Origin of the sequence: Lysinibacillus sp. A4, assembly GCF_024919535.1 — a bacterium.
Classification (GTDB): domain Bacteria; phylum Bacillota; class Bacilli; order Bacillales_A; family Planococcaceae; genus Lysinibacillus; species Lysinibacillus capsici.
Window position 1 is genome coordinate 1 of the sequence record NZ_JANWTB010000001.1, and the last position, 113,700, is coordinate 113,700.

The following is a 113,700-nucleotide window of genomic DNA, read 5'->3' on the forward strand; positions in this document are numbered from 1 at the left end:
ACTCGAGTGGATGTTTGCTTCGCCCCATAAAAAATACTCCCCTTAGATAAACAGATTTTATTTTTTAATCTGTCTACCTAATAGGGAGCATATCACTTATAGGAATCTGGTCTCCCTATTATTTTAAAAGTGCGTATATATAAGTATCATGGGACACATTATGTTGATGTATATATTTTTTTAATAAGCCTTCTTGTTCGAAGCCTATTTTTTGCAATAGTAGATTGGAAGCTTCATTTTCTTTAAATACAATGGCTCCAATACGTACTAAATCCATTTCTTCAAAACCATAGGAAATAGCTCGTTTTACAGCTTCCTGAGCATAGCCTTTTCCCCAATTTTCAGGAAAAAGGGCGTAGCTGATTTCCGCTCTTCGATGCTCTATTGACCACTCTTGAAAGCCAATTGTACCAATAATTCCTTCTTGATCCTTTAATGCAATGCCCCATTTAATGCCACGTTTTTCGGCAAAATTGTTGGCGAAATTTTGAATGATTTGCTGCACTTGAACTAAGCTCGTTAAAGGTTGTTGACCATAATGGCGCAAAACTTCAGGATTCGAAAAGCACGCAAGAAGAGCTTGTCCATCAGAACTCGTCAATTCCCTTAACACTAATCGTTCAGTATGTAAAATTGGAAACATCATATACCTCTTTTATTGTAGATTTATTAATCAAATTTTACATTTGTCAACTAGCTATTGCAATCTCTATTTCCATTTGATGCCACTTTGTTAAAAGGACAAGGCTAGTTGCCCTGCCCTTTTTGTGCGTGTTAGTTTGCTTGTGCATCCCGACAGTGTAAGTCTACCAGAGCTATCTATACACTCTCTCTACAAATCCCCAATGTTGCACACTACACTACTGTATAAAATTTCCCTATATGTCCACAATAAGTTCAAAATAGTCAATGAGAGGTGAACAGAATGGAACACTTTCCACTCATACATACAAATTTTGGGGATGCCGTCGTTGCAGTCCCTGTAGTTATGATGATTACCCAACTCATTAAGAAAATGTGTCATATAAAGCCTTTTTGGGTTCCAACCATTGCACTAGTTGTCGGCTTATTCATTTCTATTTTCATCAGCCACCGACATAATCTTCTTGCAGGATTATTCATGGGCTGGTTTTATGGCTATGCAGCAATTGGAAGTTATGCCTCCTTAAAAACTTCTTATCTTACCTATAAGCAAAAGAAGAGAAGAAAACAGAAGTATACTGCTCCTTAATGGTAACTATTGCACCTACATGCACAAAAGTTTATACTAAATTTTAACAAAAATACTTTATAAATTTCATACTTGTTACATTACCTTTTGACAAACAATGAATTGGAGAGGAGGAAAAAATATTTCTGAACGAGATCTTACACCTAAAGAAAACAATGCTATTTGAGCTAGACAGAAAAAATTCAAGCGCCCTGCAAGCCAAGATATACTAAATATGACGGCAGCATTTTCTATTCTTTTTACCCAAAGATAAATAATTTATTTACAAATATCAACGACATTCAATTTCTAATAATTGGCTCATAAATGTACACGCTAGAAAACGGAGGAAAATCAACGTGTCTAAACTCATTACGTTTACCTTTAATACGAAATATACCGATCAAATTCAGGAAACATTTTCGTTTGAACAATTAGGGATTAATGAGCAATTACCTAGCGATGAAATAAAAAAACAAATTGATCATCTATTTAAAAATTGGGTATGTGATCGTCTCAACCTATCCTATAGCATCGTTGTAGAAGAGAATGAATGACCGTTGTATCACCTTTTACTTTTGAATTTCTTTACTTGTTCTCGCAAAGTGGTAATGAAGACTCGGATTTGTTCCATCGTCACAATAATACATAATGCAGGCCCACATTCTCTTGCACCATGATGATTCTTCTCATAAGCATCTAGTACAAACACTAATTTATAACGTTGCTCTGCTTCCTCCCTCTCCTCTTCAGGAATTTGAAAGATACCGTATCCAGGAAAAAAATATTCACCATAATGAGGGATATGATAGATGCATAGGCCAGGATCATGCGGCTCCAGCATACTTAAATAAGCAGGCTCCAATTGTGTTATGTCTTCTAATAATTGAAGGAAATCTCTTTTTAAACAATAAATCTCAGTATTTATCGCTGGGAAAGCTGGCCCAAAGCGAAATTCAATACGAAACTTTACACTTTCCTCGTTCACCATTAAAATATCTAGCTCTACCTCACAACTCGGATGACTCGAATCATCTTTTAAAATTGCCACTATACCGCCCCTTACACTTGCTTAATCGTTGTTCTCTCTACAATATACTAGGAAATTATCATTTTACCAAAAAAAAACAAAATTATACATATTTATGTATGGTATAATAGATTTTATTCATTTTTGGGAGGTGAAGGTGTTGAAAAGATATTTGGTGACAAGCATTGTAGTAGGAGCCATCTTCCTAACAGGCTGTGAAAAGGATGACAAAGCAGCCTCACCACTATCTACATCAGTAGATAAACAAATAATAGCAATGGAATCTGTCATGGCACCTGTTCCATTAGTTTTAACGCTACCACAGAAAGAATACTACTATAAAGAATATTCGGCTATTGTCAATAAACTAAATGAAGAATATGGTACAGGCTTTAAGCTAGATCCCATTACAACATTTTCAGCAAATTATTGGCTTGAATTAAAAGATTTTGAAGACATGTTAAAAGGCAGAATAGACACTTCTTATGTCGTGGCCGATAATAAGGAAGTTTTTTCTCCAGTTAAAGTACCAAAATTCGTTGAATTACATATGGGGGCACATCGAACAATCATTCGTGTTGATGGTTCATTTGACACCCAACTAAGCATGGACATTCCTGGTGGAAGACAGTTATTTTCGGTTATGCATTCCTTGTCTTCTAAAATTGAACAGGGTAAAGGCTACTGGACGCAAACGGGGTATGACCCTTCCATTAAAGATCATGGCAGTGCTTACAATATTGCAATCGGTGGTTACTATTCATATAATGGTGTATCCTCACCTCATATTATTGAGATAGAGTATTATTGTAATATACATGGTGGTATTACTTAATAACTAGCAATAGGCTTGCCTGTAATCTTTTTCACAGACAAGCCTTATTCTTTTATAGGATAGCCTCTATTCCTTTCATCATATCAAGAGCGCCCTTAGATTTATTGGAACATACGACAACTTTGATGGAAGAAGCAGGATAATAGGCTGAATGGAAGCACACGCCAGGATCATACCCCATCACATGGTATTTCAGTATTGCTTGTTCACTATTCTTCTTAATCCATACACCATAGCCATAACAATCATTTTCATTCAGTTCGACATGAGGCATTAACAGTTGATTCGTTAACTCTTCATTTAAAAGTTCGAAATTCATAAGTGCACTCCAGAACTTTGCCATATCCTTCCCTGTTACGAATGCTCCCCCATCAGAACCCCCTTTTACAGGTAAAGAATAGATATTTGTTTTCCAAGTTCCATCTGGGTTATCTATGTACCCTAATGCTGTATTAGCTGGCAAAGAATCTAACGAAAAATAGCCTGATTCCTTCATATTCACCCGATCGAAAAGATGTTGTTGAATGTAAGCGGAAAAATCCATACCAGTTGCATGCTCTACAATTAACCCTAATACAATATATCCTGCATTATTATAGTGAAATCGCTCACCAACTTTATACTTCATTGGACGATTCTGAAATAATGGTAAGAAATCTCGCAATGTTCGAAGCTGGTACATCGGATTTTCAACCCATAACGCTTCAAAATTCTCCATTTCTTCCTCATCAAAATAATCGGGTATTCCTGACGTATGTGTTAGCAGATGAGCGATGGTTACTTGCTCATCGAAGTGCTTAAATAGTTGAGGCAGACAATCGCATAATTTCGTATCAAATGCTAGCTTCCCTTTTTCAATAAGCTGACAAATAGCGACTGCAGTAAAAATTTTACAGCCAGAGGCAATGCCAAAACGAGTTTTTGCATGATTGTCGATTTGTTCTGAGCGATTCGCATAGCCAAAACTTTGGCTGAATAAGGCAACCTTCTCCTGATTTTCCACTAGCACCGTTCCTGAAAAATTAACCTTCTCTTGTATGTCGATAAGAATATTTTGTAATTTTGTTTGCATAGATATTCTCCTGATTTTCTTAAAATTACTAAATAATAGCTTTTTTATTTTAACAATATCGTTTTGAACATATTTTTACAAGTCTATTTAGTTTCAATCCTGAGGATTCGCATAATCATGTAACGGAAGGAAACAATAAGAAAAAAGAGGATGTGTCGCTGTGGAATTTTTTCATAGTCAAGAATCACTTACTGCTATTCAATGGATTCTCCGAGCCATTGTCGCTTTTTTCTTCCTACTTTTCGCAACAAAAATTATGGGACAGCGCTCTATTTCTCAGTTAAGAATGCTGGATTTTGCAATGGCTATCACACTTGGGAATATTATCGCACATCCCTTATCTGATGAAGGTTTAGGAATGAAGGGTTCCATGATTACCATGGCCGTTTTAGTTGCGCTCTACCTCATCGGTGTTTTTTTGAGCCTAAAATGGGTTGCCTTTCGTCATTTGATAGACTCCCCGCCGATTCCCCTGATTAAAAATGGGCAAATTATTAGCGCCAACTTACAAAAGGCTAGAATATCTGTTGATTTACTTTTATCAGAGTTAAGAAAAGAAAAAATTGAAGAAGTTCAAAATGTAGCACTCGCTTTATGGGAACCAGACGGATCGATCTCTAGTTTTTTGCATACACCCTACCAAACACCAACACGAGCAGATATAAGTGTACAGTCTCATCCTTTTTTTCTTCCCACGGTTCTTATTAAAGAGGGAAAAATTGATTACCATGAGTTGAATAAAACAACGCTAACCGAGAGTTGGTTAAAAGACCAACTATCAACTTATAACATTGATGTAAAGGATGTCCTATTAGCAACAATCAACCAGAATAATAAATTGCATATTTTTCCTTATTAACTTCCCCTCCAAAACTCAAAAGTTAAAACGCGTATTTAAACTGTATTAAAAAGTATCGTTGCTGAAACACCGTTTGAAAATGCTCCTCCCGTTGTACTTACTTGTACAGAAAGAAGTGTACAACTATTAACTGGGTAATTTGCAATCACTTTTGCACAACAATTGGGTGTTGTAGATGAATTTGGACCTGATACGCTCGCAATGATACCTGTAGCAACGCTAGTAAATCCGCAATTTGTGCTGATAAATATTTGTGCTGAAGCGGTTTGACCTGCGATGAGAGCATGGTCGCGAATATTCAATGTTAAGCTTCTAATTGTAGCATTTTCAGGAATAACAATTGAACTTCTCACGAATGAAGCTGACGAATTACCAGTACCCAGAAAATCATTATTACCAACTGATTGATCTGTAGAGAGGAAAACTTCCATCAAACCTGAACCACTTGGACCTGTTGTTCCAGTAACACCTGTAGTCCCTCTTGCGCCAGTCGCTCCTGTGCTTCCTGTTACGCCTTGGACTCCTGTCGCCCCTGTTATTCCCTGTGAACCTGTTGCTCCTGTACTTCCTGTTACGCCTTGGGCTCCTGTTGCCCCTGTTATCCCCTGTGAACCTGTTGCTCCTGTACTTCCTGTTACGCCTTGGACTCCTGTCGCCCCTGTTATTCCCTGTGAACCTGTTGCTCCTGTACTTCCTGTTACGCCTTGGGCTCCTGTTGCCCCTGTTATTCCCTGTGAACCTGTTGCTCCTGTGCTTCCTGTTACGCCTTGGACTCCTGTTGCCCCTGTTATTCCCTGTGAACCAGTTGCTCCTGTGCTCCCTGTTACGCCTTGGACTCCTGTCGCCCCTGTTATTCCCTGTGAACCAGTTGCTCCTGTACTTCCTGTTACGCCTTGGGCTCCTGTTGCCCCTGTCATTCCTGCTAGTCCCCGTTCTCCTGTTGCTCCTGTTATTCCCGCAAGTCCTCGAAGTCCAGTGGCCCCTATTATTCCCTGTGAACCAGTTGCTCCCGTTACTCCTGCTACTCCTTGGAGACCCATTTCTCCCTGTGGACCTGTTGCCCCCGTCACTCCTGCTACTCCTTGGAGACCCATTTCTCCCTGTGGACCCGTTGCTCCAGTTACTCCTGCTACTCCTTGGGGACCCATTTCTCCCTGCGGACCGGTTGCCCCCGTTACTCCTGCTACTCCCTGAGGTCCTATTTCTCCCTGCGAACCTGGTGCTCCCGTTATTCCTGTTACTCCTTTGGGACCCATTTCTCCCTGTGGACCTGTTGCCCCCGTCACTCCTGCTACTCCTTGAGGGCCTATTTCTCCCTGCGGACCCGTTGCCCCCGGTACTCCTGCTACTCCTTGAGGTCCTATTTCTCCCTGTGGACCTGGTGCTCCCGTTACTCCTGCTACTCCTTGAGGGCCTATTTCTCCCTGCGGACCTGGTGCTCCCGTTATTCCTGTTACTCCTAGGGGACCCATTTCTCCCTGTGGACCCGTTACTCCTGCTACTCCTTGAGGTCCTGGTGCTCCTGGGGGACCTTGTGCTCCTGTAGCACCAGTAGCTCCTGTTGCTCCTGTTACACCGATTGGATCCTCAATACCATAAACATATGGGTAGCCATTACACCCAAATTCATTACATTTATATTTCATTGGATAATTACATTTTGCATCACATTTAAAATTATCAAAATTACGATTGTAACTAAACCTCAATGCGACTTCACCTCCTGTCCCTTTTTATCATATTCAAAAGTCTACTTATTGAGATAATTAATGTACCTAGAATATTAGAATGAATTAACTATGTATCTTAAAATTAAAAGAACATTAGGCCATGTAGAACCCAATGCTCAATAATATGTTTCAACATTATCCATTTGTCTTTGCCATTTCTCAGTAAGCTGCAAATTTAGGGAGTTTCTGCTGGATATACCATTCCATCACGATTAAATTTGGCACCCAACATAGCCAAGCGATAGAGGCATAACTATACTCAAAATTATCAAAGCCAAATACTACCGTAAACAAAGGGAGCCAAATTCGCAATGTGACAGCTGCGAAGGTTAAAGCATAATTTCTTAGCATCCATTTCTGATGGCCTTGGATATTTCTTTTTTTAATATGGACCAGCGCTTGAAACATGGTGAAAAGCCACCCTATGGCTAATAAAGCAAAGCCTAGCTGTGCTACCCATCCCCCTGTTGCGTTCAGCGCTAAATAAAGTCCTGCCAAGCCACCAAACAAAATACTAACCATATAGATATTGCCTAGTAGTCTATGGCGTTTCACATTTTTCTCTCGTAACTTTGATGACAACGTAAAAGGACCTATGACTAGGGCTAATATACCGAATACAATATGTATATAGAGCATGATATACCAAAATGAATGCAATGTTGCACTAAGCATAAGCTTTAATTGAACAAATCCCGCCTGCCGTGCATCGAATAGTAAATATTGAACAACCGAATAGCCTGCTATGAACAATGCCAAGCCACATACAATCCACCACAATTTTTGTTTCATTTTTATAGCTCCTTTCTATGTTAGCGTACCATTCAAATCTCCGATCTTTTAACACAGACAAATAACAGGGCGTAAAAAGCATATAAGTGGACGTTTATCGACAGTACAACGAATTGACCATTAGATAGTGCAGGTTAATAGACAGCCAAAACGCTCCACTCCAGGGTATTTTTCTCCTAAACTTGTAATATGAAAGCCAATATTTTTATAAAACAGTACGGCTTCTTGATCAGTTTCTGCATAAATGGAAGAAAAAGCATGATGTTCTTCTACATACCGAATCATCTCACGTCCAATGCCTTTTCCACGATAAGCAGGCGATACGGCTATATGTTTAATTTCACATTGATTTGCCTCTCTTTTAACAATCCCAATACAACCGATAGTGTCTTGTGCAAAGGTATAGCCATACAATACTCTTTCTGGACATGCAATGTACAATGAGTATTCCTTCTCCACTTTCTTTTCGGATGTGGCATAGGATAATAATGTTTTCACTTCGGGATGTATCTTGCTTGAATGGATCATTTTCATGGACTTCTACCTTTCTGGACATCGTCTCAACTTACTAATAATACCTTTAAATTACTATAATTGTAAATAACGTATTCGAATTATCATTTAATACTTCCATAATATACTAAAATATTTTCTTTTATGTTATGATGGCTAAAAAAATGGGGAGGGAGTACCTTGCTGGCTAAAGGCTATAAATTTAGTTTACCTCGCTTTTATTGGTTACTTTTCATCCCTATCTTTGTGGGGACGAGTTACAAAGCATTGTTTTTTGATTGGCACATACAAACTTATACTTTTCATGAGTTAGAAGATTTCGGTCGTTATGTAATAATACTAGCAACAAGCTTTATTGAGGCCTTTTTCTATCTACTTATATTTCGATTGATTGTCTATTTGCTTCAACTCGTTTTTCAAAAGTTTACTAGGAACAATAGCTAATGAGCTGGAGACAGAAGGCGTGTTTGCGCCATTGAAAGAATCCTTTTATGATTAATTATGAAGGTTTAATAAGTTTTCCAGAAGAGGGGTGTATCGTTTTTCCACCGCTATTCAATTTGCGACAAAAAAGGGTAGCCTGCTATTCGGCAAACCCTATTTTTTTCCCACTTCAATTAGTATTGATACTAGGATTATGTTAATTCCATGAAATAATTTTCGCCTCGTCTACGTTGACATTGCCTAAGCTCAAGAGATGGGGAATATACGCAAAAAGCCCAAAGTTCTTCCCTTTTTCTTTCTCCGTTTGGAAATAGTCTACTGTTGCTGATGGTAGCTGTTCTAGTTCTCTATAATCAGGTAACGACAGTAGTTTTATATCCTCTGCAGCAATTGCCCCTGCTGGCCCTTTATAGTGTTCCTTGGAATACAGGTACATCGCATTACGATTTGCCGCTAGTTTTTGGATTGGAATTTGATAAAACATTAGGCTTTCTCTCGTTGCAATACCAAGCTCTGTTAAAGCCTTATATAGATGACTAGGATGGATTGGTAGGAAATGAACAACATCATTCCACAAGCAATTTAAGTGAGGAATTTCTTTCATGAATAATTTCGGCCTCTCTGGATGATCAAAATATTTTTTCGAATATCGTTCATATAAATGTGGATACATTGCCCCTAACCTATTTAAAGGCATGAGCTCAAGACCCACCATTTCCCTTGGAACCATATGATAAACATATCTCTGCATGACAAGCACCTCCACCTAACTAATTCTTCGAACATTTAGAAATTCCTGTTACAATCATTGTATAAATAGAAAGTAGGTGCAAGATGGAATTATTAGTTATCATTCTTATTTTTGCGGGGATTTTTGCTATATATGATTCGATTAGACGAGTTAACAATACTATTTTGGAGCAAACGGAGGAACTAAAGAAATTACGAGAAGAGCTGAAAGGTAAGAATAAAAATTAGAGGGGCTAATACTTTTGCTTTGGATAATCAATTGAATTAGCAATATCAATCAAGACTTCAGCCGTTACTTGATCTGCCACATCTCGATCAATACTAAAGACATATTGCCAATTGTCTCTTTCAAATACAAGTAAATGAAAACCAATTCGTGGATTTTCAATATAGGCTGCCTCACTGCCATTTTTCAACTTAAATACATCTGTTTTATATTTTTCAAATGACATTTTATGCTGAACTGGTCGAACCTTGATTTTGAAATGATTTTGTGGCAATTGATCACTGATCATTACCACCTCCAGCTGATCATTCATTTCTCCGTCTAAATCACTAAACCTTCCAAAGTGATGCGTAAAGCTGATTGGCGGTACTCGTAGGGGTAGCTTCAGCTCTTTATTATAGTGGTATTCGAACTCTTTTACGGCTATTTCAACTGTTTTATAGCCGATTTCAGGAAGAAATTCTTCAAGAGGTTGTGGCGCATCACTGTCCTTTGCAGAAACCAAATTAAAAGGGGAAACATACGTAAATAAAGCTAGTCCAATAAGAATACGCTTGTTCATTTTACCGCTCCTCTAACCTATTTAGGTATAGGTTAACCTACAGAATCAGAATTATGCTGACACATAACACTAACATGGCGTAGTCTTATCGTTAAAAATGGACGTAAAGTAGCGAAGTGTCGGTACTACGTTATTGGCGTGAAGCATCTTTTCAAGCTCTAGCTTTGTGACCCATTGAACTACTGTCACTTCCTTCTCCTGAAGTTTGGTGTCACTAATTTCAAAGCTTTGCTCAAATAACCAAACGTCATAAAAATCATTGAAACAATCACGTCGTTCACTCTTTACTAATTGTCCATTGGTCCTCAATAATGATATCCCTATTTCCTCTTCCACCTCACGAATAGCCCCGTCCAAACTGCTTTCACCCGTTACTATAGAGCCTCCTGGACATTCCCATAAATGAGGATAATGTTTATTGGGATGTCTTTTTATTAAAAGGAATTCTCCCCTGTTATTGTGAATCCATACGTGCACAACGATATGGTAATCTTCAGCTGCTAATGCTGTCCCACGTACATGACGCTTATTTGTTTTTTGGCGATTTTTATCATAGAGATCCCAGACTTCCATAGAGCACTTCATTTCTGAATTTGAACAAGCACATACTGCTTCGTCCACATTTCCGTTGTCACAATAGAACGTTCCCCATTTTTTTCGAAAAATAATCCACTCCCCTCTTTTTCAAGAAATGCCCATCCTTCATTAGCCATCATTTGCTGAATGTCCTCGTCCACCTTCTGTATGCCCCTAGCAGAAATGGCTGCGAGGTACCAAGTTGCCTTCTTATCATTGGAGAGCGCCACTAAATCAAAGGGGGATGCATTTAATTTTTGTATGGCTTCCTTTGGTGTAAGGGAATCGATTGGCAAAGGAGGGTATAATAATTTATTGCTATCAATAAAGACCCCACTTACTACGAAAAGAGCTGCTATGAGTATACCTATTTTTTTCAAAGCTCACCATCCTCCTTGTCTGGTTAAGAATCGGCTGCTGCAATTTATCTGTAAAAGAGAGCTTCTATTTTGAAGCGGTCATACGTTTATTTTTTTCATTGCTATTCAAGCTTTTAATAATGAAGAAAAGTTATAGAAAGCATTTAAAACATCTTCTCCTAAAGGATCAGCAAATACATGATTTTCCAATGGGAAGATGCCTTCATTCTCTAACTGCTCCAAATATTTCTTGAAGCCTTGATCTATAGCCTCCATATACCCCTTAAGAGAAAATTGATAATTAAATATTCTTTCGATAGGATAATGACTTTTATGTTCAATTAATATGTATTCACCATCGCTGGAAAAAATATAGTAATCATAGTTTCCGTGACAATCTATTTTTACCTCATTTGTATTACCTAGATAAAAACTGGTGAGCGTGGAGAAAAATTGCGGGATGGCTATAAAGGCTATACCAGATCTTAAACTAAAAAGTTGTTCTTCATTTGACACATCAAATTGAATATCTCCACCCTCTAAATTAATTTTAATCGTACACATATACTTACTTTCCAAAAATATACCCCCTCTGTAAACCTATATATTTCATATTTTACCTTATTAAGTAAATAAACTGTAGAAGATGTTATCATTCTGTTTATAAAGATTTAATAGGAGGTGATAAATTTGATCATTAGAAAGGCAACTATAAAGATGCGAAAGGTATTAGAAAAGTACCTGTTGATAATTGGTGAACAAGCTATAAGCATATTGTGCCAGCAAAATATTAAAATAAATTATCCTACGAACAATGGACACAACAAATTGCCGACAAAAATGAAGTATGTACTAGTAGCTGAAAATGAATTAGGCGACATTATTGGCTTCACATCTGCAAGTAAAAGAGACTCAAACCCTTCCCCATTCCAATTATGTAGAAACGCTCTATCTTTTAGAAAACTATCACAAAAAGGGATAGGAAAACAATTGCTGAAGGAAATCCAAAAGAACTACCAAACTAAATTTGTCGAAGTCTTAGCTATAGAATAAAACACGTTATTTTTATGAACATTATGGGGCGAAGCTTAGAAATTACAATTGGTGGGAAAGTGTTGAAAGAGTTAGTGTACGAATGAAAAGATAACGAAGAAGCTATTGAAAAGCTAATGTAATAAAATTGATTTTTATCGTCAAATCAGGAAAATGTTTTCGAAGATCCCTTATAACGAAGATCATATTCAATTTCAATGAATCCTATATCATTTTTAATCAAGCTAAACATCTTCATGTCTCCTATGCTTTTTAGTTTCATCATACTGCATTTTTTAGAAGAACCGTACTCAGAAGTTTAGAACTATTCCAATAACAAGTAGAGATGGTAAAAGAGAATGGCTAGGTAAACGTACAACAAGCCTAGCTCTTTACGCATAAAGTAGCCATATATGACTGAAAGGATGTCCTGTGTGGGGAAAGAACATAAATATTTTCAAAAATTCAAGTTTACGTCAAATCCAAATTGTCATTGTCGCTGTTGTTGTCCTTGTTGTCGTTGTAAATGTAAGCCGCCATTTTTACCCATACCACCAAGTTGTCATTATCTCGTCTATGTGACAGATGCTGGGCAGCTCGCAACACCTGATAATAGAGTTTCTGTGATCGATACCGCAACAAACACAATCGTCACTACCATTCCAGTAGGATCTGCTCCGCTAGAAGTAGCGATTACACCTAATGGCGCTTTCGGCTATGTTCCAGCGCTCTTCTCGGATAATGTAACGGTTTTTAGTACTGCCACAAACTTGCCAATCGCTACCATTCCTGTAGGCATTGACCCCCTTGGTGTCGCCATTTCACCAAATGGAGCACTTGCTTATGTATCCAATCACGGATCGAACACTATATCGGTCATTAATACAGCCACCAATACCGTAACAGCCACTATTCCAGTAGGGCTACAACCTCAAGGTATTGCCTTTACGCCAAACAGTGCGTTTGCTTATGTTGCCAACGAGAATTCCAATTCAGTATCTGTTATCAATACTGCAACCAATACGGTGATTGCTACAATCCCTGTGGGAATTCGTCCTAGATCCATTGTTTTGACTCCAAGCGGGCAATTTGCTTATGTGACAAATGAAAATAGCAATTCGGTATCGGTTATTAATACCACTACCAATACAGTAGTGGCTACCATTCCTGTTGGTACAGGACCTGTAGGAACAGCGATTACCCCTGATGGAACGCTTGTTTACATTGTGAATAAAGGCAATAATACCGTATCTGTCATCAATACAGCCACCAATACGGTGATTGCAACTATTCCTGTAGGTGCATCTCCAGACCAAGTAACCATCTTGCCAGATGGTACTTTTGCCTATGTAACAAATCAAGTAGACAATACGGTGTCTGTCATCGACATAGCAACAAACATGGTAATTGCCACAATCCCAGGATTTAACGGGCCTACTGGTATCAAAACTGGAACAATCTGTCTATAATTACCCCTAAAAAAAGCAACCGACTACTTCCACCCCATCTTAGAAAATGGGCTGTTTTTTGTCGGTTGCCTGCATTCTTTATAAAGTTAATTATGGCTACAGTTAGCTTAGTCTTGAATCGCTGCGTCTAAAGCGACCACGATCATGTCATTGAATGTTGTTTGACGTTCTTCAGCTGTCGTTACTTCACCAGTGATGATATGGTCACTTACTGTTAGAACAGCAAGTGCTTTACGGCCGAATTTTGCCGCTAATGTGTAAAGAGCTGCTGATTCCATTTCTACCGCTAGTACGCCGTATTGAGCTAATTTTTCGTTTTGGTGCTCATCTGAGTAGAATAAATCTGCTGTGAAGATATTCCCTACTTGTAAGTTAAGACCTGCATCTTTACCTGCATTGTATGCTTTTAATAAAAGATCAAAGTCAGCGATTGGTGCGAAATCGATAGCACCGCCCCAGATGATTTGGTTCATACGTGTATCAGATGTTGCTCCTTGTGCTAAAATCACGTCACGTACTTTTACATCTTTTTGAATTGCACCACAAGTACCTACACGGATTAATTTTTGAACATCATATTCTTGCATTAATTCTGTTGCGTAGATTGAAATAGATGGCACGCCCATACCAGTTCCTTGTACAGAAATACGTTTCCCTTTATACGTACCAGTGTATCCGAACATATTACGTACTTCGTTGTAGCAAATTACATCTTCTAAAAATGTTTCCGCAATGTATTTTGCACGTAATGGATCTCCTGGAAGTAAAATTGTGTCAGCGATTTCACCTTTTTTTGCATTAATATGAATACTCATACTGCAATCCCTCTTTTCTGTCAGTTATCACTATAAATAATACTGTGTTTCTGTCATTTACGCAATGCTAGACGTCTAGCAACTACAAAATTATTTATAGTTTTCGTACAATTATGCTTGTTCCTCATAAAGTGTCCACAAAGTATCAAAGGTCTGGATTGTTAGGTTTTCCGTTGCATAGGTTTCTATATAGTCGGACAACTCATTAAAGTCTGTGCTCTGCTTTGGAAAATTATGCTCATGAAACACTTCCTCTGCAAAGCGTACTTTAGGGTCAGACCAATCGCCACCTCGATAGGTTAGGACATATAAATAAAAACTTTTCTTCATCGAACAAATTCCCCTTTTTATGCATTGGCTTTTCGCTAGTGTATCAAAAAAAATAGCATTCGTCATAAATTCCACTACTACTATATTTTACCCACTTATGATTTTAGAACTATTTTCGTGGTCGATCCTGACTTTTGTCATAGTTATTTTATCTGAAAAATTTTAATTTTTAGAAATAAAGATAGAAAAATCTAGCAAAATAAGATAAAATTGAAATCGATTATTTAAAAAATAGGAAGGTGATGGCGATGAAAAAGACTAAAAAAACCCATGGTACAGCGAAAAAACGCCCGTCTCTCTTTACTTTTAGCTTTTTTAAGAAGAGGAAAGCTTCTACACAAGGGGAAACTGGGAAAAATCCCCCTCCTATTAAAGAAAAACGACAACGTTTTTACCATTTAATTCGGGGTAAAGTGCTTATTATGTTTGCACTTCTTATTGTAATTAACGGTATTATGGGTATATTGTCCTATGTCAATATACAAAACTTGCAGCACCAAATGGAAGATTTCACAAAGAAAAATGTGCAGGAGCAACTAACGGTGAATCAACTTGCCTATGAAATTGCTAGACTGACCAATTTAGAGCAATCGTATTTAATTACGGGTAACGGCATTTATTCTACTTCTTATCATTTAAAAATAGATACCATTAATAAAAAGCTAGCCGCTTTGAAAGATCAATTTCAAGATCGCCAAGTGGAACTCGGTCATATGCAGGCAATCGAGCAATATTATAAAAATTACCTTGATTATTCAGATAAAGTCATGACAATGCGTGATGAGCTCGGTCTTGAGCAGGCTCGTAAACTGATGATGGGTGCTACTGGGGAAACAATGAAAACACATATCGATCAAAACATTGAGACCATTAATACTGTCATGGACGATTCCAATAAAACAAAATTAGACAAGCTTAACCAGCAGGTAAATATTTCTATCACTACATTCTTTCTCGTTTCAATCGTTGGCTTTTTAGCGATTGTAATTTTTGGCTTTATGCTATTTAAATCATTAAAACGTAATACACAAGCGATTAATGACTCTATCCTTGATATTGCACAAGCAGGAGGCGATTTGACAAGACGTGTAAATGTGCGTAATCGTGATGAATTTTCGATTATTGCAGCCTCGACAAATACGTTAATTGAGTCGATTTCTAACTTAATTCGACGCGTAAGTGAGTTGGCGGATCATGTATCAAGCAGCAGTCAGGAGCTAATGTCCTTAGCAGATGAAAATGCGCGTACAATTCAGGATATTGCTGATGCGACAGCAGATATTGCGAGTGATAGTGACAATACGATTTCCAGTATGAATAGTGCGCAGCAAAAAATGAGCGACTTAGAGCATTCAATGCATCAATTAAATGAGCAAGCGAGTGCTGTCCATCGTGCCTCTATCGCCATGCAGCAAGCAGCCGATGAAGGTAGCCGCTCTGTGGAGCAATCATCACTCGTCATGCAATCCATTGAAGAAACAATGGCTTCTACAACATCTACTGTGGAGGCGTTAGGTCGTAAATCTGCGGATATTACCTCTATTATTGGTACGATCACGGCCATTTCTGAGCAAACGAATCTCCTCGCTTTAAATGCGGCGATTGAAGCGGCAAGGGCTGGTGAGCATGGACGAGGCTTTGCTGTCGTAGCCGATGAGGTTCGCAAACTGGCAGAGCAATCCCAAAGTGCAGCGAAAGAGGTGACATCGATTGTCACATCTATCCAAGATGAGGTCACATCCATCATTGCTCAAAATCACGAGGGTGTGACAACGGTCATCCGAGGCGTTGAAGTAACAAACGAAACAAATCAATCCTTAGCCAACATTTTATCGCATACCGAAGAAACAACGTCAATCATCGCGGCCATGGTAGATAAAATTGCAACAACGCTTGAAAATAGCAATGCGGTGGCAAGTGACTTCATTCATGTCAATGCCTACGCAGAACAATCCGCGGCCAATACCGTGACATCTGCGGCAGCAGCCACACAAGGCTCCGCCTCCATGCAGGAAATCAACGCCGCAGCCACTGAGCTTGCCCAACAAGCAGATAGCCTACGTAACCTCGTAAGCGAGTTTAAAGTTTAAGCGAACTGAAAGAGAGAGGGGGAACCAATTTTTTATTGGTTCTCCCTTGACTTTGCGGGGCTATCTACTAATTTGGGGCTATCCTTCACTTTGAGCATGCTATCCGCTACTTTTTAAGTTTTATCCTCCACTTTTAGATTTCTATCCAATTATTTGAGGGCTATCCCCCTAATTTGCTGGGCTATCCCTCACTTTCAGCAATCTATCCGCTACTTTTTCAGGCTTATCCGCCACTTTTTCTGTTCTATCCTCCACTTTCAGATTTCTATCCTTCTAATCTGCTGTTTCTCATGACCATAAAAAAACCTAGCAAGGAGCTACCTTGCTAGGTTTTTACTATATTAAATAGTGCTCGGTATTCGCCATAGCCTTCTTTTTCTAAATCTTCTTTTGCGATAAATCGAAGCGCTGCTGAGTTTATGCAGTAGCGTAAGCCACCTTGCTCACTTGGGCCGTCTGGGAAGACATGTCCTAGATGCGAATCCGCTTCTTTGCTGCGTACCTCCACACGACGCATACCGTGAGATGTATCGAAATGCTCGGTTACCTGTTCTTTTTCAATCGGCTTTGTGAAGGCTGGCCAGCCACAGCCTGAGTTGTATTTATCGAGTGAGCTGAATAAAGGCTTGCCAGACACAATGTCTACGTAGATGCCTTCTGCAAAATGGTCATCAAACTCATTACGGAATGGTGGCTCTGTGCCATTTTCCTGTGTGACATAGTATTGCATCTCTGTTAGTTCTTTTAAACGTTGTTCCTTATTCATGTTTGTTCCCCCAGTGTTGCTCCTGAAACGCTCGACGACCTGATCCAATCGAATAGCGCTCATAGTGCATTGGATTTTTCTTATAATACTGTTGATGATAATCCTCAGCCGGATAAAACGTAGTGACTGGTAAAATTTTTACCATAATTGGTTTATCAAACTTACCAGACGCTTGTAAATCCGACTTTGAACGTTCAGCTAGCTCACGCTGTTCTTCGTTATGATAAAAAATGGCCGTTGTGTAGGATTCTCCACGGTCGTAAAATTGACCACCTGCATCTGTTGGGTCAATTAAAGTCCAATAAATCGCAAGTAGCTGCTCGTAGCTATATAACTCATCATCAAATGTGATTTGTACAGCTTCCACATGCCCTGTTGTTTCCGAGCAAACCTGTTCATAGGTAGGATTTACAACATGTCCACCTGTATAGCCTGAGATTACGGAATCAATCCCAGGTGTTTCGTCAAAGGGCTTGACCATACACCAAAAACAGCCTCCCGCAAATGTTGCATATTGCTTTGCCATTCACTTCACTCCTTATTCACCAGGAACAATAATTTCCAATAAGATTTTATCCTTTGGTAAGTCCAACTCTTTAGCACGTACACGTGAACCAGAGGCAATGTTAATGCGCGATAAATCAATATATATTTCTGCTTTATTCGGATTCACGGTAATCCATGAGGGAAATTCCACCGAATCGCGCATGATTTTCATTGTCGTTTCTGGTGGAATGTTTAATAACCCTACATTCATGCCTGTCTGTTTTAAAATAATATTCCCCTTGTCATCCACAATAGGATCAAAATTCATGGAAATGGGGATTTCCGTATAGAATACTGTCAGTGTGCTACGTAGTTGAATATCATCCCCAATTGTGAAATCAAGTGGTAAAGGTGAGCCTTTCGCTGCATCCTTTAGGTATTTTTTTGAGATCGATTCTAATTCCTTTGTTGTGGTTTGCACCACGAGTACATTTCCTTTGCTTTCACTTTCACCTGCTGAACTCTTCGCAACATGGACGCCATCCACTGGTCTAGTTGCTAAAAAAACGACGAGGAGGATTGCAAAAAGCACTGTGCCCGCTAAGGCGAAAAACGCGACTTTCCATTTATTCATTTTGTCACTCCTCGAAGCCTATTGCCTTGTTAATCTTTTTTTCCATACCACACTGCTCCATTGCTGCTAGTATACGCTCTGTCATTTTTTCATACCCCTTTGCATTCGGGTGGAAAAAGTCTGTATGATAGACGAGCTCTTCATTTGAATCAAACAAATCTTCTACTGATACGTAACAAGCATTGGAATCCTTGCTGGCTACTTCCTCTATCACATTATTCCATTCTGTGATAATCGTATCAAATTCATTCGCCTCATTGGTTACAATCGAAAATGGATTGTAAAAACCAATGAGTAATAAGGACACTGTCGGATTTTTAGCACGAATGCCTTCTACGATTTTGCTGTAACGTTCCTTGTATGCCAGTAATTCCTTATCAAAAGCATCACGTTTCAGGTTAAATAAATCCTGCCTGACGACCTTCATGACATCATTGCCACCCATTGTTAAGGAAATTAGCTGTGCTTCTTGCAGCTCCTCATCATAATGCCCTTTTTTCACTAATTTTAGTAGCTGATCGCTGCGTCTGCCACGTTTGCCCCGATTATCAACCTCTACATCCGAAATCGAAGGCCATGCGAGCAATGAATCTGCTAATCTTCCAACATAACCGTCTTGACTATACTCATCACCGACACCATCTGTCAACGAATCTCCCAGTGCCAAGTAATGTAGTTGCTTTGCTTGTTCTTCATCAATTTGCGATAAATCCTCTGCTGATGGCTCAAAAAAATGTTCAAAAATTTGCGTCAACATATTCTTAGATGTTTTTTCCTCATCTTCTGTTTGTTGCTCATCCTGCGGTATATCTTGCTCCGTTCCTGCTTGCTCACCTTCAGGTTCTGCTTGCGGATTCGGTTCATCGATTGATATTGCACAACCACTTAGTACAAAGACGGTCAAACATGACAACATAAATCGCCAAATGTCCATTTGACCACCTTCCATCCCTTTCTATTACTTCTATTATAGAATAGTTCATGCCGCCATGAAAAGTGACTTCCCCTTAGTTCTCCATAATTTTGTGTGCTTGCCAAATTTCCTCAGGTGTATGTATGGAAAAATGTGTGTTTATACAGTGTGCCTTTATGCAGAAGGGATGATAATTAGTAGGATGTCTGATTTATTTTTGGTGGCAACGTGATCACTGTTTGATTGAAGCTACTGTTCAACACGATTACTATTTAATTGAAGCCGCTCACGCTCATAGTTAGTGGAAAACTGATCACAGCTAAACAAAAGCTGCTCATCTTTGAATAATCCGCTCATCCTGCTAGGAGTTCCACGCATAATAAAAAAGCCACTACATTTACTTATGTAGTAGCTCCTTCCTGTTATTCTGCAAAATAAATAAAACCAATTGCTCCTGGACCTGTATGTGTCGAGATGATTGGAGATGTAAAGGCAATTTCAACATCGTTAAAGCCAGTTTCTTCGATCAGCGCTTTTAATGGGTTGCCCATCGTTACTAGGCCATCTGCATGGGAAATGCCGACTGCCTTAACTGTTTTTCCAGCTGTATCTGCTTGGAATTGTTTAAATAAAAAATTGACTACTTGTTTATGACTACGTACCTTTGACACAGGATTGTATACGCCACCTTCAAGGTTGGCAATGACTTTGATGTTTAGGAGGGAACCGATAAAGCCTGTGCCTTTACCAATTCGACCGCCTTTGATTAAGTTTTCGAGCGTGTCTACAATAACGTATAAATGTGTATTGTCTCGTACCTTTTCTAAACGTGTCACGATGTCCTCCACAGTGGCGCCTTCATCTCGCATGCGGATGGCCTCTCGTAGTTGGATAGCTAAACCAATCGCGATAAAGCGTGAGTCAATGACTGTCACATCGGCATCTGTCATTTGAGCTGCTTGACGAGCTGATTCTACTGTGCCACTCATACCACCAGTCATATGGATGGAGATAATTTGATCGCCATCTTTACCGAGCTCATCATATAATTCCTTAAATTTACCTGGTGCTGGTTGTGAACTTTTCGGTAAATTTTTTGCATTTTTCATTAAGCCTAAAAAAGATGGTGGCTCTAAGTCCACTCCATCTGTATATGTTTGACCATCAATTTGAATCGTTAAAGGCACGATATGTATGCCATGTTGTGCTACTTCTTCTTTTGTTAAATCACAAGTTGAGTCCGTTACTATATGAATTCGTCTCACTTCGACACATCCTTTTACTTCATTAAAATTTATTATATAGACTAATGAATCATTATGTAAACATGACATTTGTCATTAGGCAAAGCTCTGTCCTAGCTAGCATGTAAACGCTACCTTGGATACTATAGCGTTTTCACCTACCTCTTGTCTATCAATGCCCCTCAAAGAATATGACAGGCTTATGACATTTTTGATATGAACTATATGACAAATGTAAATGTTCATCTATAAATTATTGGGGTATAGTAAATGTACGAACGAAAGGAGTGTTTCAAATGGTTGATTCATTTGACTATAAATCATGGAGGGAAGAGCTGTGGAATGCCATAACACACGGTATTGGTTTCATTGCTAGTATTCCAGCACTGGTTGTTCTACTGTTAGCAGCCGTACAAACAGGAAATGCCCTACATATTACAACCTTCAGCATTTTCGGTGCGTCTGTCATCATTCTGTTTTTAATGTCTACATTACTACACAGTATGCCAGAAAAATATAAACACTTTTTCGCTATTTTGGACCATTCGTCCATTTATATTTTAATTGCCGGCACCTATACGCCGTTTTTATTAATTGCCGTTGGTGGTGCCCTTGGATTGACGCTACTATGTATTATTTGGTCATTGGCTGTGCTTGGTGTATTGTTTAAATGTTTCTTTATTAATCGCTTTGAAGTACTTTCATTAATTTTTTATATTGGCATGGGCTGGTTAATTATATTTGCCATTAAGCCCGTTTATCTGTATTTAGGTTTACATGGCTTTGCTTTACTGCTAGCAGGTGGGCTATTCTATACGATTGGAGCCATCTTTTATGCATGGCGCTCTCTGCCCTTTAACCATGCAATCTGGCATCTCTTTGTGCTAGCTGGCTGTGCCTCCATGTATGCGTGTGTTTATTTTTATCTATAATAAAAGCAATCGCTCATTGTGAAGGGAGCGATTGCTTTTTCGTTTATTTACGTTCAAAAATTTGATATTGGAATGTATAACCTTCTGGTGCTGTTTCAGGCTCCTCTGAAGAGACTTGAACAAAATCTTGCTCATAGCTCGGGAAATAGGTGTCTCCCTGAAAGGCATGATTAATTTTTGTGATATACAAGCGATCAGCCATCTCCATCACTAAACGGAAAATTTGCTCGCCGCCAATAATCATCACCTCAGGTACATCTCCAGCTAGCGCTAAAGCACCTTCCAAGCTAGTCACAATTTCAATGCCTTCTGCCTGATAGTTTTCGTCACGTGTAATAACGATGTTGCGTCGCCCTGGAAGTGGTCGACCGATGGATTCAAATGTTTTACGTCCCATAATCATAGGCTTGCCCATTGTTTTTTGTTTAAAATACTGCAGATCCCCAGGTAAATGCCAAGGCATCCCATTGTTATATCCGATGACGTGATTGTCATCATGTGCCACAATTAAAGAAATCATACTGTCCCTCCAAATACTTTCGTCCCTTTTATTATAAACATAATGCGCTTATTTCACCTATTTTTAAATAAATAAACATTTGTTACACCTAAATCCTAGTAAAATTATATGAATAGTTTATAATAGGAATAACAAACCTCTCAATAAAGGAATGATGAAGATGATAACTTTAAGAAAAGAAGCTGTTCAATATCTAGAAGCTCAGCGTACTGGTACACCTTATTACAAAGTTTCACCTCAGGAAGCGAGAGCCATGCGGACGGTTACACAATGGCAATCTGCACACAAACCGAAGCTAGCATCCATTGAGGATCACAAAATTACAGTGCGAGATGGCGAACAAATTACAGTTCGGCTTTATACGCCCGTTCTCGGTAAAACATTACCTGTTATTGTTTATTATCATGGTGGAGGCTGGGTCTATGGCAATCTAGAATCTGTCGATGCAGGCTGCCAGTTATTAGCAGACCAGGCACAGGCGATTGTGGTATCAGTGGATTACCGCTTAGCACCTGAATATCCTTTCCCAACACCCTTACATGATGCCTATGATAGCTTAGTATGGGTGCACGATCATATGGAATCCTTAGGTGGCGATGCAAGTCGATTATCAGTTGCTGGGGACAGTGCTGGCGGAAATTTGGCTACTGTAGTTGCATACTTAGCTACTGCACTCGAGGGACCATCGTTACACGCTCAAACACTCATCTATCCTGTCACAAATGTCGATTTTTCAACAGTATCTTATCTGGCATATGGTGAAGATTACGGCTTAGATACACAAGCCATGCAGTGGTTCTCTCATCACTATACAGAGGAAGCAAACTTCACAAATCCACTTGTGTCCCCACTTCAGCTAGAGGAAGTCCGTAACATGCCGAAAACATTCATTATAGCTGCAGAGGCAGATGTTCTCTTTGATGAGGGTCTAAGCTATGCACAAAAGTTAAAGGCTGCTGGTGTGGTAGTGGAACATATTACAATGCCAGGTTTAATCCATAGTTATTTCAGTAAAATGAATTATTTTGAAGAAGCAACGATTGCAACCGTGACAAAAATTGCGCAATTCCTGAAATAAGTTTGGCTATCCCGCGCAAACAGTGCGATAATAGAGCAAAACGTTTTTTAAAGGATGACACTATGACACAAACAATAGCTCTACAAGTACAACAGCCCTTTTCTGATCAATTAAAAAAAGGCTTCCCACTTATTTCAAAAGATGCGGTTGATGCACGACGTTTACCTGCTGAGCAAGGAACACTCCTCAGACTCATGGATCATCATAACCGTTTTATTGGAACAGGTTACTACGGCATCCAAAACAAAGGGATTGGCTGGGTGCTAACGACCGATGCGAATGAAACAATTGATAAAGCTTTTTTTATAAAAAAATTCAAAAAAGCCATCGACAATCGTGCTGCATTTTTTAGCAATGAAAACACAACAGCCTTTCGTGTGTTTAATGGTGAAGGAGATGGCATCGGCGGTCTTACGATTGATTTTTTTAACAGCTACTACATGGTAAGCTGGTATAGTGAGGGCATTTACTCATTTAAAGAAGTGGTGTATGAGGCGCTTGCTGAGACAGTAGACTACCAAGCGATTTATGAGAAAAAACGCTTTGATAGTAAAGGACAATATATCGAGCAAGATGATTTTGTAATGGGCACGCCAGGAGAATTTCCTATCATGGTGAAGGAAAATGGTATGACCTATGCGGTGCATTTAAACGATGGCGCCATGACAGGGATTTTCCTCGATCAACGTGAGGTACGATTGGCTATTCGAGAGCGTTATGCCAACAACACAGACATGCTGAATACATTTTCCTATACAGGAGCATTTTCTGTGGCAGCCGCTCTAGGAGGAGCCATCAAGACAACGAGTGTAGATGTGGCAAAGCGTAGTCTAGCCAAAACGATTGAGCAATTTAGTGTCAATCATATTGATTATGAGGCACAGGATATAAAAGTCATGGATGTCTTCCATTATTTTAAATATGCACAACGCCATGCTTTACAGTTTGACCTTGTCGTATTAGACCCACCTAGCTTTGCACGTACGAAGCAAATGACCTTTTCAACGGCAAAGGACTACCCTAAATTACTAAAGGACACGATTGCCATTACCGCTAAAAACGGCATCATTGTGGCTTCCACAAATAATGCCAGCTTTGGCATGAAAAAGTTCAAAGGCTTTATTGACCAAGCCTTTAAAGAGACTCGTACACGCTATAAAATTGTCGAGGAATACGGTTTACCGAAGGATTTCCGTGTACCACGTGAATACCCTGAATTTAATTATCTGAAGGTCGTGTTCATCCAGAAAATCGACTAACCAATCGAGAATCACACCAAGGTGTGATTCTTTTTATGTAAGGAAAAGTTGATTCTACCTAAGGAGGTTCGGTACCTCTACAATAAAGGTTCCAAAAGATTGAAACGTTATAAACAATCAAACAGAGCCCTTCTATTAAAAGTAGCCTAAGAAGATGTTCTCTTCTTAGGCCACCCGATTATAGATATTTCACAAACCAATCACGGATATATTCAAGTCGATTAATTCGTAATGTAGGCTTTCCACTTCTTGAAAGTTCATGATTCGCCTCAGGAAAACGCACGAATTTTGTTTGTTTTTTACGATATTTTAAGGCGATAAACAATTGCTCTGCCTGCTCAATTGGACAACGATAGTCTTTTTCACCATGTAAAATCAATAATGGTGTCTCCACTTTGTCTACATACTTCAGTGGCGAATGATGCCATAGCTTCTCTATATCATCGAGTCCTGCTTGAATTTGCCAGTCTGTAAAATAATAGCCGATATCACTGACACCAGCAAAGCTAATCCAGTTCGAAATGGAGCGCTGCGTCACAGCTGCTTTAAAGCGATTTGTATGGCCCACAATCCAGTTGGTCATAAAACCACCGTAGCTTCCACCAGTTACACCTAGACGATCTTGATCAATAAAATCATAGTGCTCCAGAGCGTAGTCTACCGCTGCCATTAAGTCCGCATAATCATTCCCACCATAATCGCCACGTACTGCATCCACAAATTTTTGGCCATAGCCATGACTACCACGCGGATTCGTATAAAGCACTGCAAAGCCTTGTGCAGCAAGGATTTGGAATTCATTAAAGTAGGTATTGCCATACATTGCATGCGGACCACCATGGATTTCAAGAATGAGAGGATACTTCTTCCCTGCTTCATAGCCAACTGGCTTCATAATCCAGCCGTTGACCTTCCAGCCTTCAGCACCTTCAAATTCGATACTCTCTGGAACAGCTAATGTTTTGGTTTTTAAAAAATCTTCATTAATGGACGTCAACTGTTCTTTGTCACCCGTTTTTAGGTTCACATAAAACAGATCGCCTGGATTGGTCGTTGTGCTAATAGCCGCAATAGCCTGATCGTTTTGCGCATCAAGTGAGAAGCCATAGACATATTGATCATCATGGATAGCTGGGTAAATTTCGCCATCTACATTTCCGTAATAAATCGCCGCATTGCCGTGATCTGTGACTTGGAAGTAGAAGCTATGATTATCATTCATCCATTGCACTCGTGGTGACGCTACACCTTGCAGGAAATCACCGATGACATAATCACCAACAGGCGCATCAAATTCACTTGTTACACAGTTTAGTAGTTTTTGCTCCATGTCATACATCCAAAGCTTTGCTTGTGTGGCATTTTCAAATTCACGTTCTCCACCTACAAAAGAAAGATAGCGACTATTCGGAGACCAAGCCGTTTGGTAATAAGCACCCGAACCTTCTGTTAGCTTGTGACTCTGTTTCGTTTCTAACTCCAATAAATAGATATCCACATTAAATGAGAAATCTAAATCCTCCGCTTTATTTGCTAAGTACGTAAGGTATTTGCCATCTGGCGACCAAGTACCTAGATGGCAGTACTCTTTGCCTTCTGTCACTTGTTCTAGCTCTCCTGATGCCACATTGACAATGGCAATATGGGTAAACTGCTCCATATCAATAAATCCACCAGCATCCGATTTGTGTTTCATTTTCTCGATTTCTAGTGGCTTTAGTTCTTTATCCTTTTTCTTCTCATCCTCCGCTTTATCTAGGATGGTTTCATCTTTCCCTAGCACGACTGAAAAAGCAATTTTCTTGCCACATGGTGACCAGACAGGGGAGGTCGCTCCATTTTTACAATGTGTCACCTGTTTTGCCTCTCCACCTGCTTTCGAAAGAACATAAATTTGCGACTTACCTGTTCTCGTTGACAAAAATGCAATTTGACTGCCATCTGGTGACCAAACAGGGGAACTCGTTCTATCTTCACCAAATGTCCATTGCTGTGGTGTTTTGTCCTTCAAGTTTATGTAAAACAAATTCGATATATAGTCATTTTTCTTCTCGTCCATACGAGTCTCTACATAAACTACCTCTGTCCCATCTGGTGAAAGCTGTGGATCTGCTACTGATTTTAAGTGATAAAGATCTTCTGGTTGGATCCCTTGTTTCGATGTCATGTTCTTGCTCCTTTGTATTGTAATTTTCTGTGCCTTACTACAATACTTCGACACCCTAAGTAATATCCCTCTATTTAATTGAATTTTTTACTAGTTCCCAATATTCTGCTGACTTTGTTCTGCGATAAAATTTATAAAAGGGCTCATTTGGGCGAGCATGCTCCTTATAAAGGTTTATCAGGTGCAGTAAAAAATCTTCAATTTGTGTGACGTCTACCCTCTTAGCGAATAACGTGCCAGCCTGTGCCTTTGCTCCCATCGGTACTGCCCCTAAATAGACATCAAAGCTTTCTTGTTGGTAAACGAGTCCAATATCATCATAGACTGCATTGTAGCAAGCTGATGCACATCCATTAATATTGACACGCACTCTTGCAGGTACCTTCATCCCCTCTATGGCATGATAGAGCTGTTCGGTTATCGGAGCAGCCTCCATTTTCTCCCCATCACAAAAATCACAGGCCTTCATGGCTATGATTGAACCAGAGGGAGCAACATAAAGACCTGCTTCCTGTAAGGCTTGTACCGCTTCCGTGGCATCGCACGTTGGTATGGATACGAGTATACTATAGGAAGCAGAATATTTTATCGCCCCCTTTTCGCCAGCAATTTCGGCTATTTTTTGGAATTGTGCAGGAGTATAATGCTTATTAATAATGCCAGGGCTAACGGCTAGACGGGTAAACTCACCATGACGGTTCAGTGTTTCAAATGTTAGATCTGGTACATTTTTTTGAAATGCGTTCATTTTTATCGCTCCTTATAAAAAAGGAGCTAGCAAAACGCTAGCTCGAATGGATTAAAAGTTTTCAGGATAGAAGCCCTTTGCTAAAATTTCAATGGCCTCTGCCGCACGAACCCCTTCAGACGCTGCTGAAAGTGGCAGGATGACAAAGCGCTCATTTTTGACCGCTTCCATCTCCTTTAAGGCTGGATCATTTTTTAAGAATTGGATCTTTTGGTCTGCCGTTGTTTCACCGTAATCAATCACGACAACTACCTCTGGGTTGCGGTCTACTGCATCTTCCTTCGACACAGTTGTCCAGCCTGATTCCACATCACCAAAGATATTTTGTCCACCCGCGATTGTCACAAGCTCATTCATAAAGTTTTGACCAGCTGTAAATACATCCTTTTCACCGCTATCAAACACAAGAACACGTAATTTTTCGCTATCTTTTGGTAATTTAGCTTGTACTGCCTCTACATCTTTCGTCATTTGCTCAATTAAAGCTTCGCCACGATCCTCAATACGGAAAATCTTCGCGATATTGCGAATATCAGTGAAAATATCCTCTATTGTTGGCTTTGTCATGTTGGAAGCCGTATGTAAATACGTATGGATGCCTAATTCTTCAAGCTCTTCTGGTGTGCCTACACCCTTTTCGCCAAAGCCACTTTTCCAGCCTGCATATAGGAAATCTGCCTCGGCATCAATGACTTGCTCCTTCGTTGGGTATTGATCGGAAAGAACAGGGACTTTATCGTATGCCTCTTGCAGTGGTTCATAGATTTTATCATCTAAGTAAGCTGTCCCTACCATAGAATCCTCTAAACCAAGTGCTAGCATGATTTCTGTCACATGCTGATTTAAGCTAATCGCTTTTGTTGGTGCTTCCGTATATGTTTGCGTTGTGTCATTATTTTCAATGGTTACTTCTGCTGCCGCCTCAGATGGCTCAACCTTTTCACCTTGTGCAGCTGATTCCGTTTTGTCCTTTGCGTTACAAGCCCCTAAAACAGCGACCAAGGCAATGATCATCATCAGCCATATACTTTTCCATTTCTTCATGTCCTTTTCTCCTTTGCTGTTAAAATATAGAAAGAAATCAGAGACTTCTTTACTACTAAGGTAGTTGGAAGGGCATAAAAAAACCCTCTTGTCGCCAAGAGAGTAGCATAGTGAAATAACGGTATCATTACCTTCATCACTATCCCCATCCTCGTGGTTCTTAGTCAAAAAATACATACTGGCAGGTATCCTGGCTTAGGTTCATCATCTATACGCCTTCCCATAGTTTCACTACAGTGGCATGCTGTATAGACTCCCCATTTACAGTTGCGGGACAGCATCGGAATTGCACCGATTTCCCTTTTAAGCAAATGACAAATGCCATTTGCACCAATACGTTCTATAATGGTCAATACTATTGATAGACTAGCAGAAGAAAATTTATCGCGCAATCAGTAGTATGACACTAAAAGTATAATCATCATTATATTAGCACTATTTTGACATAAAGACGAACTATTTTACAAGAAATATAGAAGCTAGTATTCTGTTACAATAAAAAGATAGCATTCTATAGAAACGAGGATTTCTTATGTACAAAACGATCGGTGTACTTGCGCACGTGGATGCAGGAAAAACGACCTTCTCTGAGCAAGTACTTTTTCATACAAATAGTATTCAAGCACGGGGGCGTGTTGATCATCAGGATACCTTTCTTGATCATCATGAGCTAGAGCGCAGACGAGGCATTACGATATTTGCCGAGCAAGGGCGCATGAATATTGGCGATGATACATACACATTGATTGATACGCCAGGGCATGTCGATTTCTCCCCTGAGATGGAGCGTGCCATTCGTGTGATGGATTATGCCATTATTATCATTAGCGCTGTCGAAGGGATACAGGGCCATACAGAAACAGTGTGGCAACTTTTACGTCAATACCATGTCCCTACCTTCTTCTTTATCAACAAAATGGATCGTGAGGGTGCCAATATGAAGGCTGTCATCAGACAGCTTCGCAAAGATTGCTCTCAGCATGTATTGTTCATCGATGAGCCACTGCGAGCAGACTATGTATCAAATAATATTATGGAATGGCTGGCGGAGCGCGACGAAAAATTGCTTGATGCCTTTCTAAATGAGTCATTGGAGCATGAACAGTGTCTTGCTCAATTAAAGGAAATGATTAAAAATGAAGGTGCCTTCCCTTGCTTTGCTGGCTCGGCCTTAAAGGATGAGGGCATTCAGGAATTTCTTGACCAGCTCCCGCTGTTAACGGCTTCCCATTTTGACAAGGATGCCCCGTTTGAGGGTGAGGTTTTTAAGATTCGTCATGATGGGCACCAGCGTTTAACCTTTATGAAGGCAACCAAGGGCTCGTTGCATGTACGAGATGAATTTTCATTTGACGAAGTAACAGAAAAAGTGACCGAAATTCGCCTTTATAACGGCAGTCGCTTTGAGACCGTTCAACAGGTAGAGGCAGGAGAAATTTTCGCTGTCAAAGGACTGAGCCAGGCAAACATTGGGGATCGAATCGGTACAACGATGCTATCACAGCCCTATGAGCTTGTCCCAACCTTACAGGCAAAGGTTCAATATGAGGGTGATCAGCATATCAAGGAAGTGCTACAGATTTTCCGTTTACTCGAAGCAGAAGAACCGTCCTTGCGTGTGGTCTGGCAGGAAAAATTTCAGGAAATCCATGTGCATATTATGGGTGCCATTCAATTGGAGGTCCTGACTGAGGTATTAATGACGCGTTTTTCATTAGCTGTCTCCTTTGGTGAACCGCAAATTTTATACATGGAAACCATTGCGACGACCGTAACGGGCTATGGTCATTTCGAGCCCCTCAAGCATTATGCAGAAGTTCATTTATTAATGGAGCCAAATCCACGTGGAACAGGTAATACCTTCACCAATGCCTGTCATGCCGATCATTTATCTGTAGGCAATCAGCGCCTTGTTGAAAAGCATCTGTTTGAGCGTGACCATCATGGGCTACTGACAGGCTTCCCTGTAACAGATATTCATTTTACACTTCTAACAGGTCGCGGGCACAATGAACATACATCGGGGGGAGATTTCCGTGAAGCCAGTTTCCGTGCCCTGCGTCAGGGGCTGGAGCAGGCACAAAATGTCCTACTTGAACCCTATTATCGCTTTAAAATGAAAGCTTCAAATGACTTTATCGGTCGTATGATGACTGATATTCAGCAAGCAGCAGGCACGTTCGATGACCCGATTTTATCCGAAACGGATGTTATCCTAACAGGTCGTGCACCTGTTGCCACTTTAATGAGCTACAGTACAACCTTTGCCGCCTATACAAATGGGAAAGGTGCACTCACACTCCAATTTGATGGCTATGATGTGTGCCATAATACAGAGGATGTGATTGCACAGATTGGCTATGATAAAAATGCCGATCTTGAGTATAGTTCCTCTAGTATCTTTTGTGCAAAGGGCAAAGGATATTCGGTTCCATGGCAAGAAGCACAGGCAGCCATGCATTGCCTGTAGGATGGGATGAGCCTGCTCGCTTCGGGTATTTCCGCGGGTATTTCTTTCTTGGGCATAAATATATCTCTACCCTGCCATAAGATATTACAAGCCCTCCAAAAAATGGAGGGCTTGTTTTTATAGTGCACTGACAGCTTTCTTTGTTGGATTGTCCAACAAATATGCGGGTTCAACTATTACATAGTCATGCTTGTTCGTAAAATCAATTAGTACCTTACCAGGTTGACTTTTTAATAGTTGTAGATGATCAATTAATTGCAGTAAAAGCTCGTGACCGTTGCCACGTGGATGCCAGTTGAAATGATAATCATTTAACGCTTGCACCGCTTCAATAAATTGGGCATATTCCTGCTGCACAAATGCAATGAGTTTGTCATGATGAGATGCTAAATCATATAAATATGTTTCGTAAAAGCGCATGACAATCGAGCATAATAAGTCATTGACACGAGCGGCACTTAAAACAGGCTTTGGCTCCAATGATAGACGGTCGAGGTTGGGCTTTGCGCGTGTAGAATCAATGCGCGTAATTAAGTGATACGCTTCTCCGTTGACCTCATAGACAATCGGATTGGTCGGCATGTACATCATAAAACTATTCGTCTTTGTTTTTAGTTCATCTGCTATGGCTGCTTTCGCTAAAAGATGACCGTCCACATCCCCATTTTGTATCCAAATAATTTCTTTATTATATAAGATTTGCTCAAAGAAGCGATCATTACGAATCAGCTTCGTTGCTAATAATTGATCGATCAGAGACTCGACCACCATTCTTGTTTTCGCTTTCTTGGCAACTTCTGTGCGTGGTTGCTTACAAATGTTCAGATCTTCATAAGGCGTTTCCAACGTTGTCGTTACATGAATATTTGTCATACGTGCATCCCCTTTGCGTACATATTTTCAAAACAAAAAGGACTCCCTACTTTTGAGGAAATCCTTCATTTTATCTTCTTTCATCATACAATGCCAAACAAACCCTAAGTATGTGTGAACGAGTTCGATTGTGAACCCTTTCATTTACTATGGGCGTTTGACGTACTGTGACGAACAGAGCATTCTGTTTTGTCAACATGCCACCTCCTATTCCTCGTAGGTTTATGGTGTGTACTCGTAACAGGCAGGTATCCTGACTCATGATCATCGCTTCTTTTCTCCTTCCCGTCCAAAGACAGTGGATACTGAAAAGTCGCTCACATTTACAGTTGCGGGACAGTGTCGGATTCGCACCGACTTCCCTTTTAAGCAAATTGCACGCAATTTACACCTATTACTACACGCTATTCAGTTGTCATAGGAATGAGTATATGCACATTCCTATTAGATTACTAAAATCAATTGTAAAGTAGTGTTTTTCTAAAGTCAAATATCACAATATTTTCCAAACTACTAATCATCCTTGCTTTTCGTGCCTGATTGTTTTCTGAAAATTATGGGAGGATATAAAAACGGTGAACTCAGTATTTTTAATCTTTCAATGACTCTATAATAAAAGATAGTGCGCACTACTAATAGTGAAAGGATGAAAGATATGAAAGCAAGTCAACAATTAGTGACGAGTAATTTAGAGGAAAAAATGAAACTATTTACTCAAGCTGTTTCTGGACAAATTATAGAGGAAGCTCATTTTGTCATAGCCAATACAAATATTCCAACTGATACATTTAATTTGCTAGTAGTGAAATCGCCTATGATTCATAAGGAAAATCATCTTAAACAAAGGATTAATCATTTCATTGTTAATAAACTTCCTTTCAACACGTGGGTGGATGCCAACTATCTAAGCGATGATTGGCTACAGCTGATAAAAGACTGCAATTTACAGGAAGCTGAACGAAATATGATGATGAAGCTTGACCATACACTTCACACAGGTCCACGAATTTCCAATCATCTTACCATCACAGAAGTAAGCAACAAGGAAGAGCTTCTACAATATAAGGAAGTTTTTCTAAGTTTATTTGGAGAAACAGCAGAAAGAGAAGCATTAGAAACTTATTTTCATAAATTCTCACAGGAAAAGTTAGCATCAAATGCTCGAATGTTTATTGGCTGTTTAAAGGAAATACCTATCGCTACGGGATTATTAATAGACAGTAAACATAGCTATGGGATTTATGATATGATGACAAAAGATGCGTATAGGGGCAAGGGGTATGGCAGTGAGATGTTTCAATTCCTACTCAGTCAAACAATTGATAAGCGAAAGCCCGTAGTCTTACAGGCATCAGAGGATGGAAAGAATATATACAAACGCTTCGGGTTTAAAGAAGTTGGAGAAATGATTGTCTTTGAATAAGACTTCGGCAAGGCGTTCTTATTTACGCTTATCAGTATTTTCGAGCCTACCGTAATCATGAAGCCGACTTAAAATCCCTTACGCCGTCCTCTTCTGGCACGACAAAAAAGCCTCGCATATTTGCGGGCTTTTGGTTGTGCACATGTACTATTAGCACCTTCATTACGTCCCCAACACATACTGTGCTAAGACGCTTTGCACCTTATAAATATTTGTCGCCTTATTGAAGTTTTTTTGAATCGGTAATGAACTGCCAGACACCCATATTTTGAGCTCTGCATCTAAATCAAATGTTCCAGCTGTTTCTACTGAAAAATGCACGATATTTTTATAGGGAATAGAATGATACTCCGTTTTCTTGCCAGTCACTCCTTGCTTATCGATGAGGATCAATCGTTTATTGGTAAAAATAAACGTGTCTCTAATAATTCTATAGGCGTTCTTGACTGTCTCATTTGGAATTAATAAATCATGGACCTCCTCCTGTAGTTTTTCTAAATTCACCTCACTTGCATTGCCGATCAATCCATCAAATAAGCCCACTATCTGTCCCCTTTCGCTCTCGTTTATTTAATGTATTACAAAGAAGTGAGGGCTACGACAGGAAATGGTGGTATTATTTTGCCTATTGAGGGGGTGAGTGGTTGCGAATAATGATAGTTGCTTTAGTGTCTCTACTAGCCGTTGTTTTACTAGGATGTAATGAAAAACCAGATGATGATTTAGCTAAGGTCAGCATTTCTAATCGTGCTGAATTTGGCAAGATAAACCGTGATTTTAGTAAAAAATATCAGGATGAAGAATTACTTACACTATTCCAACAAGCCATTGCAACAGCTGTCAAAAACGAGGGTACCGTCAATATGGCTTCACCAGAACATAATGTACAAATAGTGGACAAGGCAGGAAACAAATATGGCTAGCATCTTTGGTTAGGTGATAAAGGTCAAAACAGTAGTTTGATGCATGTCTAGGATACGCATACGATCTACACACTATCTGAGGAGTTCACTGGGAAACTAATTGCGCTGGTTCGACCATAAAAACACTTTCCATGTATTCTAGGAAAGTGTTTTTATGGTCAATTAGTGCCATTGTGCGGCTTTTCGTAGTATTGATGAAAAGGCTTATTTAGGGCTTAAAAACCTAGCAACATACCTTTTCATTGCCTAAACCTGAAACTGGTTAGTTAACTTTTGTAAGTTATCCGCTTGGACACTTAAATCCTGTGTGACATGATTAACTGCTTGCATTGAGGCTGTTTGCTCATCCATTGAATGTAAAACAGCTTCTGTATAATTCGATAGCTTGCCCATGCCAGCTGCGATGGTTGTCACAGTGGATGCCACTTCATTGGCGCTACTTGAAAGCTGCTCAGCTGTCGTCGAAATATCCTCCAGCTGACTTGTCATCTGACTAACATGCTGTGAAATTGTGCCAAATGATTTTGTCGCTTCGTCAATGACAAACACTCCTTGTTGAACATTTTTCAAATCATCTTCTACTGATGAGGCTACTTGTTTTGTATCACTTTCTATTCCTACAACTAAATCCACAATTTGCGTAGCAGAGTGCTTTGATTGTTCTGCTAATTGACGCACTTCTTCAGCTACAACGGCGAAGCCTTTACCATGCTCCCCAGCGCGTGCTGCTTCTATGGCCGCATTTAATGCTAGTAGATTTGTTTGATCTGTAATGGTAGTAATCATATCTGTCATTGATTTAATATCTGACATTTTAAGGGATAATTGCTGCATCAATCCACTTGTTTTTTCTGTTGAAGAGGAAATAAATTGCATTTGCTCTTTTGCCACATGTAAAATATTTGCACCATTTCCTGCTATCTCGCTAGCATCTTTCGCATGCACAAACACATCTTGTGTGGCTACTGTAATTCGCTCAATGCCATCAACGGTTTCTTGCATAGATTTAGCACTATCATTAGCCGATTGTGCTGCTTGCTTCAAGCCCTCTGACGTCTTCTCCATTTGTTGATCTACTTCTTCCACAGCAAGTGTAATTTCATTCGTACTCGCAGATAATTCTTCGATGCTTGCTGATAAATCTGTAGAGCTGTGCGCAATTTTTTGTGTCATTGTTCGTAATTGTTCCTGCATCTCTAAAAAGGATTGTGCTAGTTGAGAAATTTCACCATTATCACGAACCTCAATGACAACGGTATCTAATTGACCTGCCGTAATTCCTTGTGCAGCCTCTGTGATTTGTTTGATAGGCTGTATCACTTTGTAATGGACATACACTGTGTAAGATAGTGTAATAGCAATTCCTACAATCGTTAACACGGTAGAAAACCAATCTAATGTCGTTACATTGGCTAAATCGATAAATAAAATAACGATCATTAAAACATTTAAAACGGAAAAGCCAAGTAAACTCTTTTTTCGTAAACTCATTACAAATTCCCCCAACTAAAATATGTCTTCCATACCATTATTATAGTTGAATAATCCTAAAATACATAAGGATACGCTCTATTTTATATGAGAAAAGGTCTACAAAAAAAGACTATAGACAGCCTTTTAGGGCATGTCTACAGTCCATAATTGCTCGTTTTATTTTAATTTCATGATACTAGAACCCGCAATACCTGGGTGTGTCATTTCATATGGATCTAAAATCAAGTCTAATTGTTCTTTTGTTAGGACGCCTTCTTCAATGCAAAGCTCACGAATTGAACGACCTGTTAAAATAGCTTCACGTGCTAGACGAGCAGCTACTTCATAACCGATGTGAGGGTTAACTGCTGTTAGCACGCCTACACTTTTTTCTACATATTCTTTCATGCGCTCTTCATTTGCTTCAATATCTTTTAAGCAGTTTTCTGTAAACGCACGGAATACATTATTCATAATGCTAATCGATTGGATTAGGTTGAACACTAATACAGGCTCCATTACGTTTAATTCTAATTGACCAGCTTCCGATGCTAGAGAAATTGTATGGTCATTCCCAATTACTTGGAAGGCTACTTGATTCAGCACCTCAGGCATAACTGGGTTAACTTTACCTGGCATAATTGAAGAACCTGGTTGACGAGCTGGTAACAGGATTTCTCCTAAGCCTGCGCGAGGACCAGAAGCCATTAAACGCAAGTCATTAGCAATTTTAGACATATTAATCATACAGATTTTTAAAGCGCCTGATACTTCTGTGTAGGCATCTGTATTTTGTGTTGCATCCACTAAATGCGTTGCACCTTTTAATGGTAAACCAGAAATTTCAGCAAGATGCTCATCAACAGATTTAATGTAGTCTGGGAAGGCATTTAAGCCTGTTCCGACAGCCGTTGCACCCATGTTCACATCATATAAATTCGGGCGAGTTTGACGAATGCGTACGATGTCACGATTGATCACGCGGCAATAAGCTTCAAACTCTTGTCCTAAGCGGATTGGCACGGCATCCTGTAAATGCGTACGTCCCATTTTAATGACATGAGCAAATTGCTCTGCTTTTTGATGGAAAACGGATTGCATATAATCCATCGTTACTAATAATTCATCTATTAAATTTAACACAGCGATATGAATAGCTGTTGGGAAAGCATCATTTGTTGATTGTGACATATTGACATGACTGTTTGGGCTTACTGTGTGATAGTCACCTTTTTCTTTCCCTAAAATTTCTAGGGCACGGTTAGCGATGACTTCATTGGCATTCATATTGATGGATGTACCTGCTCCACCTTGAATTGGGTCTACGATAAATTCAGCATCCCATTTGCCATCAATCACTTCTTGTGCTGCTTCGACAATTGCCTCACCAATTTCTTTTGATAATAGGTGTACTTCCATATTACTTAATGCAGCTGCCTTCTTCACAATCCCCATTGCTTTAATAAGTGAAGAGTGAATTGTGTAGCCTGTAATTGGGAAGTTTTCCGTAGCACGTAGTGTTTGAATTCCGTAATACGCCTCTGCTGGTAATACGCGCTCACCTAAAAAATCTTTTTCTATTCGTTGTGTTGACATTATTGTCGTCTCCTTTTATGTAATACTCACACTTGATAGTAGCTAATAAAAGTCGTATTGTAAACAGTCATTTTTCTGTAAACGAAAAAAATCCTTCAGAAAAGCAAAAAAATCACAAAAAACCGAGCGCATTTCCTACGCTCGGTTGCATTTTATTATTTATTTGACGTTACTGTGAAACGGCTATTAACGTGCTGTGGGTTTTCTAATTCATCGACGACAGCCACTGCGTAATCGGCATAGCTGACATAGCTTTCCCCCGCATCATTTACTAATAAGTGGTCGACGCCTGCTGTATAGTGACCTGTACGTGGTCCTTCTGGATCGAAAAATGCAGATGGACTAATAAATGTCCAAGTAATGGATGATTGTTGTAAATCCTGTAGGTTTTGTCCTTGATTTTGCGCTGTTGCTAAATACATGGCTGGGAAATCTGGTGTATCCATCACACGCACTTTTTTCTCTGGGTCCACAAATAGACTGCCCGCTCCCCCTACAACCACTAATTTTGTAGGAATACCTTGGAAAATTGAGATCAAATGACGACCAGTTTTGACATGTAAATCTTCTTGTCCAGCTGGAGCACCGAATGCATTGACAACGACATCGAAGCCTTTTACATCATCTTGCGTTACATCAAACACATCTTTTTCAATTACTGGAATAGCAGCTGTCACTTTTGCTGCGGAACGAACGATGGCTGTGACCTCATGACCACGTTGTACCGCTTCCTCTACTATTTTTTGTCCAGCTTTTCCTGTTGCACCAATTACGGCAATTTTCATGATTTATTCCTCCTAAGGTTTAGTTGTAACCATTTTAGTTACAGGTTAGATACAAGAAGACCATCTCCGTCTAAGTACGAAGCTGATCTAGCACATCCTGTAGCGTCTGTGCTTGTAATTGCTCTTCCATTGCCAGCCACACAGATGTATAGACACCCTCCAATGTATGCTTGATTTTTTGACCTACTGCACACGCTGGATTTGGCTCATCATGAATGGCAAATAGCTGCTCTGGCCCATCAATTGCCTGATAAATCGCTAGCAGTGTTAAATCCTTTGGCGCTACTAATAGCTCATAGCCAGCCATGCCAGAATGAGAAGAAAGTAAGCCTGCTTTTTTTAGCACACCAATCATTCTTCTTACGACTACTGGATTGGTATTCACACTTCCAGCTATAAAATCGGACGTAAGGAGACTTTTATCAGAGGTTGTAGCAATGAGCGAAAGAATATGGATCGCCACCGAAAATCGACTGTTCACCATATGTATCACCACCTGTTGTAACTATTATAGTTACAGGTGCAGAAAAAAGTCAAGCACTGTCACCTGTATATATTGTTCCCGGTTAAGCTGTTGCTAATGTATCGCTTATATTTTTTTTACGTAAATGACTAATTCCTGTCGTATTTGACCGTTGTCCTCATAAAAATCTAAATTATGAAATTCATATTTAAAGTGACCTACAGGAAATGTCACACTTTCTCCTTGCGCTGCTGCCAAAATGCCTGCTACATCTTGTGACACCATATGTAGCAGCTCTTCCCCAGAATAAGAATCGATAAAAATAACGTTCATAAAAAAAACACCTCCATAGCCATTATAGCTTAGGAGGCGCTTACATTTATAGTGTATCTTTATAACCTTTCAAACGAATCTCTTCGATGATTTGCATCATTTCTTGAATTTGTTGCTGCGACAATTCGATCTTGTTACAAGAATATGCATGTTGAACAGAACCCATGCTTTGTTCTGGCTCGCTTTGCTGTCGATCATATTCATCTACTAGAAGTACCATTGTATTTTTCACAACTATCACCCCTACAATATAATGGACTATTGCCATTATACCAAATAATGCTAATTACACCATAATAACTATAATCAATTTCTTTTCATCCAGTCATCCAACTACTTACCTATTTCGTAAAACAAATAGTTAGACCTAGCTATTCGTTTGAAAAAACAGCAACCAAAAAGGCTGCTGTTGGCATTATACGGCAATCGGTGCTTTTATCGCAGGATGTGGATCATATCCTTCAATCGATAAATCCTCAAGCTCTATATCAAAGATGGATGCTTTATTTGGATTGATGTGCAATGTTGGTAGGTTTCTTGGCTCACGTGATAGCTGTTCTTTCACTTGCTCCACATGGTTAGCATAAATATGGGCATCCCCAATGCTATGAATAAATTCGCCAACCTCTAAGCCACACTCATGTGCGATCAAATGTGTTAATAAGGCGTAAGACGCAATATTGAATGGACAGCCTAATAATGTATCAAGGCTTCTTTGCATTAACTGGCAGCTTAATTGACCATTTGCTACATAAAATTGGAACATCACATGGCACGGTGGTAATGCAGCTTTACTGCCCTTTGCGCCCGCATTAATGACATCCTCAGGATTCCATGCATTGACAATGATACGGCGTGAATCAGGTTGGTGCTTAATCTGATGAATGACATCCTGTAGCTGATCAAGGCTCTCGCCATCAGAGGTTGTCCAATGGCGCCATTGTTTGCCATAGACATTTCCGAGATCTCCATATTGCTGTGCAAAGTCATCATCTGTTAAGACACGTTCACAAAATGAAGCAAGCTCTTTCTGATACAATGCGTTAAATGACTCGTCTACTAAACAGCGTCGACCAAAATCTGTCATATCTGGGCCTGTATACTCATCAGATTCCACCCATTTCTTAAATGCCCATTCATCCCAGATGTGGTTATTATGCTGCAACAGGTAACGAATATTGGTATCCCCTTTAATGAACCATAATAATTCACTTGCTACAAGCTTAAAGGGCACACGCTTTGTCGTTAGAAGAGGAAACCCTTTGCTTAAATCAAAACGCATTTGATACCCAAAGACGCTGTATGTACCTGTCCCAGTACGATCCTCTTTCTTTGTGCCATTTTCTAATATATGTTGTAGTAAATTTAAGTACGCTAATTCTGGATGCGTCATTTTTCTTCAACAGCTCCTTCAAGTTTGCTGTTGACCATTATACCATTTCACAACGAATTATTGTTGAGCTCCCTCGAAATTTCACTCTCCGTTGTGACGAAAAAAGTGGGCAGCAAGATGATATTTAATAAAACAGGTCCAACGATTACTAATAAATCAATCCCAGGACTAAAATATAATCCAAATGCTGTAATCAGACCTGATAATACAAGAAACACGATTTGTGCGACAATGATTAAGATCGGCACCAATTGATACAGGTAATTGAGTTTACGGAACTGATGCATATTGTCTGGGTTTTTAATGATTTTTCTTTTTAACCGTCTGGATAAAATAAGACAAGCAAGCAGTTGGATAGCCATAAAGCAAAAATAAATGACACTGTATACAAGCAACTGACTTTTTTGAATGGTGCCATCAAAATGGCCCACTCTTTGGTTTAATAACTCTTGGACTGCTCCCTCATAGACATATTCACGTTCACTTAAAAAAGTAAAGGGCTCCATAAAGCCAAGCGCTGTCCAATCCTTTGTATTGACAGTCCACTTGGATAATTTACTTGCTAAAATACGCAATTGAATAGGATCTTGCTCGCCAAACATCCCTACTAGATGACGATAGGGAATGGCTACTTTTAGCTGACCATCCTGCTTTTCTTGAAATAAATCCTGAATATAAAAGGTATAGGCAACATCGGATTTATTGGCCTCATAACGCGTCTCACCAATTTTCCAATGATTAGCTAAGGAAGCTTGAATGCCATTTTTCATTTCTGTATAGGGCATATCCTTATGTAAATGCTTCGGAATCTTATAGACAAAATGATGATCACTACCTATGAGACCAATTTCTACCTCGACTTTATCCTGATTCACCGTTTTGGCCTTCGTGGTCAATGGAATGGTGATCATAGCGATGAGAAAAAAAAGTAAAAGTGTTAAAATGCCTTTTTTCACGCAGAAGTCCCCCTATTCGTCACTAATGATTAAATTTACCCTATCATAGCCATGTCCGAAAACACTATTTCGTTATTCCGAAAAAACAATAGTGGTTTTCCGAAACTCGTTATTTCGGTATTCCAAATTTATCAATAATTAGCGATAATATATAGGAGATTATGATCATAAGCAAATAAGAGGTTTTACAATGAAAAAATGTACTTATTGTATTTTTCTTACATACTTAATACTCGGTATTTATGTGTTAGGTATTACCATCAAAACACCCTTTGTGAGTCTCACTCTCGATACGACAAACGGTCAGCCTGTTTTTGTGGATAGCTATTACCCTCTATGGGCAGAGCAAAAAAATATTGAAAAAGGGGATATTATTGTGGCTATCGATGGGCAGCCAGCCATGAAGAATCGCTACGTTCAACAGCAAATGATCATTAGAAGCGCCAATGCATTAACGATCCAAAAGGCTGATAAGAGTATTCAAACCATTGCTGTCAAACATCGAGACATGCCAGAAGAATTATATTTGCAAATTTTGTTCCCTATCTTTTATTTTTTCCTAGCTTTTGGTGTCGCACTTTATGTTTGGCGACGCAATCAAAATAATCTTTCAACGTTTTTATTGATCCTATTTTTATTAACTTGTTCGACCGCCTATATCAGTACTGGCGCATCAGCTAGAGGAAATATGATTGGGATGTTTGTCATTAGTAGCTGTATTATTTTATGCATGGTTCTCTTTATTCACTTTTTACAACACTTTTTCAAATACCTACAAATTAAGTGGACCTACCCTCACAGCAAATGGCTGTACTTATTAATACTGTTCATCCCTGGCTTTTATCTAATGGAGGAAATTGAGCCATCATTACGTGAGTTCACACCTATATTGAACCTAAGTTTATTTGCTGTCCTGGTAGTCTATGCAATTTTTATTTTAGTAACGAGTTATTTACGTACTAAATTGGCCAAAATTCGTTTAATTGCGCTTGCCTTTATCGTGCCGTTTTTACCCTTTTTATTATTCTTCGTTACACCTGAAATATTAGGACATAAGCCGATATTACACGCTGAAATCGCTGCATTGTTTTTATTATTTATTCCGTTCTCTTTTCTGTTCATTCAGGTGAACGAACGATTATTCGATATTGAATACCAATTATCACGATTACGCTATTATTCAACGCTAGCCTTTTTCAGTGCGCTTCTGTTGACAGCAGGGATTGCCCTGTTATTCATGGGGGAGCTATCCATCGTCCATGTCACAAGTATTTTTTTACTTGTCTTTATGGTGATCATTGCAAGCTTTTATATAAAAGAACGCATTGATTTTAAGTATCGAAAAATTATCTTCTCTTCTACTGGAAATTATGTACATAATTTATATGCAGCCGTTCAGCGTATGGGCAAAGCAAAAAACCAACAAGAATTATTGGATCGTTTTAAATATGAAATCACCGAGAAGCTTGGAACCACAGCGTTTCATATCCGGACAATAACAGACGATTCTCCACAGCATGTAAGCTACTATCCGCAATTACTGTTACATGATGCTGGTGAGGAAAAGATTATGTTAGAAATACGCCATGCTCTGCAAAAGGAAGAGCTGCTTTGGTTAGAATTGCTTGCACTGTATGTGTCCATGTTTATCAATAACTTACAGCAAATTGAGGATTTAGTGCGTGAAATTCAGCATATAAAAAATACCAGCGATACACCGCTTCCTTGGCTCGATAAATTGCTATGGAATATTATTGAGAAGGAAAAGAGTATTTTAGCACAGGAATTACATGATACCATTTTGCAGGAGCAGCTTCATTTAGCCAGAGAGCTTGATGTCCTAGCTGGCTCCCCTACTATTCAGAAGGAGACCGTGCTAGCTATACGCGAGCAGCTATTGAATGCAACGAAGGACTTACGAGAATATTGCGAGAACTTAAGTCCCCCACTATTGGATACCTTTGGTTTACAAATGGCATTAAAAAAACTCATTCAAAAGGTAAAAATAAGGGCTGATTTTTTATTAAGCGCCCAAATTGATCGTGTAGAATTTCAGGATGTCACCCTGCATCTCGTAGTCTATCGTCTTGTTCAGGAGCTGTTAAATAATGCAATCAAGCATGCTGAAGCAACAGAGGTTTCGCTTCAATTACAAGCAATCCCTCAAGGCTTTATCCTTCGATACGATGATAATGGTATAGGCTGCGACATTGACGATTTAATACAGTCCTCTGCATCAATGGGCATTAATGGCATTCGCGAACGTGTCCGTGCTTTTAATGGTGACATTACCATTCAATCGAGCCTTAACGAGGGCATGCATATTTATATACAAATACAAGAGGACGGGGATTCATATGATGAACATACTTATTATAGATGACCATCCTGTCGTTTTAGATGGTACGAAAACATTGTTGCAGGATTTAGCCAATGTTCAAATCGAAACAGAACAGGATTGCGCAGCCGTTTTATCAAGAATGGATACAGCTACCTTTCAGTTGTTTCTCATTGATATTAATATGAAGCCAATCAACGGCATTCAACTATCAGAGATGATTAAGAAAAAACAAGCAGATGCATTGATTATTCTTTACACAGGCTACGAACTTTCCGATTATTATGAGCTATTGATTGAGAAAAAAATTGACGGTCTATTATCAAAGCTAGCGACAAAGGAGCAAGTGATCCAAACCATTCAAGCAGCCATAAGAGGTGAGATTTTACTGGCAGCCGATTTCTTAGACTTTGTTCAGCAACGCACCAACCTGCCGAATGTGCAGCAGGAGGTTCTACTGAGCGATAAGGAACAGGAAATACTACAGCTCGTTGCCCAAGGCTGTACAAATAAAGCCATCGCCTCTGCAATTGGTGTCACCCAGCGCACGGTGGAGAACTATTTATCGAAGCTATTCGTCAAGCTGAATGTAGAATCGCGGGCAGAGGCTGTCATTGTTGCGAAGGAAAAAGCATGGATTAAATAATGAGGAAATAGTGTTTCTTTACTATTAGATTACAAATGTAAATTTTTCCTTACTAAAAACGGAATTTACTGGATATACAAACAATTCTGTACTATAATAAGGGTAATAATTACATTACTTCATTGCTATGATTAAAAACACGTATTCAAAAGTAATACGAGCTTTTGAATACGTTTTTTATATGTGATAGAAGCAATTGATTGTTGAATTTTTTTGGGAGGGTGTTTACATGACACAAGGTACAGTAAAATGGTTTAACGCAGAAAAAGGTTTTGGCTTCATCGCAGTTGAAGGTGGCAATGATGTATTCGTACATTTCTCAGCTATCCAATCTGATGGCTTCAAAACTTTAGAAGAGGGCCAAAAAGTTGAATTCGGCGTAGAAGAAGGCAGCCGTGGACCTCAAGCAACGAATGTAGTGAAACTATAATCTTCACTTAACATAGACGTGCATATAAAAAGAGACATTCGTAAATGGATGTCTCTTTTTCCTGTGTCAGGATTTATTCATCCTATCAACTTGCACAGGTAGCCCCACCGTATGAACCACTCCATCCTGACTAATATAAATGAATTTGATAATACTTTTTTGGGCGTCCACGCGTGGTGGACGTGTTGCTTGGTAATTCGTGTGCTAAATTTTTCTCATGGAGCTGCTTTAAAATGCGGTTTGCAGAGCGTACCGTAATGCCAAGATGTGTACTGAGCAGTTCTCCACTGACGATCGTAGTCGTTAGTTTTTCCAGCATCGCTTCTATTTTTTGTAATTGTAATAAGGGAATATCATATGTCGTACTTAAATTTTTTAGATGCTGTTGTTTTTCATCGTCAAACTGTAGCATCGTTCCATATAGTAAAGGCCCGATTTCTCTTGAATTTTCAATAATGTATCCCTGTGTTTCCTTTGAAGAGCAGAGGGTTGCGGCTTTTTTAGCAAACTCCTGACTTTCAATTAGAGAGTCACCAATTCCCCACCCTATTCTGACAGGAAACAATAGCTTCTCATTTAAAAAATCAACTAAATGACAATGTGAATAACGATTCGTTGTACTTAAAAATTGCTTATACGTCGTGATAATTGCAATAAACGATGCCTCACGATGTACGATAAATGAGCTAGCATACAGTTGTTTGAAATCTAATATAGTTTTATATAAGGCAATTTGCCGATATTCTAGGTCTTCTATATTCGATTTATCTATCGGAATTAAAATATGCACTACCACTACTTTATTTTGGTTAAGCTGTCGAATTCGCAGTTGATTGAGAAAATGATCTAATGTTAATTGCATGGCATATTGAGACGGGTAAAAAGCGATAAATGGTATATTTTGATCAGCTAAGCGCTCACGTATTTCTGCAATGCGGGTAAAGCTCAAATCAACCTTGTTTTCCTTATGCAATTGTAGATGCCATTCAGCAGCTTTATCGACAATATCGCTACTTGCGTACTCGCTCATCGTTTGGCTAAAAAGATAAGGTTTTTTTCCTATCGACCATTCATGAATGCCCAAATAGCCGTTTTCCTCATAGCAAAAGTCGATCGCAATGCGATTCATAGCAATCTTTTTCTCATAAAAAAGCTCCGTAACGGTACGGTAAAAATCACGCTCTGAAATATCAAAATAATGCATAGGTACCGTTGCTTCTTGAAAATGCGTTTGAGCATAAAAATATGGAATTTGTCCGCTAAAAAGCGCTCCATCTCCCCCTTCCAAATAATTTTCTAAAAGCTCATTCAAATGTTCAAAATCAGTATAAGCATAGTAATGAAATTCACAAAAAGAGGGTTTAATTTTTTCAAGCTGTTGAACCCATGAAAGTGAGCGTTTTGCGGTAAAAACATTAATTTTATACATACATATAGCTCCTTAATAAAAAATAAATATTGAAAATAGTCAGAAAATATGGTTTCTTTGTATAAAGGACATAGATTTTCAATGTCTTAAAATAGAGACATTGGATTCTTAAAGGTTAAGTCTAATAAAGTATAAAAGGAGATGAAATTTATGCAAGGGAATTCACAAACAATTAAGAAAAAATCTTGGATTGACAATATGTTAGATAAAATCGAGCGTGCAGGTAATAAGCTACCGGACCCTATCACGTTATTTATTATTCTAGCAGGTGTAGTACTAGTTTTATCATGGGTTTTATCCATGCTCGGTATTTCAGCAGTTCAACCTGGGACCGAAGATGTCATTCAAGTAAAAAATCTGCTAAGTCAAGAAGGACTTATCTTAATTTTAACGCAGATGGTTTCAACATTTACAGGCTTCGCTCCATTAGGGCTAGTAATCGTGACAATGATTGGTATTGGTTTAGCTGAGCAAACAGGCTTAATTTCAGCTGTCATGAAGAAAATTGTGATGTCAGCACCTACAAAATTAATTGTACCTTTTATCATTTTTACAGGTTTAGTTGGTAACTTAGCGGCTGACGCGGCATTTATCATTTTACCACCAATTGCAGCCATGATTTTTATGAGTATTGGTCGAAATCCATTAGCAGGCTTAATTATTACATATGCAGCTGTAGCTGGGGGCTTCAGTGCGAACATATTAATTAGCTCTCTAGATGTATTATTATTAGGGATTACAGAATCAGCAGCACAAATAGCAGACCCCGCGTACACTGGTCGTGCAACGATGAACTACTATTTCTTAATTGCTTCGACGTTTTTATTAGTCATTATTGGTACATGGGTTGCAAAGAAGTTTACAGAGCCTCGCTTTGGTTCGTTTCATGGTGAAATTGAAAAGCTAGAGCCATTGACAGCTTTAGAAAAGAGAGGATTAAAGTGGGCTGGAATCGTAACGCTAGTTTATATTTTAGTCATTGCTTTTACAGTCATACCTTCGAACGGTCTTTTACGAGATCCTGCCACAGGTGGCTTTTTAAACTCACCTTTCATGGCAGGCATTGTACCTATCATGTTATTCTTCTTCCTATTACCTGGGCTTGCCTATGGGATAGCAGCGAAGGAGGTTAAAAACGATAAGGAAGTTGCAGAGAAAATTTTTAAATCCATTGCAGATATGGCGCCATTTATTGTATTAGCATTTGCCGCTTCACAAATGATTGCCTTTTTCAACTGGAGCAATATTGGTTCTATTTTAGCCATTAAAGGTGCAGAGCTTTTACAAGCATTGAATTTTACAGGTTTACCAATGATGATAGGATTTGTTTTAATTTGTGCCTTTGTCAACCTATTAATCGCCAGTGCTTCTGCAAAATGGGCTTTACTTGCACCAATTTTCGTACCAATGTTCTTATACTTAGGCTATTCCCCAGCGGTTACGCAGATGGCCTATCGTGTAGGGGATTCGATTACAAATCCAATTACCCCTATGTTACCGTATTTCGCGATTTTACTATCATTTGCAAAGCGCTATGATAAAAATATCGGTATAGGCACGCTTATATCTTCTTTATTGCCGTTCTCGGTGTTTTTCGCAATCGGTTGGATTATCCTCTTCGCCATTTGGTTCCTACTAGGTTTACCGCTTGGCCCTGGAGATTATATTTACTTAAAATAAGGAGTGTTAGAGAATGACAACATTACAACAACAGTTAGCAGATTTATTAAAACATTATGAAGAAGAGACAATACAGCTTCGTCGTCATTTCCATGAAAATCCTGAGCTTTCCTTTGAGGAAGTTGAAACGCCAAAAACCATTGCTGCCTTTCATCGTGCATTAGGTCATGAGGTTCGTGAAGGTGTAGGTGGCAATGGAGTTGTGGCAAAGCTAGTTGGTGGAAAACCAGGGAAAACAGTAGCGTTACGAGCAGACTTTGATGCTTTAGCCATTACGGAAGAAACCGGCTTACCTTTCCAATCGAAAATTAAAGGGCGTATGCATGCTTGTGGCCATGATGGACACACAGCTTCCCTCTTAATCTTAGCGAAGGCGTTTAATCAAATGAAGGATGATTTAGAAGGAACAATCGTCTTTATTCATCAACATGCTGAGGAACTTGCGCCAGGTGGAGCTATTTCGATGATTAGAGATGGCTGCTTAGAAGGTGTAGATGTTATTTTTGGGACACATTTATGGGCACCCACTGATCTTGGCAAAGTGCAAACAGCTAAAGGACCATTAATGGCTGCAGCAGATGGTATTTATATAACGATAAAAGGCAAGGGCGGCCATGGTTCAAACCCAAGTGACACCAAGGACTCCATTGTCCTTGCAGCTCAGTTTATTACAAATTTACAGCAGCTTGTGGCACGTCGCATCAACCCATTACGTCCAGCAGTAGTATCAATTGGCCATATTGAGGCATTAAATCCATTCAACGTCATTGCTGATCAAGTGTACATGAAGGGTACGGTGCGCACTTTCCACGAGGAGGAGCGTAGTTTGTTAGAGCATGAAATCGAAGAGCTTTTAAAGGCAACTTGTTATTTAACAAAAGCTGATTACGAGTATGAGTATGTGCGAGGCTATCCGCCTGTTGTGAACCATGATGCAGAGACTGAGCATATAATGGCGTCCGCAGAGAAAATTGCAGATGTTGAGACTGTTGAAATAGTTGATCCCAATATGGGCGGTGAGGACTTTGCCTATTTCTTAGAGGAAATCCCCGGTGCGTTTTTCTTCACAGGGGCGAAAAACCCTGATTGGGAGGAAGTCTATCCACACCATCATCCGAAATTCGATATCGACGAGCGCTCATTACGAATTGCCGCCAACGTTTTAGGTCAAGCAACGCTAGACTATTTCGCAAAAAATAATTAATAAAAAGCATTACGAAGTGCTACATGCATTTCGTAATGCTTTTTTCGGTTGAATATTTTAATAAGAAGAAAAGGATGGTCAAAGCTAAGAGGTTCTCTCACTAGTTGGAGCAGTTACCTAACTAGTTTGAGCGCTTTCTTTTCACTTTGGAGCGATTACCTGACTAGCTTGGGCGCTCTCTCCTCACTTTAGAGCGGGCTCCTCCTCACTCAGTCAGGATCACTTAGGAGTCAAGACCCCCTACCTCTAACTAGGCATAGGAATGTAAGCCGGCAATGACTAGATTGACAAATACTTGGTTGAACACAATAATGCCGAAGCCGATGATGGCCAACCAGGCTGTTTTTTCTCCTTCCCAGCCTTTGGATAAGCGGAAATGGAGGAAGGCTGCGTAGAATAAAAAGGTAATTAATGCCCACACCTCTTTCGGGTCCCAGCCCCAATAGCGACTCCAGGCAATTTGCGCCCAAATCATGGCGAATAGCAGGCCACCTAATGCAAATAATGGGAAGCCGATAACAACTGCGCGATAGGAAATCTCATCCATTAATTGTGGCTGTACGCGGCTTGTCCATGGCTTTAATAAGGCACTCACTGATTTTCTTGTGATGAATCGAATGACACCATATAAAATAGTACCCACAATAAATGCCCAAACAATCGAGTTTAATTTCTTGGCATCTATTTTATTTGTGATTTCGACAACACCGATTGCTTCACCCTTCTCGGTGACGGCTCCTTTACTGACAATCAGGGGCATCATGGAGTAAGTGGCTTTTTCTTGCTGTCCCTGTGCATTATCGAATTGTACCTGCACCTCTTCTGTGGCAAGGCTGAAAAACGTCGATACGCCAATAAAGCCAATGACAACCACCAAACAATACAACACAAACTCAAGCCCGTATGTACTGATAGATTTTTTGGAAACATCCAGCGTTCTTAATAAGTAAATTAAACCTGTAGCAAAGGATACAGATAAAATGGCACTAGAAAAGGCCACAGTCATGACATGAATCGTTAACCAGTGACTTTGTAATGATGGAACAAGCGGCGATACTTCCTTCGCGAAAACGCTTCCATAACCAAGGATGATTAAGGATACAGGAATCGTGAATAACCCAACCACGATTTGCTTATATAAGAAATGGATAATTAAGTAACTTCCTGTAAGCATGATGCCAAAGAACGTCATAAATTCATACATATTACTGACAGGTGCATGGTCAACCGCCACCCATCTGACAACAAAGTACACGAGCTGTAGGGCAAAGGCTATATAAGTGAGCAATAGTCCTAGCTTACCGAATGTTTTTCTCTTTGATTTGACTGCTAGCCCTAATGGCACAATAGCAATGAGTAGTAGAATAAAGGCAATAAATAAGGCATTGCTACTAATGGATAATAAACTTTCTTGATTCAATAGAATCCCTCCAACGTCTCTTTTTCGGAATATGCTTCCAAATAGTAAGAACGTTATAGCGTGTAAGAAGTGCCATGTTTTCCCTTTAAATATTTTTATTTTTTCAAATTGTTACATTTTTATGACATGGAAATGGGGATGTGCTTGGTAGGATCCATCATTATGTAGAGGGAACGAGAAAATATCCCATTAAATGGAAGGCAACTGTATCAAAAAATGGTATGCCTTATCTACATCTTACAAAAAATTGTAATAAAAGTCTATTTCTTTTTCTATCTACATGGGACAATAATGATGCGCACAAATAACATAACGTTATGTTTCATAAACTGGAGGCTTTTAATGAAACAAAATATTTATGATAATCCGATATTTTTTCATCACTACAAGACATTGAGACAAAAAGCATCTAATTATAACCGTCTTTTGGAGCAGCCCACGATGAAGGCTTTACTTCCACCGTTGACAAATTTACAGGTACTCGATATTGGCTGTGGTATGGGGGATTTCGCCAAGTATTGTATCGACCATCAAGCCAAGCACGTAACCGCATTAGATGTTTCGAGCAATATGCTGTCCGTCGCTAAACAGGAGCATGCCCACCCACAAATTGACTATCAGCTACAGGCAATAGAGGATTATGAAGCTCCTTCGGCTAGCTTTGATTGTATAACCAGCTCCCTATCTCTTCATTATGTCAAAAATTTCGATGCGGTCATTGCTCAAATTGCTCACATGCTACGTCCTAACGGTGTATTTATTTTCTCTGTGGAGCATCCTATTGCTACAGCTCGTCATACAACAGATGATAATTGGGTATATGATGACAATCATCAACGTCTGCACTATGCGGTGGATCATTACCAGGAAGAAGGCTTGCGTGAGCAAACATGGTTGGTGGATGGTGTTGTCAAATATCATCGCACTATAGCGACACTGGTCAATACATTGATTACCCATGGGTTAACCATTGATAAAATCGTAGAACCAATTCCAAGCACAGCAGCCATTCAACAGCTTCCTTCTATTGAAAAGGAACTACGCAGGCCATCCTTTTTATTCATCAAAGCAAAAAAATAAACGAAAGCCTCACCCTAGGTTTGTGGTGAGGCTTGTTTCATATAAATAATTTCTGGGTCTCCCTCATCCAAGTTGTCGATAAAACCGCTTTTGATAAAGCCTAGGTTATGAAAAAGCTGGTGCATACGCCTATTGGATTGATTTGTAGAGGAGAAAACCTTTGCTGTTTTAGCCATTTGGATATAAGCGGTCATTAAGGCAGATGCGATCCCCTTTCTGCGCTCGGACGGCTTGACAATGACTAAGGAAATAAAGCTATAGCCAAAAAAGTCATTGCTAAATAGCAAAAACCCCCCAATGGTATCGGCGGATTGGTATAGCAAACAGCGTTTCTCTTTGATAGCTTGCTGAATTTCTTCCGCTCTGGATGAATCTCCAATTACTTCTTGATCGATTGTACAAAGCGCTTGTAAATGCTCCATTCTTGCTTCAATTATATGGTGGCTCAATTTTCAACCTCCTTCATATAATAGCTCATTACCTTTAGCTCATCTCGAAGTCCCATTGCCTGTCTGCCTTCATCGACAAAGCCACATCGCTTATAAAGTTCTTGAGCAGCTCTATTTGGCACATTGACCCCAAGCACCAGCTCATTGATGAGTGGGAAATGCTTGCGAACAAAGTCAGGCAATAATTGAAGTGCTGTCTTGGCATAGCCTTTGCCCTGCTCATAAAAATCAGTGGAAAAGGAACGGATTAATAGCGCATGTTCATTGGAGGAGTAAGGCGTCACCCCCTCTTTTTCATGTAAGACAAAGAACGTGACTAGCTTGTTACCGTCCATTGCTAAAATGGCATGTCGACTATGATCCTGCTTAGCAAGTGCAATGCTTTCTTTTGGAGACTTTGTATAGCGTAGCTGCTCTTCTGTTAGGGTATATTGTTCTACTAAATTTTGTGCTTTGTCCTCATAGAACTTGAGCTGCATAGTCACTCGAATTCCTCCTCGTAAATAGCAGTGAATTCATAGTCTCCCTCTATAAGTTGCTGTAAATAATCCTCAAACGAAGCTGCAATCACCTCAAAGCTATCAGGATCATGGACATAACGAACCACCTGGCCAACTTGTCCCGCTTCATTTGGCGTAAAATCAATATAGAGGCTCGATGTGCCCCCATTATTCATACAATCAGCAAAGCAGAGCCGTTCATTTAACGGGACATGCATATTAATCTTTTCATCTACTTCCACATACGCTAAAAATTCCTGATAGCGCTCATAAATTGTTTCACGCTTGTCATGATAATCTTTCACGATTTGCTCCACCGATTTTAAATAATACGGATAATCCCCTAAATCAGAGCCTAGCACTAAAACACAGATCGTTTCTTGCCCATGCTGACAATAATATGTACCATTGACATCCTGTAATAGCTCCACCAAAGCTTGTGGGCAGTTCGGAAATACTTCTAACAAGGCCCGAATTTGTGTCTCTGAAGCACCAAAAGCCTGTTGTAATTGTTGCTGCTCTTCTTGTGGTAAGTATTGTAATAAATTCGCAAAATATGTTGTGCGCATCTTAATCCCTCGCTCTCTTTAACTATGACATATTTTAACATAATTTCTTCCATTTTTTTAGTCTCTCATGCTACTATGGAAGTATGCACAAAAAAGGGGTGGGTTTATGAGTGTGAAAGATGCAGTAGACGTGAAAATATTACCAACAATCGTAGGGTTGTAACGCTACTTGCAGCCCTTATATAAGGGAGAATACAATAATGGAACATTATTTGAAAACATTTTTAACAGGGCAATCGATCACTTTACAACAAATGACTACTGCTGACCTAGAGGCTTTTATAGCAATCGAAAGCGAAATCACCTCTTTGCTACTTGCTAATGATGAGATTCCCTTTCCACAAACTGTAGAGGATCACACCGCTTTCTTTAACAGTATCAGCGGAAAGAAGGAGGAATACTTTTTCGGTATCTATGAAAAAGCGTCACAACAGTTAATAGGCTCCTGTGGCGTTTATGCAGTGAATTGGCAAAATAGCACTTGCTCTGTCGGCATTTCAATTGGGAAAGAGTGGCACGGCAAGGGCTATGGCACGGATGCAATGAAAACGCTCATTGATTTTATCTTCCAATATATAGCTGTTCAGAAAATCAAGCTTCAGGTTTTTAGCTTTAACCCAGCAGCTATTCGCTCCTATGAGAAATGTGGCTTCACAAAAGAAGGCATTTTACGCCAAGAAATTTTCCGCTTTGGTACATTCCATGACGTAGTTTTATTTGGCCTCTTACGCTCCGAATGGGAGAGGAATTAACAGAATAGCACAAAAGAGATACTATGATTGCTGTAGTATCTCTTTTCTTTTGTTCAGTCCGCTTGCCACACACGTGTTACTTCCTGTAAGGATAGCCCTTGAAAGGATAATCGATAGATATCTGGCATACTTAGCGTTTGCCAAAATGCATAATCGTACTGGGCATCAAAATATTGCATCATCAATGCCATGATATTGCCATGTGTACCGATAACGACAGACTCCTCTGGATGAGTAAGAAGGATGCGCCGCAAACTTGGAATAGCACGAGCCATCGCCTGTTGATTGGACTCTCCACCTGCCCATGCAAAGCTTGGCTCATGCCACACCCGTTGAACTGCTGCATGAAAATCCTCCAGCTTCCCATTAGCAAGCTGCCGTTCTTTTAAAGCATCTATCGTTTGGACGGGTAAATGACGCGCCTGTGCAATCCCCTCCACTGTTTGAATAGCTCTACGATAGGGACTAGCATAAACTGCGTCAATTCGCTGATGCTTCAAAAGATTTGTGACACGCTCTGCATCCCTTTGTCCCTGAGCAGATAGTGAACGATGATATTCATCCTCTGAATAATGGGCATGTGCATGTCTAACAAAATAAATCTCAGTCATCTGTTTCTCCTCTTTAATCTTAATGAACATTTCAAATTGCAGGGTATATGTTTTGATGTAGCACTGACTCCCAACGGAAGTTTCCAGTTAAACGAACTGTGAATGAGGAGTATTCGATTCATGAATAGCTATTCGATCATAAAATCTATAATGAAATACGTAAGTGAAACCGTACTGCTCAAACAATTCTTTTATGGGGAATGCAACATAGCTGTCAGTAATTGCATTTAATGCATCCATACGAAGTTCTTCCACTAAATCCAACATAATGAGCAGCATTTCCTCTGTTTGAAAAGGTTTGTAAAAGACGAATCTCTCCATCGTTTAAAAATGCTTGATAGGCCTCTCTATTTTCCAAAGATAAATCCGCTACATAGCTAAATTCAGTGGATGTCGATGTCGTATCCATGTCATACACAATGGTCGGTTCCTGTAAGGGCTCCTCCCTTTCACATGGCATTAGTAAACTTAAAAAAGCAATGATTGAAACCAGTTTTTTCATCATGCGCTTCATCACCTCATCTATCATCCATTATTCCATTAATTTCAAAAATTCTCAACATTTCACCATAGACAATGAAATGTCCCCATTTCTAAACAACAAAAAAGGGAATTTGCTAAAATGTGACAAGATATGAATTCCACGCTTAATTATCGGAAAATTCAATCTCTAATCACAACTTTTTTCTTAGTATAAAAGACTTAAGACTTCTCCATTTTCCCCTTAATATTTTCTAAAACAAAGAACGTGAATAACCCTATCCAACACATGAATAGGGTTTTAAGTCATATATTAAATTCTATAAAAGGGTAAATTCACAGTACTATTTATCTATAATACATAAAAATTTTCAATCGAGCTAAATAGGATGAAGTACCTTATCTATGACTAAATTACGAATTTAAGAAACGATACACAATGTGACATTTTTTTTAATATAAGTGATATACAATGAAAAAGTTGAATCGAGGTCATAAAATTTATTTCAAGAATATGGATAAAAAATTAGGAGGAAAATATCTTGGTTAACTTATTACTTAAACAATTCTTGAAGGCGGAAATTGAGATCAAACGAAGAATTATGTATAAAAAAGCAAAGGATCTTGGTTTCACCCACCCTATTGTAGTAGATTACAGTCAAGAATTGGATGTCTTACTTAATAGATATTTAAAACAAGCACAAGCTTCCTAATCATAACGAGGCATATAATAGAAGAAAGAATAGATATGATAAAGCCAAGCCATGTTTTATTGGCTGGTTTTATCAGGAATGATACATGCATTCACCTAGCCATTTCTCATAATGTATAGAGAATGAAAAAGTAGGCGATGTTTTTGATAAGAAAACATTTGGAGGTTGAATGATGCACGTATTCATCTTAACTTTTATGGTTGTTTCCAAAATATTAATGCCACCTCAACATTCAGTAGACCATACAACACCCACACTTTGCACACCAACTGAAATAAATACACTATATCAATACCCAAACAACCAATTTCAATCGTTTCGTGATGAGGACACATTTTATCAGCAGCTTAATCGTGCGATTTATGAGGAATATACCAATGCTTCATTGAATATTCGTCAAAAGATGGCTTTTAAAGATGTAGCAAATGCGACAAAACGTTTTTATTTACAAACAGATGGTAAACAGGAAACAATAGACCTCTCTCAACATACTTTTATTCATCCCAATCGACAAGTTTATTTTTTAGCATCCTTTCAGCACAATACCGATGAATCCTATCGCAAATTTCTTGTCATCGACGCTGAAACACAAGAAGTAATACTGGGACATTCGCATTTTCAAGAAAGTTCCAAGCACCTTTAATTCATTGTATGCACACCATGTAGATTCTAGTAGTCATTTCAAAAAAATAGAAGTAAAAATTTCTTAACAATTAAAAAGCTTGCGATGAATGACGAACATTCATCGCAAGCTTTCTTTACTTAAATTAAGCTAAACTTTTTTGTTGAATGGCTGTTGTGACTTCTTCTATTAATTGCTGTAGTGACTTATCAGTGGAATTTTGCTGACCATGTCTGCGAACAGCTACAGTTTGGTTGGCAACCTCACGATCACCAATAACCACAATATATGGTATTTTTTGCAATTGGGCTTCTCGTATCTTTTTGCCGAGCTTTTCTTGACGGTCATCTAATTGCACACGGATGTCTGCCTGTTGTAAAGCTTCAACAACTTGCTTGGCATAGCCTTGATGTGCCTCAGCTACTCCAATCACTTGGACTTGCTGTGGTGCCAGCCAAGTTGGGAATGCTCCGCCAAAATGCTCGATTAAAATACCTAAGAAGCGATCAATTGAGCCAAACACTGCACGATGGATGACAACAGGTCTCACCCTTTCATTGTGCTCATTAATATACGTTAAATCAAATTTCTCTGGTAGCTGGAAATCAAGCTGAACCGTTGCGCATTGATGACTGCGCTGAATCGCATCTTTAATATGGATGTCAATTTTCGGTCCATAAAAAGCCCCGTCCCCTGCATTAATTGTATAGGCAATACCTAAATTGTTTAGGACATTTTCAAGTGCTGCTTCTGCTTGATCCCACAGTGCCAAATCACCCATATAATCATCTGGTCGTGTCGATAATTCAATCGTATACGCAAATCCAAAGACGTTGTACACTTCATCTATAATCTTTAAGGCCAGTGCAATTTCATCCTCAATTTGCTGTGGTGTTGCAAAAATATGGGCATCATCCTGACAAAAAGTTCGTACACGTAACAGACCATTCAAAGCGCCACTAAATTCATGTCGGTGCACTTGCCCAAATTCTGCCATACGTATAGGTAAATCCCGATAGGAATGTAAGGCATTTTTGAAGATCAGCATATGCCCAGGACAGTTCATCGGCTTTAAGGCAAAGCTTTGGTCATCCACCTGTGTGAAATACATATTGTCCTTATAATGATCCCAGTGACCTGACTGCTCCCATAAGCGTTGGTTCATCATCAGCGGTGTTCGTACTTCCCTATAGTCATATTTTGCTTGTAAATGTCGCAAATACGATTCCAGTTCATTGCGTAAAATTTGACCATTGGCTAAATAGAAGGGCATGCCAGGTGCTTCCTCTGAAAACATAAATAACGATAGCTCTTTACCTAGCTTGCGATGATTTCGCTTTTCTGCTTCCTCCAAGAAGATAAAATGATCGCACAGTTCCTCTTTTGTAGCAAAGGCAACGCCATAAATACGCTGAAGCATTTGATTCTTGCTATCGCCTCGCCAATAAGCGCCTGACACATGCATTAATTTAAAATGCTGTAATTTGCCTGTAGACGGGACATGTGGACCACGACATAAATCATAAAAATCTCCCTGCTCATAAATCGTAACTAGCTCATCTACAGGAATTGCCTCCAACAGCTCTAGCTTTAACGCATCATGGGCGAATAATTGCTTTGCTTCTTCACGTGAAACCTCGCGTCTATGAATCGGGATATTTTCCTGTACAATTTGTTTCATTTTCTTTTCAATTTGCTGTAAATCACTCGGTGTCAGTGTATCAGCAATATCTATATCATAATAAAAGCCATTTTCAATGACTGGTCCTACTCCAAATTGTGCATGTGGATAAAGTCGTTTAATTGCCTGAGCTAATAAATGGGCCGTAGAATGGCGAATGACCTCGATCCCTTCCTTTGAGCTTGCATCGTACAATGTAATTTGTGCATCTTCCATAATCGGGCGCGTCAAATCAATGATGGTTCCGTTAACACTCCCTGCGACTGCCTTTTTACGAAGCTCTGGACGAATCGCTTGTGCAATATCGGTTAGTGTCACACCTTTAGTAAATGCTTGTTGTTGACCATCTGGAAATTGAATGTGAATACGTTGATTTGACATGTTTCTCTACTCCTTTTAGTAATAAAATCAATTACACCTTGGCATAATTGTGTAGATAAAAAAACACATATCCGCCCCTAAGAAGGGACGAGTATGTGTTGATTACCCGTGGTTCCACCCAAATTCCCACTAGTTTATAAGCTAGTGGCTCATTGATTTTGCTGTAACGCCGCAAAAAAACGGTGCAAGTTTCCAAGCACGGCTCCAAGGTAGTAAGATGGGAGTACGACATTAGGAAGCTTGCAGCCAAGGCCTCCCTCTCTATAAATGGTTAATCGCATCTCTTGTCCTTATCATTGCCCATTTCATTTTGTATGAAATTGTTAATTACTATAACGAATAGTGAATTCTTTGTCAAACACTAAAAAAGAAAAAAATTTAGCGATGGACTTGCAATGGGCGTTCTGGACGTTGAACACAATAGTGACAATGCGGGTCATCACATGCCTCCTCTTGCCACTCATTACACATCGCACAAAAATAACTATCAAACGTGTCATCATAGATGATGGAATTTTGACAACTCGGGCATTGTTGATTTTTTTGAATCGTACCGCTGATTTCTAGCCCATCAATAATCACTATATCTTCGCGCTGTTCAATTCGCATTTTATTATTATCTCCTAATGATTTTTCACTTCTAAGGTCTCATCTTCAGATTGCCATTCTACATGGATCATTGGCTTTGTTTCTCGTTTAAAGATTTTCTCACTTTCTTTTTTTGTGAAGGAATAATAGCCATCTTTATTTAACTGAACATCACTTAAATTTTGGGATTCTTTTGTCCCCTCAATTGTAATTTCTAAAGGCCCCAAATCATCATCATCTCCCAGATAAAATAAGCGTAAGCCCACCTCACCATTACTATGATAGATGGCTTTCCAATGCTCACTTTTGGCGATATAATGTATCTCCTGCTTGGGACTTTGACAAGCTGTCAATAGGATGATGAGGGCAAGTGGAAACATCCATTTTTTCATTAAATATCCCCCTAACCTTGTATGGTGATAGCCCACCCTGTCGGCTTTTCTTCAAAGGCATCCTCGTATTCTGTAAAAACAAAATGAAGTCCACTTAAATCATCTGGCAAGGGTGGTGTCACCACATACGTACTGCTTTCATGTCCATTTGAGCCACCTGTACCTTTACTTCGGCATTCATAGGACGCATCAATGTATAGACCAAAATGTTTTCGTTCTAATTTTTGCTGAATCGTTAGCTGAGGTTCTTGCTGCTCATCCCAATCGATTAATAATTGCACTACACTTGCATTGTCATATTGACGAACATAAGAAACCGTATACAAACACTCTCCCTTTGCTACTGTTTTCAATACAGGGATATAGTGACGGAAGCCTGAAGGTTCTACCTTTGAAGTATAGTATTTTTCTGATTTAATCAACTGGAAGAACAACGCTAAAAAAGTATCATCGAAACCATATTGCTGTGCCCATTTCGAAATGGTATCATCCGAAGGCAAGCCTGGAGTAAGAGCAGCTTGCTCTTTTCGTTGCTGCAAAAGTGCACATATTTGCTCATCTATTGTGACAAGCCTTGAATCATTGTATTTGCTATGTTGTTCGGACATCTATATCCTCCTTCCTCCTGCAAGTCCTTCTTCTTTCTATACGTTATTTTCCGCAATTGGTTCCATAAACAGCCTATTTTTACTTGTAAATACCAAAAAAGCTATCCAATACATTGGATAGCTAGTTCGCTAGCATATCATTGTGCCAGCTAGTCGAGTCTGATAATTGATATGTAACCATATTGGCTGTCACAGCGAGAATAACACCCGCTCGGGACATATGAGAGGTATTTGGCTTTTCTAATACAAGGACCACGTAGCCCTCTCCACGTCCTTGCTCATCAAGCGCATTCGTCGCATTGATTTCAAAGGTGGAATACGTTTGCTCATTCGTTGCATACAGAAGTCGTTCTTCATCATACACGCCATGTTCTTTTAAATTATAGCTGACAGGCATCCACCCTTCAGACCATTCAATACTGCCTATCATTTCTCGTTTCCTTCTGGCAAGACGTCCAATGGAATACCTAAAATATATCTTCATAATCGCTTGATTGTCTTCATTTTTTCCTTCACAAGTGGCTGTCACTTCAAGCATAATATCATTTTTAAAAAGCTTTTTCATAAACACTAATGCCACAGTGATAACACAGATAAATAGTACTATACCCAAGATGATAAATGCCATTAGGTCCCTCCTAGTATCACAATTGCTGTTAATACAATATTACCATGTTCTAGGAGAGATAGGAGCTTTTCACCAAACAATCTTAGAAATTGACACAGGCATAAAGGATAAGACAAAAAGTGATTATTTGTTGGCTTGAAGCTCAACTGTAAGCGTAAAAGGTATTTTTAAGTATTCATAGTGTATCGTTACTTTCTGGTTGTTAGATGCTAGAACTTGTACTGCATAATGCTGTGGCTGCTCGCCAATAGCTTGTTGATTTATGTATCTTTGAGGTACGATCGTTCGCTGTGCTAATTTATGAAAAGATAGTTGATCATTTCCCTCTAGCTTTGTTTCCGCCTCAAAAGGTTCTGACTTACTTATTATAAGCTTCGCGTTATCAGGACGCTGATCATTCACCAGTATTTGCTTTAACTTAATTTCACGCAGCCCTGTATTTTCAAGTGCGATGATTTTGATTGCTTCATTGCCTTGTTTGCTGCTATAGCTTTGAATAACAAGTGGTGGATTGCTCTTGAGATAAATCATAAAGATTGCCCCGACCACTAGCACACTCAGTACTAAAATAAATAGTATTTTTTTCATACTTTCCCTCTCTTTCCTCCCAACTAGTATAACAAAAACAACCTGACTTATTGACAGTCAAGTTGTTTTTGTAAACGCATTTCATCTCGTATTGGAATACCATCATTACCAATGAGTGGGATAGAAGGCTTATAGGCTCTTGCTTTTTCCACTGCATTACGCAGTATTTCTATTAAACAATAGCCTCGTTTTTGATAGAATTTCAATGCATGCAAATTATCGTTTGTTGTAATAAGTGATATGCTTGTACAGCCCTGCTCCATTGCTGCTTGTTCTACCGCTTTCACAAGAGCAGAACCAATACCTTTCCCCTCAACCGTACTATCTAACGAAATGATTTCACAGTCCTCTTCCCGCATGATATAGGTGATTAAACCGATCATCATTTGTTGCTCATTCATAAAAGCAAAGCCTGCTAATTCACTACAATCATAAATGCCACTGGAAATGACCATCTCTGTCGTACCCCAATGTTCCTGAAAAAATTCGCTTACAGTTTGTTTTGGTAGTTGATGTATGGCAATAATCGTCATTTTATAAACTCCTTCTTAAATGGAAATATGAAAAACCCCTGCAATCGCTTTTTGTATGCCTAAAAATACAGCCCAGGATAGCACACCAAGTCCCATAGCTAGTACAATATGTACGGAGGATTTCATCGCCATGTAAATCACAAATAGCATGCACATCGTTGCAGGCAAGCCAACGATAACGCCTACCGTAAAGCGTTGAATATGCTCACTCGACTCACTTTGCACTGTCAGCCAAATAATGCTTAAAATACTCACCAAGGGCAACGCAGCAATAATTCCTCCATAGGTAGGAAATCGTCGTGCAACCTCCGTCACAACGCCAATGATGGCTGCTGAACTCAAAATTTTAAAGAATGTATACATTATTTTGCCACCTCACTTAGACGTCGAAACGCCTGTAGAATGGCTTGCTGTTCCTGCTCAGTTAGCTGATTAAGTGCATGCTGTAGCTTATCATCATCTAGCTCCGAGTTTTTCTTCAACACTTGTAGCCCTTCTGCTGTCAAATGTAGCATGACCTTACGCTGGTCGTCACTTGCACGCTCCTTCATCACCCAGCCATGACGCTCTAGCTTTTTCACATGCTCTGATGCCGTATTAGGAGAAATATTTAGTAACCCTGCTATATCACGCACCGTCACTTCCTCTTCCTTTTGTATCATTTGCAAAATACGCACACTCTGATGGGAAATAACATCTTCATGGGTTGTATGTAGATGATAGAATATCGTTGTAAAATAATCATTTATATCTTTAATCATTGTTATAACTCCTTTAATATATCGTTTAAAACGATTATATCGTATACAACGATATATTAAAAGTGACCTCGTTAAAGTTTTTATTTTCTGATATTTTTCTTCAGTAAGCTTAGCATCTGATAGCCATCTGAGGGTAAAACTGTGTTGCAAGAAATTGAAAAGTATTCAAATAAAAAAGGCTATTGAAAAAATAGTGTATCCCTGCATAAGCAGCAAATAACGGGCAAGATAGCTGGCAAAAGGTAATACTGCTAAAGTCATGATAGGACCACCCGCTATAAATCCGAGCGACTGCTTGCGCGTTAAGCTACTCCCGTTTTGCGGCGTACAGAAGCCAAAAAATCCCCATCGAATATGGAAATGTATACGACCTATACGCAAGTTTTCAGGAAGATTTTTTGCACCTAAATAAACATGGGCTCGTTCCTTTGAACATACTATAACACCCAATGCATGCCCAATTTCATGCAGCAGCGTAGAGATTGGTATGCCTACTACATATAAAAGCATAAAGGATAGAATGGACATTACTACTCACCCCCTCCCAAAAATTCTATCTATTTTTCATAAACATCTATCTTTCTGCGCTTCTTGCTAAATAGTATCAATGGGTACTTGTGAACACTTACGTTCTACAGTATTATTACTCTATTCTGAATTTAATTGAGGGCATCCCATGTTATACTTTCTCTATTTTTTAGTAGGTGGCACAATCATGGTGCTAGCGCTACTACTTAGCCAATCTAAGTATTTATTTTTATCAGGTATTATTACGGCCTTACCGATATTGACGCTCATTAATATGGGCATGCAAATGAAAAATATGAAAGAAGATACCTTTCATACTGTTCTTCAAAACACGGTATTTGGAGCGGTTGGCATGCTATTATTTACTGTGCTCACGTTTCTCCTAACAAGCTGGTTTAAACCAGGCATCTCTGTTATGAGCGCGCTCGCTGTCTATGCCGTATTTATGCTTTCTGGCAAATATATTTTATCCATGTTTGCCTAAAGAAAAGGAGCTGCCCTATGACAGCTCCTCATTGATTATTTTCACATAAACACCCTGCTCAAACCTTTCCAAAGCAGAGATATTCATTGCTTTGACATAGTTAGATACCTCGCTCGCCTTCCATAGTCGCTGTTGATGATAGATAGCTGGATCGATGAGTCGCACTTTATTGCGAAAATGAATGTCATAATTCTCTTGTTCTTCTCTTACCTCTACATTTTCATGTAATTGTTGTACAAGAGCTTGAACGTCTCGATCATGTGAAGCCTTCATCTGCTGCAATACCTCATGATCAGTCTTTAGGAAATCTTCAAGCGTTAGAATTTGTTTTGCTAGTGACAGCTTTAATACATTCGCTAACGAACTTGTCGCATAGATATTTAAAGGGTGCAAGAAAAAATCTAACACTTCCTGATAATAAATTTTTACAAACCATTCTGCACGCTCAATCGTTTTAACACACAGTTTCCCCTGAAAAACGAATAAGTCCTGTAAAAATTTTTGGATATCTTCCAGGGCTAAATTTCCATAAAAATACATATCCCTTAATGTATAATCGATACGATCCGCACACAATGCTGGAGCAGGTTGTTCAAGTAACGACCATCTGGATGTATCAAGTATGTTCTCTACTTCGTAGCCATATTTTTCAAGAATTGCAGGTATCGAAGACTGTTTGATAACATCCATGAATATCGCTTCATGGTAATCTTCCGCCTCATTTTCAAGGACAACATCCACCACATGGGAAAAAGCGGTATGGGACACATCATGTAATAAGCCTGCCACCTGCTCCTGCAATGAACCGCCAAGCTGTCTAGTAAGCAGCATGACACCTACAGAATGCTCAAATCTTGAAATAGTCCACTTGCTATTTACTAGAAAGCCTGCCCCAGCCTGATGAATTTCCTTTAAGCGTTGAACTGGCTTACTTACAATCAATTCCTCTAACAAACCATCTATCTCGAACTCCCCATATAAGGGGTCACTAATCAGCATTTATATTCTTCCGACTAATCACAAAGACTCCACCACAATGCGATAGTGGGTAAAATGTTAACTCACAAATTTCCTGTAAGGCAACCTTTAGCTCCTCATGGACAAAGTAAAATTCATCCTCGTCCCAGTATCCCTTGCTATCTTGACGACATTGCTCCAGCTGCTCTCTTGTCTGGAAAGCTACATCGCCAATTAAAATTTTCCCTGTTGGTGATAGGTGCTGTAATAATTGTGTGATATACAAAGACTTTTGCTCATCTGTAAAATGATGGAGCGCATACGTACTAATAATCGCATCATAGGGCTGCTGTAATAGCTCCTGTGGCAAGCCATTCATTAAATCCCACTCCATTAAGTGAGCCTCTGGCATTTTTTCCTTGGCAATGGCAATCATGTTCGCAGAAAAATCAAAGCCATAAATCGAATGCCCCTGTTCATAAAGCTTCGCCGTTAATACCCCTGTTCCAAAGCCAATATCTAAAACTGTGGAAGCGGGAACAGCCATCACTTCATTGAAAATTTTATTTAAAATCGCTTTATAGCCTGCAAATGGGTATTGATACTTTTCCTCACTGTGTTGTACCGTTTGGTCGTATCCATCGGCCCATAAATCAAAACCTTGTTTATTTAATAGCATAGTGCCTCCTACAATGTATAAATTCTCCAAGCATTCATTAATTTACGTTCAGTCATCTGTTTCATCATAAATCCCCCTTCATTAACCAATTCAGTCCATTATACCAATTTATTACCTTTCCAACAATTCAGAAAATAAACAGTGCTTTATCAATTTTCAAATTTTCATAAGCTGTTATAATCAATATGTATAAAAATTACAATAAACATTCTGGATAATATTTTATTATAAATTCCCAAAATATTACCATATTCAACTTTTTACGATATAATAATAATATTGGGTAGTTAAAATATAAAAGGAGATGACTTAATGCAAGGTACAAACAAAAAGGCGTTGTTATGGGTTAGCATTATAATGAGCTTAATGTCCATTTTCTTTGCAACTTTTGGTTCTAACAAATTTGGAGCCCCATTCCCCTTTATAAGTTACATCGGTGAGAATGAGTTATCATCCGCAATTGCTCTATTTACTAAAAATGGCATTACTCAAATTAACTTTAATATACTTTATTTCTTTATAAATGTTACACTAATTTACTTTATTCTTTTTTATGGTAGAAATATAATTAGTTCATTAAAATTAATTAAACAATCCTAATTTCAAAACAATTCAAGAGCAATTAGGGCAATCACATGTTACTATATCTATAGACACTTATAATTTTTAACAAATTAATGTAAATTGGTCGCCTGTTTAGTTCAACCTATTATAAAACCTCATGTAAAACCCATATAAATCAACGTTTTCTTTAAAGGAGGGATCTAAATGATCGCATTCACTTGTAATGCATGCTCTAGAACGACTTCTTTAGGTCAAAGAGGTCAAGATTAAGTTATAAACTAACAGAAATTGAATGATCTCTTTAGGCCAAAAAGTAATCAAATAGCCTAATAAACAGGAGAGATTTCAAATGGAACAACAAACAATTCAGCCGTTTTTAACGGTTGCCAACTATCATTTACTAGAACAGCAATTAAATAAAATTTTACATGCATTGACAACAACAAAGGATAAAAACGTTATCCTAGCGGTACGTGGCCTTGTTGATACGGAGGTAACGACAAAATTAGCATTATCAGCAGCAGAAACAATGCTGATTGACCAGCTTTTTGCTGTCACAGATCGTGCACAAGGTGATGCATTTTTAGAGCAATTAAAACCATATGTCATCCCGTTCAAGCCGGTGACCGCTAGTACGCTTAAAGCCTTATTTAAAAAAGAAAAGAAGCTCAAGCTACCAAATCTAGAAGCACTCGATTTTCAGCAAATTTGTTATCTTGCTTGGGATGATGCTGGCACACATCGAAAGTATGTTGTCCTTGAGCAAAATGGGCAGCTAAAAGGGATCAAAGGGATATTTGCCAATAACACCGTTCGCGGCATTTGCGCTATTTGTAATCGCCATTCAGATGTAGGCCTATTTACTACGTCCATTAAAGGACAGGTGGTAGGCACGTTTACCAACCACAGTAATTACATTTGTGCAGATAGTCAAACATGCAATGAACATGTTACGGATATGAACAGAACACTGGAGTTTTTCGAGCGTATTACACAAAAATAAATGAACGAAGGCAGAAATGTTGTGCAAACAACATTTCTGCCTTTTAACTTTAAAAGATTAACTTTTCGGGTTTAGAAAAAGTTATCGGTTGGGATTACGATCAATAAATTCCTCTATTTCATCGGCTAATCCGTACACAAGATAGAAATAGTGTTTCTCTGTCATGGCACCCTTTTTTCGCCATTTTTGCATTTCTTCATAATGAAATTGATAAAAATAGCCTTCTACATCTCTTCTAGCAATTCCTTTTTTCTCCGCCATCTCTGCAATCGAAAGACCTTTCCTCCACTCTTGGTCGTATTCCTGCACTGTCATGCCCAAAAATTTACTTATAGCTTCATAATCATATTTCACATGGTATACAAGAATACCTTCCTTATTTTCTTCTGCATATACGGTTGAAGAAAATGAGAAAACTACGATAAATAAAAGCACATACACTTTATTGGCACTTTTCATTTTGGAACCCCCATACTTTTTGAGGTTAATGTGTGTGGTTCTCATCATTACTATGTATGAAGGAAATCGTGGAAGTGATGAAGAATGTCAGCGAAGAAGAGAAGATTTTTTATTTATCCTTCGTGAATGATTTAGTCCAAAATACCAGGGCTTGTCATTAGTCATGTAATACAAAATGAAGCATGATACTATTCACGCAAATTTTCAATTCTACGTTCTTATCGATCGATATCTCTTGTCTAAAATCGATTAAGTCCTTTTCCTCTACATGAATCATTTTCGCGACACTAGCCGTTGAAAACATGTATTCCTTAATGAGGTCATTCAAAAGCAATGCGGCTCTTTCCCTTGCATCAAAGCCTTCAAAGCCAACACATAACATAACTATTTTTCGTTCAATCTTATCTAGCTGCTCCGTCGTGATGCTGCCCTTGTTATTCAATAAACTATCCAGCTCATTCATTGGTAAATCAAATATTTTCGCAAGTTGCTGATGATTGAAACTGAATTTTTCAGCCACTTCTTGAATTTGCTGTCTCAGGTAATCGAATCGGGAAATATCCGTGACAAAAGATACTTCTGCCCTATCCTTCCATTCTTTCACAGTAGTAACCCTCTTTTCATTCTTTTTTATGTATCAAATGAAACTATATTAAAAATGAGGACGCCAAAAAAGTGGCAGTATTAATAAAAAAACGGAAATCGTAATAAAAATGGTAGTGGTTGTAGGGGATAATTTTTGGCGATATGGACCATTATAAAATCCCGAAAACTGCAGTTTATTACGATAGAGGACAAACAATAAACTATATATAGCGATTCCCCCCAGCCACCCAGCGTAAGAACCATCAACATTTATATCAAAAGAGGTATAAATAAGCCTGGCGCCTCCCCACATCACGCATCCAATAATGGAAAAAAGGATAATAATTCTTATTAATTCTAAAAATATTTTAAATGTAATCATCCATAGTTCTCTTATTTCCTTCACCAGCTCTCTCCACCTCCACAATCTGTAAAATTATTATAACACTTCCTGAATTAGTAATTCACTTAAACCGAGAATGTATTGTCGTCTATGGTGAGCTTACTTGTTGTGTCTTAATACGGTTTCAACATGAATTGGGTAGGAATTATAGAACAAAGTATAATTGGTGGGAAATGTATACTTTTATTATTTCCGCTTTATGAAAAATGACACGATTCCACCAAGTATCGAATATTCACTGACAAAAGAGTGAAAAAACTTAATGCCCTCACTAGTATTAATAGCCAGCGAATACAAAAGAAAAAACCAACTTTATGCTAAAAAGCTGGTCTAGTTATTCAATCATTCATTTATGACTTGCTGTTTTTCATCTTCATAAAGAGCCAGAAAAGGTTGGCTATTTCTTCAGCTTCATATTTATAAATCGTTTCAGCAAAAGAAGCACGAAATGGCTGTAGCATGATCTCTAAAACACTCATGCGGGGTGTTTCTCTCTTCATTTCATCCAAAAGTAAGCTAGAGAGTTCGAGTGATTTTTGTGGAAGTTCGATTGTCGAGATTTTTTTACAAAATTTCTCTAATTTCTCTTGTATTTCTTTACTAGTAATGGACTTATAGGCTAGATCCTTTTCTAATAAAAACATTTCCTGTGGCTCTAATAGAATTTCTCCACTCTTAATCATTTCTGGCAGAAAACTTTCTACATATTTCAATGACCGAGTAACCACTTTTTTTAGATCTATCGTCATATTAGTAGCCAAATTCCAATAAAAAGATAAATATTGGAAAGTGCCAAAAAAGACGACCGCACACTCATAATAATAGTGCTTTCCTTCTTCTCCATAAATATCATAGAATCTGTTTTTTAACCAGGTGATTTCATGAAAGCGATGTTCCGCAAGAATTTCTTGCAGCTCTTCATCATGCAAAAAGGAGATTTCTCGAAATAAAGGCATTAAATTATATTTTTCTTTAATTTTTAATGTGGCGATTAATTGTTCAATTAAAACGTCTACATCATCTTTTTTCTTACCAACTAAAATTTCCTCTTTTAAAACATTTCGCTCTTGACGATTTTGCTCTAATACGGCTTTCAGGCATTCGTTTTTAGATGAAAAATAATTATAAAATGTACCTTTCGAAATATTTGCCTTATCTAAAATATCCTGAACCGATGTATGCTGATACCCTTTTTCAGTAAATAATTGTAATGTTGATTCGATAACGATTTGTTTACGATCTTTCATACATTTCTCCAATCTCTAAACACAATAACGAACTTACTACAATTATACTAGGAAAACTAGATTTCTTAAACTATGCAAATTTGATACTAGAGGTCCTCACTCTGTAGTGCCAGTCCAAATCGGTTAGGTTTTTCTAAAATGTATGGATAGTAAAAAACCTTCTGCACACACTACTTTTCAGGAGGTGATATTTAATGGCGAATAATAACAACAACCAAAATTTCAACTCAAAAATTCCTAATGCAGCTCCAAACGCAATGAATTCAATGAATGTTGAATTCGGGAACGAGACTGATGTTAATCAAATCAGACAACAAATTCAACAAGCTGAAGCTAAAAAGCAACAGGCTTCTGGTTCTATGAACGCAATGAAGTCAACGAACGTTGAATTTGGGAATGAAACTGATGTTAACCAAATCAGACAACAAATTCAACAAGCTGAAGCAAACAAAAAATTTGCTTCAGGTAAATTTGCTAACGAAAATAATTCAAAATAGCTTTCATTCAACATCCGCAGCCGGCATCCTTGCCGGTTTTTTGTTTCTCCCAATTTTGGTTAATTCCTTCAGCATAAAATTCTCGCTTTAGATTTTCATTCAGGTAAACCGAATTTACATACATCCAAAATGATTCGATTCAAGTTATCAATTTGTTTTTTTAAAAAAATTTTTTGCTTCTTCTATTTGCTCCTTTGGTAGAGTCCGCAGTAATTCTTCTTCTAACCACGCTATCGTTTTGCTTCTTAAATAATTTCGCATTTGTTCTTCCGCTTCCAGCATGACACTATTGATCGTACAGTTCGATTGACTTGAACAAGACTCACACTTTTGTTTTTTATTTTGATAAGCAAAATTTGCTTTAATATTCTTACACTGAAATATCGGATCTTCACCTTCAACAGCTCGTACAACATCCCAAAATGTAATATCTTCAGGTTTTCTATTGAGTCGATAACCCCCTTTTACACCAGATACCGAGCTAACAATGCCTTCCTTGGACAATTTCCCTAAAACTTTTGAAAGATAGGTCTCCGATAATCCTTGAAATTCTGATAAATCCTTTATTCCTATACTTTCATTTTTTGGTACATCAATTAAATAAACAAGACTGTGTAGGGCATATTCAACCATCACACTATATTTCATTATTCCACCCTCTTAAAACATTTTGCTTACCATGATAGTAACACATTTTAGCTATACATAAATGAATCAGTTTGACAAACGAAAATGAAAAGCGTATATTGTAGACAAAGTTAATCAACGATTAAATAAATCGACGATTAGTAACAACTTTATTTAACTGGAGGATTTTTATGCGTAAACTACTTGTGATAAATGCACACCCTGAAGTGGAGTCAAAGACATCTTTGAGCCTTCAAGTATTAGATCATTTTCTAGGGACATACAAAGAAAATAAACAGGATGATGAAGTAATTGAGCAAATTAATCTATATGAAGACGTTGTTCCGATGATAGATAAAATTGTTTTAAGTGGCTGGGAACATTCACGAAATGGAGATCCTTTAACACACGAAGAAAATGAAGTTTTGGAACGCATGAATGAAATTTTAGTTCAATTTAAAAGTGCTAATAAATATTTAATTGTAATGCCTTTGCATAATTTTAATATTCCTTCAAAGCTAAAGGATTATATGGATAACATTCTAATTGCGCGAGAAACATTCAAATATACGGAAAATGGTTCCGTGGGCTTATTAAATGATGGAAGGAGCATGATCATCATACAGGCAAGTGGTTCAATTTATACAAATGGCGATTGGTATACCGAAGTGGAGTATTCTTACAAATACCTTAAATCAATGTTTGCCTTTCTTGGAATAGAAGATTTTAATATTCTTCGTGTCCAAGGAACAGCCTTATTGAATACAGAAGATGTCTTGCAAAACGCACTTGATCAAGCGGATCAATTATCCGTTGAATTAGCTAATAAATAATGGAGGGATTCACAATGACACAACGTATGAATTATTATGAAATTGCACCAGATGCTATGAAGATAATGATGGAAATGGAAAAATACACGAAGAAAAGTGCTATTGAGAGAAAGCTTCGTGAGCTCATTAAAATTAGAGCTTCTCAAATTAATGGCTGTGCCTATTGCATCAACATGCACACTGCTGATGCGAAGAAAATGGGAGAGACTGAACAGCGCTTATACTGCATTAGCGCTTGGAGAGAATGTACTTTTTATTCAGATGCTGAAAAAGTAGCATTAGAATTAACGGAACATATTACGCTTATTCCAGAAAAACGCGTTCCTGATGAATTATATGAACGTGTTCGCAAGTATTTTGATGAAAAGGCTTATGTCGATTTGGTTATCTTGATTAATCAAATTAACAGTTGGAATCGAATTTCTATTGCTATGGGCAATGTTGCGGAATCATAAATGGCTGCCTTAACAGGTAGCTATTTTTCTTATAGTAGTTTGATATCAATTGGAGTCGTATTTTCATTTGTCAGTCCCCCCTATCTCCCTTTAACAAAATGTTCAAATGTTTGTTTAGGAATAAAAAAATTTCCCGGGTAAGCGCAAGAATAGACAAATTCAATCCCACATTCCTCCATCAAGCGACTGATTTCTTCCTTTTCCTTGCCTTTTGAAATACTGGCAGAAGGCAGGGGCTATAATTATTTCCTCTTAAATGTCTTCTATGACCATGCAATCTTAGAAAATTATTAGAGTATATACTTTCACTTACCTCTCTCAGTATTGTGTTTAGCAAAAAAAACACTCGTCAGATAAACGAGTGTTTTGTAATTATTATGACAACTACTTAGATGGTGTGTAGGTTTTTTAAATTCTTGCAAGTTTATTAGGATTGGGGTTGAGTGGTCTTTCACTTGTTTCTGACATACACGTATGCGATCGTGTTTATTTTGTAATGGAAATTTGTTTAGCGTATTTCCGTACGCTTTTGATAAAACTTGATAATATCAATTTACACTTTTTTTGCGTAATTCACTATACCGCACAATTACAATATATATATTTGACCTATGCAACTTTTGTTACTACCAATGCAGCATTATCATAAGTAATGACTCCAGTTGAACTTACTATGGCAACTCGTATAACATCACCTTGGTTTAACGCAATTTGGTCTGTTCTTGATACTACATCTACTTCATTCATAGCACCAGCTACAAAGGTTTGATATTCAATCTGTTTTGTTACAAGAGGAGTCCCATTTATAGAGAGACGAAAAATAATATTACTAGATGTTCCTGCTGAACTTGCTCTTAGTTCAATTGTAAACGTAACAGTATATACCCCTTGGCTATTAACAGTAATAGAATCATCAACTGTACTTGGTGTTGTTCCACTGAAAGGTCCGACTGTGTCGAAATCAACATTTGAATCAGTTGTAGGATCTCCTCCAGCTACATTATAAATTGAACCATAAGCTGGGGTAAATTGTACTGGTTCTTCTTGAGTTGGCACATTGGGACAACTAGAAACCCTATACTTGGAGAAACTTTTACAGTCTTCACACCTCTCGCAATCATTGCAAATCTTATTGAATCCATGATTATTAGACAAATGTATCCTCCCCTCTATTATTACGATTAGAATATTTTATGTTTTTTAGGTCATATTCGTTTGTACAAAAGAGATGAGTTTGCCCATTACATTTTTCCTTTTAATAAAAACTATGTCCATCCCAGTCATTTAGCTGTTTCATCAATCAGCATATTTCGCTTAACCAATACCCTTTGTACTGAAACTCAGACAAAAATGGTTTGAGTTTTTTTGTGTATGTCAATCCTTTAATTTATCAAAATATTATAGGTGTGTAACTTTTTCTCCAAGTCTCATATTTCGTTAGAAATTCAAATGGCATAAGCTAAATACTATTATTTTATGTCAACAATTATTCTCGCTACTCTATATTCACCTTCTATCTCTATCGCCATATTGCTATCAATATCATTCGTAATTTCCACAGCCCTTATTTTATATATATTCGTTCCGGTATTCAGCCTGTAACCCTCTTCGTGTTTTGAAGGTAAATCTGTTGTTTGTTCTTTTATTTCTCCGACTTTTTCTTCTAATTTATCATTTGGGATCGGTTCATTAGTAACAATATAATTATGACCATTCCAATTAAATACAGGGAAAGAAATATTGTCTTGATTTCGTTCATTGCACCCAGTTAACAGAAGGAAAGTAACTAAAAATAACAAAATTGATCTTTTTATCATATTTGTTCCTCCACCAACGAAGATGAGGGTATTAACCAAATCTTCTTTTGCATCTTTTTATTTTTTAGTATTCATATAATATTTTTTCATAAGTTCTATCAGCCTATGGATAGTTTTTATAAGTTGTTGAAAAAATTTTCCAGCAACGTTGTATTTTACTTCTTTATAATTTGTCACCATATATACGACTCCACCTACTATAATCTGCATGAATATAAAAACCCGAAGAAGCAGAATGTGCTGCACTTACTGATACAAAGCCATTTGATACACTTACTCCAAATGAAACAGAATTTTATCACTAAAATAGTATCACTATTTACAACCCTTTCACCGAAACAATATATGTTAGGCTTTTATCACTCTACCCTGTTAAATGAAAGAAACATTGAATATTACCCCTATCCCAAATATTGGGTTTATGATAACATATATCTGAATCTTTTAACTTTGGAAAATATGAAAGGAAGTGTAATAACCAGATATGAAAAAGATATTGAAACCATTGATTAGTGGTATTGTCATTGGTGCCCTCTCTCTAACTATAAATATAGATAAAAATGTATTAGCTAATGATATTGCAAATACATGTAAGTATGATTCGGCATCGAAGGTCAACCCTGATTATTCCACAATGAACTGTTTGTTAACCGAAACAGCACTGAGTTATAATGTTCCTCCTGAAATTGTGAAGGCAATAGCGGAAGGTGAAAGTGGAAATTGGCGTCATTTCGATATGAATGGTAAAGCGATTGTGACAGCTGATAATGGAATTGGCATTATGCAAATTACCAATCAAGCTGACTACAATCAAGATAGACTAAAAAGCGATATTGTCTATAATATTCGAGCTGGTGTGGAGACTCTAGATGATATGTTTAAGCGGAAGGATTTGCCTAGCATCAACGGTGGGAAAAGAGATATATTGGAACATTGGTACTTCGCTATCATGGCTTATAACGGTACTAAGCCGGTAAATAGTCCATTTGTCCAAGCAACTGGGGAAAGAAATGCAAATGCCTATCAAGAAAAAATTCTCCAAATTATTGAGAGATTAGAATTAATAGACTTAACAGAGCTGCCTTTTACACGCGAACATTTTCAATATGACTCTAACAGCAGGGAAAATATTAAATTTTCAGCGATGAACTATGATTTTGATTTACCTTTAACAAAATCAAAGTACTTTTTTAAAGCAAATCAAAAAGTTAGTGCAACAACTAATGTAACAGTTAGGACAAGACCTACTACGGATAGTCCTTCTATGGGTACTTTACGTACAGGCGAAATTGTTACCATTACGGGTCCTTTTGAATATGAAGCCGTATCAACGAAGAAAAACCATTTTGTTTGGTATCCTGTGAAAAGAAATGACGGGACAGAGGGGTATGTAGCATCAAGTTATTTAAACTACTCAGCATCAACACCTACAACTCCTACAACTCCAGTAGGTAGTATAGATGTATCAAAGTTCGCTGATTACAAGGCAGACCAGTACTGGGCAGAGGATTTTCAATGGGCAGTAAACAAAGGACTTATCAGCGGTTATCCAAACGTATACAACCCTGCAACAAAGAAATACGAAAACTTACTGAAACCAAACACGAATTTAACAGAAAATCAGATGTTATCTGTACTTTTCCGTTACTTTAAGTCTGATGAATTAGCTTCAACAAAACCTAGTTCTTCATGGAGTGCAGATGTAAACTATCAACTAGCAAGTAAGTACGCTCTACCAACGCTTGGTGGTATATCAGCGTCTAAACAGGTATATGCAGTCAAAGACATCACACGTGGTAATTTTGCTCGTATCCTAGCATCTATGCATTATGGAAAAACAGTATCTCAGCCAGAAGCCATCCAGTTTCTACGTGACTTCGACTTAACAACTACTAAAACGGATGCAGAGTTTAAACCAAATGATTCTCTAACAAGAGCGCACGCTGTGGCATTCTTCCACCGTTATGAGCAAATATTCAATAAATAAATTGCTATCTATAAGTGAAAAGGTGACTATAAAAGTCACCTTTCTTTTATATGGTTCTCTAAATGGTGCTATAAAGCCCTAAGTGGAGTTACGGGAGAGGCTGTGAAAGCATAACAAAGGGACTTGCATATCGGGTAATCAATCATAAACACAAGTCCTATTCATATTGTTGGAAAGCACCTTCAATCGAGAGTGCTCAATGTAGCTATTGATATCAGCTATCGCTACAATTCAATTGATAAATCTAAGAAAATCAAAAACTTGAGAATTTGGGGTACTTTTTAGGGTACATGCTTTCCCCTACCTCCCCCACTCTGAAAAATTAAAAGTTATAACTCAATGACTTTTTACAAACGCTGAGATATTCACAAAAAAACACTCGTCATGTAAACGAGTGTTTCGTACTTATTATGACAACCACTTAGGTGGTGTGTTTTTTTCCCAATAGATATCGCCCAGGTTGTTATGTGCCATGAAGTTGTCCTCGACACTGTGGTAATGGAAGTTGTAGTAGTAGCCTTCCTGCGGTCTTTTTTCTGTGCGCACATGGAAACGAATTAAATCTGTGCCTGTTTCATTGTTGATGACATTGAAAATTTTCTCACCGTAATTACCACTTGGCCTTTCAGAGATGGTTAAAGATGCAGCAGTTTGATCATCAAGATTAGCCACTGTCATTGCCATGGCTTCCTCCATTTTAGGGAAGATGATGCTGTCGAATTCATTGCTAATTTTTGGACCAATTTTTGTGCCAAATTTTATGTACGATTGTTCTCTAGCTGCATCCACCAGTAAGGCATTATAATCAATCGCTTCCTCTTGTATCTGTAGCTGCTCTTCACTGCTGTCATCATGCTCAGCCGCTAAAGCAGTGCTTGTCCCTGATGAAGGGCCGATAGATGCACGGTTCGAGGGATTTTGATCAAATGCTTCCCAAATCTCATGTGTAGGCGTTATTAAACCAAATGTTAAAAACGCAACCATGATGACTATACTTTTCTTAACCCACGTTTTCATTTATTGTCACCTACTCTTTATGTACAAATTGGTAATTCTCCTATTATTATATACGTTCTCGCCATTAAAAGGTTTCATATTTCTATAATTCATTGTACAATATTTATGAATAATGTGTCGTTTTTTTAAAGGAGGTACAAAGCATGAGCATCGCAATGGGTATTGGTCTTTTATTAATGTTAGGTTACTTATCATCTTTATGTTTCACGGACTAATTTTTATATTTTGTAATATGTACCCTACAAAGCCCTAAAAGCCTGTTATATGCAGCTTTTGGGGTTTTTTATTTTTCTTTACATTACAATGTATAGTAATGCATGCACACAGTTGGCTTGTTGGGAATAATATAATGTTAATAATTCTTGGCGGCGTGTTAAGCAAATTTATGGTTGCATTCAAAAGATGATGAACCATTGAAGCTCAAAGCGTTATATCCAGAGTTATTGGGCTTGTTTGTTGTCTTGAAGTTTACCAAAGTAGAAGATATTAAAAAACAAATGAAATAGTATAAAAAATAAGGACCTGACAGCTATAGAGACTGAAGGTCCTTTTTTATATCCAATTTTATATAAATTTATCTAAAAAAAGCGTTGCTCCCTTCTTCCATTAAATGACCCATTTATGAAAAAAAGAAGCTTCCCTTATTTCAGAAAAGCGCCCTTTAGGATACATCCCGCATTTTCTTTAGACAAAGAGAAAAACGCCTAAAACCAATTTTCATAAGGTTTCAAGCACATAGGTAATGTAAAAAATGGGTTGAGTGAAAAGAATGGAGGAAATTCAACTTTAAATCAGATTCTAGCTATCAATATAGTCTTAGATTTAATCCAATTCGAATTTGCATAAATAGACTTGCTACAGGGAAGACTTTTTAAAGAAAATTATGGAGGTGCGAATTACGTGTTTGAGAAAAAATTAGCACTTCATGAAACCATGGAATTTCATGAAGTCATTAACTTTATGACAACTAGTTTACTTAAATCGAAGCTGAGTCAAGGTGTGGTCTTTGATGATGATTTAAGAGCGTTATTGGACAAAAATGTAAAATTATCTACCCCGGCACTCACTGCTATGGTTAAGCTCTACTCAAAATCGGAATTGGAATATTAGGAGGACAATTGTATGCAAGACTATTTAGATCCTATAAATTCAGTTGGAATGCCTGAACTAACTGATTCGGGGATTGCTCTTGAGTTTTTACTTACAACCAAAACGGGTATTCGTAATCTTTCAATTGCCTTAACAGAAACAGCTTCTCCTGCTCTTCAGAAAATCTTGAGAACTCAGCTGGATGTGATGGTCGATTTATATTTCGAAATTTCTGAACTGATGGTAAAAAAAGAATGGCTGAAACCTTATGATCTTGCAGGTCAAAAGGAACTGGATATTAAATCAGCAGAAAATGCGATTAGTATTGCCCAGTTGGATTTATTCCCTAAAGATATGAATCGAAAAGGAATGTTCCCTACCCCACCGAAAAAATAAACGAAAATGAGGGATTTTTTTAATGAAAGCTGTCACTTTTCAAGGTGTAAAAAATGTTGAGGTTAAAGAAGTACAAGACCCTAAAATAAAAAAAGCCGATGATATTATTGTTCGTTTAACCACTACTGCCATTTGCGGGTCAGACTTGCATTTGATTCATGGTATGATTCCGAATCTTGGACAAGATTATGTCATTGGTCATGAACCAATGGGTATTGTAGAAGAAGTTGGAAAAGATGTGACGAAGGTTAAAAAGGGTGACCGGATTGTCATTCCTTTTAATATTGCATGCGGGGAATGCTGGTACTGCAATCATGATCTGGAAAGTCAATGTGATAATGCAAACGATAATGGCGAAATGGGTGCCTACTTTGGTTATTCAGACACAACAGGCGGTTTTCCAGGAGGACAGGCAGAGTTTATGCGAGTGCCCTATGGTAATTTTATCCCTTTCAAAATTCCAGAGAAATCAGAAGTTCCTGATGAAAGTCTTGTTCTCCTTGCTGATGCCGCATCTACTGCTTTTTGGAGTGTAGATAATGCTGGTGTAAAGAAAGGAGATACTGTTATTATTCTTGGCTGCGGACCTGTTGGACTGCTAGCACAAAAATTTGCTTGGCTGAAAGGAGCAGAAAGAGTAATCGCAGTTGACTACATCGGGTATCGTCTTAAACATGCAAAGAAGACAAATAACGTGGAAATCGTTAATTTTGAAGACCATGAAAATTGTGGTGAATACTTGAAAGAGATTACCAAGGGCGGTGCAGACGTTGTCATTGATTGCGTAGGGATGAGCGGAAAAATGACACCTCTAGAATTTCTTGCAAGTGGGGTAAAACTTCAAGGTGGTGCTATGGGAGCCCTTGTCACAGCCAGTCAAGCGGTACGTAAAGGAGGAACAATCCAAATTACCGGTGTATACGGCGGTCGATACAACGCCTTCCCACTTGGAGATATATTCCAACGCAATGTAGCGATTCGTACTGGACAGGCTCCAGTTGTTCATATCATGCCCCATGTCTATAACTTAATGGCTGAAGGAAAAGTGAATGTCGGTGATATCATTACACATGTACTCCCCCTTGAAAAAGCAAAACATGCTTATGAAATATTCGATACAAAGCAAGAAGGTTGCATTAAAGTGGTTTTAAAACCCTAATATAGAAGTTTTCAGGTACTTTTGTCTCTGCATTGCAAAAGTACCTTTTTCATTGACCTAGGGGTACATATTTATATGTATTACATCTGAAAGTGATTCTTCAAAATGGCATTAATATTTGAGCACCAAGCCTCTTAGACTGGCGAACTACATTTTGATCAACAGAACTAACCCCTCCCTAACCAAAAATCATTATGTAACGATTCCTTTCATTGAACAACTTCTAATGAACAACTCAACATCCCATTTGTTTTATTTCCATGAGGAAAGACGCTTTCCTTATTTGAGAAAAGCAAAAATTTCTGAGTAAATAATTAGTTTGGCAAAACAGTTGAATAAGTTTTTGAACTACCTTAGATATCCACCATTATTAATATCAAATGTCGCACCTGTGTAATGCTTTGATCTATCTGACAAGAGGAAAATAACAGTATCAGCAACATCTTCAGGCATTACAGGTGTATCGATAAGCTGATGATTTAAATATTCCTCTTTTCTCCAAATAGGTATTGCATCCATCATAGGAGTGTTTACCATTGTAGGGGCAATGGCATTAACTCTGATGTATGGTGAGAAATTCACTGCACAGCTTTTAGTTAATCCCAATATAGCAGCTTTTGAGAGTCCATATATTGCATCTGAACTGCCTTCCATACCTGATACAGAAGACATATTCACGATGACTCCTGTACGTTCGCTCTGAAGTAGATATTTCCCGAACATTTGAGAAAAATAAATACATCCCTTTAAGTTTATATCTATTACTTTATCAATTTCCTCGGTTTGATAATCCAGTATATTCTTACCCAAATAAATCCCTGCATTATTAACTAAACTATCTACATCACAATGTTCTCTTTCCAAATTTCCAAAAAAATTGACTACTTCTTCATAAATACTTACATCTAATTGATATGTATACAAATCTGAGGGGACATTCATTGATTGTTTTAATTCCCTTAAGGCGTCTTCATTAATATCACAAGCAAGTACTGAAGCACCTTCATCTAAACATTGTTTAACAATTTCTTTTCCTATACCAGAAGCTGCACCTGTTACTATTACTTTTCTATTTTTAAGCATCATCTATTTTACCCCTTTATTAAAAAGTTAGGATGTTATGAAAAACTCTACCTAAATTCTATCTTTGGCGCAAGAAGAACATTGTTTAACCTCTCTTTATAAAAGACCTGTTTTTTTAACTTATTACAAATTTGATTGATTTGTTGTCTTGGTTTAATATCCAATTTTTCAGAGAGACAATCATCACAATATATATCTTTTTGACTGTTAATAAAGTTTTGGGCAATCTGGATATTAGACGTAAGCTAATTATCTCCTTAAAAAGAAATCTTTGCTCACAACTATATAAGCCTTCCACTATACTTCCATTAGAACAGAGATAATGTATAATGTCTGTTGTTGAGTTTACATTAACTTCAATCTTTTTATTATTGTAGAGATTCCTTTAGAAAAATAAACTAATAAGTGCTAAAATAGCAGGTCCACCTTGTTTTAATAGAATCGATTTAGAGCTTGTTAAGCTACCATACAAAGCGACAATGAATACAAAGATTAAAAAAATGGCAACAATTTCAGTTTGCTGATGTGACAAAAATAATCCATACAATAAGGCGATCGCAATCAGACCATTATAAACGCCTTGATTTTTGAAAAGAACTTGAACATTTGCATTTTCTAACGCTTCTTCAGAAAGACTAAATGTTTTTGCTGTTCTTTTAGAAGTAGTTGCAAACGTTTCTAAATACATAATATACAAATGCTCTGCTGCTACGACTAAGCTTAAAATAAAAGTTAATGAAGACATCCTATTCCCTCCTAAAAAATCTTTAAAAAAGCAATGTCCTCAAGTGTATCAAGGACATTGCTTGAAACTATTTATTAAAACGAACAATGCGGTCGATTGGTAGGCGTGAAGAACCATATGCTGGGGCTGCCGCTTCACCAATGGCTAATAATAAAATAGGAATTTCATTTGCTGGTAATTCCATGTATTCAGCGAATTTTGCTTTATCAAATCCACCCATCGGAACGGTATCATAGCCCATTTCCTTCGCTAATAGCATGATTTGCATCGATACTAAGCCAGCATCAAAGTGTACGATATTTTCTAATGTTTTTGTTGGTGCTGAACCATACATTGTCAGCGCATCTTGTGCAAGCTTATTAGCAATTGGTTCTGGCATATAGCCCAGCTCCACGTTTTTTGCATAGATTTCCTCAGCATTTACATACATCTCTATATCACCAATGACAGCAATAATGGCAGAGGCTGTTTCGATTTGCTCTTGATTAAATGAAAAGAAGTTGATATTCTTCTGAATTTCCTTATCATCAATGACAAGAAAGCGCCATGGCTGCATATTACTTGAAGAAGGTGCTGAAGTAGCATCCTGCAACAGCTGCATGATGGTTTCACGCGGAATTTTAGTCTCTGCATTGTATTTACGAACAGATTTACGCATTTGCATAATTTGTTTTAATGGTGTAGTTGATAACATGTAGTTTCCCTCTTTTCACAATTTAAACTGCTTTTATTGTTACATTAATATTGCCCATTGTTGCTTTTGAATATGGGCATACCGTATGTGTGACCTCTAATAATTCCTGTGCTTCCTCCACTGCTAGTCCTTCAATATGCCCTTCGATTTCCACTGCAAGCACATAGTCAAAAGAAGCTTGCTCCATTAATTTCACTGTTACTTTAATGGTTGATGCATTTTTTAGTTTCTTTTGGCGTTTGATTAAATCTAATGCACTATTAAAGCAAGCACTATAGCCAGCCGCAAATAATTGTTCTGGGTTTGTAACATCCGCTAATTTGGAGCCTGGTGGTGCAATTTTTAACGATAAAGATTGATCTTCTGCATAGGATGTGCCACTACGGCCACCTTCATTAATCATTGTAGTTGCGTATAATTCTTTCATAACTGAAAACCCCTTATCTTTTGTTATTAATTAAATTGTGTACAATCTAATTTTTACAAATTGAATTGTACACAATTTAATTGCGTTTGACAAGTAGGAACTTTATTTTTAATATAAATGGTAGTAGAAGAACTTTAAGAGGGGATTTTTATGCCTAATCATTTAGATAACCAGCTGTGCTTTCTTTTGTATGCAACATCAAAGGAAATCACTCGGCAATATACATTATTATTGAAGCCTTACGATCTTACTTATACAGGCTATATCACTTTATTAGCTTTAGAGGAAAACGAACAGATAACGGTGAAAGAATTGGGCCAACGTTTATTTTTAGATTCAGGAACATTAACACCGTTGTTAAAAAAATTAGAGGCAAAGAATTACATTTGTCGTGAACGTTCTAAGGAAGACGAACGATTAATGAAAATATATTTAACCAAGGAAGGCGTAGATGTAAGAAGGAAACTACCTGAAGTGTCCCGCCAAGTGATGAAGCAATCGAATATCTCAGAGCAGCAATTTGTACAACTGAAAAATGTACTTCAAGATATCGTTTATAACGATTGGAAAATAAAAGATGAAAACTAACGCATAGCTCTTCCATTAATAGGATGAATATGTAAATAAGAAGGATTGGAGCTACATTGGCTTCAATCTTTTTTGTTTTTCTCTCCCTTATCTCCTCAAATGTTAATAATCATGTGGCTACCGTTAAAATTTAGTATACTTACATTTATTAATTAGTTTAATTTACAGCATAGATAAGTAATTTTGAAAGTAGAGGTGTTTGGATGAAAACATGGACAAAGACTATAAACATAAATGCCCCCATCGAAAACGTTTGGAAATTACTTGATGGCTCTTTAGCTGACATGCAGAAGATTATGCCACAGGTAATTGAAAACAAGCCTGTAAAAGTAACAGAAGAAGGGGTTGGCAGTATTTATCGCCAAAAATATAAAGAAGGAAAACGTATCGAAACGTATGATGTAGAAACATTGGAATATTCGAATACACCTGATAAAAAAATATTGAAAGTAGGCTTTGTACTCGCTAATTTGTTTGAAATTACGGCTTACTATGAATTAAATAAAATAAATGAAACAGAGACTTCCTTTACTTATTCCGTAACAAATAATGCGTTAAAATGGTTCGTCAAATTATTTTTATTGTTTGCATCGGACAAAGTAGTCGTACAATTTTTAGAACGGGTCAAAACAGTTGCTGAAGCACAAGACTAGCACCTAAAAAATAAACCGTAGAACTCCCCTTGAGGTGAGCTTCTACGGTTTATTTTTTACTAAAAGTCTGAACCTGTAATTTCTTTTAACTTACCGTTTTCTTTAATCTTTTTAAGGCCTTCATTTAACTTATCTAAAAGCTCTTTGTTCCCCTTTTGAACCATGAAACCATAGTATTCTTTTTCGAAGGAATCATCTTTAATTACTTTGATTTTGTCATTTGGATGTGCCTTGATATATTCATAAACAACTGAATTATCTCCAATCGCCGCTTCTACGTTGCCATTCAGCATCTCTTGAATAGCAATTGGTTGATTTTCGAAAGCAAAAATGTTGGGACTAGATTCACCCTGTAGCTTTTTGGCAGCCATATGACCAGTTGCATTAATTTGTACAGAAATCTTTTTATCTTTTAATTCATCCAATGATTGGATCTTTGAATCTTCCTTCACCACGATTAATAATTGAGATTCGTAGTACGGCTCAGTAAAATCAAATGTTTCCTTACGCTCGTCCGTAATTGTAATCCCTGCACCACCAATATCTGTTTCACCATTTTTAATTGTTTGGAATACAGGCTCCCAACCAATACTTTCCCACTTCACTTCAAAATCCATTTCATCCGCGATTGCTTGAAGTACATCCACATCAATCCCTACAATATTCCCTTTATCATCAAGAGATACGATAGGTGCAAATGTAGCCTCAGTACCTACCTTATAAACTTTTTTACTATCTCCATCACCTGATGATGTATTGTCTTTCGAGCCGCAACCCGCTAAAACTAGCGTGAAAGCTGCCATAATTGTAAGCAACACCATTAAATTTCTTTTCATAGCCCATCCCCCTAGTATGATATTTTTTCCATAATGCGTATTATTTTTCGCAATTCGGAAATGTGAGACTATTACGTAAATTATAGTGACAATATTCTCTTTAGACAATACTTTTTTGTATAAAAATAATCATTTCTTTATAAATAGTATTATTCAATCTCGTTTTTAGGATAAAAAGGAATAAATAGTTAACCAGAAGCTATAAAAAAAGAATTTCCCCTCGGAAATTCTTTTTTGCGCATCTAAATCTTTATCGTATTGGATGTTCAAAATTCCAATTTGTATAAATGGCAGCAGCCTGAACTGGGTTTGAGGAGGTATCTTCTGTATAGCCACCAATTAAATTACCTACTCTAAAAGTAGGCTCAAATAGCTGTTCCTCCTTAGGTGGTGCTGTCGGTCCATCTATTCCTATTTTGGTTTTATCTGTCACGACTACTTCCATACCGTTATCCAATGTAAAGCTCAGCCCATCTTCTCCAACTTCCGTAATGGTCCCTTCGATATTTACTAGCGCACTTGCTGCAGGAGCTGAATGGTCCGCAACAATTCTCTCCGTCAAATCAATTGGTGTATCATGATTGATATTTACCATAGCAAGGACAGCAATCACTGCACAGGCTACTAAGCTTCCAACACTAATTCTTACTTTTTTCATAAAGGACCTCTTTTCATATTTCATCATCTCTTCCTGCATCTTACGCTTAAATTCCTCAGAAGCATGAATCTGCTTCATCACATTCTTATAAGCATTCATCATACTTTGCTCCCCTCTTCTAGAATCGTTTTCAGCTTCATTCGTGCCCTTCTGAGCTTTGAGCCTACTGTATTTACGTTGATCTCTAATAACTCAGCCATTTCTGCAGTTGTATAGCCCTCGTAATAATGTAAATAAACAATGACTCTCTCTTCTGAAGGAAGCTCAAAAATTTCAGTAAGAACCATCTGCTCCTCTTTTGCAATAAAGGCCATTTCGTCTGTAATGGGTACCGTCTTCTTCACACGTGAGGACTTAAAATAATCCTTGCACTTATTAAATGTCACCTTTATAAGCCAAGCCTTTAAATGTGCTTCATGAGCGAAGGGCTTGTTCTGCCTCATCAGTGTCATATAAACCTCCTGCACAATGTCCTCCGCCTCAGCCATATTATTGGTCTGTTGCACAGCAATTCGTATGAGGGTGTCACTATATGTTTGAACAATTTCTTGCACACTTAAGCCAGCAAACTTTATCATATTTTTCACCTAACCTCCTTCATGACATAATACGATTCAACTTTATCTATTCGTGCAACAGATACACTTTAGCTACATTTTAATAAAAAGAAGAAACCATTCATGAGACATACAAATGTATCCCCCTAATAAATTACTGAATAATAGCCATGCAAAAACCCGCAAACCGTAGATGATTTGCGGGTCCCTCTCTTCATTGCCAAGCTCGATTGTTCCATTGCTTGAAAAATTCGTCCTCAGCCAAAATAGCTTCATAAATAGGGATAAAGAATTGTTTCAGAATCCCTGTCATCTCGAGTGTAGAAGTTAGCTCGATTGTAAAATGATGACGATCAAATAAGTCCACAATATACGTCTGCAATCTTCGTCCTTCAATAGTTTGCGTTTGTAGCAATTGTTGTACTTCATTTATTGTTTTTTCAGTCTTTTCTAATGCTGGGTACTGGTAAATTTTAATAAATTTTTGTGCCAGTACGAATTCTGTTGGATATGTATAAACTACCGCAGCCTTATTGTCTAGCAAGCTCGGAAAATTAATGGCCTTTGGTGTTATTCGCATGTTTTCTTTAAAGGTAATCCAAACTTCTATGTATACAGTCATTTTGCCCAATGTAGCTGGTATGCTTAATTGAATATTGTCACTCGATACAGACGATTCGATCCGCTGTGCATCCCATTCAATGCCATCCGCTGGTATTGCTAGTGAGCAAATTTCTTTAAAGGCCTGTTTCACTATATCGTGTTGATGAACGCTTGCTTGAGCTGTCAGCGTGACTTCATTGGAAGGCTTCACCAATCCATTTGTTAAAGCAAATAATAGTAGATCCCCATCTAGATAAAATTGATCTTCATAGGAGGATACGGATAGGCGATAAAGCAGTCTTTCTTGGCAATAGCGTGATACTAGCTGATCCATATTGTCTTGCCGTGTAGCCATTTCTTCTAATTGTGTCACGACATTCGTCGATAGTGTGTCGATATTTCCCATTGACATCCCTCACCTTTTTGATTTTTCTGATTTCTTTAGGCAGAATTTAGATTTTTACTAAAATTCATGCTTTTATTATCACTTATTTATGGAAGAGAGTAAACGGTAATGTATACCAAAAAGGCCTGTCATGGTTGGACATGACTGGCCTTAAAATTAGACAAGGGGCAGCCTCGCTGTTGCGAAACTACCCCTTTAGTATTATAGGTAACATTCTCGTAAATTGTAAAAGTCTCAACCCAATCGTCTGGGGAATATTATCTTGAAACCAAATCGTTTCATCACCGCGGTAAAATTCCACTGTGTGCCTTCTAACTTAAGCAACGCAAACCCTACCATCTTTTGCGTCCTTGCAGCCCCAAAGCATGCGCCAGTGTGAATAAGTATCTACAAAAACAAAAAGCAGAATGCCAGATTACGGAAATATGCTACCTAAAATAGCACGTGTTCTATTATAGCACCTTATACTATAAAAGTAAAGGTCTATAAAAATTTACCAAGGAATCTCCTTAGAGCATTTAATCTGATAACCCTTTTCAGCTGTCCATTGGAGAAGTGTTTGCCAAAAGTTTTCACAGGCAGCTATGATTTGCTGAGGATTCGTTAGATTGCCTGTCATGACCATTTCAGCTAATGCTTTTAACCCGTGTGGCTGATCATCCATCGCTAAAACCTCAGGTAATACTTGTGCAGATGTTGTATAGCACTGCTTATGGTGTAATCCTACTATCATGGCACCTGTCACCGCTATTTTCATCGCCAGTATCGGCAAAAATGTGGTGGGACCCTGAACAGCTATGTTCCTTAATTTCCCCATGTATTCATACATTTCTTCTACAATGGTTTTGCAAATTGCTTCCTTAAATCGGGCATTCTCCACAGTGGCCGCTTTGTCTTTGAGTTCTAGAAAAAAGCCAGAAGGATCGTAAAGTGGCTGTAAATCGACAAACTTCCCATTTGTTAATGGCCAATCTTCCTCAACCGTTATTGCTTCTTCGATAATCACTTCTGCCTGATCGAAATTAACCTCTGCCTTCCAATCTCCTGCTGTCCATTCATAGCTATAGCTGTGCTCTAATTCATGACAGATACACTTAAGCTCAATGTCAGAAAACGGACCATCCGTTTTTCTAGCCAACGAGCCATAAATACCAATTGCTCGAACATTTCCTCCATATTTTGCGAGAACTTGTTGCGCAATCGAATGGGCAATCTGCCTGCGTTCATCACTTGTCTTTTTTCTTGGTCCAATCATTTACATCGCTCCTTTTATAAGTAAGATCGTTGTTATTGAACCAAGGTGGACCACGGGCTTAACGAGGAATTTTTGCTGGTAACATCATCAAAACCTCCTTTCATCACATTTCCTGTAATTTAATAGAGCATACAAAATCGATATGAAACGCTTCATGGCTTACAGATTGAATGTGACCCTCATATTTCATGTCATATAGTAAAATTATTGCATTATAAGCTTTCTGTAGTTCATTGCCCATTTTGGCTAGCACTTGATGTTTAAATTGCTGCGAATAGGAAAATTCATCACAAAGTAGTTGCTTAAGTTGATTTGAAGCTGCTTCGTAAAATAGTGCTTCACAAAAATCCTCGTCGAAGGTTAAGCCGAAATCGTATTCAAATTGATTGTAGAATTCATCATAAAGTGCTTTAAACTCTTCCTCACAAGTACGGTGCTGATTTTCTGGTAAAAAAAGCTTTGCTAATTTTTGTGAAAAGGCTTCGTCCGTTTCATCTTCTCCCTGATAGACAGTGGCAAGATATGTATGTAACTGTTCTTCGCTTGTAAAATGACCAGCCCATATGGAAACATAGCCATTTTGTTCATCATCCATGACCTCATCCCTTTCTCGAATAAATCAATGCACCGCCTGAGCCCATTATTATTAAATGCTTGCCAGATGGCGAAAATCCACATTTAATCATGCCATCCAATCGCTGTAAATCAATAGCTGTCGCATTTTTTAAATAAGTATAATTAGTTGTATAAAGATAATCGAGTACCACTGTTGCACGTGGCCACCAAGGATAAATAACTTCAACCTGCCAGCCATCTGCTGTCACATGAATCCCATCCCCAGCTTCAAAGCCGAAAATAGATATTGTCCCCTGAGGCAATTGAAACGTTAAACGGTCATCACTCATTCTGTCGTAGGTTTCATCCACGTCTCGTTCTCGATGAAGACGACGACCTGTTATAGGCTCAGTGACACTATAGCCAGAGCCACTAATTAGCACGATGTTTTCCTCATGATCCCAACCGCAAGCCAAAACACCATTGGCAGCAATACTCGTTTCATAGGCCCATGGAATAGGCGGTTTTGTGCAGATCAACGATTGTGCATTCGCCAGCAACTCTAGCTCAAAGGGAGTTCGTCTATCATTGTTCACCATATTATTCCACCCTCCTCTTTTATTACCATATACTAAAAAAAGGCTTGTCTCAAGAACAAGCCTCTATACCTCTAACACACCATAATGAAATTTTGCAGTTATCCGTTCATGCTGCTGAAAATCATAGGTCGCAAACCACTCTGAGCGAAAATGTGCCTTTAACACCACACGCTTTTTCGCTACACGCTTGGCTTCATAAACCCATTCATCGGTTAATGTGACATGCTCCCCTGCTAGCCGTAATGCCTGAAAATTATTGGCCTCTTCTATAACCTTCTCAAACATTGGGTCCATATAAACCACATCAAATGCGTTGTCTGGTAGGGTTTTTAAATAGCGAACAGCCTCAGACTGTATTACCTCGATGTGTCGCATACAGGCAGTTAACGGTAGCTCTGATGTATCATAGGCTTGCATCCCCTGTCTAACAATAAACGCTACATTTGGATTTGCTTCCAGTCCCACAACACGACCTGCTTCACCCACTGTATAAGCTGCTAACATGGCATCTGCCGCTAAACCTAACGTACAATCCAACACCGAATCCCCCAGTTGAAGCTGTGCCGCTTCCAAAAAAGGCTCTGCCTCACCACGGGCCACACGCTTTAATCGAAACGCCGCAGAATTGGGGTGAAAGAAAAACGGCTCCTGCGCCCCATAGACATAATACTCGAAGCGATTCTTCCCAGCGACCATCACATGTGCCTGCAACTCCTGCGAAATTTTGCGAACAGAGCGCTTGTTTCGTGGCTCAAACGCAGCACCTAATTCTTGACACGCAAAAGCAGCGAGCGCCATCGATACATCGTCTGGTCTGCCCGCTGTCGTCACAATCGTTTTTAGTTCTCGCATGTTTGCTCTAACACGCCAGTTAAATGAGAGACAATCTGCTCCACAGGGAATCCCTCAATTTGTTCACGTGGGATAAAGTAAGCCAACTCCCCATCCTTTAAAATCGCCATAGATGGTGAGCTAGGTGGCACATCCTCAAAATAACCACGCATCGCCGCAGTCGCCTCTGGATCCTGCCCCGCAAACACCGTCACTAGATGATCTGGCTTCACCGCTGCAATTGCCTCACGCGCCGCTGGACGAGCAAGCCCTGCCGCACAACCACAAACCGAGTTAATCACCACTAACGAAGTTCCCTTCGTCTCCGCCATAAATTCATTCACCGCATCCGCAGTCGTTAGCTCCGTAAATCCAGCCTCCACAAGCTCCTCACGCATCGGCTTTACAACCTGCTTCATATATTCATCATAAGCGTTCATGCTTTTACCCTCTTTCCTATGTATTCGCAAAGCTTATTATAGCAAGGTTTTGTGTGAATGTACAAAGACATGCTTTTTGCCTGATTTCGTGGGTTTTCGGGGGGAATGTGATTTTTTTGTGTAACGGATAGTGGTTTTATTTGGGGTCGTTACACACCTAAAAAATGGAACTAAATTGAATGTAACTGGATCATAGAGGAAAAATGACCAAGCTTAATAATAATTATATACCTGGTCGCTTCTATTTAATATTGATTTAAAGCACATTCAATTTCAGCTATCCAAGTTTTTCCGCAATAAATTATCCTCCTATTGATAAATTTTTCATTATTATACTGTCATTTATGAGGAGTCTGTTTTTAAATTAATTAAAAAAGCCCATTACCAAGAACATAACAGGATCATATTCTGCCAACGCAATGCTAATAAAATGCTTGTGCTTTTATACGATAAAACGTTCGCTTACTAAATATGAAGCTTTTTTGAAATTTAATAATTATACAATTAGGTTTCCTTTAAATAAGCCATAATAATAATCTGTCGCTCTTTTTGCGTAAGCTTATAAAATGCACGATTAAATCTTTCAAAGAATTGCTTTCGCTTGCTTATAATGCTCTACATTTCGTATTGCAGCGTTTTCAACTTTTGAATGGAACCCTCCACTGTATGATGACATGTTTAAAGTATAATTCGCTGTAATCGTCGGCAACAAATCCTCAAGGGACAATAACATTGTTGTCCTCCAGGGTGCTGGCAGAACTTTTATTCGCAAATAATATTTATTTATTATTAATCTTTTTTTCCATATGATTTATAAGTGATTTACTAAATTGTTTTTCTGCTGTAGCATAATATATCTTAGATAAACTTGAATATAAATACGGTGGTAAAATTCCTATTAAAGATACTAGATAAAGATTACTAATTTCACTTAATAATGTTTCATTATCCTTGGTAGTTAAAAAACCTACAATTATCGGTAGAAAACCAAATAGAAAAATTAACATCGTTAACAAATCATAAATTTGTTCTCTTAGATATTCATAATTATTGCGTAAATATTCGATTTTCTTTAAGAATATCAAAATGACTGCATAAAAAAAAGCTGAAAATATTGATAAGGTTGAAAAAAGTATTATACTATAACCAGCAAAAATTTCTTCAATACTACTTTTTCCAAAATTAATTAATTGAAATAATTGATTATATACTTCCCAAAACGATAATTTCTCAGAAAAAGATATAAATATTGATAAGGATAATAAATAACAAATTATCCCTAATGCAATCATTACACTTACAAAACCTGCCAAAATACTGAGTTTATTATAAGTTTCTTTCTTAATAAATTTCTTATTTTCTTCAAAATCAAATGACTTCAAATTTCCTCACCTTTATCCTTTTTATCAGCATTTTCTCTACCTTGTGACACTACTGGAAATATACTTAATCGATTATTCCCACCAAGAGAACCATGACTCAAGTCTCAGTTAATTCTATTATAGCAAGATATGATACCCAATAAAACCATTTATTAACTATTTAGTTCTGAATAATTCTTCTTTCAAGATTATGTGGATTTTTGTTTTCATAAAAAAAATAACGGATAGTAGCATAACGCTACTATCCGTTATTTTTTTCAAGACAGAATTTGTAGAAAACCATATAAAAAATTATCTTTAATATCATTTACAAATAATAATTATTATTTGTAAATTTATTTTTTTAATATTTAATTACTAAATATACCAATAATACAAAAGGAAAAAGCCCAGGCTCAAAATTATTGAATACCTGGGTTTATCGCAAAATTATTTACTTTTGGACTTACTTATATTTCTTACATAATCCATTATGAGAAATACAACCATAGTAATAATACCGTACATTATCGTCTCTTTACTATCAAAATAGTAGTCCTCTTTATTATAAATAAACTTAGAAATGTTTATAATTATCGCACCGACTATAAAATAAATTAGAAAGTTCCTGATTAATTTCATATTTTATTTTTCCTTATTCACAATTAGAACTTCCTGGGAATAGTTTGTTCATTTTAGTAGAACAGCTTACTGAGATAACACTAAGATTTATTACTAAACCTGGAAGTGTTGCACCTGCAACTTTTTTAGGAAACTCTTTTAAAATTAATTTTGCAGCTTGTTTGAAATTAGATGCTCTAATTGCATCAACAATAATCGTTAATGATGTAGCAATACCAAAATAACTCGATAAACCTTCTTTAATACATTCATTTTCTGCTGCTCTAAATTCCATTGTTTCTCTTTTACCATGCCATTCACAAGCTACTGCAAATAGTGTAATTTGTGGTTCAGAAATTATATTAACGTCTTCAGAAGAAATTAGTAGGTTTTCTACTTCTAATCCCTCAATGATCGCCTCTTTCATAGAATTACCTTTTAATTCTGTCTCTATTATTTCTCTATCATAACCTACAATAACTTCTTTATTATTTTTTAAAACTGCTTTGTCAAAAATCAATTCAAGTGCTTCTGCTAAATCATTTTCTAATTTTCGTTCTTGATTCATACTTTCAACAGTACTAATTGCATACGAACTAGAGACCCCTGAAAAAAGTAACGTCATTGTGATCATTAAAATAGTTATTAATTTATATTTTCTCATGAAATAAACTCCTATTGTAATCTATTTAGTAATAGTTGTTGAATTACTATAGTAAATATCCCTCGAGGTAATTTTATCCTAACATTCTTAACTTTTCTAAATCAATACTCAATCAACGCCATTTTTTTGGCGTTTATTATGTATATTTTGGCGTAATTTATAAATAAAAAACAAATCACGCCAAATCACGTCACTTATCCTTCCTTATTATTGGCGTACAAGGCATTACTTGTACATCTAAAGTAATATTTACTGTGAATTTTCTTCAAAAACCCTTGAAAACAATTTAATGTTAGTTAGGTGAAACCATTCACATAATTGTCAAAATGAACAACTGTAAGTAGAAAGGACTCAAGCCGTTCAAACGTTTCTGCTAACGGTATGCTTATAATATTTACATAAGCCATGCTTTTGCACCAAAATGCTTCAATCGGTCCGTATCAATACATTGACCAACACGCGACATGCTTTGTATCAAACTGGCTTTGTTTTCGCTTCGCTTAATTTACTTGGAGGTTCACTATATATGAATGCCTGCTCGACAAGCTGTGATGATTTTATTGCCGACTTTATGCTGAAAAAAGAGGGAATGATTAGTCAATGCCTCTTTTGAACGACACTATAAAAGGACACGTCCATAGACGCATCCTTTAGCTTGTAAAATTTGTTCTATTGGAAATTAAAAATCCATGTCATCGACCCAGTATTATTGTTAATATCTGTGTAATCAAATGTTATCTGTGCTTCTCCTGAACCAATCTTCTGCACAATTAAAGAAACATGTCCAGAAGGATTTTGACCCGTAATCGTTGCAGTGGCAATATTGTCATCGTTGCTTCTCGGATTGCTGAAAATGACAGTTGAATTGTTTTCCCCTGTTATGGCAACCGTCAAATTCACATTAGTTGACATGGAATAAGGCCCACCAATTGTCCCCCCATCAACATATGGTGGTGAAATATTAACTCTTGGTGTATCTGGAATTGCCACCGTTACGAGTGCTGACTTGTAAGCTACTACTCTAGTGTTATTATCCACTATTTTATAGTTTACCGTTACATCACTAGCTGTAACACCTCTTATAGCCCCTGTACTTTGCTGAATTGTTGCAGCTCCTGTACCATTTGTTACAGTCCAGATGATGGATTGTCCGACTCCTGGAGGCGTAAAATTAGTTGCTGCTGAGCCCCAGCCAATAACTGAATAAGGTGCTGGCACCATGGGTATTGCTGTTACTGCTGCTTGTGGATGAACTGTCACAGTTGTCGTACCTTTTTCAATTACTACGCCATTAGCATCCATTCCTACATACGTAATAACTGAGCTACCTGCACTTATAGCTGTTACTTGGCCAGTTGTAGTTTTCACTGTCGCTACACTTGTTGGTTCAGCTACAAAACTTTTGTTTGTTGCTGTTGCAGATAAACCTGCTCCTACTGAAGCTGTTATTACTTCATCCATTTGCAGTACTTGCGAATATGTTGGGCTTTTTGCTGTTGCCTCATCATATACAGTGAGACTCACAGAATTCATTTTACCATTACTACTTGTATACGAAATGGTTGTGTTGCCTGGTGTGTGAGCAGTAATTTCACCTGTACTAGAATGAACTGTTGCAACACCTGTATTGCTTGATGACCACGTTATTGTGCCTGATTCGGTTGCTTCTGCTGTTCTACTAGTATAGAAAGAATTGTAGAAAACATATGGGTCAATACTCATTAAAGCATTGATGTCTTACCTTCTTCAACTTTATTCGAAAAGGTGTGAGCAAAGCAGAGGATCTAACCATAGTATACTGTCTATATTAAAGAAAGATATATTCTTCAAAATAAAAAAGTCACCCATTCATTTAGGTTTTCAAATGGGTGACTTGCTTAAATATATTTTAATAATTCCGCAGTGCAATGTATTCTCTAGAAGAATCTAGTGTTTAATTTACTTCTTGTAATAATGAACCATCTGGCCCCATACGGTAATAATTCCACTCTTGATCTTCAAAATAAATCCAGTCATTAATTATATTTATATTATGAGATGGCATACTATTTAATTGTTGAATATTTGATCCATCCATATTCATTCGATAGATATAATTATCAGAATTGGTGAAATAAATATAATCTCTATTTATATTAAAAATTCCTACATTATCTATTACTTCAGATTTATCAGAACCATCCAATTTCATTTTGTAAATTTTATTTATTCCGTTCTGATAATAAATCCAATCATCAACTAATATATAATTAAAAATTGTATGAATATCAGTAGTGATTATCGAATTACTATTATTAATTAGATTATATAAAACAAGTTGGGTTGAATCACCAAACGTATAGAGTATATAGTCATTTTCAATAATCGGAGTATGATAATAATATTCATCACTCATTATTATTTGACGATGTGTACCATCGTGTTTTATTTTAAAATAGCCATTGCCATTATTAGCTGGCATCATATCTTTAAAATAAATCCAGCCATTATTACTAACTCTGAAAATGTCATTGCTAGTAGTTATCTTTTGCAGGTCCGTACCGTCAGTTCTGATTCTATGTATATATCCCATACTGTCTTCATTTTGAGCACTAAAGAAGTATATCCACCCTTCAAGAACATTGATATGTGATACCCACTCTAAGTCACTTAATTTAATTTTGGTTGAATCGGACTTATTTATTTTATATAAAGTATTGTTTTCACTCGAGTTAGCATAATAAATCCAGTCATTATCTTCTGCTACAATGCCTCCGTTTAGAAGATTACCAGTTGAGTTTCCATAATTTGAGGAATTTAAATGTTTGGATTTGGTAGTAAAATCCATTTTATATTTTAGTCCATTTTCAAGAAATACCCTTACGGTATATGACTGATCTCCTAAATAATCTTTTACCGTTTCTATAGTCGCCTTATTTTCATTTAGGTGTAACTCAATTTTCACAGGAAGAAAGCTACCATCTTTTTCAATTACGATTCCAGCAATTTTATCGACACTCACAGTGCTACCAGTAAATGTAATAGTCCACTTTTTATTTAATTCAACACTATTCTTTGAATGTATTGTCTCCCATCCATCCGATGGATTAATAGGATCAAACTCATTTTTGATTAAATTATGATTCCTGATACCAAATTCATCAAATTCTCCTTCTGCTTTAACTGTTTCATTGGCTAATACAGGTATAGAAGTTGATAAGATAAAAGTAAAAATTAATAATAAAAGCACATTGAATATTTTTTTCATAAATTTACCTCCCTAGTAAGTATTGTATCTTGTATGTTACAAAAATTCACCATACATTTTCTATAATTTTGAAAAAAATATGCAATAATACAATTTATTAATTAAAAAGTCGTTTATTTATTTAAATGATTGAACTTCTTATTTATATAGAATTAATTAAATACTAAATATTGATAAAGAAAATGCTGTCAACTACTGTATTGCAAGGAGATCCAACAATATTTTTGAAAATAGCACATTATTTAATTAGCTGCATAGTAATAATGTAGTAAATAAATTCTTGACCATATGAAAGGATCTTAACTGATTAATAATTGGGATGAATCCTAGAGAAATTCTACCTCAGTTTTGACAACTCTAAGTTTTTATCATTAAGTTAACTAAGCTCGAACTCAAATTACTAAAAAAAGTAAATATACTAAATCTTTTCAATTCCAGTACGATAACAACTATGGAACTAAAAATGTGAATAGGAAGGTGATAATGTATCATGATGACAACGAAATTTTCCACTATGCAATATTTAATGTCCCGAAAGTCCTCGTCTAAGTATTATGGGTTGACGCGACAAATGAGCAAGGAAGTGAAAGCTACATCAAAAGAGGATCAAGAAAAAATAAATAATGTCAATAAAATTCTTGAAGAAAGTAAAACTTCTAAACTATCTAGCAAACAAATTGAAACGTTAAAAAGCGCTGTAAAGCAAGGGTTATTAGGATCTAGTTCTAATCATTTAAGCCCATTAGGTATGTATAACTATAAAAAATCAATCGCAAGTTCGAATTCAAACTTACATTCAACTTTGAGAGCTTATCGAAACTCGATCTAGTATTTATTAGCAAAACACCCTTTAACGAATTAGAGGGTGTTTGTCTTGTAAGAGGTTTCATATCATGGTATTCAATTAACCAAAGTCGAACATCATGTATGCTTTTAAATCCTTATCCCCTTTTAAACGTCCACTATATAAAAAGGATCACTTTCCTATCAATGATCCTTTCAACGATTATTTAAAATTCTGTGGTTTTACTACTTTAAATGAAGCAACTTCGCCACAGTTTTTACAAAAAGTCATTTGGAGTGGTGACCCTACTGCCATAATTGCGCCAATAGGTCTTATATTGCCTTGGCTTGTAGTACCTCCCACCTGTCCAGTCGTAAATTTATCTCGACCACAAACCTTGCAAACCAATTTTTCATTCTCCATCTTATCACCTCATTATGTAATTTATGTAAATTATAACATAAAAATATCTGATATGAGCGATGAGCGAGTCTGACCCATCAAATCTATAAAGTATCTAGGGAAATAATGAAGAAAATAATCTTACTATTCATTTTGTTATTTCTTATAGGGTATAATGAAACAGTTAAAACGGTGGAAAAACATTTGCATTTCCTGATGACATCGACAGAATAAAAAATGCCATGCAATTTTAACAAAAACCCCTCAGATGAAGGGCCATTATGGAAGTGATTTATGAAAATGGCTGGAAGGACTTGATCGATGTATGGTGTTACGAAAATCAGTGGCTGCTTCCTTTAAATCAAGACAAAGCTTTGAACGGACACATAGATTGAAAATATAGATACCCCCATTAGGAACCAACCATAAACTGTTCGCTGTTTTTGAAATTCTTGAATGCCTAAAGTGAACATGAAAAGGCCTAAGAACAATATCATGAGGTAATTCAATTGGAAATCTTGTGTGATTAGTCCGTAAGCTGCGAGAGATATGCCTGTGATGGAAAAAATAATTTTTAAACAATTTAACATAACTTTCCACCTCCCCTTTTAGTTTATCATACACTACTAAAGGTTATAGCTCACTAGAAAGACATTGGCATAACTATATTTCCATAGAAAAAAGCATATGCTCATCCGCAGATCGGACATATGCCTTTGTTTCTTAAACTCTTAACGATCCACGGAAGCCTCTTGCCGCATAGTAGGATTCTGCCCCATTGTGGTACATAAAGACCATGTCATAGCGACGATCGCAGAAGATAGCTCCGCCTAGTTTGCGAATGTTGTCAGGTGTTTGTACCCAGCTTGATGTTTTTAAATCGAACTTGCCAAGCTCCTGTAGTTGGCGATATTGCTCCTCTGTTAACAGCTCAATGCCGATTTCCTTTGCAACATCCATAGCCGTATTTTCAGGCTTGTGATTTTTTCTAGATTCCCATGCTTCACGGTCATAACATAAACTTCTGCGACCTTTAGGACTTTCCGCAGAACAATCATAAAAAATGAACTCGTCCGTGTTTGCATCATAGCCTACTACATCTGGTTCACCGCCTGTTGCCTCCATTTCGTGGAGCGACCATAGTTTCTCCCTATTAGCCTCTAGCCTAGCTTGGACATTTACCCAATCAAGCCCTTCATGACGAGATGTATTTTTCTCGAAGCGAACTTGCAAAGTATTGATTAGTTCCTCGGTTTGCTCTTGTGATAATTCTTTCGTTGACATTGTTGTCTTCCCCCTCACTTATTTAAATGACAAGCCTTCTTCTTTCAATAATGATTTCATAATCGGTAAGGAGGCTGGTCCAATACCATGCAGTTTTAAGATATCCTTTTCTGTATACATTGATAGTTTTTCCAACGTATCAATACCTGCGTGTACGAATGCATTTCTTGCAGGTGAACTCAGCTTGGAAAGGAAGCCACTGCTAGGTTTATTTTCCTGATCACAGGTAGGACAGCTTGGACAATCTGTGCTTTTGTAAAATGGATGTCCTTTTTCACAAACTTTTAACCTTTTTTCTGCCAACATCATCCCTCCAAACCTTATGCTTTTGTCCATTTTACCATATTTCATCAAAGGGATTGAAAATGGAAACTTTAATTTTTCTGCAATTCACGCTCTAATGAAGTTGCTGCTACATTTACAATATAGCAACTTTCTATAGTTAACTTTAGCCAAATTCAATTACTCATTAAAAAATCTGTTAAAACAGCCTAACCTCTACATTGGACCAAAACCTCTTGAACAAAATGAACGGTGAATTTTTTATTGGAAATCTATACTGCAAGGGAGTACTTTTAAATCATTGGTAAAAGAATATCTTGATAGGATACAAGCAAGAGCAGAACGAGAAGTATTCTCCTAATACGATAAGAACATACTACTACAACTTATGCATTGTGTATTTGAAGTTAAAAGGGTTGGATATTTTAGACGGTAAACCTGATGTTCTTACTAACTTCAAATTGTGGCTCAAGAACCCATCTAGATTTCATGGAAATGTGGAGATTAGATTACGAATATATTGAAGATGACCTTAAAGTTTCTACTGTCAATGCCATCATAGATAGGGTATGTTCTTTATTTCTTTAGCTTAAAGCTAGTGGAAGGATTAAAGAGAATCCGGTTGTGTATCGTAATGGCATGTTTACAAATGCGATGAGAGATAAAGATATATTATTTCCTACTCAGAGAAGCAAGTTGAAATAAGTTCGAGCAACACCTCTCGTAAATACTTGTTTTAAGATAAATAAGAAGAATCCATTTTGAAAGAGATTGTTCAAAATGGACTCTTCTTTAGCAGTTTTAAGTTTGTTTTTTATAAAAAGCTTGTTCATTTTCATCCTCTGTTACTCGACAATCGGGCCCGAGTGTCAAATAACTTAACTCTAAATAAATCATTTTAAGTAAGTTCTAAAAGCACATTCTCTATTTCTTTATTGAAGGTAGATTTTTTCCAAAGTGTAACAGCCTCTTTCTCTTGATACTTTTCAATTAAGATTTGAATCACATTGTAGCCAATAAAATACCCTAAACGTGTGAAACCAAAGTTGGAACCTCCATTAATTGAAAACCATTCATGAATAATTTCAGGTTGTGTACGTTTGTTTATATCATGCAAAAAAGTAGTGATAATATCATTTTTGTTTTCCTCTGCAAATCTTAACCATTCTTCTCCATTATCATCGTATAAAAAATAGACCGATTTATCAGCATCAGCAACTTGTTCTGAAAAATACGTTGCACAACCTTCCTGAAACAGCGCTGTAAAGGGATGAAACCACTGAACTTTAGACCAATCCATACCCTCCTGATCTGATAAAATATTATGAAGCGTATGACCAAATTCATGAGCAATAATTACTTTTAAATGCTTATCATTAGAAGAGAGCTTTTCTAAACAAAAAGTCACTTCAGGAATAATTTGACGATGTGTAAATGCATTTGACCCATATGCTCCAACAATAATATGTACATCTTTAGTGAACTCGACATTATATTTTTGTCTGTAAGTTAACACAACTTGTTGAATTAGACTTCCGATTTTTCCACTCGATTCCTTTATCTCACTCATTTTGGAAGGATATTTTTGAATTGCGTTTTTAATCTTCTCATCTGCATTTTTACAATGATACAGAAAATATTCCTTGAAGTGTTGGGAGAACTTTTCATGGTAGTGTTTTAAGAACCGCTCCGAAGGCTTGTAGTTTAATAAAAAATATGGAACTGTATTATAAATGTTCATAATTACCGTCCTCCATTATATAACAATCCTCTTCATTAATTTGAACTATACTTTTAAAATTCTCCAAATAATTTTTAGTTCCTGCTTATTTCATACAGTTTTTTCATCAAAAATTTATTATAACTAATCGAACTTAATTATTATCAATCTTTATTAAAAGGCCACAAAAAAAGCCTGTATCCATAATTACTTGGTAATTGAAGAAACAGGCTTTATCTTTTAAAAAAAATAGTGATGTATTGATTTGATAATACATTGTTCAATACTATATACCAATACACTATCTTCCTTATTCTAACTATCATTTTTAGGTATAATGTTTACAAATAGCTGTCTCTCTCATTTTACAGACAAACAGAATAGATAGTGTCATCCACTTCCCCCTCAAAACTGTTGTGTAGTTTAAAAAGAAAGGTCTTGTAAATTCCGTTATTTATATTTATTTAAAATTTCTGCGGGAATATGACAATAATCATTTGGACATCTGGTTAATCTATCTTGATGTTCCTCTGCACTTCTGACATAATTTGTTAGGGGCAACACTTCAACCATTATAAGCTCGTAATCATTTCGCTCTCTAAGAAATGCCTTCGCCTCTTTTAAATGCTCAGGATTTTCACTATATACGCCCGTTCTATATTTCTCACCAACATCCTGTCCTTGTCTATTCAAACTGTAAGGATCAATGATTTCGAATAAATAGCCCATTAAATCTCGAATGGTTACAACTGTGGGATCAAACTCTGTTTTTACACATTCAGCGTACCCGTCATAATCGCCCTCAAGCGTACGACTTGTTCCATTCGCTCTTCCCGCTTCTGTAAACGTAACTCCTGGTAGTGTTTTTATAAAAGCTTGTACGCCCCATAAACATCCACCAGCCAAATATATTACTTCCATCATGCCCCTCCTTTTTTGTCTAAATACAGATCAATTTTATTACGAACCTATTCATAAAGAAAGGCACTCTTCACATTCAAGAAAGTATGTTTACTAATAGATAAAAATTATTAATCCTTAGATAGGTGTAACGAATCGAGTATATTTTCAACCAAGCGTTTGCGCTGTAGAAGTATCAGCTAAATGTATTGATGTCACTACTTTTTAACATGTATTACTTTGTAGCCAATAAATAAGATGAAAAACCAAACTGGTGCCACATATAGGGCAACACGCATATCTGGAATAAACGCCATTAACACAATCACCATTAATAAAAATACAATAGCAATATACGTAGAAAGTGGGTAAAGCGGAATTTTGAATTTCAGTTTGGCTACTTCCTCTTTCGTTTTTGACTTCCTAAATTTCAACTGTGCTAATAAAATAATCATCCAGCTTGTAATAACTGCAACCGTCGCAACTGCAGAAATATAGATGAACACTTTTTCAGGTACTACATAGTTTAAGACAACCGCGATTAATAACACAGCTGACGAAAATAATATCCCTCGACTCGGACTACCGTTTTTGCTTACTGTTTTAAAATATTCTGGACCATTTTTTTGTACCGATAAGTTGTGTAGCATACGTCCTGAACCATATAAGCCACTATTAAAGGCAGACATTGCAGCTGTAATGACGACAAAGTTAATAATGTGAGCCGCAGCAGGGATGCCAACGTAATCGAAAATTTGAACGAACGGGCTACCTTCTGAGCCAACTTCGTTCCAAGGGTAAATAACCATCATAACGCCTAATGCCCCAATGTAGAAAATTAAAATACGCCAAACGATGTTGTTAATCGCTGATGGAATAGACTTGCTAGGATTTTTTGCTTCTCCTGCAGAAATACCCACTAACTCAACCCCACCAAATGAGAACATAACTAATACAAGTGACATTAAAATACCATGGAAACCGTTTGGCATGAAGCCACCATGTGCCCATAAATTATCAAAGCCAATTGCTTCACCGTGGTTGCCGACACCGAAGAAAATAATGGCTAATCCTAGGACGATCATCCCGATAATTGCCACAACTTTAATCATCGCAAACCAGAATTCGAATTCTCCGTATGCTTTTACATTTGCTAAATTTACAAGCGTCATCATCACAAGTACGACAAGGGCAGTTACCCATTGTGGAATATCTGGAAACCAGTAGTTAATATATACACCGACAACTGTTAGTTCTGCCATGCCCACGACAATCCACATGAACCAATATGTCCATCCAGATAAGAAACCAGCAAAGCGCCCTAAATATTTATTCGCGTACATACTGAATGAGCCTGATACAGGTTCTGCTACTGCCATTTCGCCTAATGCACGCATAATGGTGAAAATAACTAACCCGCCAATTAAATAAGCTAGTAAAATAGATGGTCCCGCCATTTGAATGGTTGAACTAGAGCCATAAAATAAACCGACCCCAATGGACCCGCCAAGTGCAATTAATTGCATGTGACGCGTACTTAATTCCCGCTTTAGTTGTGAATCTTGATGATTATCTTTCATAATGCTTACTCCTCATACGTTTAGATTTTCAAATACTTGCTCAAAAAAGGAATAAAAAAAACGCCCTTTTGGATTAACCAAAAGGACGATTCAACTCGTGTTACCACCTTTAATTTATAAGCAATTCACATTACTTACCTTAAGAAGTACGGTCATTTGACGATACTCTCGCACATGATTACGGGTGCTTACCGGCGTAGCCTACTTAGAATAATCCTTTCGGTACACAGCTCCAAGATGAATTCTCAATCGTTTTACATGCACCTCTCATCGACCGGTAACTTTCTGTTCGTAAAAATAATTGATACTACTTCTTTTCATAGCCTTTGTTCTATACAAATATTTTTGAATTGTTTTTCATTTTACAGAAAAAAAATAGTTTGTCAATATAATTTTAAAAAATTCTTTATAAACTGCATAAATTACATATGACAATTCTATAGGCGGTTTAGTTCAGCTAATTTTTTCTGTTGCTAAAATTCTGTGTTATTCTTTCCCACTAAACTCCCATATATTTAAACCCTCAGAAGCTTCTGGTGTTTCAAAAAATTTAGTAACTTCAATAAACGTCGCTTCCGTGTCAAAAGCTGCTCTTTCGGGTTGTTCGTTACGCCTTTGCGCAATTTGACGCAAGCATTGCTGGTTATTTAAATTAAGGTAGATTAGTTGATGGTTTGCATTGACGCCTGACGCTATATCCAAAAACCACTTTCGCTGTTTTTGAGTGTTACCTGGAAAATCCATTACTACATGCGTACCAACACTCAATATGTCTTGGACATGCTTTTTCACCATCGGCTTGAGCTGTGCCGATAATTTTAAATAGTCCTCAAATGATGTGATTTGATTGGGATAAAGAGAGGAAAGCCATTCATCCTCAGATAAAAGTACCGCATTTTTTTCTTTAGCCAATTGTTTTGATTTTGTTGATTTTCCTGCTCCCATTTTTCCACAGAAAAAATATAGAGTCCCCACTTGTTTCATGTTTTTCTTCCCCCGAGCTTTTTTTATTGGTTTTAGTTGTTACCCTACCTTGTAAAACTATAAGTTTTGGAACAAGAAAAACGGATTCTACAAGTAAAATCCGTTCTTCGTCATTTCTTATAGTAACTCTAACACAATATTGAGAATACATTAGCTGATATGTTTTGCTAAGATCCTATTCCAAGTGTTATGACGTCATCAAAAGCGTTCCATCGTTAAATCAGTATTTACTGAAACAGCAGCTTTATTACCTTTGGCAGCTGAAATCATTAAAGTGGAAGGTTTAGATCTTTCGGTTTCCCCTGCAATATATACATTTTTTTGAGTTGTTCTACCAACACCATCTGTTATGACTTTTCCATCTTCGTCAATATCACAGCCAAGCTTCTCAGCAAACTGATTGGGGCGATAATAAGAGGGGGCCACAAATCCACCCGACCTTATAATGGTGGCTCCTGATTCAAACTCTATTTTTTGCAAGTACCCATCATTACCTATGAGTTCTTTTACCTTTTCTGATATTATTTTGATATTGTGTTTTTGTAACTCCATCTTACCTTCTTTAGATAGGTGAGCTCCATTCGTTAAGACAACCAAATCCTGTGACCAATTATAAATCAACTTAGTCAAATGCAGTACATGCTCTTCTTTTTCTGCCATCACCACTAATGGCCTATCCTTTTGCTCCCAGCCATCACAATACGGACAACTAAATAGACTTTTTCCATAAAACTTTCTTATACTTGGTATAGTAAATATTTCTTGAACACCGGTGGCGAGGATGATTTTTTCTGAAACAAATTCCTGACTCGTAGATGTTTTGACAGTAAATCGCTCATTACCTATATCCTTTATAATTTCAGTAACTGTCGCATTAAGATAGGAGACGGACGGGTAATTCACCAACTCTTTTAACGCTAATTCTTTAAATGCTTCTGGTTTTATCCCATCACGCGTAATAAATCCATGTGACGCCTGTGTCACTCTATTCCTATTTGTCCCATCATCCATTAATGCAATATTTCTCCTAGCTCTTCCTAAAGTTAAGCCAGCACTTAACCCAGAAGGACCTCCGCCTATTATGATACAATCAAGAACAGTCATTTTTACCTCCGTATTGATTTGCTTTCTTTTGAATTGTAATTTGCATTCGAGAACTACATTATTTCCTACATCATGGATTTCCATTCTTTACACACTAATAACGCGAAGTTTTTGTTTATTTCGTATTAAAAAAGACGCATTCCTTTTTAAAGAAATGCGCACAATTGTGGTAGATTTTTTCAAGATAAATTTGATAATAGTTGTTCAATAGCTTCCTGAGTCTTTCGGGTATATATGAATCAAAACATAAAGTAACAACACAATATTTTTTATGTGAAGATCCAGATGAATACGAGCGCTGTTCCTTATTGCAAAATCGCGCCCGAATCTTGAACAATTTAAAACCGTTGATTTCTGTTTCAGACGTACGCATTCTGGAGGGTTTGCTTCGCTCCTCCCATAGTCGCTGTTTTCCACTCCAATCAACTTTAAATCTGCTTCTTCATTTTGTTGGATATTCATATTTTTTTGGTTGTCTGCAAGACTTCTTTAACATGGGCAATACTGCCCCAAAACTTTGATAATTTTTTCTTGCTTCAGTCAATGTTAAGCCATGGTTTTGGTCACTTGCCTCAACATTACTTTGAATAAACAAATCTATCTCCCAAAAACATACGGGGCAAATATAAGCAAGGGCATCGCCATTGTTCGGAATTGTAATAAACTCGCAGCAAGGGCATGGTGAATTTCCAACTACTATATCAGATTCAATGTCATGTTCGCAGTTAGTTGTATCATCGTAGTTTATGTTTGGCATGAATTTATTTGTCTTATTTTCTTCGTTTTTCATTTTTGAGAAACCTCCTGGTAAAGTCCTTCAAATTCTCTTTACCTAAGTTCTGGAACAACAATCTTTCTCTTTTCATTTTGATAAAATATTATGAGTTTAAAATTGTAATCTCCTTATTACTGAGCATTCATTTAGCCATCAACGAAGGTCAAAATTAGCATGTCTCCATAGACAATGAAAGATGATTAAGTACCTTCAGGGGAGTTTAATTTCGTTATTTGCGAGTTAAAGGTGTTTCTGGTCTATTAGAGCAATATTTGCAAGTAGGGTCACTACATTTTGATTCAGTCCAACTATTACAATTAGGACAAAAATAAGAATCAAAATCATCGTAATATACTAAATTATATTTGCATTTAGAACATTTATCTTGTTTAATTTCACCATAAAATTCAAAATCATCTATCATCACTTTGCCGTAGCCTTCGGTTATTTTCATAAATAACCTCCTTGAAACTATTTAATCGATAATTGTGTAATTAATAACTATTATAACATATATTATCCATACATTTTTTTAAGTATATTACATTTATTTTCAACACTCTACTTCGTTATATGAATAAATAAATGTGCAAAAATTTTTGAATTATTGATAAAATCAAACCATTAATCTATTGGAGGACATCATGAACACGAAACAATTAAATGAGCAATTTTATGCGAAGAGAGAACTTGTTGGTACTGTCGATCATTGCCTATGTGAGGATTGTATTTTTTATGCGGAGCAAATTATGAAAAATAATACGCTTGTCGAGTTTTTACATACTAAAGGCCTTGATCCACGAAAAGCTGATGAAGTTTGGTGTTACATGGAGAAAGATGGATATAAACATTACACGATTGATTTTTTTGAAGTGTATGCAGATAAAGAAGAAACGCATACTTTTGGCAACGCAAAAATCACATTTTATGTCAACATCTACGCTGAAAAAGAGCAGCTTCCATATGTATGCACAATAGATGCTGTTTTTAAAATGTAGTGTAACTTTAAAAATCTCCAAAGCATCGTTTTCGAACCTTTCGTTAAAGAATGTTATTCAGCAATCTGGCCCTGTTTGTTGGACGCAAGTCAAACAAAGCTCTTCAAACTAAACTACCATTGGTCTTTAAGTTAAGGTTAAGACTTTGTTAGTTGAAGCGTATTTAAGACATGACATTATTTTATTAATTTTTCCCCTAGTAAAACTTCATAGAGATTTTCTGAATCTTGCTTTGTTAATTTCACATAATTATCACTATCCGTAACAATTTCTAAATTTTCACCATTTTGGCTAACCCAAAGCGATTTCGCTACTGTTCTTAAATGGAAATTGAAATTGGTAGTCAGCATAGCGTGCCATTTCTATTTTTTTATTTATCCAATTAGCATTTTCCACTATTTCAATCGCTTTTTCCACTTGTTTTTTTGATTGACTTCTTTAAAGTCTTCAAAAATATTTTCTTCACCAGTTCGTTTCTGTACAGTTATTTTTTGTCCACCCATTTCATTCAAACAACCCGAAGTAACTAACAAAACAGCTAGTAGGGAAAAAAATAATATTATTTTTTTCATGTGGCCTCCTTATATATTACTTTCTTATAGTACTAAACTACTCCGTTAGTTTAATAAAGAAAAAAGAGCTGCATTTGCAACTCAATATTAGTTAATTAATGCGCTCCGCTAGTAACGATGTAAACTTTCTATAAAGGCCTCTGATTCCTCAGCTATTCGCTCATAGTCAATACTATGAATATAGTGAGATGAATCTAACTCTATCAATTTACCTTTATCAATCCTATTAATAAAGTCATTTTGAATTCCATTCCACTTTTGATTGTCAAAACCAGTCCCCACACCATTCGATGAAAACAAAAGCATAGGCATGTTCGGGATTCCAGCTTCTTTGACTTTTTTCGCATTTGCTTTTATATAATCTATTTCATTAACCATATCTTTAGTCAATGTTCTTCGATAAAAAATTACTTTATACAACACTTTCTCTTCATCTGTTAAATTCCCATATTTTATTGCATCACTTTCCGATAGATTTGGAATCCATCTGGTCAAACCAGTCTTAGCAGTAAAAGCACCTAATCGAACGAGGAACATATTGATAGATACTTCTTCATATACAGCAGGAACAGCCATATCTAATCCAATAATAGCTTTTATTTCATCAGGGTAATCTTGCGCCCATTTCAAGGCTTCAATGCCAGACATCGAATGCGGGAGTAAAATATATGGACCTTCAATTTCTGATTTAAAAAGTGCCTCTTTTGTTTCAGCTAGAATTGTATCAATATCTCGGTCAATATCTGTGACTTCGCTAAATCCATAACCTGCTTTTTCAACAACAACAATTTTATATTTATCGCTTAACAAAGTATAAAGTGATTTAAAATCTAATGCAGGTGAGCTCGTACCACCACCAGACATAAAAACAAGTGTATCTTCTCCTTTTCCTTCTGTATAAACGTGCATTTGATGACCATTAACTTCTACAAGTTGCCCAGTTGGAACAAATCGTACCTCTTCTTTTGATAATTGTATTTTATGATTAATAAAACTCAAAGTAAGAATCAACACAAATAATGAAATGATAATTGTAAATATAATTAACATAATGCGTTTAAATCCTCTTTTCATATTTCTCACCTATATCCTGCATTTTATACACAATCCAGTTTCGGTCCTTTAACACCTGTAATATTTCATAACTGCCTGAATGGTTAAAATGAAACTAATGACCGTCGATAATAAAAGCTCCATTGCTTCATGCTGATTCCATATCAGCCCATATCGCATGAACAAATAAAAGCAGCTTGCCAATGCATGGCAGGTAAATAGACTTCCCCAGATCACTGCCTTTGATCTTTTATAAGCATTACTCCCCCTTAAATACTTCATATAGTAGAAACAAACAGCACCTATTCCTATAATGAACAGTGAGGTCTGCGCAAAGGATGTTGTCACAGTCATCGCTTCTTCATGCGGCATATCCACATAGAGAAGGTTTCCAAGGTGAATTATGTTAAAGCTCAATAGACAAATTACCACATATAAAAACAATAGCCATTCGGCAGTTATCATGAACCATTTCATTGTTGCCTCTACCATCCTAGTCTAATAACCTTGTATTCTCTTTATTTTCTATATATCTACAAAAGGGACAATAATGATCTCTCGCTATGAAGATCGCACGGTACATTTCTGACCAAGGAATGGTATCTTCACAGCTATCACATTCTACATAGAGATCAGGTAATAAACCCTTATCTAACAAAACATCCCACTGTGTGTTGGTTAATTGATCAGGTCCATTTTTTATAATATCTATAATGATTGCCAATACTTCCCCATCATAAATTCGATTTGACTTCACTAATTCTGTTAAATAAGCCATACATTCGGTTGGTTCACTTATGATTTTTTGCTTTAGCTTTTCCCGTAGCATGTAACGCCCACTTTCTTTTCTAACTTCACTTGTAAATCTAACACTACTCTCTAATTATGTAAAAAAATAAAAATTAAGTAAATAAAAAACCTTCTTCTACAAGAATGTTTTCAGCATTTTTTAGAACCATAGGGTAAATACCATTTCTCCTTTCTGCAAGCATACATATTATAAGTTGTAGAAAGGAGGGATTTTCAGTGGGATACAATGGAAACGTAGGTAACATGAACAACAGCTGCTATTATGGCGGCGACTCTGGCGGTGGCGGCTATTACGGTTCAACATTCGTATTAATCGTCGTTCTGTTCATTCTTTTAATTATTGTTGGCGCTTCTTTCATGTACTAATCATCCCAATTAGCACCTAACCCTTTTACAGACTCCTAAGTTCTGTAAGGTCATACTAGCTATTTTATTAGGGTCACTTTACCAGCCTAGTGACCCTTTTCCTTTTCAGACAATCGTGCGATAATCAAATCTGAAATGGTAAATTTGAGGTGAATTTTACATGATGAGAGTAATTAAAGCATTGTTAGGCATTGCATTGATTATGGTTGGCCCTATGTTGATTGTCATTACGGTTGACGATACTGTATTTCTCAAAAATATATTATTAAGAATCATTGGTGGTCTGTTCATTTTACTGGGCGTTCATTTATTACATAGACAGTTTCATCCGAATTCATACACAAGTAAACCCACGAGCTCCGAATAAAGAGCACTTGGGTTTACTTGAATAATTTAGAAAATATTATTCATTGGCAAAATATTTTGGATCTATTTGAAGAAGAGTTGTATTCATATCATAAAAGAATCCCGATTTTAACTTTTCCTCATGCGTAAATCCTTGTTGTTGTTGAATAAATGCTAACCATTCCTTTTCTAACTCACTACTACTCTTCCCGTAAACTTCCTCTAATTTTTGCGCTAGTTCTTTCTCGTTGTATATATGTTCAAACTTTTCGAGTCCGTAGGTATCAATTAAGAATTTAACAAATGATGCCGCATGCGTGTAGCTCATCTCCATCATGACTCGATTCTGTTCTTCACTTGAAAGTGCTGGGCGAAAATAGACATCATCTTGATTTGGATCAATTAACTTACTAATAGGAATTAACTTATCTGAATCCAAATAATGCTTCATGAATTTTTCAAAGGAAAATTGTTCTTTTTTCCCATATTGCTCCTCCATATAACTTGCAAAACCCTCTTGTGTAAAATAGCCATGGTCTGATCCAAAATTGTTGCCATAGCCAAGTAAAGAATGGGTCATTTCATGGACAAGTGGATAGGAATCTTCTTGAACGCCAACTAGTTCGATTTTCGATGCAAGCCCCCAGGATAGACCGTCTTCCTTAAACCATACGTTTATGTGCTCGGATGGCGTGTAGGAAGTATGTATAGAAGCCTTTATGTGGTCGTATGCTGTTACAATTTCATCCTTTATAGCCTCTACTTTTTCTGGTGGAACACCAATCTCATTCTTAATCTCAAAGGTTATTTTGCCATCCTTTGTGACCACAATATTTTCATCGTTTTGCTCTTCCTGTATTTGGTCTTTAGGTTGAACGGTTTCTGCTGTACAGGCTGTTAATAGCAATGTACAAAGAAGGATTGTGCCTCTCCATTTAGCCATAATTACCTCCTAAAAAAGTATTTTCCAGTTTATACGAAATTTAAAATCCAAAAGTTTCATTTTTAAAAGAAAAATAGGGAAAATTAGACAAAATTATTTATAATGTTAGTAGACATGGCAAAAAGGAGGTCGCAATGAACAAAAGTACGTGTATTCATTACAATCCACGCTATGGCTGGGATTTAAATAGTGATGCAAATTTAGAAATGCGGTTATTTGCCAAAGCACAGCGTAGACAAGTAACTATTCTCAGCTATGGATGTGACTTAGATCATCACACCATTAAAAAAATTGCTCGGCACTACCTCACTAGGAAAGAATCTGACGAAGCCGAAGAAACATTAGAAATAAGATATGATACATATGATGCTAATTCAAGTAAACATGAAGAAAGTCAATACTATTGGAAAACCTCTTTCATTAGTGAAAGAACATTAGCTGCTTTCCTACAAGCGCTACGTCGATTATCTGGTACACATATTCACTGTGAATTTAATGTGCGGGGACATTTTGAAGTAAGGATAAATGGTGTGGAATTTTCTACACGTGTATTAAAAGCCCTTGATTATCCATCTATGTATAAGGAAGATTTAATCGGACGCTATCTTTTATTTATTGATACAGAATCACCTGACAATGAAATAATACGTCATAAAATACACTTGCTCCCTAAAGAGCTGCAAAGTCTTTCTCTTCCCTTAGATAGTTCACAGCTCCAATGGCAACTATTAGTAAAGGACTGGATAACAGCCATTCTTCGCTATGATGCGTAAATTTTAGCATATGCAAGATGATGGTCTATAAAACCAAGTAATCTTATCATATAAATAGAAGTAGTGTTAAACAGATTCGTTTAACATGGCACCTCCCGATTTGTTACTAAGGGGCACTTCTATCCGTGCCCCTTCTATTTTTTGCCTATTGCACACGTCATCGCCATCCAATATAAAATTAATTCGTTATGATGGGACGTAGATTTATGTTAGAGGTTATTTTAAATTTTCTATCGAATACCTATGTTGGTCAAAATATAGAAGGCTCCGACAAAATGATTGGTTCCACACCATTTATTATGATGAACCGTATCACTCCTTATTTTTTGTCAATCGTCATGTCAGAAAATATCTTCAATTGTTTGTATAACCTATACTCGAACACTTTTACTTCAATCATACATACTTCATTCCATAAAGGTAACAATACAATGCATTAGGGAAAGATCACAAAGAGGTGTTTGGAAGAAAATGAAAAAGATTTTACTGTTTTTTATATTCTCCCTTGTACTAATTACTTCATTTCAAACCATACCCGCTTCAACAGCTGAACTAACACAGGATTCTAACGAGCTGAGATTGCAGGATATGCTCATGCTTTTGCTTACTCCTTATATTGACGAAGATTTGACCAATTATTATTCAAAGATTAGAAAGGATGTTTCCCCTCATATTACGCCTTGGAAAATTGAAGTAATTGATACAAAAAGAAATCATTTCCGAGGCTTTCAAATGCAAATTACATTTGAAATTGAACCTACGGATGGCGGACAATGGATTCCTATTGGAAAGGATCGAATGACCTATGAAATTTCTTCAGGACCTGATGTTAAATTGATTCATCACACACATCTCAAAACGTATAAATATCCGCCTGAATAATACCTTCTCATTAAAATCATGGGCTTGTCCCTTTATTGAATGTCATGCGATTTTTTTATCTGTGAATCATAAAAGCACCCCATCAAAGCTTGTCTTACTTTGATGGGGTATTTCATCGTAATACTAAATTTCGCTGTTCCTAGACGATCTATTTATTTTCTATCTCTTATTTCTTCTAGTATTTCTATTATGCGATTGTTTTACCTTTCAATCGATTTTAACTTTCTCTCTATTATGCTTGAAGAGAAAAACACAATTAGTACAATTGCTATTCCAATTAGTAAATCCATTTTAATTCCCCCACTGTTTATTTATGTAATTTCACTTCATCCTACATAGATTTCAAAAGAAAAAGATGGCTCTATACGGAGGCCATCTTTAAGTAAAGTATCCATGGTTGATAAACAACGATGAATTAACGGATTCGAGCCTTGCGGAAGCCGTCGAATATACTGATTGTCGCAGATACAACAAATATAATGATTATGCCGCCAATTAGCCATATTTCAAATTGCTTAGTAGAGGTGGTAAATAAATTACTCATGTACGCGATACTTTCTTGGTTCATAAAATTCGGATTACTTACTATCACAATGAATACAACGGTTGCGAAAAGCTCCACAATTGTATTAAAGATTGCCACCTTTTTCGTCCATTGCCCTTTCAGTAGTTTGTAGAGAGCTAAGCCAATTTCGAGAGCAATGACAACGATCACAATAGGCCAATAATGAAGTAAAACATCCTGATTTAAAGCTGGCATTACGAATTCGAGACCCTCTCCACCATCTTCATATATACCTAAAAGATGATTTGCATAAAAATAAAAAGTTGCCCAAATGGCCGTCCACATTAAATAGCCAAATACTTCAAGCTTGGTAATTGCCTTTTTCTTAGGAATATAAATGACGGTTTTCAGATCTTCGGGAGTCCATTTTTTAAGACTTGCTGATAATGGATGCTGCTCTTTTCCTTTATCAGTACGTTCCAAAATGACGAATACGACCGTTAGCCAGAAAAAGACATGTATGCCTACTTCAATGATTCTCCATATTCCTTCACCCATCATATTGAGGACAGCATTCATAACCGCCTCTTCCCCGCCAAAACTAATAAAATATTCAGCAATCATTGAGATTACCGCAATGACAGCGGCAATGGGAATAATCATTTTTAGTAACGAGAGGTATACATCAAAATAGCGAGGGCCGATTAAATGCATTGGTTGATCACGATAACCGCTCGCTAACGCCGCTGGATTCCCTAACTTTTCCAGCACTT

134 protein-coding genes, 2 riboswitches and 1 other annotated feature (1 of these 137 only partly in view) are annotated in these 113,700 nt (G+C 37.4%); of the genes, 40 read left to right on the forward strand and 94 right to left on the reverse strand.

Annotated features, from left to right (window positions below; all coding sequences use genetic code 11):
• Positions 1-118 precede the first annotated feature (118 nt).
• A complete protein-coding gene (locus NY607_RS00005) occupies positions 119-643 on the reverse strand; it encodes a GNAT family N-acetyltransferase (protein ID WP_131520284.1) in 525 nt (174 codons plus the stop codon).
• Between the two features lie 282 nt (positions 644-925).
• Here NY607_RS00005 and NY607_RS00010 point away from each other — a divergent pair, with 282 nt between their 5' ends.
• The gene (locus NY607_RS00010) at positions 926-1,231 is read left to right on the forward strand and encodes a hypothetical protein (protein ID WP_115673551.1); all 306 of its coding nucleotides are present in this window, start codon (positions 926-928) and stop codon (positions 1,229-1,231) included.
• A gap of 338 nt (positions 1,232-1,569) precedes the next feature.
• Positions 1,570-1,767 (forward strand): hypothetical protein, encoded by a 198-nt coding sequence (locus NY607_RS00015; RefSeq protein WP_009371305.1) that lies wholly within the window; start codon positions 1,570-1,572, stop codon positions 1,765-1,767.
• Positions 1,768-1,775: 8 nt separating this feature from the next.
• Here the strand turns inward: NY607_RS00015 and NY607_RS00020 are convergent, their stop codons facing one another.
• Positions 1,776-2,261, reverse strand: coding sequence for a hypothetical protein (locus NY607_RS00020; protein WP_054548636.1), 486 nt, complete (start codon positions 2,259-2,261; stop codon positions 1,776-1,778).
• Between the two features lie 136 nt (positions 2,262-2,397).
• Here NY607_RS00020 and NY607_RS00025 point away from each other — a divergent pair, with 136 nt between their 5' ends.
• Complete coding sequence (locus tag NY607_RS00025; RefSeq protein ID WP_231595642.1) at positions 2,398-3,075, forward strand: hypothetical protein; 678 nt, start codon at positions 2,398-2,400, stop codon at positions 3,073-3,075.
• 52 nt (positions 3,076-3,127) lie between these two features.
• Here NY607_RS00025 and NY607_RS00030 read toward each other — a convergent pair whose 3' ends face one another.
• Positions 3,128-4,147 carry a serine hydrolase domain-containing protein gene (locus NY607_RS00030; protein WP_259418874.1) on the reverse strand — a complete coding sequence of 340 codons (1,020 nt, stop codon included), beginning with the start codon at positions 4,145-4,147 and terminating at the stop codon, positions 3,128-3,130.
• Between the two features lie 160 nt (positions 4,148-4,307).
• On the opposite strand from NY607_RS00030, the gene NY607_RS00035 reads away from it, so the two are divergent.
• Positions 4,308-5,006, forward strand: coding sequence for a DUF421 domain-containing protein (locus tag NY607_RS00035; RefSeq protein ID WP_259418875.1), 699 nt, complete (start codon positions 4,308-4,310; stop codon positions 5,004-5,006).
• A 35-nt stretch (positions 5,007-5,041) separates the two neighbouring features.
• Here NY607_RS00035 and NY607_RS00040 read toward each other — a convergent pair whose 3' ends face one another.
• From NY607_RS00040 to NY607_RS00055, 4 genes are all read right to left on the reverse strand, one after another.
• On the reverse strand, positions 5,042-6,715 hold the full coding sequence (locus NY607_RS00040; protein WP_310794739.1) for a collagen-like domain-containing protein: 1,674 nt from the start codon (positions 6,713-6,715) through the stop codon (positions 5,042-5,044).
• Positions 6,716-6,895: 180 nt separating this feature from the next.
• Positions 6,896-7,528: a DUF2306 domain-containing protein gene (locus tag NY607_RS00045; protein ID WP_048395672.1), complete on the reverse strand. Its 633-nt coding sequence runs from the start codon at positions 7,526-7,528 to the stop codon at positions 6,896-6,898.
• A gap of 120 nt (positions 7,529-7,648) precedes the next feature.
• A complete protein-coding gene (locus NY607_RS00050; RefSeq protein WP_259418876.1) occupies positions 7,649-8,062 on the reverse strand; it encodes a GNAT family N-acetyltransferase in 414 nt (137 codons plus the stop codon).
• 619 nt (positions 8,063-8,681) lie between these two features.
• Positions 8,682-9,236, reverse strand: coding sequence for a group-specific protein (locus NY607_RS00055; RefSeq protein ID WP_259418877.1), 555 nt, complete (start codon positions 9,234-9,236; stop codon positions 8,682-8,684).
• Positions 9,237-9,319: 83 nt separating this feature from the next.
• Here NY607_RS00055 and NY607_RS00060 point away from each other — a divergent pair, with 83 nt between their 5' ends.
• Complete coding sequence (locus NY607_RS00060; RefSeq protein WP_237900703.1) at positions 9,320-9,463, forward strand: hypothetical protein; 144 nt, start codon at positions 9,320-9,322, stop codon at positions 9,461-9,463.
• A gap of 5 nt (positions 9,464-9,468) precedes the next feature.
• On the opposite strand, the gene NY607_RS00065 is transcribed toward NY607_RS00060, so the two are convergent.
• The 4 genes from NY607_RS00065 to NY607_RS00080 form a co-directional block, all read right to left on the reverse strand.
• Positions 9,469-10,023 carry a hypothetical protein gene (locus NY607_RS00065; RefSeq protein WP_131520294.1) on the reverse strand — a complete coding sequence of 185 codons (555 nt, stop codon included), beginning with the start codon at positions 10,021-10,023 and terminating at the stop codon, positions 9,469-9,471.
• Between the two features lie 69 nt (positions 10,024-10,092).
• On the reverse strand, positions 10,093-10,596 hold the full coding sequence (locus tag NY607_RS00070; protein WP_259418878.1) for an NUDIX hydrolase: 504 nt from the start codon (positions 10,594-10,596) through the stop codon (positions 10,093-10,095).
• An 8-nt stretch (positions 10,597-10,604) separates the two neighbouring features.
• Entirely contained in the window at positions 10,605-10,979 is a 375-nt protein-coding gene (locus tag NY607_RS00075; RefSeq protein WP_131520296.1) for a hypothetical protein, read from the reverse strand.
• A 105-nt stretch (positions 10,980-11,084) separates the two neighbouring features.
• A complete protein-coding gene (locus NY607_RS00080) occupies positions 11,085-11,537 on the reverse strand; it encodes a hypothetical protein (RefSeq protein WP_259418879.1) in 453 nt (150 codons plus the stop codon).
• Between the two features lie 111 nt (positions 11,538-11,648).
• Between NY607_RS00080 and NY607_RS00085 the strand changes: the two genes are divergently transcribed.
• The gene (locus NY607_RS00085; RefSeq protein ID WP_259418880.1) at positions 11,649-12,011 is read left to right on the forward strand and encodes a GNAT family N-acetyltransferase; all 363 of its coding nucleotides are present in this window, start codon (positions 11,649-11,651) and stop codon (positions 12,009-12,011) included.
• Between the two features lie 404 nt (positions 12,012-12,415).
• On the forward strand, positions 12,416-13,459 hold the full coding sequence (locus NY607_RS00090; protein WP_310794742.1) for a beta-propeller fold lactonase family protein: 1,044 nt from the start codon (positions 12,416-12,418) through the stop codon (positions 13,457-13,459).
• A gap of 107 nt (positions 13,460-13,566) precedes the next feature.
• Here NY607_RS00090 and deoD read toward each other — a convergent pair whose 3' ends face one another.
• Positions 13,567-14,274 carry a purine-nucleoside phosphorylase gene (deoD, locus tag NY607_RS00095; RefSeq protein ID WP_048395686.1) on the reverse strand — a complete coding sequence of 236 codons (708 nt, stop codon included), beginning with the start codon at positions 14,272-14,274 and terminating at the stop codon, positions 13,567-13,569.
• Between the two features lie 111 nt (positions 14,275-14,385).
• Entirely contained in the window at positions 14,386-14,604 is a 219-nt protein-coding gene (locus NY607_RS00100; RefSeq protein WP_048395688.1) for a YozE family protein, read from the reverse strand.
• A 248-nt stretch (positions 14,605-14,852) separates the two neighbouring features.
• Between NY607_RS00100 and NY607_RS00105 the strand changes: the two genes are divergently transcribed.
• Complete coding sequence (locus NY607_RS00105; RefSeq protein WP_103118074.1) at positions 14,853-16,694, forward strand: methyl-accepting chemotaxis protein; 1,842 nt, start codon at positions 14,853-14,855, stop codon at positions 16,692-16,694.
• A gap of 325 nt (positions 16,695-17,019) precedes the next feature.
• On the opposite strand, the gene msrB is transcribed toward NY607_RS00105, so the two are convergent.
• The 5 genes from msrB to NY607_RS00130 form a co-directional block, all read right to left on the reverse strand.
• Positions 17,020-17,460 carry a peptide-methionine (R)-S-oxide reductase MsrB gene (msrB, locus tag NY607_RS00110; RefSeq protein WP_259418881.1) on the reverse strand — a complete coding sequence of 147 codons (441 nt, stop codon included), beginning with the start codon at positions 17,458-17,460 and terminating at the stop codon, positions 17,020-17,022.
• Positions 17,453-17,986 (reverse strand): peptide-methionine (S)-S-oxide reductase MsrA, encoded by a 534-nt coding sequence (gene msrA, locus NY607_RS00115; RefSeq protein WP_237900697.1) that lies wholly within the window; start codon positions 17,984-17,986, stop codon positions 17,453-17,455. Before msrA ends, msrB begins: the two co-directional genes overlap by 8 nt.
• A gap of 12 nt (positions 17,987-17,998) precedes the next feature.
• On the reverse strand, positions 17,999-18,580 hold the full coding sequence (locus NY607_RS00120) for a YpmS family protein (RefSeq protein WP_048395694.1): 582 nt from the start codon (positions 18,578-18,580) through the stop codon (positions 17,999-18,001).
• A gap of 4 nt (positions 18,581-18,584) precedes the next feature.
• Complete coding sequence (locus tag NY607_RS00125; protein WP_259418884.1) at positions 18,585-19,514, reverse strand: GDSL-type esterase/lipase family protein; 930 nt, start codon at positions 19,512-19,514, stop codon at positions 18,585-18,587.
• Positions 19,515-19,915: 401 nt separating this feature from the next.
• Complete coding sequence (locus NY607_RS00130) at positions 19,916-20,758, reverse strand: DegV family protein (RefSeq protein WP_131520299.1); 843 nt, start codon at positions 20,756-20,758, stop codon at positions 19,916-19,918.
• Positions 20,759-21,033: 275 nt separating this feature from the next.
• On the opposite strand from NY607_RS00130, the gene trhA reads away from it, so the two are divergent.
• Positions 21,034-21,669, forward strand: a complete 636-nt coding sequence (gene trhA, locus NY607_RS00135) for a PAQR family membrane homeostasis protein TrhA (RefSeq protein ID WP_131520300.1) — start codon at positions 21,034-21,036, stop codon at positions 21,667-21,669.
• A 43-nt stretch (positions 21,670-21,712) separates the two neighbouring features.
• Here trhA and NY607_RS00140 read toward each other — a convergent pair whose 3' ends face one another.
• A complete protein-coding gene (locus NY607_RS00140) occupies positions 21,713-22,189 on the reverse strand; it encodes a dihydrofolate reductase (protein WP_054549236.1) in 477 nt (158 codons plus the stop codon).
• A 160-nt stretch (positions 22,190-22,349) separates the two neighbouring features.
• Here NY607_RS00140 and NY607_RS00145 point away from each other — a divergent pair, with 160 nt between their 5' ends.
• Both NY607_RS00145 and NY607_RS00150 read left to right on the forward strand, forming a co-directional pair.
• Entirely contained in the window at positions 22,350-23,267 is a 918-nt protein-coding gene (locus NY607_RS00145; RefSeq protein ID WP_131520302.1) for an alpha/beta hydrolase, read from the forward strand.
• 62 nt (positions 23,268-23,329) lie between these two features.
• Complete coding sequence (locus NY607_RS00150) at positions 23,330-24,526, forward strand: class I SAM-dependent rRNA methyltransferase (RefSeq protein ID WP_131520303.1); 1,197 nt, start codon at positions 23,330-23,332, stop codon at positions 24,524-24,526.
• 178 nt (positions 24,527-24,704) lie between these two features.
• Here the strand turns inward: NY607_RS00150 and NY607_RS00155 are convergent, their stop codons facing one another.
• The 3 genes from NY607_RS00155 to NY607_RS00165 form a co-directional block, all read right to left on the reverse strand.
• On the reverse strand, positions 24,705-26,693 hold the full coding sequence (locus NY607_RS00155) for a S9 family peptidase (RefSeq protein WP_259418885.1): 1,989 nt from the start codon (positions 26,691-26,693) through the stop codon (positions 24,705-24,707).
• Positions 26,694-26,763: 70 nt separating this feature from the next.
• The gene (locus tag NY607_RS00160) at positions 26,764-27,441 is read right to left on the reverse strand and encodes a precorrin-3B methylase (protein ID WP_259418886.1); all 678 of its coding nucleotides are present in this window, start codon (positions 27,439-27,441) and stop codon (positions 26,764-26,766) included.
• A gap of 51 nt (positions 27,442-27,492) precedes the next feature.
• Positions 27,493-28,485 (reverse strand): ABC transporter substrate-binding protein, encoded by a 993-nt coding sequence (locus NY607_RS00165; protein WP_131520306.1) that lies wholly within the window; start codon positions 28,483-28,485, stop codon positions 27,493-27,495.
• A gap of 163 nt (positions 28,486-28,648) precedes the next feature.
• A riboswitch (cobalamin riboswitch) is annotated at positions 28,649-28,835 on the reverse strand.
• Between the two features lie 182 nt (positions 28,836-29,017).
• Here NY607_RS00165 and NY607_RS00170 point away from each other — a divergent pair.
• Positions 29,018-30,955 (forward strand): elongation factor G, encoded by a 1,938-nt coding sequence (locus NY607_RS00170; RefSeq protein WP_259418887.1) that lies wholly within the window; start codon positions 29,018-29,020, stop codon positions 30,953-30,955.
• A gap of 117 nt (positions 30,956-31,072) precedes the next feature.
• Here the strand turns inward: NY607_RS00170 and NY607_RS00175 are convergent, their stop codons facing one another.
• A complete protein-coding gene (locus NY607_RS00175) occupies positions 31,073-31,828 on the reverse strand; it encodes a hypothetical protein (protein WP_259418888.1) in 756 nt (251 codons plus the stop codon).
• Between the two features lie 226 nt (positions 31,829-32,054).
• A riboswitch (cobalamin riboswitch) is annotated at positions 32,055-32,238 on the reverse strand.
• 245 nt (positions 32,239-32,483) lie between these two features.
• Between NY607_RS00175 and NY607_RS00180 the strand changes: the two genes are divergently transcribed.
• The gene (locus NY607_RS00180) at positions 32,484-33,251 is read left to right on the forward strand and encodes a GNAT family N-acetyltransferase (protein WP_259418889.1); all 768 of its coding nucleotides are present in this window, start codon (positions 32,484-32,486) and stop codon (positions 33,249-33,251) included.
• A 162-nt stretch (positions 33,252-33,413) separates the two neighbouring features.
• On the opposite strand, the gene NY607_RS00185 is transcribed toward NY607_RS00180, so the two are convergent.
• Positions 33,414-33,794, reverse strand: coding sequence for a PH domain-containing protein (locus NY607_RS00185; protein WP_259418890.1), 381 nt, complete (start codon positions 33,792-33,794; stop codon positions 33,414-33,416).
• A gap of 101 nt (positions 33,795-33,895) precedes the next feature.
• Here NY607_RS00185 and NY607_RS00190 point away from each other — a divergent pair, with 101 nt between their 5' ends.
• Positions 33,896-34,174, forward strand: a complete 279-nt coding sequence (locus NY607_RS00190; protein WP_255601633.1) for a hypothetical protein — start codon at positions 33,896-33,898, stop codon at positions 34,172-34,174.
• Between the two features lie 246 nt (positions 34,175-34,420).
• Here the strand turns inward: NY607_RS00190 and NY607_RS00195 are convergent, their stop codons facing one another.
• From NY607_RS00195 to NY607_RS00230, 8 genes are all read right to left on the reverse strand, one after another.
• Entirely contained in the window at positions 34,421-35,665 is a 1,245-nt protein-coding gene (locus NY607_RS00195; RefSeq protein WP_259418891.1) for a methyl-accepting chemotaxis protein, read from the reverse strand.
• A gap of 159 nt (positions 35,666-35,824) precedes the next feature.
• Positions 35,825-37,243, reverse strand: a complete 1,419-nt coding sequence (gene aspA / locus NY607_RS00200; RefSeq protein ID WP_004230240.1) for an aspartate ammonia-lyase — start codon at positions 37,241-37,243, stop codon at positions 35,825-35,827.
• A 155-nt stretch (positions 37,244-37,398) separates the two neighbouring features.
• A complete protein-coding gene (locus tag NY607_RS00205; protein ID WP_237900672.1) occupies positions 37,399-38,028 on the reverse strand; it encodes an NAD(P)-dependent oxidoreductase in 630 nt (209 codons plus the stop codon).
• 70 nt (positions 38,029-38,098) lie between these two features.
• On the reverse strand, positions 38,099-38,512 hold the full coding sequence (locus NY607_RS00210) for an Rrf2 family transcriptional regulator (RefSeq protein WP_131520316.1): 414 nt from the start codon (positions 38,510-38,512) through the stop codon (positions 38,099-38,101).
• A 105-nt stretch (positions 38,513-38,617) separates the two neighbouring features.
• A complete protein-coding gene (locus NY607_RS00215; RefSeq protein ID WP_036080672.1) occupies positions 38,618-38,824 on the reverse strand; it encodes a hypothetical protein in 207 nt (68 codons plus the stop codon).
• Positions 38,825-38,870: 46 nt separating this feature from the next.
• Positions 38,871-39,056, reverse strand: coding sequence for a hypothetical protein (locus tag NY607_RS00220; RefSeq protein ID WP_048394492.1), 186 nt, complete (start codon positions 39,054-39,056; stop codon positions 38,871-38,873).
• Positions 39,057-39,239: 183 nt separating this feature from the next.
• The gene (locus NY607_RS00225) at positions 39,240-40,217 is read right to left on the reverse strand and encodes a thymidylate synthase (RefSeq protein WP_131520317.1); all 978 of its coding nucleotides are present in this window, start codon (positions 40,215-40,217) and stop codon (positions 39,240-39,242) included.
• A gap of 47 nt (positions 40,218-40,264) precedes the next feature.
• On the reverse strand, positions 40,265-41,173 hold the full coding sequence (locus tag NY607_RS00230) for a hypothetical protein (protein ID WP_259418892.1): 909 nt from the start codon (positions 41,171-41,173) through the stop codon (positions 40,265-40,267).
• 190 nt (positions 41,174-41,363) lie between these two features.
• Between NY607_RS00230 and NY607_RS00235 the strand changes: the two genes are divergently transcribed.
• The 3 genes from NY607_RS00235 to NY607_RS00245 all read left to right on the forward strand — a co-directional run bounded on the left by NY607_RS00235 (position 41,364) and on the right by NY607_RS00245 (position 44,587).
• Positions 41,364-43,556 carry an ATP-binding protein gene (locus NY607_RS00235; RefSeq protein ID WP_259418893.1) on the forward strand — a complete coding sequence of 731 codons (2,193 nt, stop codon included), beginning with the start codon at positions 41,364-41,366 and terminating at the stop codon, positions 43,554-43,556.
• Positions 43,531-44,157, forward strand: a complete 627-nt coding sequence (locus NY607_RS00240) for a response regulator transcription factor (protein WP_048394499.1) — start codon at positions 43,531-43,533, stop codon at positions 44,155-44,157. The genes NY607_RS00235 and NY607_RS00240 overlap by 26 nt, the downstream gene beginning before the upstream one ends.
• A gap of 229 nt (positions 44,158-44,386) precedes the next feature.
• A complete protein-coding gene (locus NY607_RS00245; RefSeq protein ID WP_004230248.1) occupies positions 44,387-44,587 on the forward strand; it encodes a cold-shock protein in 201 nt (66 codons plus the stop codon).
• Positions 44,588-44,717: 130 nt separating this feature from the next.
• On the opposite strand, the gene NY607_RS00250 is transcribed toward NY607_RS00245, so the two are convergent.
• Complete coding sequence (locus NY607_RS00250) at positions 44,718-46,016, reverse strand: hypothetical protein (RefSeq protein ID WP_259418894.1); 1,299 nt, start codon at positions 46,014-46,016, stop codon at positions 44,718-44,720.
• Positions 46,017-46,166: 150 nt separating this feature from the next.
• Between NY607_RS00250 and NY607_RS00255 the strand changes: the two genes are divergently transcribed.
• Both NY607_RS00255 and NY607_RS00260 read left to right on the forward strand, forming a co-directional pair.
• Positions 46,167-47,696 carry an AbgT family transporter gene (locus NY607_RS00255; RefSeq protein WP_016993914.1) on the forward strand — a complete coding sequence of 510 codons (1,530 nt, stop codon included), beginning with the start codon at positions 46,167-46,169 and terminating at the stop codon, positions 47,694-47,696.
• A 13-nt stretch (positions 47,697-47,709) separates the two neighbouring features.
• A complete protein-coding gene (locus NY607_RS00260; protein WP_048394504.1) occupies positions 47,710-48,900 on the forward strand; it encodes an amidohydrolase in 1,191 nt (396 codons plus the stop codon).
• Positions 48,901-49,150: 250 nt separating this feature from the next.
• Here NY607_RS00260 and ccsB read toward each other — a convergent pair whose 3' ends face one another.
• A complete protein-coding gene (gene ccsB, locus NY607_RS00265) occupies positions 49,151-50,320 on the reverse strand; it encodes a c-type cytochrome biogenesis protein CcsB (protein ID WP_237900665.1) in 1,170 nt (389 codons plus the stop codon).
• A gap of 342 nt (positions 50,321-50,662) precedes the next feature.
• Here ccsB and NY607_RS00270 point away from each other — a divergent pair, with 342 nt between their 5' ends.
• On the forward strand, positions 50,663-51,400 hold the full coding sequence (locus NY607_RS00270; protein ID WP_237900663.1) for a class I SAM-dependent methyltransferase: 738 nt from the start codon (positions 50,663-50,665) through the stop codon (positions 51,398-51,400).
• Between the two features lie 14 nt (positions 51,401-51,414).
• Here the strand turns inward: NY607_RS00270 and NY607_RS00275 are convergent, their stop codons facing one another.
• From NY607_RS00275 to NY607_RS00285, 3 genes are read right to left on the reverse strand one after another with little or no spacing between them, the layout of a single operon-like run.
• Positions 51,415-51,849, reverse strand: coding sequence for a GNAT family N-acetyltransferase (locus NY607_RS00275; RefSeq protein WP_237900661.1), 435 nt, complete (start codon positions 51,847-51,849; stop codon positions 51,415-51,417).
• The gene (locus NY607_RS00280; protein WP_259418895.1) at positions 51,846-52,334 is read right to left on the reverse strand and encodes a GNAT family N-acetyltransferase; all 489 of its coding nucleotides are present in this window, start codon (positions 52,332-52,334) and stop codon (positions 51,846-51,848) included. Before NY607_RS00280 ends, NY607_RS00275 begins: the two co-directional genes overlap by 4 nt.
• Positions 52,331-52,918, reverse strand: a complete 588-nt coding sequence (locus tag NY607_RS00285; RefSeq protein WP_259418896.1) for an SMI1/KNR4 family protein — start codon at positions 52,916-52,918, stop codon at positions 52,331-52,333. The genes NY607_RS00280 and NY607_RS00285 overlap by 4 nt, the downstream gene beginning before the upstream one ends.
• Positions 52,919-53,118: 200 nt before the next feature.
• On the opposite strand from NY607_RS00285, the gene NY607_RS00290 reads away from it, so the two are divergent.
• Positions 53,119-53,670 carry a GNAT family N-acetyltransferase gene (locus tag NY607_RS00290; RefSeq protein WP_259418897.1) on the forward strand — a complete coding sequence of 184 codons (552 nt, stop codon included), beginning with the start codon at positions 53,119-53,121 and terminating at the stop codon, positions 53,668-53,670.
• A 53-nt stretch (positions 53,671-53,723) separates the two neighbouring features.
• Here the strand turns inward: NY607_RS00290 and NY607_RS00295 are convergent, their stop codons facing one another.
• The gene (locus tag NY607_RS00295) at positions 53,724-54,281 is read right to left on the reverse strand and encodes a histidine phosphatase family protein (protein ID WP_259418898.1); all 558 of its coding nucleotides are present in this window, start codon (positions 54,279-54,281) and stop codon (positions 53,724-53,726) included.
• A gap of 214 nt (positions 54,282-54,495) precedes the next feature.
• Positions 54,496-54,786, reverse strand: coding sequence for a hypothetical protein (locus tag NY607_RS00300; protein ID WP_259418899.1), 291 nt, complete (start codon positions 54,784-54,786; stop codon positions 54,496-54,498).
• A gap of 517 nt (positions 54,787-55,303) precedes the next feature.
• Here NY607_RS00300 and NY607_RS00305 point away from each other — a divergent pair.
• Positions 55,304-55,474 (forward strand): aspartyl-phosphate phosphatase Spo0E family protein, encoded by a 171-nt coding sequence (locus NY607_RS00305; RefSeq protein ID WP_004230265.1) that lies wholly within the window; start codon positions 55,304-55,306, stop codon positions 55,472-55,474.
• Between the two features lie 172 nt (positions 55,475-55,646).
• On the forward strand, positions 55,647-56,117 hold the full coding sequence (locus tag NY607_RS00310; RefSeq protein WP_259418900.1) for a hypothetical protein: 471 nt from the start codon (positions 55,647-55,649) through the stop codon (positions 56,115-56,117).
• 124 nt (positions 56,118-56,241) lie between these two features.
• Here the strand turns inward: NY607_RS00310 and thrS are convergent, their stop codons facing one another.
• From thrS to NY607_RS00360, 10 genes are all read right to left on the reverse strand, one after another.
• Positions 56,242-58,158 (reverse strand): threonine--tRNA ligase, encoded by a 1,917-nt coding sequence (thrS, locus tag NY607_RS00315; protein WP_259418901.1) that lies wholly within the window; start codon positions 58,156-58,158, stop codon positions 56,242-56,244.
• Positions 58,159-58,536: 378 nt separating this feature from the next.
• Positions 58,537-58,767: a hypothetical protein gene (locus NY607_RS00320; RefSeq protein ID WP_259418902.1), complete on the reverse strand. Its 231-nt coding sequence runs from the start codon at positions 58,765-58,767 to the stop codon at positions 58,537-58,539.
• A 14-nt stretch (positions 58,768-58,781) separates the two neighbouring features.
• Entirely contained in the window at positions 58,782-59,138 is a 357-nt protein-coding gene (locus NY607_RS00325) for a hypothetical protein (protein WP_054549268.1), read from the reverse strand.
• Positions 59,139-59,149: 11 nt separating this feature from the next.
• The gene (locus NY607_RS00330) at positions 59,150-59,746 is read right to left on the reverse strand and encodes a hypothetical protein (protein ID WP_259418904.1); all 597 of its coding nucleotides are present in this window, start codon (positions 59,744-59,746) and stop codon (positions 59,150-59,152) included.
• 121 nt (positions 59,747-59,867) lie between these two features.
• The gene (locus NY607_RS00335; protein WP_259418905.1) at positions 59,868-60,374 is read right to left on the reverse strand and encodes a hypothetical protein; all 507 of its coding nucleotides are present in this window, start codon (positions 60,372-60,374) and stop codon (positions 59,868-59,870) included.
• Between the two features lie 123 nt (positions 60,375-60,497).
• Positions 60,498-60,962, reverse strand: a complete 465-nt coding sequence (locus NY607_RS00340; protein ID WP_048394533.1) for a hypothetical protein — start codon at positions 60,960-60,962, stop codon at positions 60,498-60,500.
• A 47-nt stretch (positions 60,963-61,009) separates the two neighbouring features.
• Positions 61,010-61,495, reverse strand: a complete 486-nt coding sequence (locus NY607_RS00345; protein ID WP_259418906.1) for a GNAT family N-acetyltransferase — start codon at positions 61,493-61,495, stop codon at positions 61,010-61,012.
• A gap of 15 nt (positions 61,496-61,510) precedes the next feature.
• Positions 61,511-61,858 carry a DUF3147 family protein gene (locus NY607_RS00350; protein ID WP_259418907.1) on the reverse strand — a complete coding sequence of 116 codons (348 nt, stop codon included), beginning with the start codon at positions 61,856-61,858 and terminating at the stop codon, positions 61,511-61,513.
• A complete protein-coding gene (locus NY607_RS00355) occupies positions 61,858-62,256 on the reverse strand; it encodes a MarR family winged helix-turn-helix transcriptional regulator (RefSeq protein WP_036219134.1) in 399 nt (132 codons plus the stop codon). Before NY607_RS00355 ends, NY607_RS00350 begins: the two co-directional genes overlap by 1 nt.
• 165 nt (positions 62,257-62,421) lie before the next feature.
• Positions 62,422-62,784 (reverse strand): hypothetical protein, encoded by a 363-nt coding sequence (locus NY607_RS00360; protein WP_259418908.1) that lies wholly within the window; start codon positions 62,782-62,784, stop codon positions 62,422-62,424.
• Between the two features lie 148 nt (positions 62,785-62,932).
• On the opposite strand from NY607_RS00360, the gene NY607_RS00365 reads away from it, so the two are divergent.
• Positions 62,933-63,268 carry a hypothetical protein gene (locus tag NY607_RS00365; RefSeq protein ID WP_259418909.1) on the forward strand — a complete coding sequence of 112 codons (336 nt, stop codon included), beginning with the start codon at positions 62,933-62,935 and terminating at the stop codon, positions 63,266-63,268.
• Positions 63,269-63,283: 15 nt separating this feature from the next.
• Here NY607_RS00365 and NY607_RS00370 read toward each other — a convergent pair whose 3' ends face one another.
• Both NY607_RS00370 and NY607_RS00375 read right to left on the reverse strand, forming a co-directional pair.
• Positions 63,284-64,267, reverse strand: coding sequence for an HD domain-containing protein (locus NY607_RS00370; RefSeq protein ID WP_259418910.1), 984 nt, complete (start codon positions 64,265-64,267; stop codon positions 63,284-63,286).
• Complete coding sequence (locus tag NY607_RS00375; RefSeq protein WP_115674627.1) at positions 64,257-64,904, reverse strand: class I SAM-dependent methyltransferase; 648 nt, start codon at positions 64,902-64,904, stop codon at positions 64,257-64,259. The genes NY607_RS00370 and NY607_RS00375 overlap by 11 nt, the downstream gene beginning before the upstream one ends.
• 913 nt (positions 64,905-65,817) lie before the next feature.
• Between NY607_RS00375 and NY607_RS00380 the strand changes: the two genes are divergently transcribed.
• Positions 65,818-66,471, forward strand: coding sequence for a FusB/FusC family EF-G-binding protein (locus NY607_RS00380; RefSeq protein ID WP_048394543.1), 654 nt, complete (start codon positions 65,818-65,820; stop codon positions 66,469-66,471).
• 81 nt (positions 66,472-66,552) lie between these two features.
• Here NY607_RS00380 and NY607_RS00385 read toward each other — a convergent pair whose 3' ends face one another.
• From NY607_RS00385 to NY607_RS00400, 4 genes are all read right to left on the reverse strand, one after another.
• Entirely contained in the window at positions 66,553-66,930 is a 378-nt protein-coding gene (locus NY607_RS00385) for a hypothetical protein (RefSeq protein ID WP_259418911.1), read from the reverse strand.
• 157 nt (positions 66,931-67,087) lie between these two features.
• A complete protein-coding gene (locus NY607_RS00390; RefSeq protein WP_066036860.1) occupies positions 67,088-67,534 on the reverse strand; it encodes an HTH domain-containing protein in 447 nt (148 codons plus the stop codon).
• A 48-nt stretch (positions 67,535-67,582) separates the two neighbouring features.
• Positions 67,583-67,921 carry a hypothetical protein gene (locus tag NY607_RS00395; RefSeq protein ID WP_257961081.1) on the reverse strand — a complete coding sequence of 113 codons (339 nt, stop codon included), beginning with the start codon at positions 67,919-67,921 and terminating at the stop codon, positions 67,583-67,585.
• Between the two features lie 347 nt (positions 67,922-68,268).
• A complete protein-coding gene (locus NY607_RS00400) occupies positions 68,269-69,165 on the reverse strand; it encodes a TetR/AcrR family transcriptional regulator (protein ID WP_048394548.1) in 897 nt (298 codons plus the stop codon).
• A gap of 194 nt (positions 69,166-69,359) precedes the next feature.
• On the opposite strand from NY607_RS00400, the gene NY607_RS00405 reads away from it, so the two are divergent.
• Positions 69,360-69,662 carry a gamma-type small acid-soluble spore protein gene (locus NY607_RS00405; RefSeq protein ID WP_259418912.1) on the forward strand — a complete coding sequence of 101 codons (303 nt, stop codon included), beginning with the start codon at positions 69,360-69,362 and terminating at the stop codon, positions 69,660-69,662.
• Between the two features lie 147 nt (positions 69,663-69,809).
• On the opposite strand, the gene NY607_RS00410 is transcribed toward NY607_RS00405, so the two are convergent.
• Positions 69,810-70,310: an Rrf2 family transcriptional regulator gene (locus NY607_RS00410; RefSeq protein ID WP_259418913.1), complete on the reverse strand. Its 501-nt coding sequence runs from the start codon at positions 70,308-70,310 to the stop codon at positions 69,810-69,812.
• Positions 70,311-70,480: 170 nt separating this feature from the next.
• Here NY607_RS00410 and NY607_RS00415 point away from each other — a divergent pair, with 170 nt between their 5' ends.
• Positions 70,481-71,122, forward strand: coding sequence for an FMN-dependent NADH-azoreductase (locus NY607_RS00415; RefSeq protein ID WP_131520346.1), 642 nt, complete (start codon positions 70,481-70,483; stop codon positions 71,120-71,122).
• Positions 71,123-71,136: 14 nt separating this feature from the next.
• A complete protein-coding gene (locus NY607_RS00420) occupies positions 71,137-71,577 on the forward strand; it encodes a carboxymuconolactone decarboxylase family protein (RefSeq protein WP_131520347.1) in 441 nt (146 codons plus the stop codon).
• A gap of 609 nt (positions 71,578-72,186) precedes the next feature.
• Here the strand turns inward: NY607_RS00420 and NY607_RS00425 are convergent.
• Complete coding sequence (locus NY607_RS00425; RefSeq protein WP_259418914.1) at positions 72,187-72,732, reverse strand: hypothetical protein; 546 nt, start codon at positions 72,730-72,732, stop codon at positions 72,187-72,189.
• A 314-nt stretch (positions 72,733-73,046) separates the two neighbouring features.
• Positions 73,047-73,394, reverse strand: coding sequence for a hypothetical protein (locus NY607_RS00430; protein WP_237900640.1), 348 nt, complete (start codon positions 73,392-73,394; stop codon positions 73,047-73,049).
• A gap of 484 nt (positions 73,395-73,878) precedes the next feature.
• Between NY607_RS00430 and NY607_RS00435 the strand changes: the two genes are divergently transcribed.
• Positions 73,879-75,381, forward strand: a complete 1,503-nt coding sequence (locus tag NY607_RS00435; protein ID WP_259418915.1) for an SH3 domain-containing protein — start codon at positions 73,879-73,881, stop codon at positions 75,379-75,381.
• A gap of 408 nt (positions 75,382-75,789) precedes the next feature.
• Here the strand turns inward: NY607_RS00435 and NY607_RS00440 are convergent, their stop codons facing one another.
• Positions 75,790-76,398: a YpjP family protein gene (locus NY607_RS00440; RefSeq protein WP_259418916.1), complete on the reverse strand. Its 609-nt coding sequence runs from the start codon at positions 76,396-76,398 to the stop codon at positions 75,790-75,792.
• A gap of 900 nt (positions 76,399-77,298) precedes the next feature.
• On the opposite strand from NY607_RS00440, the gene NY607_RS00445 reads away from it, so the two are divergent.
• Genes NY607_RS00445 through NY607_RS00455 form a run of 3 tightly spaced genes read left to right on the forward strand, consistent with a single transcriptional unit; the run spans position 77,299 to position 79,042 of the window.
• Entirely contained in the window at positions 77,299-77,508 is a 210-nt protein-coding gene (locus NY607_RS00445; RefSeq protein WP_016993944.1) for a hypothetical protein, read from the forward strand.
• 12 nt (positions 77,509-77,520) lie between these two features.
• Positions 77,521-77,883 carry a spore coat protein gene (locus NY607_RS00450; RefSeq protein ID WP_048394572.1) on the forward strand — a complete coding sequence of 121 codons (363 nt, stop codon included), beginning with the start codon at positions 77,521-77,523 and terminating at the stop codon, positions 77,881-77,883.
• Positions 77,884-77,905: 22 nt separating this feature from the next.
• Complete coding sequence (locus NY607_RS00455) at positions 77,906-79,042, forward strand: zinc-dependent alcohol dehydrogenase (RefSeq protein WP_054549299.1); 1,137 nt, start codon at positions 77,906-77,908, stop codon at positions 79,040-79,042.
• Positions 79,043-79,390: 348 nt separating this feature from the next.
• Here the strand turns inward: NY607_RS00455 and NY607_RS00460 are convergent, their stop codons facing one another.
• From NY607_RS00460 to NY607_RS00475, 4 genes are all read right to left on the reverse strand, one after another.
• Entirely contained in the window at positions 79,391-80,125 is a 735-nt protein-coding gene (locus tag NY607_RS00460; RefSeq protein WP_103119076.1) for an SDR family NAD(P)-dependent oxidoreductase, read from the reverse strand.
• Between the two features lie 385 nt (positions 80,126-80,510).
• Positions 80,511-80,870: a DUF1304 domain-containing protein gene (locus tag NY607_RS00465; protein WP_054549300.1), complete on the reverse strand. Its 360-nt coding sequence runs from the start codon at positions 80,868-80,870 to the stop codon at positions 80,511-80,513.
• Positions 80,871-80,937: 67 nt separating this feature from the next.
• On the reverse strand, positions 80,938-81,564 hold the full coding sequence (locus NY607_RS00470) for a nitroreductase family protein (protein ID WP_066037868.1): 627 nt from the start codon (positions 81,562-81,564) through the stop codon (positions 80,938-80,940).
• A gap of 22 nt (positions 81,565-81,586) precedes the next feature.
• On the reverse strand, positions 81,587-81,991 hold the full coding sequence (locus NY607_RS00475) for an Ohr family peroxiredoxin (RefSeq protein ID WP_004228436.1): 405 nt from the start codon (positions 81,989-81,991) through the stop codon (positions 81,587-81,589).
• Between the two features lie 150 nt (positions 81,992-82,141).
• On the opposite strand from NY607_RS00475, the gene NY607_RS00480 reads away from it, so the two are divergent.
• The gene (locus NY607_RS00480; RefSeq protein ID WP_054549302.1) at positions 82,142-82,579 is read left to right on the forward strand and encodes a MarR family winged helix-turn-helix transcriptional regulator; all 438 of its coding nucleotides are present in this window, start codon (positions 82,142-82,144) and stop codon (positions 82,577-82,579) included.
• 203 nt (positions 82,580-82,782) lie between these two features.
• Entirely contained in the window at positions 82,783-83,232 is a 450-nt protein-coding gene (locus NY607_RS00485; protein WP_048394580.1) for an SRPBCC family protein, read from the forward strand.
• A gap of 59 nt (positions 83,233-83,291) precedes the next feature.
• On the opposite strand, the gene NY607_RS00490 is transcribed toward NY607_RS00485, so the two are convergent.
• The 14 genes from NY607_RS00490 to NY607_RS00555 form a co-directional block, all read right to left on the reverse strand.
• Positions 83,292-84,068 (reverse strand): basic amino acid ABC transporter substrate-binding protein, encoded by a 777-nt coding sequence (locus NY607_RS00490; protein ID WP_004228443.1) that lies wholly within the window; start codon positions 84,066-84,068, stop codon positions 83,292-83,294.
• Positions 84,069-84,318: 250 nt separating this feature from the next.
• Positions 84,319-84,825 (reverse strand): hypothetical protein, encoded by a 507-nt coding sequence (locus tag NY607_RS00495; protein WP_227744886.1) that lies wholly within the window; start codon positions 84,823-84,825, stop codon positions 84,319-84,321.
• Positions 84,825-85,304: an RNA polymerase sigma factor gene (locus NY607_RS00500; RefSeq protein WP_259419187.1), complete on the reverse strand. Its 480-nt coding sequence runs from the start codon at positions 85,302-85,304 to the stop codon at positions 84,825-84,827. Before NY607_RS00500 ends, NY607_RS00495 begins: the two co-directional genes overlap by 1 nt.
• 193 nt (positions 85,305-85,497) lie before the next feature.
• Positions 85,498-86,292 (reverse strand): nucleotidyl transferase AbiEii/AbiGii toxin family protein, encoded by a 795-nt coding sequence (locus NY607_RS00505; RefSeq protein ID WP_259418917.1) that lies wholly within the window; start codon positions 86,290-86,292, stop codon positions 85,498-85,500.
• A 493-nt stretch (positions 86,293-86,785) separates the two neighbouring features.
• Positions 86,786-87,547: an ANT(4')-I family aminoglycoside nucleotidyltransferase gene (locus tag NY607_RS00510; RefSeq protein ID WP_259418919.1), complete on the reverse strand. Its 762-nt coding sequence runs from the start codon at positions 87,545-87,547 to the stop codon at positions 86,786-86,788.
• Positions 87,548-87,650: 103 nt separating this feature from the next.
• A complete protein-coding gene (locus NY607_RS00515) occupies positions 87,651-88,142 on the reverse strand; it encodes an immunity 22 family protein (protein WP_237900626.1) in 492 nt (163 codons plus the stop codon).
• 4 nt (positions 88,143-88,146) lie between these two features.
• A complete protein-coding gene (locus NY607_RS00520; RefSeq protein WP_259418920.1) occupies positions 88,147-88,701 on the reverse strand; it encodes a hypothetical protein in 555 nt (184 codons plus the stop codon).
• A gap of 63 nt (positions 88,702-88,764) precedes the next feature.
• Positions 88,765-89,553 (reverse strand): class I SAM-dependent methyltransferase, encoded by a 789-nt coding sequence (locus NY607_RS00525; protein ID WP_237900624.1) that lies wholly within the window; start codon positions 89,551-89,553, stop codon positions 88,765-88,767.
• The gene (locus NY607_RS00530) at positions 89,541-89,972 is read right to left on the reverse strand and encodes a BrxA/BrxB family bacilliredoxin (RefSeq protein ID WP_004228455.1); all 432 of its coding nucleotides are present in this window, start codon (positions 89,970-89,972) and stop codon (positions 89,541-89,543) included. The genes NY607_RS00525 and NY607_RS00530 overlap by 13 nt, the downstream gene beginning before the upstream one ends.
• 583 nt (positions 89,973-90,555) lie before the next feature.
• Entirely contained in the window at positions 90,556-90,705 is a 150-nt protein-coding gene (locus tag NY607_RS00535; protein WP_193767333.1) for an ArpU family phage packaging/lysis transcriptional regulator, read from the reverse strand.
• A 46-nt stretch (positions 90,706-90,751) separates the two neighbouring features.
• Complete coding sequence (locus NY607_RS00540) at positions 90,752-91,354, reverse strand: hypothetical protein (RefSeq protein WP_131520379.1); 603 nt, start codon at positions 91,352-91,354, stop codon at positions 90,752-90,754.
• 634 nt (positions 91,355-91,988) lie between these two features.
• Positions 91,989-92,618, reverse strand: coding sequence for a hypothetical protein (locus NY607_RS00545; protein WP_048393769.1), 630 nt, complete (start codon positions 92,616-92,618; stop codon positions 91,989-91,991).
• Positions 92,619-93,287: 669 nt separating this feature from the next.
• Complete coding sequence (locus tag NY607_RS00550) at positions 93,288-94,340, reverse strand: Ig-like domain-containing protein (protein ID WP_259418921.1); 1,053 nt, start codon at positions 94,338-94,340, stop codon at positions 93,288-93,290.
• A gap of 211 nt (positions 94,341-94,551) precedes the next feature.
• On the reverse strand, positions 94,552-95,865 hold the full coding sequence (locus NY607_RS00555) for a DUF5050 domain-containing protein (protein ID WP_259418922.1): 1,314 nt from the start codon (positions 95,863-95,865) through the stop codon (positions 94,552-94,554).
• Positions 95,866-96,436: 571 nt separating this feature from the next.
• On the opposite strand from NY607_RS00555, the gene NY607_RS00560 reads away from it, so the two are divergent.
• The gene (locus NY607_RS00560; protein ID WP_225340930.1) at positions 96,437-96,694 is read left to right on the forward strand and encodes a hypothetical protein; all 258 of its coding nucleotides are present in this window, start codon (positions 96,437-96,439) and stop codon (positions 96,692-96,694) included.
• A 177-nt stretch (positions 96,695-96,871) separates the two neighbouring features.
• Here the strand turns inward: NY607_RS00560 and NY607_RS00565 are convergent, their stop codons facing one another.
• The 11 genes from NY607_RS00565 to NY607_RS00615 form a co-directional block, all read right to left on the reverse strand.
• A complete protein-coding gene (locus tag NY607_RS00565; RefSeq protein WP_131520383.1) occupies positions 96,872-97,072 on the reverse strand; it encodes a hypothetical protein in 201 nt (66 codons plus the stop codon).
• Between the two features lie 335 nt (positions 97,073-97,407).
• The gene (locus NY607_RS24240) at positions 97,408-97,641 is read right to left on the reverse strand and encodes a DUF3953 domain-containing protein (RefSeq protein ID WP_131520384.1); all 234 of its coding nucleotides are present in this window, start codon (positions 97,639-97,641) and stop codon (positions 97,408-97,410) included.
• A 133-nt stretch (positions 97,642-97,774) separates the two neighbouring features.
• On the reverse strand, positions 97,775-98,335 hold the full coding sequence (locus NY607_RS00575) for a DUF4256 domain-containing protein (RefSeq protein WP_131520385.1): 561 nt from the start codon (positions 98,333-98,335) through the stop codon (positions 97,775-97,777).
• An 18-nt stretch (positions 98,336-98,353) separates the two neighbouring features.
• Entirely contained in the window at positions 98,354-98,641 is a 288-nt protein-coding gene (locus tag NY607_RS00580) for an RNA polymerase alpha subunit C-terminal domain-containing protein (protein ID WP_259418923.1), read from the reverse strand.
• An 874-nt stretch (positions 98,642-99,515) separates the two neighbouring features.
• Positions 99,516-100,358: a DUF5700 domain-containing putative Zn-dependent protease gene (locus NY607_RS00585; RefSeq protein ID WP_259418924.1), complete on the reverse strand. Its 843-nt coding sequence runs from the start codon at positions 100,356-100,358 to the stop codon at positions 99,516-99,518.
• Positions 100,359-100,787: 429 nt separating this feature from the next.
• A complete protein-coding gene (locus NY607_RS00590; protein ID WP_131520388.1) occupies positions 100,788-101,258 on the reverse strand; it encodes a peptide-methionine (S)-S-oxide reductase in 471 nt (156 codons plus the stop codon).
• A 197-nt stretch (positions 101,259-101,455) separates the two neighbouring features.
• Positions 101,456-102,817 carry an amino acid permease gene (locus NY607_RS00595; protein WP_112117983.1) on the reverse strand — a complete coding sequence of 454 codons (1,362 nt, stop codon included), beginning with the start codon at positions 102,815-102,817 and terminating at the stop codon, positions 101,456-101,458.
• 78 nt (positions 102,818-102,895) lie between these two features.
• Positions 102,896-103,147, reverse strand: a binding site (T-box leader).
• A 156-nt stretch (positions 103,148-103,303) separates the two neighbouring features.
• Positions 103,304-103,801: a P-loop nucleotide/nucleoside kinase family protein gene (locus tag NY607_RS00600; RefSeq protein WP_259418925.1), complete on the reverse strand. Its 498-nt coding sequence runs from the start codon at positions 103,799-103,801 to the stop codon at positions 103,304-103,306.
• A 198-nt stretch (positions 103,802-103,999) separates the two neighbouring features.
• Positions 104,000-104,905, reverse strand: coding sequence for an NAD(P)/FAD-dependent oxidoreductase (locus NY607_RS00605; protein ID WP_259418926.1), 906 nt, complete (start codon positions 104,903-104,905; stop codon positions 104,000-104,002).
• 442 nt (positions 104,906-105,347) lie between these two features.
• The gene (locus tag NY607_RS00610; protein ID WP_259418927.1) at positions 105,348-105,695 is read right to left on the reverse strand and encodes a CPCC family cysteine-rich protein; all 348 of its coding nucleotides are present in this window, start codon (positions 105,693-105,695) and stop codon (positions 105,348-105,350) included.
• A gap of 214 nt (positions 105,696-105,909) precedes the next feature.
• Positions 105,910-106,134 (reverse strand): hypothetical protein, encoded by a 225-nt coding sequence (locus NY607_RS00615; RefSeq protein WP_048393782.1) that lies wholly within the window; start codon positions 106,132-106,134, stop codon positions 105,910-105,912.
• 190 nt (positions 106,135-106,324) lie between these two features.
• On the opposite strand from NY607_RS00615, the gene NY607_RS00620 reads away from it, so the two are divergent.
• Positions 106,325-106,678, forward strand: a complete 354-nt coding sequence (locus NY607_RS00620; RefSeq protein ID WP_131520006.1) for a hypothetical protein — start codon at positions 106,325-106,327, stop codon at positions 106,676-106,678.
• 395 nt (positions 106,679-107,073) lie between these two features.
• On the opposite strand, the gene NY607_RS00625 is transcribed toward NY607_RS00620, so the two are convergent.
• The 4 genes from NY607_RS00625 to NY607_RS00640 form a co-directional block, all read right to left on the reverse strand.
• Positions 107,074-107,250, reverse strand: coding sequence for a hypothetical protein (locus NY607_RS00625; RefSeq protein ID WP_193767305.1), 177 nt, complete (start codon positions 107,248-107,250; stop codon positions 107,074-107,076).
• A 108-nt stretch (positions 107,251-107,358) separates the two neighbouring features.
• Positions 107,359-108,324 carry an alpha/beta hydrolase gene (locus tag NY607_RS00630; protein ID WP_259418928.1) on the reverse strand — a complete coding sequence of 322 codons (966 nt, stop codon included), beginning with the start codon at positions 108,322-108,324 and terminating at the stop codon, positions 107,359-107,361.
• A gap of 48 nt (positions 108,325-108,372) precedes the next feature.
• Positions 108,373-108,780, reverse strand: coding sequence for a hypothetical protein (locus NY607_RS00635; protein WP_259418929.1), 408 nt, complete (start codon positions 108,778-108,780; stop codon positions 108,373-108,375).
• A 16-nt stretch (positions 108,781-108,796) separates the two neighbouring features.
• Positions 108,797-109,132, reverse strand: coding sequence for a hypothetical protein (locus NY607_RS00640; protein ID WP_131520004.1), 336 nt, complete (start codon positions 109,130-109,132; stop codon positions 108,797-108,799).
• A gap of 224 nt (positions 109,133-109,356) precedes the next feature.
• Between NY607_RS00640 and NY607_RS00645 the strand changes: the two genes are divergently transcribed.
• Both NY607_RS00645 and NY607_RS00650 read left to right on the forward strand, forming a co-directional pair.
• Positions 109,357-109,479, forward strand: a complete 123-nt coding sequence (locus NY607_RS00645; RefSeq protein WP_081456919.1) for a YjcZ family sporulation protein — start codon at positions 109,357-109,359, stop codon at positions 109,477-109,479.
• A gap of 160 nt (positions 109,480-109,639) precedes the next feature.
• Complete coding sequence (locus NY607_RS00650) at positions 109,640-109,846, forward strand: hypothetical protein (RefSeq protein WP_131520003.1); 207 nt, start codon at positions 109,640-109,642, stop codon at positions 109,844-109,846.
• A 36-nt stretch (positions 109,847-109,882) separates the two neighbouring features.
• On the opposite strand, the gene NY607_RS00655 is transcribed toward NY607_RS00650, so the two are convergent.
• Positions 109,883-110,767, reverse strand: coding sequence for a gluzincin family metallopeptidase (locus tag NY607_RS00655; protein WP_131520002.1), 885 nt, complete (start codon positions 110,765-110,767; stop codon positions 109,883-109,885).
• Positions 110,768-110,901: 134 nt separating this feature from the next.
• Here NY607_RS00655 and NY607_RS00660 point away from each other — a divergent pair, with 134 nt between their 5' ends.
• Both NY607_RS00660 and NY607_RS00665 read left to right on the forward strand, forming a co-directional pair.
• Entirely contained in the window at positions 110,902-111,540 is a 639-nt protein-coding gene (locus NY607_RS00660; RefSeq protein WP_237900580.1) for a hypothetical protein, read from the forward strand.
• A gap of 471 nt (positions 111,541-112,011) precedes the next feature.
• Positions 112,012-112,422, forward strand: coding sequence for a DUF3888 domain-containing protein (locus tag NY607_RS00665; RefSeq protein ID WP_131520000.1), 411 nt, complete (start codon positions 112,012-112,014; stop codon positions 112,420-112,422).
• Positions 112,423-112,837: 415 nt separating this feature from the next.
• Here the strand turns inward: NY607_RS00665 and NY607_RS00670 are convergent, their stop codons facing one another.
• Positions 112,838-113,700 carry the 3' portion of an HAAS signaling domain-containing protein gene (locus NY607_RS00670; RefSeq protein WP_237900578.1) on the reverse strand. Its footprint extends 136 nt past the window's final position, so the window shows 863 of its 999 coding nt (coding positions 137-999); its start codon lies beyond the right edge, outside the window; it ends in the stop codon at positions 112,838-112,840.

Excerpts from the sequence above, each read along its gene's own strand:
- NY607_RS00005 (WP_131520284.1), bottom strand. The coding sequence starts at position 643 with ATGTTTCCAATTTTACATACTGAACGATTAGTGTTAAGGGAATTGACG.
- NY607_RS00010 (WP_115673551.1), top strand. The coding sequence starts at position 926 with ATGGAACACTTTCCACTCATACATACAAATTTTGGGGATGCCGTCGTT.
- NY607_RS00030 (WP_259418874.1), bottom strand. The coding sequence starts at position 4,147 with ATGCAAACAAAATTACAAAATATTCTTATCGACATACAAGAGAAGGTT.
- NY607_RS00045 (WP_048395672.1), bottom strand. The coding sequence starts at position 7,528 with ATGAAACAAAAATTGTGGTGGATTGTATGTGGCTTGGCATTGTTCATA.
- NY607_RS00050 (WP_259418876.1), bottom strand. The coding sequence starts at position 8,062 with ATGAAAATGATCCATTCAAGCAAGATACATCCCGAAGTGAAAACATTA.
- NY607_RS00055 (WP_259418877.1), bottom strand. The coding sequence starts at position 9,236 with ATGCAGAGATATGTTTATCATATGGTTCCAAGGGAAATGGTGGGTCTT.
- NY607_RS00060 (WP_237900703.1), top strand. The coding sequence starts at position 9,320 with ATGGAATTATTAGTTATCATTCTTATTTTTGCGGGGATTTTTGCTATA.
- NY607_RS00065 (WP_131520294.1), bottom strand. The coding sequence starts at position 10,023 with ATGAACAAGCGTATTCTTATTGGACTAGCTTTATTTACGTATGTTTCC.
- NY607_RS00070 (WP_259418878.1), bottom strand. The coding sequence starts at position 10,596 with ATGGAAGTCTGGGATCTCTATGATAAAAATCGCCAAAAAACAAATAAG.
- NY607_RS00090 (WP_310794742.1), top strand. The coding sequence starts at position 12,416 with ATGTCCTGTGTGGGGAAAGAACATAAATATTTTCAAAAATTCAAGTTT.
- deoD (WP_048395686.1), bottom strand. The coding sequence starts at position 14,274 with ATGAGTATTCATATTAATGCAAAAAAAGGTGAAATCGCTGACACAATT.
- NY607_RS00100 (WP_048395688.1), bottom strand. The coding sequence starts at position 14,604 with ATGAAGAAAAGTTTTTATTTATATGTCCTAACCTATCGAGGTGGCGAT.
- NY607_RS00105 (WP_103118074.1), top strand. The coding sequence starts at position 14,853 with ATGAAAAAGACTAAAAAAACCCATGGTACAGCGAAAAAACGCCCGTCT.
- msrB (WP_259418881.1), bottom strand. The coding sequence starts at position 17,460 with ATGAATAAGGAACAACGTTTAAAAGAACTAACAGAGATGCAATACTAT.
- msrA (WP_237900697.1), bottom strand. The coding sequence starts at position 17,986 with ATGGCAAAGCAATATGCAACATTTGCGGGAGGCTGTTTTTGGTGTATG.
- NY607_RS00120 (WP_048395694.1), bottom strand. The coding sequence starts at position 18,580 with ATGAATAAATGGAAAGTCGCGTTTTTCGCCTTAGCGGGCACAGTGCTT.
- NY607_RS00125 (WP_259418884.1), bottom strand. The coding sequence starts at position 19,514 with ATGGACATTTGGCGATTTATGTTGTCATGTTTGACCGTCTTTGTACTA.
- trhA (WP_131520300.1), top strand. The coding sequence starts at position 21,034 with ATGGTTGATTCATTTGACTATAAATCATGGAGGGAAGAGCTGTGGAAT.
- NY607_RS00140 (WP_054549236.1), bottom strand. The coding sequence starts at position 22,189 with ATGATTTCTTTAATTGTGGCACATGATGACAATCACGTCATCGGATAT.
- NY607_RS00145 (WP_131520302.1), top strand. The coding sequence starts at position 22,350 with ATGATAACTTTAAGAAAAGAAGCTGTTCAATATCTAGAAGCTCAGCGT.
- NY607_RS00150 (WP_131520303.1), top strand. The coding sequence starts at position 23,330 with ATGACACAAACAATAGCTCTACAAGTACAACAGCCCTTTTCTGATCAA.
- NY607_RS00155 (WP_259418885.1), bottom strand. The coding sequence starts at position 26,693 with ATGACATCGAAACAAGGGATCCAACCAGAAGATCTTTATCACTTAAAA.
- NY607_RS00160 (WP_259418886.1), bottom strand. The coding sequence starts at position 27,441 with ATGAACGCATTTCAAAAAAATGTACCAGATCTAACATTTGAAACACTG.
- NY607_RS00165 (WP_131520306.1), bottom strand. The coding sequence starts at position 28,485 with ATGAAGAAATGGAAAAGTATATGGCTGATGATGATCATTGCCTTGGTC.
- NY607_RS00170 (WP_259418887.1), top strand. The coding sequence starts at position 29,018 with ATGTACAAAACGATCGGTGTACTTGCGCACGTGGATGCAGGAAAAACG.
- NY607_RS00175 (WP_259418888.1), bottom strand. The coding sequence starts at position 31,828 with ATGACAAATATTCATGTAACGACAACGTTGGAAACGCCTTATGAAGAT.
- NY607_RS00180 (WP_259418889.1), top strand. The coding sequence starts at position 32,484 with ATGAAAGCAAGTCAACAATTAGTGACGAGTAATTTAGAGGAAAAAATG.
- NY607_RS00195 (WP_259418891.1), bottom strand. The coding sequence starts at position 35,665 with ATGAGTTTACGAAAAAAGAGTTTACTTGGCTTTTCCGTTTTAAATGTT.
- aspA (WP_004230240.1), bottom strand. The coding sequence starts at position 37,243 with ATGTCAACACAACGAATAGAAAAAGATTTTTTAGGTGAGCGCGTATTA.
- NY607_RS00205 (WP_237900672.1), bottom strand. The coding sequence starts at position 38,028 with ATGAAAATTGCCGTAATTGGTGCAACAGGAAAAGCTGGACAAAAAATA.
- NY607_RS00210 (WP_131520316.1), bottom strand. The coding sequence starts at position 38,512 with ATGGTGAACAGTCGATTTTCGGTGGCGATCCATATTCTTTCGCTCATT.
- NY607_RS00215 (WP_036080672.1), bottom strand. The coding sequence starts at position 38,824 with ATGAACGTTATTTTTATCGATTCTTATTCTGGGGAAGAGCTGCTACAT.
- NY607_RS00225 (WP_131520317.1), bottom strand. The coding sequence starts at position 40,217 with ATGACGCATCCAGAATTAGCGTACTTAAATTTACTACAACATATATTA.
- NY607_RS00235 (WP_259418893.1), top strand. The coding sequence starts at position 41,364 with ATGAAAAAATGTACTTATTGTATTTTTCTTACATACTTAATACTCGGT.
- NY607_RS00240 (WP_048394499.1), top strand. The coding sequence starts at position 43,531 with ATGATGAACATACTTATTATAGATGACCATCCTGTCGTTTTAGATGGT.
- NY607_RS00245 (WP_004230248.1), top strand. The coding sequence starts at position 44,387 with ATGACACAAGGTACAGTAAAATGGTTTAACGCAGAAAAAGGTTTTGGC.
- NY607_RS00250 (WP_259418894.1), bottom strand. The coding sequence starts at position 46,016 with ATGTATAAAATTAATGTTTTTACCGCAAAACGCTCACTTTCATGGGTT.
- NY607_RS00255 (WP_016993914.1), top strand. The coding sequence starts at position 46,167 with ATGCAAGGGAATTCACAAACAATTAAGAAAAAATCTTGGATTGACAAT.
- NY607_RS00260 (WP_048394504.1), top strand. The coding sequence starts at position 47,710 with ATGACAACATTACAACAACAGTTAGCAGATTTATTAAAACATTATGAA.
- NY607_RS00270 (WP_237900663.1), top strand. The coding sequence starts at position 50,663 with ATGAAACAAAATATTTATGATAATCCGATATTTTTTCATCACTACAAG.
- NY607_RS00285 (WP_259418896.1), bottom strand. The coding sequence starts at position 52,918 with ATGCGCACAACATATTTTGCGAATTTATTACAATACTTACCACAAGAA.
- NY607_RS00290 (WP_259418897.1), top strand. The coding sequence starts at position 53,119 with ATGGAACATTATTTGAAAACATTTTTAACAGGGCAATCGATCACTTTA.
- NY607_RS00295 (WP_259418898.1), bottom strand. The coding sequence starts at position 54,281 with ATGACTGAGATTTATTTTGTTAGACATGCACATGCCCATTATTCAGAG.
- NY607_RS00300 (WP_259418899.1), bottom strand. The coding sequence starts at position 54,786 with ATGATGAAAAAACTGGTTTCAATCATTGCTTTTTTAAGTTTACTAATG.
- NY607_RS00310 (WP_259418900.1), top strand. The coding sequence starts at position 55,647 with ATGCACGTATTCATCTTAACTTTTATGGTTGTTTCCAAAATATTAATG.
- thrS (WP_259418901.1), bottom strand. The coding sequence starts at position 58,158 with ATGTCAAATCAACGTATTCACATTCAATTTCCAGATGGTCAACAACAA.
- NY607_RS00320 (WP_259418902.1), bottom strand. The coding sequence starts at position 58,767 with ATGCGAATTGAACAGCGCGAAGATATAGTGATTATTGATGGGCTAGAA.
- NY607_RS00325 (WP_054549268.1), bottom strand. The coding sequence starts at position 59,138 with ATGAAAAAATGGATGTTTCCACTTGCCCTCATCATCCTATTGACAGCT.
- NY607_RS00330 (WP_259418904.1), bottom strand. The coding sequence starts at position 59,746 with ATGTCCGAACAACATAGCAAATACAATGATTCAAGGCTTGTCACAATA.
- NY607_RS00335 (WP_259418905.1), bottom strand. The coding sequence starts at position 60,374 with ATGGCATTTATCATCTTGGGTATAGTACTATTTATCTGTGTTATCACT.
- NY607_RS00340 (WP_048394533.1), bottom strand. The coding sequence starts at position 60,962 with ATGAAAAAAATACTATTTATTTTAGTACTGAGTGTGCTAGTGGTCGGG.
- NY607_RS00345 (WP_259418906.1), bottom strand. The coding sequence starts at position 61,495 with ATGACGATTATTGCCATACATCAACTACCAAAACAAACTGTAAGCGAA.
- NY607_RS00350 (WP_259418907.1), bottom strand. The coding sequence starts at position 61,858 with ATGTATACATTCTTTAAAATTTTGAGTTCAGCAGCCATCATTGGCGTT.
- NY607_RS00355 (WP_036219134.1), bottom strand. The coding sequence starts at position 62,256 with ATGATTAAAGATATAAATGATTATTTTACAACGATATTCTATCATCTA.
- NY607_RS00360 (WP_259418908.1), bottom strand. The coding sequence starts at position 62,784 with ATGTCCATTCTATCCTTTATGCTTTTATATGTAGTAGGCATACCAATC.
- NY607_RS00365 (WP_259418909.1), top strand. The coding sequence starts at position 62,933 with ATGTTATACTTTCTCTATTTTTTAGTAGGTGGCACAATCATGGTGCTA.
- NY607_RS00370 (WP_259418910.1), bottom strand. The coding sequence starts at position 64,267 with ATGCTGATTAGTGACCCCTTATATGGGGAGTTCGAGATAGATGGTTTG.
- NY607_RS00375 (WP_115674627.1), bottom strand. The coding sequence starts at position 64,904 with ATGCTATTAAATAAACAAGGTTTTGATTTATGGGCCGATGGATACGAC.
- NY607_RS00380 (WP_048394543.1), top strand. The coding sequence starts at position 65,818 with ATGGAACAACAAACAATTCAGCCGTTTTTAACGGTTGCCAACTATCAT.
- NY607_RS00385 (WP_259418911.1), bottom strand. The coding sequence starts at position 66,930 with ATGAAAAGTGCCAATAAAGTGTATGTGCTTTTATTTATCGTAGTTTTC.
- NY607_RS00400 (WP_048394548.1), bottom strand. The coding sequence starts at position 69,165 with ATGAAAGATCGTAAACAAATCGTTATCGAATCAACATTACAATTATTT.
- NY607_RS00405 (WP_259418912.1), top strand. The coding sequence starts at position 69,360 with ATGGCGAATAATAACAACAACCAAAATTTCAACTCAAAAATTCCTAAT.
- NY607_RS00410 (WP_259418913.1), bottom strand. The coding sequence starts at position 70,310 with ATGAAATATAGTGTGATGGTTGAATATGCCCTACACAGTCTTGTTTAT.
- NY607_RS00415 (WP_131520346.1), top strand. The coding sequence starts at position 70,481 with ATGCGTAAACTACTTGTGATAAATGCACACCCTGAAGTGGAGTCAAAG.
- NY607_RS00420 (WP_131520347.1), top strand. The coding sequence starts at position 71,137 with ATGACACAACGTATGAATTATTATGAAATTGCACCAGATGCTATGAAG.
- NY607_RS00430 (WP_237900640.1), bottom strand. The coding sequence starts at position 73,394 with ATGATAAAAAGATCAATTTTGTTATTTTTAGTTACTTTCCTTCTGTTA.
- NY607_RS00435 (WP_259418915.1), top strand. The coding sequence starts at position 73,879 with ATGAAAAAGATATTGAAACCATTGATTAGTGGTATTGTCATTGGTGCC.
- NY607_RS00440 (WP_259418916.1), bottom strand. The coding sequence starts at position 76,398 with ATGAAAACGTGGGTTAAGAAAAGTATAGTCATCATGGTTGCGTTTTTA.
- NY607_RS00450 (WP_048394572.1), top strand. The coding sequence starts at position 77,521 with ATGCAAGACTATTTAGATCCTATAAATTCAGTTGGAATGCCTGAACTA.
- NY607_RS00455 (WP_054549299.1), top strand. The coding sequence starts at position 77,906 with ATGAAAGCTGTCACTTTTCAAGGTGTAAAAAATGTTGAGGTTAAAGAA.
- NY607_RS00460 (WP_103119076.1), bottom strand. The coding sequence starts at position 80,125 with ATGCTTAAAAATAGAAAAGTAATAGTAACAGGTGCAGCTTCTGGTATA.
- NY607_RS00465 (WP_054549300.1), bottom strand. The coding sequence starts at position 80,870 with ATGTCTTCATTAACTTTTATTTTAAGCTTAGTCGTAGCAGCAGAGCAT.
- NY607_RS00470 (WP_066037868.1), bottom strand. The coding sequence starts at position 81,564 with ATGTTATCAACTACACCATTAAAACAAATTATGCAAATGCGTAAATCT.
- NY607_RS00475 (WP_004228436.1), bottom strand. The coding sequence starts at position 81,991 with ATGAAAGAATTATACGCAACTACAATGATTAATGAAGGTGGCCGTAGT.
- NY607_RS00480 (WP_054549302.1), top strand. The coding sequence starts at position 82,142 with ATGCCTAATCATTTAGATAACCAGCTGTGCTTTCTTTTGTATGCAACA.
- NY607_RS00485 (WP_048394580.1), top strand. The coding sequence starts at position 82,783 with ATGAAAACATGGACAAAGACTATAAACATAAATGCCCCCATCGAAAAC.
- NY607_RS00490 (WP_004228443.1), bottom strand. The coding sequence starts at position 84,068 with ATGAAAAGAAATTTAATGGTGTTGCTTACAATTATGGCAGCTTTCACG.
- NY607_RS00495 (WP_227744886.1), bottom strand. The coding sequence starts at position 84,825 with ATGAATGCTTATAAGAATGTGATGAAGCAGATTCATGCTTCTGAGGAA.
- NY607_RS00500 (WP_259419187.1), bottom strand. The coding sequence starts at position 85,304 with ATGATAAAGTTTGCTGGCTTAAGTGTGCAAGAAATTGTTCAAACATAT.
- NY607_RS00505 (WP_259418917.1), bottom strand. The coding sequence starts at position 86,292 with ATGGGAAATATCGACACACTATCGACGAATGTCGTGACACAATTAGAA.
- NY607_RS00510 (WP_259418919.1), bottom strand. The coding sequence starts at position 87,547 with ATGATTGGACCAAGAAAAAAGACAAGTGATGAACGCAGGCAGATTGCC.
- NY607_RS00515 (WP_237900626.1), bottom strand. The coding sequence starts at position 88,142 with ATGGATGATGAACAAAATGGCTATGTTTCCATATGGGCTGGTCATTTT.
- NY607_RS00520 (WP_259418920.1), bottom strand. The coding sequence starts at position 88,701 with ATGGTGAACAATGATAGACGAACTCCCTTTGAGCTAGAGTTGCTGGCG.
- NY607_RS00525 (WP_237900624.1), bottom strand. The coding sequence starts at position 89,553 with ATGCGAGAACTAAAAACGATTGTGACGACAGCGGGCAGACCAGACGAT.
- NY607_RS00530 (WP_004228455.1), bottom strand. The coding sequence starts at position 89,972 with ATGAACGCTTATGATGAATATATGAAGCAGGTTGTAAAGCCGATGCGT.
- NY607_RS00535 (WP_193767333.1), bottom strand. The coding sequence starts at position 90,705 with ATGTTATTGTCCCTTGAGGATTTGTTGCCGACGATTACAGCGAATTAT.
- NY607_RS00545 (WP_048393769.1), bottom strand. The coding sequence starts at position 92,618 with ATGAGAAAATATAAATTAATAACTATTTTAATGATCACAATGACGTTA.
- NY607_RS00550 (WP_259418921.1), bottom strand. The coding sequence starts at position 94,340 with ATGAGTATTGACCCATATGTTTTCTACAATTCTTTCTATACTAGTAGA.
- NY607_RS00555 (WP_259418922.1), bottom strand. The coding sequence starts at position 95,865 with ATGAAAAAAATATTCAATGTGCTTTTATTATTAATTTTTACTTTTATC.
- NY607_RS00560 (WP_225340930.1), top strand. The coding sequence starts at position 96,437 with ATGAGCAAGGAAGTGAAAGCTACATCAAAAGAGGATCAAGAAAAAATA.
- NY607_RS00565 (WP_131520383.1), bottom strand. The coding sequence starts at position 97,072 with ATGGAGAATGAAAAATTGGTTTGCAAGGTTTGTGGTCGAGATAAATTT.
- NY607_RS24240 (WP_131520384.1), bottom strand. The coding sequence starts at position 97,641 with ATGTTAAATTGTTTAAAAATTATTTTTTCCATCACAGGCATATCTCTC.
- NY607_RS00575 (WP_131520385.1), bottom strand. The coding sequence starts at position 98,335 with ATGTCAACGAAAGAATTATCACAAGAGCAAACCGAGGAACTAATCAAT.
- NY607_RS00580 (WP_259418923.1), bottom strand. The coding sequence starts at position 98,641 with ATGTTGGCAGAAAAAAGGTTAAAAGTTTGTGAAAAAGGACATCCATTT.
- NY607_RS00585 (WP_259418924.1), bottom strand. The coding sequence starts at position 100,358 with ATGAACATTTATAATACAGTTCCATATTTTTTATTAAACTACAAGCCT.
- NY607_RS00590 (WP_131520388.1), bottom strand. The coding sequence starts at position 101,258 with ATGGAAGTAATATATTTGGCTGGTGGATGTTTATGGGGCGTACAAGCT.
- NY607_RS00595 (WP_112117983.1), bottom strand. The coding sequence starts at position 102,817 with ATGAAAGATAATCATCAAGATTCACAACTAAAGCGGGAATTAAGTACG.
- NY607_RS00600 (WP_259418925.1), bottom strand. The coding sequence starts at position 103,801 with ATGAAACAAGTGGGGACTCTATATTTTTTCTGTGGAAAAATGGGAGCA.
- NY607_RS00605 (WP_259418926.1), bottom strand. The coding sequence starts at position 104,905 with ATGACTGTTCTTGATTGTATCATAATAGGCGGAGGTCCTTCTGGGTTA.
- NY607_RS00610 (WP_259418927.1), bottom strand. The coding sequence starts at position 105,695 with ATGAAAAACGAAGAAAATAAGACAAATAAATTCATGCCAAACATAAAC.
- NY607_RS00615 (WP_048393782.1), bottom strand. The coding sequence starts at position 106,134 with ATGAAAATAACCGAAGGCTACGGCAAAGTGATGATAGATGATTTTGAA.
- NY607_RS00620 (WP_131520006.1), top strand. The coding sequence starts at position 106,325 with ATGAACACGAAACAATTAAATGAGCAATTTTATGCGAAGAGAGAACTT.
- NY607_RS00625 (WP_193767305.1), bottom strand. The coding sequence starts at position 107,250 with ATGAAAAAAATAATATTATTTTTTTCCCTACTAGCTGTTTTGTTAGTT.
- NY607_RS00630 (WP_259418928.1), bottom strand. The coding sequence starts at position 108,324 with ATGAAAAGAGGATTTAAACGCATTATGTTAATTATATTTACAATTATC.
- NY607_RS00635 (WP_259418929.1), bottom strand. The coding sequence starts at position 108,780 with ATGAAATGGTTCATGATAACTGCCGAATGGCTATTGTTTTTATATGTG.
- NY607_RS00640 (WP_131520004.1), bottom strand. The coding sequence starts at position 109,132 with ATGCTACGGGAAAAGCTAAAGCAAAAAATCATAAGTGAACCAACCGAA.
- NY607_RS00645 (WP_081456919.1), top strand. The coding sequence starts at position 109,357 with ATGAACAACAGCTGCTATTATGGCGGCGACTCTGGCGGTGGCGGCTAT.
- NY607_RS00650 (WP_131520003.1), top strand. The coding sequence starts at position 109,640 with ATGATGAGAGTAATTAAAGCATTGTTAGGCATTGCATTGATTATGGTT.
- NY607_RS00655 (WP_131520002.1), bottom strand. The coding sequence starts at position 110,767 with ATGGCTAAATGGAGAGGCACAATCCTTCTTTGTACATTGCTATTAACA.
- NY607_RS00660 (WP_237900580.1), top strand. The coding sequence starts at position 110,902 with ATGAACAAAAGTACGTGTATTCATTACAATCCACGCTATGGCTGGGAT.
- NY607_RS00665 (WP_131520000.1), top strand. The coding sequence starts at position 112,012 with ATGAAAAAGATTTTACTGTTTTTTATATTCTCCCTTGTACTAATTACT.